This window comes from Cellvibrio sp. KY-YJ-3 (assembly GCF_008806955.1).
Taxonomy (GTDB): domain Bacteria; phylum Pseudomonadota; class Gammaproteobacteria; order Pseudomonadales; family Cellvibrionaceae; genus Cellvibrio.
The window spans coordinates 4,229,874-4,345,216 of sequence record NZ_CP031727.1; the positions used below are offsets into that span (position 1 = coordinate 4,229,874).

Genomic DNA, 115,343 nt, shown 5'->3' on the forward strand with positions numbered 1-115,343 from the left:
GTTAACAAAATGCTTATTATCAAAATGCTATCAAAATTGGGCTATAACAATATTACCGCCGTAGCCGATGGCTCAGAGGCCGTGGATATCTGCCGGGAAATGGCTATCGATATAATATTGATGGATATTCAAATGCGGATTATGGATGGTTACACCGCTACCGAAAAAATCAGGGCGCAACAAAATGTTGCGGGCCAACCCTGGATCATCGCACTCACGGCGGGCGTACAACAGGCGGATGCGGAACGCGCCTTTGCCTGTGGCATGAATGCTTTTGCTACCAAACCTATTCAACTGCTTGAATTAAATAATGCGCTTATCCAGGCAGAGACTGCTCTGCTCAGCACCAGCGCCTAAGTGTTCAAGGCGTGAAAGGCATCTGTTAAACTGATGCTCCAATCATTATGACCACGTTGCTATGACTCTCCCCAACCAGGTACGCATTGTTGAAGTAGGCCCGCGCGATGGTTTGCAAAACGAAAAGCAAACCATCACCACCGCCACCAAAATTCAATTAATCGAAAATTTAGTCGCTGCTGGTTTAACCTATATTGAAGCCGGTAGTTTTGTGAACTCGAAATGGGTGCCGCAAATGGCTGACAGTGGCGATGTATTTTCTGGCGTCGCACGCAAACCCGGCGTAACTTACGCTGCACTCACCCCCAACCTGCAAGGTTATGAACGTGCGATTGCCGTTAACGCCAATGAAGTGGCCATTTTTGCGGCGGCATCGGAAGCCTTTAGTCAAAAGAATATTAATTGCTCCATTAGCGAAAGTATCCAACGTTTTGAAACCTTAATTAGCGCCGCCAAAGCGCAACAGATCCCGGTGCGCGGTTATATCTCCTGTGTTGCCGGCTGCCCCTATTCCGGCGCAGTAAATGCACAAACCGTTGCCAGTATCGCCAAAGAATTATTAGCCATGGGCTGCTACGAAATTTCGCTGGGCGACACCATCGGCGTCGGCACTGCCGGACAAATCAAACATTTAATTGAAACACTCGCGCGCGACATTCCCATCGAAAAAATCGCTGCGCACATGCACGACACTTACGGACAGGCACTCGCTAACATTTATGCCGCATTGGAAATGGGCGTGAGTGTGATCGATTCATCCGTCGCTGGTTTAGGCGGCTGCCCCTACGCCGCCGGTGCAACCGGCAATGTCGCCACTGAAGATGTAGTCTATTTATTAAATGGCTTGGGTATTCAACACGGTGTTGATCTGGATAAATTAATTTATGCCGGCAATACCATCAGCGCAGCATTAAATAAACCAAGCAATTCAAAGGTTGCGAAGGCAAAAAGCAAATCCCTCTAACCCCATCTGAAAAAGCGAGCGTCGGGGAGGGATTAAAATATCGAGGAAAAAATGACAAACGAAATCGAACAACAAATCAATTTGGAAACCGCGCAAATTCACTGGCACGAACTGCAGCGTTTTTTCGCCAGCGGCAATGCCATCGCTGTAGATCCAACATTGGATCTAACTCACGTCGCCGCCCAAATTGTCGCTGACAATGCCGCGCAAATTAAAATCTGGATGGATGCGGGCTTGGTTGATGCAGTCAAAGATACCCAAGCCCAATCATGGTACGAACAAAATGCATTGGTATGGGCCGTGGTGATAAAACCTTGGGTGTTGGTGCAGCCGATAATTTAAAAGGTAAACTAAGCATGCGCCACATTCGCCGCGCCACAAAAGAAGATGCAGAAGCCGTAACTAATTTATACCGCGAACTCAATACACTCTCACCCGTCTCAGTATTGCCAGAGCGAATTGACGCAGTAGCAAATAGCAGCAATACATTCTTGCTAGTGTGCGATGATAGCGGCGAAATTATCGCCACCGCACTCCTCTGTCTATGCCAGGATGTGATGTTCGACAACCAACCTTTTGCAGTGGTTGAAAATGTAGTGGTCAGTGCCAACTATAAACGCGAAGGCAGCGGCAAAAGTATGATGGATTATATTGAAGCGTTTTGCTTGGCGCAGGATTGCTCCAAAATTATGTTGCAGACCAGCAGTGAAAACCGCGACGCACAGGATTTTTACACGGCGATGGGTTACGACCCGAACGCCAAAATCGGTTTTATAAAATATCGCCGCTACTTCTCACGATAGGTCGCTACTTTTTACTATAGATAGTTTGGCTAATAATTTCTTTACTCAATCATCAGGATACACATTATGAATCTTACTGCCAGCGGCGTTGCATTGCGCTTTTTGTTCGCGCTCTTATTGGTACTACTCAGTTATAACCCAAGTGGCTACTCTTATTTTCACTGGGTTCATAGCAGCTTCAGTGACATTACGCCCTATGTAGTAATTGCGGGAGTTATTTTGCTCATAGGCTGGGGAATCTACATTAAAGCCACGCTTAACTCGCTCGGGTTAATTGGCATAATTGCCCTCGCAGCGCTTTTTGCATGCCTTGTATGGCTGTTTGTTTACTGGGGATTTTTAAGCGTTACCGACATCTCGGCAATGGCTTGGGTCATTGAGATATTGCTAGCTGCATTGCTCGCCGTAGGAATGTGCTGGTCGCACTTCACTCGCCGCATGAGTGGGCAAGTGGATGTGGATGAGATAGAAGATAAGTAGCACTTTAGGAGGATTAGCCAAGGTTTTGGCTAATCCTCTTTCCGATTATTTTTTGCGTCAAACCTTTTAATTGAAAAATTACTGCGCTGCAGTCATATCCCGCTCTAACCCACTTGGCCCTGCGGGCTTTTTATTTTTCCACACCCACATTAACCCGCGCACATAGCCGTCACCTTTTACGGTGGTGTGATCAAGCCCTTCCATTACATAATTTTGCAACTTAAGCCCTTGGTAGTTGCGTGCAACTAACTGCTGCTGGAATTTAATTATAGGGTCGCGAAAAGCGGGATACTCTGTGGTGCCATAAGAAATAAACATACGGCCATTGAGTGCTTTGTGTGTTTTTGCGTAGCTGTTATCCAACTTCACGAGTGCTTGTTTATCCCACTCCACTGCCGGGCTTAATGCGATAAAACCACTGAAAAAATCAGGCGCTTGATACGCGGCGGTAATAGCAAATAATCCACCCAATGAATTACCGGCAATCACCCTGTCGGCTTTTTCACCGCGATATTGTTTTTCTATGAGCGGAGCGACTTCTTGTTGGATGAATTGTAAAAACAAATTAGCTTTGCCTGAACCCTCATCCACCGAGGTAAAAGTGTAATCAATGCGTCTTTCTTTGCCGTAATCTGCAACTGAAGGATAAGACAGGCCAACCATAATAAATTCGGGCACTTGATTGTCATAAATTAAATTGCCGTAGGTTGATACCAGTAGTGGCGTATCCCAATAAGCATCGAGATAGTAAAGAACCGGATATTTCTTTTCAGGATTGGTTTTGTAACTGGATGGATAGACCAAGACTAATTCATGATCTCTGCCAGTGATTGCTGATTGGATGGGAATAATTTCGGTATTACTCAATACAAACTGCTTGGTGCTTTGCTGTGCAAAAGCCATGTTGGCCGTTGCGAAGAATACAATTAGAAAAGCGCCACAGATATAACGCATAAATACCTCCATTAATAATTAACAACACCACTAGCGTTTATTGTGCAGCTCCCAGGTTTCCTGTTTTTTCTTTTCACTTTTGCGCAGCAGTACATAAGTGGCGCCAAGCCAACCGTGGCGTTTCTGTGCTGAATGAAATGCCATCACCTCATCCAATTGCGGCAGCCAGTGGGCAACGCAGCTTTTTAATTGCGCCGGTTGTTCGCGCCCTTCACCTTTGCCATGGGTAATGAGTGCGCAGCGAATATCGTGCGCCATGCAGTCTTTAATAAATTGAAATACAGCGGTGCGCGCTTGATCAATGGTCATATTGTGCAAATCGAGCCGTGCATCAATTTGGTATTTACCCATACGCAAACTGCGATAGACACCATGCTGCACACCATCGCGTTTGAATTCAATGACCGCAAGCGGATCAAGCGGCTCTATATATTCGCCGGAGAGAAAGTTTTGGTCTTTCGCGAGCTCAGCAGTCGCGGCCTTGCGGCGGGTTGCGATACTGGTTTTGTCCTTATGCGGCGATGCCAGCACCACTTTCTCTTCTACCTTGATGGGTTTTACATCTTTCATCTGGGAGAGGAAGAAATCGCTATCAGAATTGTTAGTAGACATAAGCGGGAATCTAAACAGCAGTAAAGGATGTGGAATTGTAAAACAAAAGGCCACCCTTGTGAGGCGGCCTTTTGTTTTACGTAGAGCACGGAACGCGCGATTATTTACCGCACAACTATTGATTGGCGCGATTGGCAATCAACTCATTCACCACTGCTGGATCAGCAAGCGTTGAAGTATCACCCAATGAATCCAATTCATTAGCGGCAATTTTGCGCAAGATGCGGCGCATGATTTTGCCAGAGCGGGTTTTGGGCAAACCCGGTGCCCACTGGATAATGTCGGGACGGGCGATAGCGCCAATCTCTTTCACCACCAAGGCCAACAATTCTTTCTTCAATTCGTCACTCGGTTGCTCTCCCGCCATCAAGGTGACATAGGCGTAAATGCCCTGGCCTTTAATGTCGTGCGGATAGCCAACCACTGCCGCTTCCGCAACCTTGTCGTGCAACACCAATGCACTCTCCACTTCCGCCGTACCCATGCGGTGGCCGGAGACGTTTAATACATCGTCCACACGACCAGTGATCCAGTAGTAACCATCAGTATCGCGGCGGGCGCCGTCGCCAGTGAAGTAATAGCCGGGATAGGTGCTGTAATAGGTGTCGATGCAGCGCTGATGATCGCCATACACGGTGCGGATCTGGCTTGGCCATGCAGCTTTGATACAGAGGTTGCCTTCGCCTGCGCCGATAACCTCTTTACCTTCCGGATCAAGCAGCACTGGCTGCACACCAAAGAAAGGCACTGTTGCGGAACCGGGTTTGAGGTCAATAGCACCGGGCAATGGGGTGAGCATGTGAGCGCCGGTTTCGGTTTGCCACCAGGTATCCATAATCGGGCAGCGGCTATCGCCCACCACACGGTAGTACCACTCCCAAGCTTCGGGGTTAATCGGTTCGCCTACGCTGCCGAGGATTTTTAAACTGGCGCGCGAAGTTTTGGTGACATAGTCGTCACCTGCGCCCATCAGGGCGCGAATTGCGGTGGGTGCGGTATAAAAGCTGTTTACGCCGTGTTTGTCGATCACCTGCCAGCAGCGCGAAGCATCCGGGTAAGTGGGCACGCCTTCAAACATTAGCGTGGTCGCGCCATTGGTAAGCGGGCCGTAAACGATATAGCTATGGCCGGTCACCCAACCCACGTCGGCGGTACACCAGTAAACATCGCCTTCCTGATAATCGAATACGTATTTGTGGGTCATGGCCGCTTGCAGCAAATAGCCGCCGGTGGTGTGCAATACGCCTTTGGGTTTGCCGGTGGAGCCGGAGGTGTAGAGGATAAACAGTGGATCTTCGGAATCCATGATCTCCGGTTCACAATCATTGGCCTGACGCTCAACCAGATCTTCGTACCAGAAATCGCGCTTTTCATCCCAAGCGATATCACCACCAGTGCGTTTAACCACGATACAAGTGTGTACACCGGAGCATTGTGCCAGGGCGATATCGGCATTCTTTTTGAGTGGCACACGTTTGCCACCGCGCAGACCTTCGTCCGAGGTAATCACTACCTGACATTCCGCATCCTGAATACGGTCTTTCAACGCCTCGGGTGAGAAACCGCCGAATACGATTGAGTGGATCGCGCCGATACGGGTACAAGCGAGCATGGCATAAGCGGCTTCTGGAATCATCGGCATATAGATGCACACACGATCACCCTTTTTCACCCCGCGTTCGCGCAAAGCGTTGGCGAGACGACAAACTTGGTCGTGCAATTCTTGGTAGGTAATAAATTGGTCTTCGGAAGGATCATCGCCTTCCCAGATAATCGCCGTTTGTTTGGCGCGGGCCGGTAAATGGCGGTCGATGCAGTTAACACTGACATTCAATTTGCCATCGATAAACCAACTCACTTCGCCTTTGCGCAGATCACTTTTGGTCACTTGCGACCAAGGCTGCTGCCAGGTCAGGAAGGTTTTTGCCTGCTCCGCCCAAAAGGTATCGGGCGCATTGATTGATTGGTCGTACATTTCCTTGTAGCGCGCCAGAGTGATCGCTGCGCTGCGTTTAAAGGATTCGGGAACCGGATACAGATGGACTTCAGACATGTTGATCTCTCTTCGACGTTATCTTGTTATTCGCGGGAAAGGCTGCAGGAATGATTCCGATGTCACACGCCACCTAACTCAAAAACTGCCCCTCAAAAAATCGCTTCAAGCTTAGCAGTTCTGGAGCTTAAATCTCAATGACAACGTTGTCCATCAAGGTTAAAAAATGTTTATTTGCCCAAGCGCAGCTATTAGCGCTTAGGTGTGCCCGGCCCCTCCCGATCCATGCGCTCCAACTCCTGCTTGTAGGCCTCCACTTCTTCCCAGTCAAACGCGGTTCCCGCATTCAAATGATCGGGATGCAGAGCGCGCTCCTTGGCGTTTTCCTGCAAGCTATGTTCTTTTTGCGGCTCGTCATCAGCGCCAAACTGCTTGAGAAGTTCATCGGTTTTTTTGGACATAGTGATATCTCCGGAAAGACACTCTTATTGATTAAATCGCAGACATAAAAAAGGGCGGTTGATCCGCCCTTTTATACGTAACTCAGATTACAGTCATCACATGGATAAGACTTATTCCATCTGCATAGGAATGGTGTTGCTGGTGCGATTGACGCTGTTGTCTTCATTTAAATAGACCAGCTTGGGTTTGTGCGCCACCAGCTCTTCATTGTTGAAATAGCCATAGGTCGCAATAATTACGCGATCACCCACCGCTACCTTACGTGCTGCCGCACCATTCATAGAAAAGGTGCCTGAACCCGGCTCAGCCAAAATGATGTAAGTGTGAAAACGCTCGCCATTATTGACGTTGTAAATATCGATTTGCTCGAATTCACGCATACCAGCCAGGGCTACCAGATCGGCGTCAATCGCGCAGGAGCCGTCGTACCACAGCTCGGCCTGGGTCACTTTGGCCATGTGTAATTTTGCTTTAAGCATATGAGTCAGCATGGAATCCTCCGGGGAATCACTGGTGCAGTGGCGGCGTTTAGACCAGCACCACAGAAACATTGTCAATTAGTCGTGCGCCCTGGGTATACATGGCGCCGAGTATAGTGATCTCCCGATCATCGTGTGCCGCCATTTCCAGTGTGCGGCTATTGCAAATGCTGATGTAGTCCACCCGAAAACCCGCCGCTTCAATCTGCGCGCGCGCCTCGTCCACCAGCACTGAAAAATCGCGGCGACCATCAGTGATCGCCTGTTTGATCGCATTTAAACTGCGGTTGAGCACCGCGACCTTTGGGCGCTCGTCGGCAGTGATAAAGCCATTGCGCGAGCTCATCGCCAGGCCGTCTTCCTCGCGAAAAATCTCACCAGCGGTGATTTTAATCGGAATACATAGGTCTTCCACCATGCGACGAATAACCGCCAGCTGTTGAAAATCCTTGACGCCAAACACCGCTTCGTCCGGCTGCACAATATTAAACAACTTGGTGACTACGGTTGTCACGCCCTCAAAGTGGCCGGGGCGACTCGCACCGCAGAGTACATCGGTCATAGTTGGCACTATTACACGGGTCTGCTCGGCCATACCATTGGGGTAGATTTCTTTTTCATCGGGGCAAAACAGGTAGTTGCAACCTACCGCTTCCAATTTGGCCGAATCAGCTGCCAAGGTGCGCGGGTATTTATCCCAATCTTCATTCAAGCCAAATTGCAGCGGGTTGACAAAAATACTGGTCACTACCACATCGCAATTGCGCTGGGCGATTTTCACCAGCTCGATATGGGCACTGTGCAAGTTGCCCATAGTTGGCACAAAACCAATACGTTTACCGGCTTTGCGCTCGGCCGCCAAGGCTTCACGAAGGGATTGAATGTGATGAAAAACCTGCATATTACTGCCTCAAACTGCCCATCAACCGAGCTTGGATTCGGGCGCGCGATAATACACGGTCGGGATTGAGAAGTACATTTTTAGATCAAAAAACAACCAGATATTCCGGGTGCGCCGGCTTACCTGATCAAGGGAAAAGCCGAGCCTGATTATCGATTACGGGTAAACGAACAACCGCATCGCCAAGGGTAAAAGTGCCGCCCTGAATCACCTTGGCACACAAGCCGCCGTAACCAAACATTGCCGCTGTACCGCCCGCCCCCAGCGCTTCATCCATACGCGAGCAGGGGTGACACAGGGCGTTGGTTTCGAGGATTACTTCGCCGATTTGCAAACGCTGATAGCGAAGCAAATTCATATTCATCCCGGAGATGACAAGATTGCGGCGCAGCAGGCGCGGATCAACCGATGCATGCCCCGTGTGATAGCAAATTTGCTGGATATATTCACTGCTGATCAGCGTGACTTGGCGCGCTGATCCCGGTGTTTTTTTCATGCGGTGATCACCCACCAACCCCAAACCCACCACCGCCTCGGCTTGATCAACTACCACTACCTCGCCGCGCCGTTCACTGCGCAAACCAATCCACTCCAATTTTCCGGGAGCGATACTGGCACAGAGTTTGTCGAGCAGACGGGCTTGGCTGTTCATCGGGAAAACTCACTGGGGATTACTATTGATAGCGATTAATACTGATCCTGCTGGAAATACTCAGGCGCGAGATTATCAAAGCGGGTGTATTTGCCGACAAACGCGGCGCGGCAGGTGCCGATTTCGCCGTTACGTTGCTTGCCGATAATCAATTCGGCCATGCCTTTGTCAGGACTGTCTTCGTTGTAGTATTCGTCGCGGTAGATAAACAGGATTACGTCCGCGTCCTGCTCGATGGCGCCAGATTCACGTAAGTCCGAGTTCATCGGGCGCTTGTTGGGGCGCTGTTCCACGCCGCGGTTTAACTGCGAAAGGGCGATCATCGGGCATTCAAATTCTTTGGCCATGCCTTTGAGCGAGCGGGAGATTTCGGAAATTTCCTGGGTACGGCCTTCACCACTGCCAGCAACCGTCATCAACTGCAGGTAGTCGACCATGATCATGCCGGGGTTGCCGTGTTCACGTGCGATACGCCGGATACGGGCGCGCATTTCCTGGGGGTTCAAACCGCCGGTATCGTCGATAAACAGCAATTTGTCTTTGAGTTTGGCAACGGCAGAGGAAAGTTTCGGCCAATCCTCTTCGGTGAGTTTACCGTTACGCATTTTGCCTTGGTCGATACGACCAATGGAGGACATCATCCGCATCACCAGCGCGGAAGATGGCATTTCCATACTAAACACCACCACCGGCTTAGGCTGGTTAAACAGCGCGCCCTCCACGAAGTTGAGCGCCAGCGCGGTTTTACCCATGGACGGACGCGCGGCGAGGATAATCAATTCGCCCGGCTGCCAGCCGGAGGTGCGCTGATCCAGGTCAGTAATACCCGTGGGCACCCCGGTGATGTCACTACCGGAGCGGAACAGCTCATCAATGCGCTGCACCGTTTGTTTCAGCAGCTCATTCACACCGACCAAACCACCTTCTTTGGGGCGATCTTCAGCGATCTCGGCCACACGTTTTTCGGCCAGCTGCAACAGGTCATCGGAATCCAGACCTGCGGGGTTCATACTGGATTTACTAATATCCTGTGCGGCGGCAATCAGTTGGCGCAGGGTTGAACGCTCGCGTACGATTTTGGCGTAAGCAGCAATGTTAGCGGCGCTTGGCGTATTGTTGGCCATTTCGACCAAGTAGCCTAAACCGCCCACACGCTCCAATTCGTCGTGTTTATGCAACTCTTCCGAGAGGGTGATAACGTCCAGCGGTTGACCGGCTTCCTGTAACGCCAGCATCATGCGGAAAATGAGTTTGTGATCCTCGCGGAAAAAATCCGATTCAGTGACCACTTCGAGCACTGCATCCAGGCGGTTGTTATCCAACATCAAACCACCCAGCACCGATTGTTCGGCCTCTACCGAATGCGGCAGTGCAGACTGGGCGGTGAGTTGGCTCGCGAGGCGATCCTCAAAACTGGCAGATTCGAAGCTGGATTCAGGCATAAGTCGTTAAAACACTGGCGTAGTTATTTGTCTAATCGATATTGATCGAATTGGGTGCAAAAAAAATCGGGCACATCTAAACCCCGAAAGGGTTGTCGATAGTGCCCGATTTCCTCTAGCTTGTCAGCAGAAGCTGACCAGCAGAACTGTGCGCCAAAGTATTACTCTGGAACAACAGCCAATTTAACCGCTTGAATCACTTCAGCGTGCAACTGAACGTCGATCTCGTATTGACCGATTTCACGCAGTACGCCTTGTGGCAAGCGAATTTCTGACTTGGCAACTTCAACGCCAGCTGCAGTGATTGCATCAGCGATGTCGCGAGTGCCGATAGAACCGAACAAACGGCCTTCGTCACCAGCATTAGCCGCGATAGTCACTTGCAATGCAGCCAGTTTCTCAGCGCGTGCAGTTGCTTCAGCAATTTTTGCAGCAGCTGCCGCTTCCAAACCAGCGCGACGCGCTTCGAAGTCAGCGATGTTTTTTGCAGTAGCAGCAATTGCTTTGCCTTGCGGCAACAAGAAATTGCGGCCATAGCCAGACTTAACGGTAACTTTGTCACCAATAGCGCCTAAACGGCCTACTTTATCGAGCAGAATAACTTCCATCTCTATACCCCTTACTCGTGGCTGTCAGTGTATGGAATCAAAGCCAGGTAACGAGCACGCTTGATAGCAGTAGCCAACTGACGTTGGTATTTAGCTTTGGTGCCAGTGATACGGCTTGGAACGATCTTGCCAGTTTCGGTGATGTAAGCTTTCAGCGTTTCAACATCTTTGTAATCGATGCGCTTGGTGCCTTCAGCGGTAAAACGGCAGAATTTGCGACGACGGAAAAAACGGGCCATGGTTATACCTCCTGCTCTTCTTCAAAATCATCTGCATCAACACCGTCTTCATCAGACAGGTCTTCTGCGTCATCACGACGTTCAGCGCGCGCTGGGCGAGCTTTGCGTTCACGGCCTTCTTTTTCGGCTTTCATGATGAATGATTCTTCAGTGATGGCGGCATCTTCACGCAGAACAAGGCTACGCAAAATGGCATCGTTGTAACGGAAGTTGGTAGTCAACTCTTCCAATACAGCGTCAGAGCACTCTACGTTCATCAGAATGTAGTGAGCTTTGTGCACTTTATTGATGGAGTAAGCCAGTTGACGACGGCCCCAATCTTCCAAACGGTGAACTTGACCACCGTCGTTTTTGATAGCTGAGCTGTAACGCTCAACCATGGCTGGAACTTGTTCGCTCTGGTCAGGATGAACCAGGAAAACGATTTCGTAATGACGCATGTTTAGCTCCTTACGGGTTAAAGCCTCCTACTTTGCTGATAAATAACGAAGCAGTGAGACAAGGAGTAGCCGATTTTACAGTCACAGGGTGACTTTACCCCCGGCCAGTTTGGGGTGCGGAATTGTACGCATAACACCCCCTACAGGCAAGTAAAACCACGGCCCGCATCACCTTTTCCCCACTTCACTGCACTATCGCCCCTTTCCCGAAAAAAATGGCACTGCCACTTTATGCCGAAACCTGAAGCAGGTGGTCATGCCACCTACCCTTACATGACATTAGGTGGGCTCTGGTAAGTATCCAGAGCGAAGACATCACTACACAACCTAGTAGGAGCAAAGTCATGAAGAATAATCATCCCGGTTGCGCAGCGCCAACTGCTGCGCGCTCCGCAAATCCACGCAACAGGCTATTCGCGAGCCTGGTTACAGGCCTTGCCAGTATTGCTTTCTGCAGTACAGCGCTAGCTGCCGTACCCGCGTTACAGGTGCAGGGCAATAAAGTCCTCGTCGGCGGTAAATCCGTTAGCCTTGAAGGTGTCTCCCTGTTTTGGAGTAACACCGGCTGGGGCGCAGAAAAGTTTTATACCGCCGCTGCGGTCAAACGCGCTAAAACCGAATTCAACGCCAACCTGATCCGCGCCGCCATCGGCCACGGGGAAGGTGGTGGTATCCAGGATGACTGGAACGGCAACATGGCGCGCCTCGATACCGTTATCCAGGCAGCCATCGACAACGATATGTATGTAATCGTTGACTATCACAGCCACAAAGCACACGAGAATTGGGGTTCAGCAGAAGCCTTCTTCAAACAAGTGGCGCAAAAGTGGGGCCAACATAACAACGTCATTTACGAACTCTACAACGAGCCATTGGGTGTGGATTGGCACTCGGTACTCAAACCCTATGCAGAGCATGTGGGTGGCAAAATCCGCGCGATTGACCCGGACAACCTGATCATTATGGGCACGCCTAACTGGTCGCAAGATGTTGATGTCGCATCAACCAACAAAGCCAACGTCTCCAACCTGGCCTATACCGTTCATTTTTATGCTGATAGCCACCAGGGGTCCTATCGCGCCAAGGCGCAAACGGCACTCAATAACGGTGCTGCGCTGTTTGCCACTGAATGGGGCGTGGGCCATGCCAATGGCCGCGGTGCGGTGAACTACGCCGAAACCTGGGCCTGGATCGACTTCCTGCGCGTTAACGGCATCAGCCATGCGGGCTGGGCGTTCCACGACAAAGAGCGCGACCAGGCGACGGGCGAAGTGGAAACCTCATCCTTTTTCTGGGCCGATGGCTCATTGAAAGAATCCGGCAGATTTGTGAAAGAAATTCTCGCTGGCCGTAAATCTATCGATGGCGGTGGTGGCGACGGCTCTGGTGGTACCTGCACCAAAGCCAATCCGGGCGATGCCATCCAGGCCGAAAGCTGGTGCCAGATGTCTGGCGTGAAGACCGAAACGACCAGCGATGCAGGTGGTGGTTTGAATGTCGGCTATATCGATGGCGGCGACTGGATGACTTACTCAGTCAATATACCTACCACCGGCACCTACAAAGTCAGCTACCGCGTTGCAGCTCAGGCAGGTGGCGGACAGCTCCAATTGGAAAAAGCCGGTGGCAGCCCGGTGTATAGCAATATCAACGTTCCCGCGACGGGAGGCTGGCAAAACTGGCAGACCATTTCCCACAATGTAGTGTTGCCCGCAGGCGAGCAACTGATCGCGCTCTCGGCGATTACCGGCGGCTTCAATATCAACTGGCTGAAAGTAGAAAGCACTGGCGGCGACAACACCGGTACCGTAATCGCGACTATTCAGGCGGAAGACCATAGCCAACAGAGCGGCACACAACAAGAAACCACTACTGATGCAGGTGGTGGCAAGAATGTGGGTTATATCGATGCCGGTGATTGGTTGTCTTACTCCGGTACGCCGGTGAATATCCCCAGCACCGGCAGCTATGTGATCGAGTATCGCGTTGCCAGCCAAAACGGTGGCGGCAGTCTGGCATTTGAGGAAGCGGGCGGTGCGCCGGTGCATGGCACTATCGCTATCCCAGCAACCGGCGGCTGGCAGACCTGGACGACCATCAAACACACCGTCAACCTGAGTGCGGGCAACCATCAATTTGGAATTAAAGCCAATGCCGGTGGTTGGAACCTCAATTGGATTCGCATCAGCAAGGCACATTAATCCCGACAAGATATGATAAGTGCGGTTTTTTGCCGCCTTCGGGCGGCTGTTTTCGTTATGTCTGAACCGGCGCGGAGTCAACCGGCGGCAATGCTTGCTTGCGATACTCCGAGGGCGTCATTCCCGTTATGCGTTTAAAAAATCGATGAAACGCCGATTGGCTGTTAAAACCGGATTTATACAGAATGTCCAGCACCGTATCGCCCGCGCACTCAGGCGCAGCCAATAACCGCTTGGCCTCTTCAACCCGCTGGGTATTGATGAACTCAAAGAAATTCTGCTGGTGATGGTCATTGATAATGGTCGATAGCTCGCGCGGCTTGATGCCAATCTGTTCAGCAAATCGCTCCAGATTGATCTGGCTTTCCAAATGCAATCGCTGTTCGCGAATACCGCGCGCGACCGCTTCGCGCTTTTCGTCCACCTGCGGAATATCCTGTAACCGGTCTTTTTCCGGCGCTACGGCCACCACCAATTCATGCTGCAGCAGCTCGCGGGTATTGCGCCAGCCAAACAGGAACAGGCCATTCACCAACAGCACCGTGAGGTAGTTATTGATTATGCCCAGCAGGTCATTGGTCTCGCCGCTCACATAACCGCCCAGGAAATAGGCGATAAATGACCAAAGCCAGTGGATAAAAAATCCCCCCAACACCCAATCCGCCAGCCGCAATTCCCGCTCAGCGATGCTGGAGTACATTTGTTTTAACTGCTGACGCAAACGGAACTCGGTGTAGAAACACGCGAGCACATAAATGAGCGGCGAGCATTTGACCAGGAACCACACAAAAGCCAAGGCCGCACGATCTGCCTCTGTAAGGGCCGCCCAGTGCCAGGGCAGCCAGTCATGGAGACTCAAGTCATAAGCAAAAATAACCCCCACCGCCAACAGGGCAGGCAACAGATGCACACCATGGCGCCACTGATAGACGTCGCGCTCACAGGACAGTGAGCGCAAATAAAAGAACAACACCGGCCCTTGCAACAAGAGGCAAGCCGATAACAGCGCAGGTATCCAAGGGTAATGAGCAATCGATATCGACTGGAAGCTGGTATTCCAGGTGATGAGAGTAGTGGTAAGCGTTCCTATCACCAGCATGAAAAAGAGTTGTAGCAACCGACGTGACGGTTTCCTGCCGCCAGGCAAAATGCCCAGAGCAATACACAGGATCAGGGTTTCCAAAATAGTCAGGGCGATGACCACTTCATGCAAATTAAGTAAGAGATGTTTCATTATTTTTATGTGTCGGTAATTCGGCGATAGTTTTTGTGGAATAGCCTGTCAGCATTTCATATTCTCGCGCTGCTAAATTATCACAGCCTGTAGCGCCATCACTGACCCCACTTTGCATTTTCAGCACATGACGTTGGCCGGTTTTATCCACCGGGTAATACGCGCAATAGGCTTTCGATACCAATCCCATTTATGTATCACAAGTGGGAACTCCCACTTTCTCGATAAACCCGCACGAAGGAAGCCTCCCTCCAGCTGCTCGCATACATTGGGCAAGCCCTTTACGGCGCTACTCCAAAATCTCCTGTTATAAAAAACAATAATTCCCCCGGAGGAACTATGAAACTCAAACATTCGGCGAGTATCCATTCGCTGGCGCTGGCCATGTTCAGCCTCGGCGCGGCCAATACCCTTGCGACAGACTACAACGACCCCTGGTGGGCAAGCCCCAATACCAATACCAGTTTTGTCGACCAGTTCGATGGAGTGAGCATCAACCGCAACAAATGGTTGGTGGAGCAAAACATTTTTGTGAATGGCGAGGATATTGATTATCAGGATGTGGAATACCCCGCCGCTGACTGGACTTTTCGTGTCGGCCAACCCGATGCCGGTGCCACAGATGGCAAGGTACTCAACCTGAAAGCCCGCTATATGGATGGCCAGATCCAGGACTATTACGGTGGCACTGCCGGTCAGGGCAAGCCGCTGTTTATTCGCGCGGGCCGGATTGAATCGCAAATTACCGATGACTCCACCTTTGTGTATGGCAAATTTGAAGCGCGCATCAAAATGCCGCCGGCGCGCAACGCCGAATTCCCGGCCTGGTGGTTGTTGGGCAACTTTCCCGATGTGGGTTGGACTGCTTGCCAGGAGCTGGACATTATTGAGTTCACTGGCGCCAATGTCAGTAAAGCGCCGCAAACCCATTGGTCGGCGCCCTACCCGGCCTATGGCGGCAACCCTTATGGCACCACTTACGCGCAACTGGGCATTAGCCCAAGCGATGAATATGTCACTTACGGCGTGATCAAAACCCCGGAATCGGTCGATTACTACATCAACGGCGTTAAAACCTACAGCTGGACCAAAGCCGAGCGCGGCGACCAGCCCTGGCCTTACCTCACCCCCATGCGCATGATCCTCAACCACGCCATCACCCATGTGGAATGGCCGGACGTGGGCAATTACAACCAATTCAGCACCAACGCCAATGTGGCCAACAAAACCGGTTATACCCGCGTCAATAACGGTGTGACCGAGTATGAATATTTGGATACCGCCGCGATGAACGCCAATATCGGTCGTGCGGGCACGGATTTCCTGGTCGATTACGTTGCCCACTGGCCACTGCCGACCACCGACACTTGGCACAAGTACATCGACGAGAGCAAATACAGCTTCTTCCGCCCCACCAATAACACCAAAGGTTTCTATTCGCTGAAAGGCTGGATGGCGCCGGTGTCCGTCAACGCAGATGCTTACTTACAAGAAGGTGATAACGCCTACCGCGATAACAGCGCCAAAAATGCCGCTGACGGCTATGTCGGCTCCAAGTGGGCAACCCCGCGCGACGACAATATGCATTCAGTCACCATCGACTACGGCGTGGACAAACCCATCAAATACTTCTGGATTGAATGGAGCTGGAACCTGCCCAAGTCTTACGACATCTTCGGTAAAACTGCGTCCGGCAACTGGGAATTTATCCTCAATTCAGAGCAGCAAAGTGTGGGTTGGGCGACACATACTTTTGATATAAACAAGACCTATCGCTACATCAAACTGGTCACCAAAGGTCGCATAGATAAAGCCGAGCCAATTTGGCTGCTGGAATTCAAAGCCTTTGAGGATGTGCCCAATGTATACCCCAAACCAGCGGGTACACCGGTGGTGGATCGCACCGTCAATATGCTTGGCAACGGCAACTTTGCCGACGGCCTGACCGGTTGGGGGAGCGAGAACTACGACGGTGCAGGCGCGACCTATAGCGTTATCAATGGTGAAGCGCGCATTACCGCCGCCACGCAAGGCACCGGGTCTGGCTCCTACCAGTTGCACACCCAGGGGTTTGGCCTGAAGCGCAACTATCGCTACCAGATCAGCTTCCGCGCCCGCGCTGAAACGCCGCGCAACATCCAACTGCGTCTGGCGGAAAACCAATTGAATCCATCACCGGCCGGAACCTATTTGCTGCAGACCATCGCCCTTGGTACCAGCATGACCAGCTACAGCTTTAACATCGATTTTACCGGTGGCGATAACCCCGGCCGCCTCGCCTTCCTGCTTGGCGCCATGGGTAATGCAACGACCTACATCGATGATGTGGTGATTAAAGAAATCGCCTACATAGGCTCCGGTGACCCGCTGGTTCCGGCAATTACCGCCACCGATTTCAGCGGCGCCAGCAGTGGCTGGGAAACTGACTGGTGGGGCGTAGCGCAACGCGCGGTGGATGGTGCAACCGGCAACAAAGCCAGCGGTAACGATGGTGTCGCCGAAGGTCAGGACTTGTGGGTGAGCGTGAACATCGATGCCAACTATGAAGTGAAAGAGGTACTGGTAGCGGGCGATAAATCCGCACCGCGCAGCCTCGCGCAGTTCAAAGTGGAATACGGCACCGCTAACAACACCCTGATCGACTGGAGCAACAGCAATACCGATGGCGCCTATGAAAGCTTCAGCAACTTCGTCGCCTACCCACCCGCGAATGAACGTCGCTTCCGCTTCTGGTTCCGCCCACCGGCAGGTCAATTGGTGGAAGTGGCCGATGTGCAGTTGATGGCCGTCGACCTGAAGCCCCACCGCATCTACACCATTAATTTGGACAACGGTGGCAGCATCAGCCCGGCGGACACCTTGCGCTACAGCAAAAACAACACCGATTCCGCGACCTACAGCTTCACACCGCCACCGGGTGGATCGGTCGCCAATGTGATAGTGGACGGCGTATCGCTCGGCGCTATGAACAGTTACACCTTCAATAATATTGCTGCCAGCCACACCATCGCCGTCGCTTACAACACCACTGGCGCCAGCTCATCGGCGGCCAGCTCCAGTGCCCCCTCCTCTGCCTCGTCCAGCAGTTCGAGTGTGGCACCGGTATTGTTATCCCAAGGCCGTCCGGTTACTGCCAGCAGCAACTTTCAACACGCAGCCAATGCAGTGGATGGCAACGGCGGCACGCGCTGGGAATCCACCCACGGTGTCAGCCCCAGTTGGATCATGGTGGATTTGGGCAGCAGCAAAAACCTGAGCCAGGTGATTATTGATTGGGAAGCGGCCAACGCCGCCAACTATCTGGTGCAGGCATCCAACAACGGCATGAGCTGGACCACCTTGAAAACCATCACCACTGGCGCCTTTGGTGATCGCACCGACACCCACAGCGTTGCAGGCAACTACCGCTATGTGCGCATTTATGCCACGGCACGCAGCGCAGGAAACCAATGGGGTTATTCAATTTGGGAACTGAAAATAACGGGTAATTAATAAAAATTTAAGCAATGGTTATTAACCGCCACCCGCATTTTTTTGCGGGTGGTTTTTTAAAAATAAATGGACGACATACCATGAAAAAAATTCACTCACTTTTATTATCTGCAATTTTTTCTATCGCCATTTTCAGCAGCGCCGCCCACGCCGCTGTCATTACCTTTGATGATTTACCCGCAACCGAAGCCGATGCGATTCACAATGGTTATCACGGTTTCAATTGGGGTGCAGACTTTATGACCAGCGTAGCCTACATCAACAAAAATACTTTGCTCGGCACCGGCTTTGCTTCGGGGGTTGTGTCAGGTGATTACGCCGCGTTTAATAATTTCGCAACCACCAGCACTATTAGTAGCAATCTGTTTGATTTTAACGGCGTCTATTTAACTGCCGCGTGGAATGAAGGTTTATTGATTGAAGTCACTGGTTTTTTAGACAACCTTGCCCTCTTCACCACAACCGTCACGGTCAGTACACAACAGGCGCAATGGTTCGATTTTAATTTTATCGGCATCAACCAACTCAGCTTTCGCTCCTGGGGCGGAACCTCCAATAATCCCGACGAAGGCGGCGAACATTTTGTGATGGATAATTTCACCTACAACGAATCTACCAGCACATCAGTACCCGAATCATCATCACTCGCCTTATTGCTACTCGGCGCCGCCGGTATTTTATTAGGCCGCAAAACCAAAAAACCCTGATTTCCAGCAGTAAAAACAACCCTGCTTTGCCGCCACCAAGCGATTGGTAGCGGCGTTTTTGTTTTTGGGGTAGAGTCGTACGCCGCATCCAAATAAATTCCGGCTGCACTAACGCTATATATCAATAATTATTCGCGCGAGATTCCATGATGGACACCCCAAATCCCTATACCCCACCCAACAGCAATCTTGAAAATAAAACGGATATTCAAGACATAACACGGTACCGCAAAAAACTCATTCCGATGTGGATAAAAATATTTGGCTGGCTGTTTATCGTCATAGGTACAGCGGTGCCATTTGTAGGAATTTTCTCGGTGGTAACAGGCGTAGAGGGCAATTATTCTCTATATGGGCTTGAGGAGACCGGCAGCTTATTTTCGCCTATTCCATTACTGATAGTTACGCTGTTTGTAGTTCACTCTGTTTGCGCATTTGGGCTGCTGTTTGGAAAATCATGGGGCGTTAGGGCTTGTCTAATTCTGGCTTACATTAGCGTAGCAATTTGCTTATTCACTACATTTTCAGGAGATGGGAGTATTCGATTAGAGATCCTGTTACTTATTTTTTATATTTTAAAACTTCGTAAATTACAGCCCATTTGGTTTGGCCCTTTAACTGATGAAAATAGTGAATCTACACCTATTGGTACAGATGGGGTCAATTAATAATGACTTACCAAGGAAGCTGCCATCCCAGCGCAATAAAATGTGAAGTAAAAAACTGCAACGGCTCGATCTGCAATATAAGCGGTTTTTTACATTCGATCCGACTGCATCGCCTTTTCCTCCGATTGATCGTGATGTTAACGGGGCTCTTCATCCTGAACGCTGCTGCGCAGGAGGAACCGCGAGTACGAGCGCGAGATTTAGGTGTCGCACCGGGTATCTTCAGTCCTGGCACTAACAACGCGATCACCGACGTCGCCGGTGTACGTGTCGGCCAGGTGACGCTGCGAAAAGGCGATAAGGTTCGTACCGGTGTCACCGCGATCCTGCCGCACCCCGGCAATGCCTACCGCTCACGGGTACCCGCTGCATTGCATGTAGGCAATGGCTTCGGCAAATTCATCGGCACCACCCAAATCAATGAGCTGGGCGAGTTGGAAAGCCCGATCTTGTTGACCTGCACCTTGTGCGTGTGGAAGGCGGCCGATGCCATGGTTGAGTGGATGCTGGCGCAACCGGATATGGAGCAGGTACGCTCGCTGAATGTGGTCGTGGGCGAGACTAATGACGGCAGACTCAATGACATACGCGCACGCCCGATCACCGCAGCTGCGGTGCGTACTGCATTGGAAAGCGCGAAGAGTGGGCCGGTGCAGGAAGGTAGCGTTGGTGCAGGCACCGGCACTACGGCATTCGGCTGGAAGGCAGGTATAGGAACGTCATCGCGCAAACTGCCCGACAGCTTGGGTGGATTTACGGTGGGTGTGCTGGTACAGGCTAACTTCGGTGGAGTACTGCAGGTGGCAGGTGCGCCCGTGGGGCGTGAGCTGGATCGCTATGCGTTCCAAAACGCAGTCGCTGCGCAAGAGAACACCCGTGGATTAGCCGATGACCGCGGCGATGGCTCAATCATTATTGTGATCGCCACCGATGCGCCCTTATCGGATCGCAATCTGCAGCGCTTGGCCTCACGCGGCATGATGGGATTGGGGCGTACCGGCAGTTCCGCATCCAACGGTAGCGGCGATTACATATTGGCATTTTCGACTGCCGAATCGGTGCGACGCCAATTTGATGCGGCGCGGTTGCAAACTACCGAATTGGCGAACGAGCAAATGAGCGCTGTATTCCAGGCCAGCGTGGATGCAGTGGAAGAGTCGGTCTACAACGCCTTGTTTATGGCGACCACGGAAAGTGGCAATGGTCAAACAGTGGAGGCTATTCCGCTGGATCAGGTGCGGAAAGTGCTGAAGGCTCACGGTATAGAAGTACCTGCGCGATAGGCAGCGCAGATGCTCCTACATCTGCAACACCGAAAATCAAAGGACAATAAACAATGTGGAAAGTATTAATAATTACATCAGTGCTATTCATTGCTGCCTGTAGCACCACAAAAATCCATGTTTACACATCGGGAATTGATCAGCCTACCCAACAGCAACTGCTTCAATCGTTAAACAATGCCGGTTTGAAGGCTCATCAACAGACAACCCCAATGCAGCCCCTCAAAGAAGGGGCTTATATCATTTACACACCCAACTCTCGTTCAACGCAGATCAACCGAGAGATTGAACAGATTTTAAAATCATTAAATTTACCGGCACCTGAATCACGCCTGTTTAGTTTGGGCGAAGGAATTAGCGCACACCGATATACCAAAGGAAATATTGGCCTCTATGTGATCGCAAATACAAACCAACCAACAGATAGCTTAAAAAAAATACTGGAAGAAAGCAGTATCTTGGATTGGGAGCTTGGTTCGATCAGCTGCACCCAAAATTACATTCTGGACATCATGGGCGATGGTAAAATTTACATAAGTACACTCGAAGATGGTAAAGAAATAACCTCACTCAACTGGAAAATACAAGATAAACAATTAGTGCTGACTAAATTATTTAACCGCTACGTTTACGACATTTCAGAAGAAAAGAAAATCATAACACCGACTCAACAGTATCCCGAACCTTACGGCTGCCAATTCCGCAGCAACTTTGACACTGTCGTGCACGTAAAAAATATCAGGAATTAGTAATGATCTACCAAGGCAGCTGCCATTGCGGCGCAATAACATTTGAAGTGGAAGCCCCCGACGAAGTGGAAGTCGAAAACTGTAATTGTTCGATCTGCAATATGAGCGGTTTTTTACATTTGATTGTGCCGCAGCGCAGTTTTCGCCTCAGCAGTGGCGAGGACAACATCACTACTTACACATTCAACACCGGTGTAGCCAAGCACAAGTTTTGCAAAACCTGCGGTATCAAACCCTTTTACATTCCCCGCTCAAACCCGGATGGGGTGGATGTCAATTTGCGCTGCTTAACACCGCAGCCAAAAGCAGTAAAAATTGTGGCTTTTGACGGACAAAATTGGGAGCAACATGCTTATACCCTTGCGCATAAAAGCCTTTAACCATGCAGGGTCAGGACTTATAACCAAGAATCCGCGATGGCAAGAATAAAAGCGCGCGCAAAAATGCAAACACCGCATCAAAGGCGATACCAAGGATGCGAAACGGAATAGAGATCAACCAGACAATTGGCCAAAGTACCAAGGCGAGCAGCGCCAAGGGCCAACAGATTGCCCATAACAATAACCAGCAGATAAATGTGAGCATACGCCCCCCGTTGTAAACATTGTTTTGGGATTAGATGCAGATTACAACAGATTAGATTCAGCTCAACCCTTTATAATGGTAAACCTTCGACAACCCTCTCCCAACGCCAGAGCCCTCCTATGAAACCCATTCACCTTCCTGTGTTTGTTTTTGCCCTAAGCCTGATTGCCTGTAGCAGCCAACCACAGCCGCAAGAAAAAAGCTCAGAGGATGAACTGACAGATGCGTTGGCGGCTGTTTTTGGTGAGCGTAAAAAGCCGGATATGAAAATGGTAGAAAAATACCCCTTGGGCACGGCGGAAAATCCTGTACGGGTGGCTATGCCGATTGGTCAGCGGGATTATTTATCGCGTTTGGTGTGCAGCAACGGCGAGCAAGTTTCAGCATTTGCGCGCGAAGGTAGCGCAGGTATTGGTCCCTATGGCTCGATGATAGATTCCTACACCGTCATTTGCGACACCTATCAGGGTGCGGTTGAGCACACAGTTTATTTGGATATGTATCACGGCGACTATGAAGAAACGCGCCCGGCGCAGGGATTCAAAGCACTGCTACCCCAGAAAAACAATTAACAAATTCGACCTAATGGCAACGCTATACTGGTTAGGCTTGTTCGTATCAATAGGTGTTATCTACTCAAGGAGACTGCAATGAAAACAACTCTGCTCTTGGTGTTGGCTATAGGTTTTATCAGCTTAACTGGCTGCACACACAACAACACCGGCACTGCCAGCTTGATCAATACCTATTGGAAACTGGTTGAAATAAAAGGTACCGCCGTGGCTGTCAGCGACAATCAGCGCGAGCCGCATATTGTGCTGAACACGGAGCGGCGTGTAGCAGGCTCCGATGGTTGCAATCGCATGATGGGTGGCTATCAGGTGTCGGGCGATAAATTACAATTCACCCAAATGGCCGGTACGCGCATGGCGTGCATGCAAGGTGCAGAACAAGCGCAGCTGATTGGCGCCACCCTGCCGAAGGTTGCCAGTTATGACATAGCTGGCGATCAACTGGAATTGCGCGATGCCGGGGGTGTAGCTATTGCACGCTTTAAAGCGGTTGCACTTCCCTGATTTTTTTACGGCTAGCGTTTAAGGGCTAACCCTGCTGACGAAACTCGGTGGGCGTTACGCCCACCATGCGTTTGAAAAAACGGTGAAAAGCGGAGGGACTGTTAAAACCGGATTTATAGATAATCTCCAACACCGTTTCATTTTTATAGTCGGGCGACAACAACAACCGTTTAGCTTCTTCCACACGGTAGCGATTAATAAATTCAAAAAAATTTGATTGGTAATGCATTTTTAAAATCGCGGAAATGTCGCGCGGCTTTAATCCCGTCTGCTCTGCAAAACGCTCCAGGTTAATATTGCTCTCCAGGTACAACTTGTCTTCATTCATGGCTTTTTCAATAACTGCGACTTTGTGATCCATTTTGGTCGGCTGTATCGGCTTGGCAACCGGCATAGCGTTCACGCTGAGCAATTGACGGGTATTAATCAAACCAAATACAAATAACGCGTTTACCAATATTACCGTTAGATAATTGTCGATAATTCCCAGGCTATCACTTACCCCGGCACTCACCTGCCCCTCAAGCACATAAGCCAGCAGCGACCACAGCCAGTGAATACAGAAACCTGCAAGCACTGCATCTGCCAATTTCAATTCAGACATGGAAATAGCTGAATAAAGTGCTTTCAAGTTCTCACGCAATTTATATTCGGCGATAACACAGGCAACGATGTAACCCAGCGGGGATATTTTTACCAGCGCCCAAATAAAAGCAACCGCCGTATTTTCCGCCCCAACCAATTCTGTTGTTGGCCACCATTCAAGGCTATTAATATCAAATAAAACCAATAACAGCGCCGCCACCAGTGCCGGTACTAAATGCAGAAAATTCCACCATCGCAACAACTGCATTTTTTGTGATAAAGAGCGCAAATAAAAATACAGCACCGGCCCCTGCAATAATAAACACACCGCAAGAATCGTAACAACCAATGGCGACTGATTGATAGCCGCACCTTTTAAATCGCCATTCCAGACAATGAGCGTAGTAGTTAGCACCAGTGCGATTAACACGAAAAAAGCAGAGAGAATTCGACGCGGCTGCAGGTGCTTGGCGGGTAACAAATTCAGTAGCGCAGCCAATACACAACACTCAAGGGCGGTAAGCAGCAACACCACGTCGTGAATATTTAGAAAGTTGGTTTTCATTAGACCTTTCTCGCACACAGAAATACCGCCACCTTTTCCGGTGACAAAACAGGTGGCGGTATCATCAGGAATTGAATTAGAGCGAATGACAAATGGCGTGATTTTAGTAAACGATTTACTTCACGTTATTATTTAAATACACAATGCTTGGCGTAATCCTTGGCTTCATTCATCGTCATCTCGCCCTTGGGTTTGGTTTCGATGGATTTACACCAATCAGGGCTGCCCACTTCGGGCGCACAAGCAGAGAGCAAACTCGCAGCAGCGAGCAGAGGTAATGATTTAACGACAGGTAGAATTTTCATAACAACATCCCCGGGTTTTATTATAAGAGATCAATGTTTTTAACTGCGACGCTGGCGCACCGCTTCAAACAAACAAATACCGGTAGCGACCGAAACATTCAAACTGCTCACTGTGCCGGCCATCGGAATATTCATTAAATGATCGCAGGTGTCTTGTGTAAGCCGGCGCAAACCATCTCCTTCAGCCCCCATTAAAATACCAATTGGCCCCTTGAGGTTGGATTGGTAAATAGAATGCTCCGCGTCGCCCGCCGCACCAAATAACCAGATGCCTTTTTCCTGCAATTTTTTCAGGGTACGCGCCAAATTAGTCACGGGCACAAAAGGTAAAACCTCGGCGGCACCGCATGCCACTTTGCGCGCAATCGGCGTGAGGCCAGCGGATTTATCTTTTGGCGCAATGACCGCATGCACACCCGCCGCTTCCGCTGAACGCATGCAGGCGCCCAAATTATGCGGGTCAGTGACACCATCCAGAATTAATAAAAACGCAGGCTCATTGAGATTATCAAGCAAATTAAACAACCAGGTTTCGTCGTAGGTTTCGCCGGGTGTGCATACCGCCACCACCCCCTGATGATTTTCATCGCTCACCAACTCATCCAGTTTATTGCGATTAACCACCTGGCAGTGAATACCATTACTCTGCGCCGCATTCACAATTTTTTGCAGTTTCTGATCGTTGCGCCCCTGCACCATGTAAATTTCAATCACACGCTGGGGTGCGCTTTTCAGCAGCGCCTGCACTGCGTGCAAGCCAAATATAAATTCACGTTTCAAAACACTTACCTTAAAAAAATCGTTAATTACCGCACCGGTATTCGCGCGAACTAGCGTTCAGAGATCCGGGTTTCGCGCTCGCGCCAAATGCGGTCTTTAACCACATAGATTTCGCGCGTCAGGCTTTCATCGGAAACAAAATGCTCGCTTTGCAGCCAGCAATCACTTCGTTGTCTTAGCCTTAGCCACCGGCTTTTTAGCAGTTGGCGCCGCAGCCCGAGCGACAGCCTTGCCTTTTGTCGCTCCTGACGGCGACGGTTGAACTGTTGCTGGCGCTGCCTTGCTTGTAGCTTTCGCATTTTTACGGCCATGACTCACCTCACTTGCAGCCTTAGTGGTTTTTTTGGCGGGCACTGCAGCAGCTACCTTTTTAACAGCTGCGGTTTTCGGTGCTGCAGTTTTCTTGGCAGCACCGGCACTCTCCGCTTTAGCCACAGAGACCTTACTATTGGATTTTTTTACCGCGGGTTTCGCTGCTGCAACATCAGTTGCAGCTAATTTTTTGCCGGTCACTTTAGCCACTGCCGCCTTAGCGCCACCAGATTTGCTGCCCTCAGGCTTGGTGCTTGCAGGCTTAACTGACGCCGGCTTTTTAACTGCTGGTTTTTTTGCAGTGGTCTTTTTTGTGGCAGTGTTTTTTGTAGCTGGTTTTTTCGTCGCGGCTTTTTCCGGCACAGCTGTTGCGATAGCCGGTTTGGCCACAACCTGTTTAACATCTTGCTTATTGGCAGCGGATTTTTTAGCCGCATTTTTTGCATCGCGTTTAGCGACTTTAGGTTTGACTTGGGATTTAGGGCGACGAATGGCAGCCTCCGACTCCAACTCAAAATCAATTTTTCGGTTGTCCAAATCCACGCGCACTACGCGCACCACCAAACTATCACCCAAACCAAATACTTTACGCGTGCGCTCACCCATCAAGCGATGTTGCGCCGGTTCAAAACGATAATAATCGTGTGGCAATGAGGTGATATGAATCAAACCTTCCACATACAATTCATTGAGTTCAACAAATAAACCAAAGCTGGTTACTGCACTTACATGGCCATCATAAATGGCGCCAACTTGATCGCGCAGGTATTCACATTTGAGCCAGCTCACCACATCGCGGGTCGCCTCATCGGCGCGGCGTTCAGTGCGTGAACACTGTTCGCCGAATACCAACATTTCTGCAGCCGTATAGGGGTAAATAAATTTCTTCGGAATGGCTTTGGCGGTGTCCACCCGACGTACATGGGTGGTGGGTTCGGTGCTGCGAATTACCGAGCGAATCGCGCGATGCACTAACAAATCCGGGTAGCGACGAATAGGCGAGGTGAAGTGGGTATAAGCTTCGTAACCCAAACCAAAGTGGCCGTGGTTTTCTACCTGATACATCGCCTGACGCAAACTGCGCAGCATTACTGTTTGGATTAAATGGCCGTCGCTGCGATCCTGAATCATTTGCAGCAATTGTTGGTAATCCCCCGGTGTGGGCTTATCGCCACCGGCCAAACCTAAACCCAACTCCGATAAATAAGCGCGCAGGTTGGCGAGCTTGGTTTCCGTCGGGCCTTCATGTACGCGGAACAAACCCACCAAATTATGTTTTTCAATAAAGGTAGCTGCACACACATTGGCGCACAACATACATTCTTCAATTAACTTGTGGGCGTCGTTGCGTTTGATGGGAACAATACGTTCAATTTTGCGCTCATCATTAAATTGGATGCGTGTTTCAGTGGTCTCAAAATCGATAGCACCACGTTCATCGCGCGCTGCACGCAAACACTCATACAGTTTATGCAACAATTCGAGCTGCGGAATAACCGCTTTATATTCTTCGCGCAGCGCCGCGCGGGTTTCACCTTCGCCGGTGAGAATCTCGCCCACTTTGGTGTAAGTGAGGCGCGCATGGGAGTGCATAACCCCTTCATAAAATTGATAACCGGTAATACGCCCCGCCGTGCTGATATTCATCTCGCAGATCATGCACAAGCGATCCACATTCGGGTTGAGCGAACACAGGCCATTGGATAAGGCCTCGGGCAACATGGGCACTACGTAATCGGGGAAATACACCGAGTTGCCGCGTGCACGCGCCTCTACATCCAGCGCACTCTCCACTTGCACATAGTGGGATACATCGGCAATCGCCACATATAACCGCCAACCACCTTTGCGCCGCTCGCACAACACGGCATCGTCAAAATCGCGGGCATCTTCACCATCGATAGTCACAAAGGGCAAATGGCGCACATCCACCCGGTGCAATTTGTCTTTTTCTTCCACTTCATGGGACAGACGCGCCGCTTCGGCAATCACCGCCTCCGGCCACACACTGGGGATACCATGAGCTTGAATCGCCAGCTCGATTTCCATGCCCGGCGCCATATGATCGCCCAGCACTTGCACTACGCGGCCGGTAGGCAGGCGGTTTTTATCCGGCTGCTGGGTAATTTCGGCCACCACAATCTGACCGTGTTTAGCACCGCCATAGGCGCCAAACGGGATCATTATGTCATGGGTAATACGTGGGTTTTCCGGGCGCACAAACTGCACCCCCTCTTCATTAAAGAAGCGCCCCGCCAATTGAGTGGTATTGCGGATCAGCACTTCAATAATCGCGCCCTCTTCTTTACCGCGATACTGCTCACCCGAAAGGCGCACCAGCACCTCATCGCCATCAAACACTTTGCGCATCTGGCGATTGTGTAAATAAATGTCTTCGCCGCCCTCAGAGGGGATCACAAAGCCATAACCATCGCGATGCCCCTGCACCCGTCCACGCACCACATCAATTTTATCCAGCCGCACATAGGCATCGCGGCGGTTGCTGATCAGCTGACCATCGCGCGCCATCGCAATCAACCGACGGCGCAAGGCTTCAATCTGGTCTTCGCCGGTCAGCTTAAGCATCGCGCACATCTGCTCATGGGTCACTGGCTCGGCAGCGGTATCCAGAAGCTCAAGAATGTATTCGCGGCTGGGAATGGGGTTTTCATACTTCTCAGCTTCGCGTGCGGCAAAAGGGTCTTTGAAGGGGGATTTACGTTTGCTCAATTGGGCATCCTGTGTTCAATAATTGGCGGATCTCTAACTATCCTGGCAGTTGATTTGAATTATAGGGCAGCAATCATGACAAACCTACAAATAAAATGGATAAGGCCGTTGACAAGGCAAATCCGGATAATTATAGTGCGCGGCCTCAGCTAGCTGAGATTGCCCAGGTGGTGAAATTGGTAGACACGCCAGCTTCAGGTGTTGGTGGCTTAACGGCCGTGAAGGTTCAAGTCCTTTCCTGGGCACCACACAATGAAAACCCCCGCTATGAAAATAGCGGGGGTTTTTGCTTTTGGGCGATTTAAACATCGCCATGCTCAACAACAATTACAGGATTGATTTAAATTAACCCCTAACCCGTATAGAGCCCAATAGAATACGGTGTTATTAATCTTTAATTGCTTTTCAACGAACAACCCTGTTCTTATTGAATATCCCCAACAGGAACGCCAATCATGCCAGACAAACGCCAGAGTATTCGTGAGGCTTTTTTGAAGGCGGCGTTTAGCTTTTTGGGGTATATCGCCGGTTGCGATGGGGCGATCAATCGCGATGAGGTGAATCGCCTTAAGATTCACATGAAAAAAATGCACTTGTCGGAGGATGAGCAGCGCAGTGCTTTGCATTTGTTTAAAGCGGGTACGGCAGCTGAGTTTAACGCGAGCCAAGCGCTGCAAGAATTTCGCACTGCCACAACGCCTAAACTGATACAGATTTTATTGGTGCATCTGCTCGCTATGGCGCGCGCCGATGGATGCCTGGTGGAGAAGGAGCTGCATGCATTGCAGTGGATCGCGCGGGAAGTTGGTTATGACAGCGTTGTGTTCAATCACTTATTAAAAATGATTTACGAGCAAGACCAACTTGCGCTGAGCATCAACACGCAAAAACCTGCGCAACCGAATACTTACAGCGCTCCCGCAAAAGAACAGACGAAGGCAAACCACAACGCGCATCGCCCGACAGCCAATCACAATCAGGATTTACAAAAAGCTTACAAAATTTTAGGTGTAAATGCCGGGATGACCGAAGATGAAATGCGGCGAACTTATAAAAAATTGGCCAGCCAACTTCATCCCGATAAATTAATGAGCCAAGGCCTGGCGCCAGAACAACTCGCTGCCAGCAATGAACGCTTTAAACAGATTCAAGCAGCCTATGCTTTTATTAAAAAATATCGGTCAATCTACTCGGCAGGTTAAGCCTAGGCATTATGTCGTGGCAAAGTGAATTTACTTTATTCGCGTCACAGTCAGCCCCACAGCGGCAATACGATTCGCTTTTTTATAATAGGGTTGCTCAAGTTCCTCTCCAAATATGTCCGGATCGATTTCTTCATACGACCATTGAAATTTATCGCTCGCCAACGAGGGTAATAATTCCGATAGCAGTGGATTATTGTCATCGCTGGTGATGGCCATGCCCGTATACAAAAGAAAGTGGCCGCCCGGTGCAAGTAAACCCAGCGCATGCTTTGCAATACGTAAACTTAACGCTAACCCGAGATGTGAGCCGCCATCTCGATACAAGCGCCCCGCCGGATCACTGAGGTAAGGCGGGTTGGATACAATCAGATCAAATTCCAAACCCCTGATATTAAAAAAATCACCCGGCAGTGCATTTATTGGTATGCCGGCCACATTGGCGCAGATACGCGCATAATCCAGCGCCGTGGAATTTAAATCATTTAAATTTAATTCATAGAGCTGGTGAGTTGGTAAGGCGCGGATTGCCGCGATTCCTCCGGCCCCGCTGCCACAACCAACATCCAATACCCTAACGGGAATACTGCGATGCGCAAAGCTGGAGCGCGATTGAAACAAGCGCAGCGAATGTTGCACGAAGCGAGCAAAGCGGTAAGTATCTGGCCCAAAAAAAACGGCATCCGCATCATTGGTCGGGAAATAGGAATGCAAAAATAAATCCTCACCCAAGGAGGAAATACGGATTTTGCTGCGGAAACAATCGCCGCCATTAAACAACAAATCGGCCTCGGTCATTAATGTAAATATAAGGGGCGGTAGAACGGCGGCATTAAATGGCAGGTTCCAGCCAAACACATCGCGCGCATTCTTTGCAAGGCCGTCAAAACCCAGTAAAAACCGTTCATGGGTGCGCGGTGTCACCGTGGTAAAACTGTAGCCCTGTAAGGCAATGGAACGCAGTAATTCCTCTAACAACATAATGCGTTTAGCATTGGATGTACGCATAAGATATTGATCACCATAACGCGCAACCTCATACCGACGATTAGGCATAAACCGGTTCCGCCACAACAGATTTTTTGCGTGAAATCGCCGGAAGCCTGAGTTTCATATGTTGACTATATTTGTCGTAGCAGAGCTGACCACAACTCAACCGCATGAGCGCACCTTCAGCGATGAATCGTGCGCTTTCAGGGTGCGAACTCACCAGCGGCCGTACAATTTCCTGAATCCATGCGCGCGAATGAAAAACATCAATCGCTGCATGCAAATCAAAATAGCGGCGTGATCTACGTGGAAATTTCAGCCGCTGCATTGCGCGCGATACTTTTGCGGCGCGCCGGGGTGCAGTTAATTCGATAGCGCCCAGCGCGCCCAGGGATTGATAGGTATACCGGCGCGATGTCGCTAACCCCAACATGGTATTTGCCAAAGCCAGAGATTCCCACTCTGTAGTTTCAATGGATGGAGTTAACTGTAATTCCTGCACCATCGCTTCCAATAATGGGCCGTGCATTGCTTTGGTTTTGCCGCGCCCCATTTCATCCCAGTAATTACGGGCACATTCGAGTTTGGCTTGGGTTGGTAGCTTAACTTGCGTGTAGGCCACCAGATCATCAAAGCCCGCCTCACCCGCTGCCTCCTGCGTGAGAAACCATTTCATTTCTTCGGCAGACGCGTGATCTGCCAACCAATCAAATAAGGGATGATTTTGACCAGGCCCCCACTCAATAAGGGACTCAAACCAGCCAACAAATTCATCAGGATTTGTTGTTACACCATCGACCAGCGAGCAAACAGATGAGCGCATCTCCTCCAAAAATCGACCTTCGAGTAAACGCATTTTAAGACTTGCACTTTCATCCGCTTCCCACTCGTCACACGGAATAGCAACCGCCGTTCGTGAACGATTAAAGTTAGCAAGCGTAACGTGAAATGTTTGCGGGTCTATTCCAGAGAGATACATAAAACCTCCGCATCACCAATATTTTCCGACATGAATTTACTATCATCCGGCGACCTTAGTGGATCACATGCACCGTCTCTGTACGCTGCTGCACACAACCTCCATAAGAGAATGGTTTATGGGGTATTTATTGAAATAGTTTTTAAAACACACACTTAAAAATAATTTTAATTACTCATAAATATAATGAAAATATTTATGCCTGTTGGCCCATGCGCATTTTCAGCAAGTTGAATTAGACGCAACAATTTATTCTGCTTCACGCACAACTATCAAAGCGCAAAGCGAATTTTAATTGCCCTCACGTTAGCTACCGCACAGATGCAGCGGAAAGATAAGACCACCCTCTTTCACATTCACCGATCAACCTAAGGAGGATGTGATGAAAAATTCTGATCAGCACGCCATGCAAGATCCACGAACGCAATACCCCAAAAGCCAAGGTCAAGGCGAGGCCGATGAGCAACAACCAGACCCGGGATTGGATGCAGTTTTAGCACCACAGGCAGATCACGGTGAACGGAGTTATCGCGGCGCAGGCCGGCTCGATGGGCGCAAGGCACTTATTACCGGTGGCGATTCCGGTATCGGCCGCGCGGTGGCAATCGCGTTTGCCCGTGAAGGGGCAGATGTAGTGATTAACTTCTTGCCCAGTGAAGAAATTGATGGTCAGAAAACACTGAATATGATTCGCCAGGCGGGACAAAAAGCAATTGCAATTCCAGGTGACATTACCGACGAAAATTTTTGCAAAACCTTGGTAAAACAAGCCGTTGAAGCATTAGGGTCGATTGATATTTTGATCAACAATGCAGGCAAACAGCAATTTGTGGAAGAGCTGGAAGATCTCACTACCAAACAATTTGTTGAAACCTACGCGACCAATGTATTTGGTATGTTTTGGATTACCAAAGCCGCAGTACCGCACATGCCTCCCGGCGCCAGCATTATCAATACCACGTCCATTCAATCCTATCAGCCCTCCCCCGGTTTATTGGACTACGCATCCACCAAAGGTGCCATCACTGCATTCACCAAAAGTTTGGCGAAAATGCTGATTAAAAAAGGCATTCGTGTGAATGCCGTTGCACCCGGCCCGGTGTGGACACCACTCCAACAAAGTGGCGGTCAGCCCGAAGAAAAACTGCGTCGGTTTGGCGACAAAGTTCCACTGGGGCGCGCAGGACAACCAGCAGAAGTTGCACCCGCATTTGTTTTTCTCGCTTCGCAAGAATCCAGTTACATCACCGCTGAAGTGATTGGTGTCACCGGCGGTGCACATTTACCTTGAGCTGAAATATTTCAAAACAATTCCTCCGATTAATAGGCGATTTTAGTAAGGATATTTTTATGAACGATTCATCCAAAACAACCCAACATAAATCCGGTAGCCATGATAAACGCGGCGCTGGCAAGCCAGAGACAGCGGGTGCCGGTTCAGTGCTGAGCACCGTTGCCGGGCCCTCCGCTGATCAGCCGCCACAAACGCTGGGGGCAGATGACCCGATTCAACAGCGACTGTTGGACAAAACAGTAGGCGGTCAAAAGCTGGCAGAAAAAATCCCTTCGAACCTCAATAAACCGCACGAATACGGTGAGGCTTCACGCACACCGGTTACGGGAGCGACAGTGGAACCTGATTCGCCCGCTGCCGGCGGCAGCACCTCAACAGAAATTATTGAGTCGCCCAAAACAGGTGATGGAACAACAATGCCTGGATTAAACCCCACGGTTAGTTCCTTGGATCGCGTGAGAGTGGATAGCAGCAACCAACAGCTAACCACCAACCAAGGCGTACCGATTGCCGATAACCAACACTCGTTAAAAATTGGTTTGCGCGGCCCAACAGCGCTGGAAGATTTTATTCTGCGCGAAAAAATTACCCATTTTGATCATGAACGTATTCCAGAACGTGTGGTGCACGCGCGTGGCTCGGCCGCCCATGGTTATTTTGAGTGCTATCGCGCCTTAACCGAATTCACTACCGCCGCGCCGTTTAGTGAAAAAGGAAAACGCACGCCGGTATTCACGCGTTTTTCTACAGTCGCCGGTGAACGTGGATCTGCCGATACGGTGCGCGATGTGCGCGGTTTTGCAGTGAAATTTTATACCGATGAAGGCAATTGGGATTTGGTGGGCAATAATATTCCGGTGTTTTTTATTCAGGATGCAATGAAGTTTCCCGACTTGGTTCACGCCGTTAAACCCGAGCCACATCACGCTATGCCGCAGGCATCCAGTGCCCACGATACCTTTTGGGATTTTGTGTCGCTAATGCCGGAAGCCACGCATATGTTGCTCTGGCAAATGTCCGACCGGGCCATTCCACGCAGCTATCGCACTATGCAAGGTTTTGGTGTGCACACCTTTCGTTTGGTGAATGCAGACGGCGCATCGGTATTTTGTAAATTCCACTGGACACCGCTTGCCGGTACGCACTCCTTGGTGTGGGATGAGGCCGCAAAAATTATCGGCGCCGATCCGGATTTTCATCGCCGCGATTTATGGGAGGCAATTGAAGCAGGCGCGTTTCCGGAATATGAATTGGGCCTACAAATATTTTCAGAGGAGACCGCTAATAGTTTCCCCTTTGATGTGCTCGACCCCACCAAATTAGTACCGGAAGAATTGGTGCCAGTGATCGCGGTGGGCAAGATGGTATTGAATCGAAACCCGGATAATTTTTTTGCCGAAACTGAACAAGTTGCATTTTGTACGGCGCATGTCATTCCAGGTATCGATTTCACCAATGACCCGCTATTGCAAGGCCGGATTCACTCTTATGTGGATACCCAAATTAGTCGCTTGGGCGGCGCAAACTTTCATGAGATCCCCATCAATTCACCCCTAGCGCAAGTGCATAACAATCAACGCGATGGCATGCATCGCCAGGCAATTAATCGCGGCCGGGTGAATTACGAACCCAATTCACTGGCAGGCGGATGTCCATTTCAAGCGGGAATGTCGGGCTACAAAAGTTTTCCTGAACCCATTGCGGAAGATAAAGTACGCGGCAATCCCGAACTATTTTCGGATCACTATTCGCAAGCAAGACTTTTTTGGCAGAGCCAATCACCGGACGAACAAACACACATTATTAACGCGTTTCGTTTTGAACTGACACGGGTGCAAACACCGGCTGTGCGTGCGCGGGTGGTGTCACTGCTGGTGAATGTTGATGCGCTATTGGCAAAGTGTGTTGCCGATGGTTTGGGTATCGAACTGCCACCGGCAATGCCACTTGCATCCAACTTACCTATTCCATCCTACCCTCCCTCTCCGGCGCTATCGTTATTAACCCGCCCTGGCGTAACCGGTATAGCCACACGCCGGGTAGCGATTTTGGTGTGCGAGGGCGTTGCGCAAAAAAGTGTGTTCGCAGTTTATAACGACTTGCTGCAAGAAGGTGCCGTACCAAGATTAGTGGGGGCACGCCTGGGCAAAATAAAAACCGCTGAAGGTACGACGCTGGATATAGAGATCACTTTGGAAGCAGGCCCTGCAGTGCTCTATGACGGCGTAATTATTATGCAAGGTGATGCATCGCTCCCCCGCAGTGCTGATCCCCTCGAATTTGTGCGGCAACAACATCGCCACTGCAAACCGATTTATGCCATCGGTGGCGGAATGTTAATAGCCGCAGCAGGCATTCCCACGGTTTTTGCCGATGGCGATGCCGATCCCGCCATTATTATTGATGAGGAAAAAATGCAAACCGATTCACTCGCCAAATTTAAAACCGCCTTAGCCGGGCACCGTTCATTTGAGCGCGAAACAGATCCATCAGCAATGTAATGCCGGAGCCTATAAGCAGGGAGCAAAAAATCAAGTAAGTCATTTCACTGGATGGGAGTTCACTATGCGCGCGCTCACGTATCACGGCAGCAATGATGTCCGGGTAGATAATATGCCCGATCCAATTATTCAAGAAAGCGACGATATTATTTTGAGAGTCACCGCCACCGCCATTTGCGGTTCTGACTTACACCTTTATCGCGGAAAAATTCCCGAGACTAAAGATGGCGATATTTTTGGTCACGAATTTATGGGCGTTGTGGAGGAAGTGGGCAGCGGCGTAACGGCTGTTGCCAAGGGTGATCGTGTAGTGGTGCCATTTGTGATTGCCTGTGGCAGTTGCTTTTTTTGTGCCATGAATTTGCAAGCTGCGTGCGAAACCACTAACACCGGGCGCGGTGCAATTCTCAACAAAAAACAAATTCCTGCCGGTGCTGCGCTGTTTGGTTTTAGTCATTTATACGGGGGAATTCCCGGCGGTCAGGCAGAATTTGTTCGCGTGCCAAAAGCCAACGTCGGGCCCTTCAAAATTCCCGACAGCATTGACGATGAACGTGTCCTTTTCCTCTCGGATATTCTCCCCACCGGGTATCAAGCCGTGCTCAATGCCGGCATTGGCCACGGCAGTAGTCTGGTCATTCATGGTGCAGGGCCAGTGGGACTTATGTCCGCCGCCTGTGCTCGCCTGCTCGGCGCGCAACAAATATTTATGGTGGATCATCATCAATACCGTCTGGATTTTGCGGTGCAACATTATGGTGTTATCCCCATTAATTTTGATGAGATAGATGACCCGGCCGCGGCGATTATTGAACAGACCGCTGGTTATCGCGGAGTTGACGCCGCCATTGACGCTGTGGGTTTTGAAGCGAAAGGCAGCACGCTGGAAACAGCACTCACCGCATTAAAAATGGAAGGCAGCAGTGGTGCCGCCCTGCGCCAATGTATAGCCGCCGTAAGGCGCGGTGGCACCATTAGCGTACCGGGTGTATACGCCGGTTTTATTCACGGCTTTATGTTTGGCGACGTATTTGAAAAAGGGCTAAGTTTTAAAACGGGGCAGACTCATGTGCAATCTTATTTGCCGACGCTGATTGAATATATTCTGCAAGGTGATTTGCGCCCGGAAATTATTATTTCCCACCGTCTAAGCCTTGAGCAAGCCGCCGAGGGATATCGAATATTTGATAAAAAAGAAGATGCATGCAGGAAAATAATTTTACGACCTTAAAACAATTTTTTAATCAGGAAATTTTTATTGGTAATAAATAACTCCCTGATTTTTATCACTGTATGTTAGTTGCAGCACCGAGATAGCGTCACCAATCACCTATAAATACTCAAGGCTCGCACTGGAGCCCTCCCCCAAACCAAGATCCGGAGATTGATATGGCAACCGCACAAAAGAAACCCGTTAGCACCGATAAATCACCCAAGGCCCAAGAAGCTACTGCACTGTTAAAAGCGGATCACAAAGCAGTGGATTTGTTGTTTCAGCAATATGAAGCGGCTCGTTCATCCACCAAAAAGAAAGCACTGGTTTCACAAATCTGTACCGAATTAACCGTGCACGCACAAATTGAAGAAGAAATTTTTTACCCTCCAGTGCAGGCTGAACTCAAAGATAAAGAATTAATTCCAGAAGCCATTGTTGAACATGCAACACTGAAAGATCTGATCGCGCAAATTGAAGACGGCAACCCGGAAGATGCGCTATACGATGCAAAAGTCAAAGTACTTTCTGAATACGTAAAACACCACGTCAAAGAAGAACAGAACGAACTATTTCCCAAAGTAAAAGCCAGCAAACTAGATTTGTACGCACTTGGCGAGCAATTGGCGCAACGCAAAGAAGAGTTAATGGCAAAGCCATAGATGTTATTGCCGGGCGCCGTACACTGGTGCCCGGCATTTAAAACCCGGTTGACCCCTCCATATTATTGCTCACATGCAATTACTGTAGATCCCTACTACAGACCCACTCCATTACAGAAATTAACCCCAAACGCCTTGCGCAACACTTGTCATATAATATAGTTTATTTTGCTATTAAATCGCCCCCTTAGATATATGGGCTTGCGCATTTATATATGCCAAGGATTTTACTAATAAATATTTTTTGCTGATTCATAAAAACCAAACACGCCCATTGTTCTGCGCAACAACAACCGACGAAGCTCAAGAGCTAATAAATAATCACCAGATTATGCGCAGAACTCCGCGATGAACTTTACTGGCGACTGAATAATTGCAGCCGCCGTGAAGTTTTACATAATGAAATGCTGTATGGAGATAACACAATGCAACGGCAATTAAAGGTATTTTTACGGTCAATGGTTTTTGGGTTCATTTGCCTGAACAGCGCAGCAATTTTTGCGCAAGATGGAAAAATGTACCCCATGGATGCACCTAATGAACCGGGCGCAATTCCACTGAATACCGGCGGGGTGGAGAATCAACCCGCGCAGGAATCCTGGTTTCGCCAGTGGGGTGACCCTATGGCGCGGAACATTACCAAAGCAACACTCACACCGTTTTTGGCTGACCCGAAAAAAGCCAATGGCACCAGTGTAATTGTGGCGCCCGGTGGTGGTTTTATGTGGCTTTCCATGAAAAATGAAGGCTGGGAAGTGGCTGAGGCTTTGGCAGCGCGCGGCATTAATGCGTTTGTACTTAAATATCGCCTGCAGCCCACCGCAGATTCACTGGAAGCATTTGAAAATCAAATGAACCAACGTTTTGCCGACGCCGCAAAACCGGCGGATGATAAAAAAGCCCCCGCACGGCCGCAGTGGGATTTAAGTAATCAATTAGCCGATGTGGAAGCCGCTTACGCCTTAATTAACAGCCGCGCGAAAGAATGGAATGTGGATATGAAAAAAATCGGCATGATGGGTTTTTCTGCCGGCGCCGGTTTAACCATGGCCACCACCTTGCAATCCAAAAAAGTTAAGCTGGCATTTATCGCACCGATTTATGGCGGCATGAATGCGGTTGAGGTACCTAAAAATGCACCACCTATGTTTGTTGCTATCGCGGTGGATGACTTTTTATTTCACGGAGAAGCTGGATTAATTAAATCCTGGTACGACGCAAAAATCCCCGTGGAATTTCACTTGTATCAAAACGGTGGTCACGGCTTCGGCTTAGGCAACCCTGATCGCACCAGTAACAAGTGGTTTGAATCCTTTATGTATTGGCTGGAAGTGAATGGTTTTGTTAAATCTTAATTAACGACTACGAGTAAAGTCCGCCGTTATGGCGGCGGACTTTTATTCTTTAAGAGCCAACTTCTGCAGTCGTTTTTAATACATTCATTTGATGAACCACTTTTTCAGCCGCTTTTTTCCCGGCAAGAAACGCGTGGTCAGAATTATAATATTCCCACTCGCTGTAACGCCCCGCGAGAATAATGTCCTGCTTTTCCAGCCACGCTTTTACGATTGCAACATTTTTTGCGCGTGCGTGATCATAAATGACATAAGCGTAAGGCATGTCCACCAGATTTGCGGTGATCACTTTATCGTCGGCATCCATCATTCCTACTTTTATGCAGTCCTCAATGCAGCGCGAAATTAATGCATCGCCATCGAGAGGCAAGGGTTTCCAGGGGGAGTAGGAAATTTCACAGGTAAAGCCAAAACCACCGGGTGCGTTACATTCCGGGCTGGCATTTCCCTGCACAAAAATGCGATGAAAAATGGTGTCTTCCGGATAATAAATCCAATGTTTGTCGGTAACCTTTTCGCGATTAATACCGATGTTCACACAGCGCACGGAAATATGGCGTAACCCACGGGCGGCGTCGTGAACTTCCTTCGGTGCTTGGCTCCCCATTAACCGGACTAATTCCGGTAGCGGCATAGTGCTGATTAAATTGTCGTACTGAAAACGGCGCCCATCTGCCAGGGAAATGATGTGCTCGCGCGGTAGCAATTGCACCACATTGGCATTCACTTCGATCTGCCCTTTTATATGCGGCAAAAAGCCAGACACCAACGCTTGGAAACCGCCCTGGCGAGGATATCCAAAACGGGCGTTTGGCCCCATTGGTTTGCCAACGGGTTGCAACGCACCATCAATAATTTCGCTCAAGTCTGGCAAAGGTACTCGCCCACCCAGCCATGAGGTTTCCATTTCAGTTAGCGGTAGCGTCCACAATTTTTGGTTGTAGGGTATGGCGAAATGTTTGGCAATACCTGCGCCCCACACGGTGTAAATAAACTCCTCAAAATTTTGCGTTTCGCGTTTACTGGCAGTTTTACTGGCATTGGCGACGTCGGTAGTGCCGTCAGCGCAGCAGTCTTCTACATTTGCTGCACCATCCCCTTTGGTGGTGATGCATTGCGCGGCAGCAGATTCTTTTTTGTTGGTGGGATTATGGCGAGCGTCGACGGCGCCGATAATACATTCTTTAATCGTTTCCGGAGGCAAACCAAATAGTGCGCCCTGAAATGGATAGCGCGTGTGAACATTTTTGCTATAGACCCAGGCTTCGCGATTTTGCCAATGTTGATTGTCACCCAATAAAATATCGTAGAGTTTTAATACATAGGGATCATTGGAAAACATAATGTGACCCGCATAATCAAACGTGAAGCCGTTATCCTTAATGGACCTGCACCAGCCACCCACTGTTGAATTGCGTTCAAGTAAAAGCGTATCTGCCCCTAAATGATAGGCCGCACTTAACCCTGTAGGCCCTGCACCAATAATGGCGCAGCTAATGGACTGCAGCGCTGTGGGGGGACGCAGGGAATTAATTTTTGCAGTCGCAGGCGAGCCTGAAAAAGCATCGGCATTTTTGGCTTCTGCTGTTTCAATACGGCGTGTTTTATCTAGCGGGGTTAATGAATCAATTAATTGAAACATGGAATCCGTTGTACGCTCCCAGGAGGTGGCCGCGACTACGGCGCGCATTTTGTCAGCCAGTGCCAGTTGTTGCTGAGCAGATAGCACCAAGGCTGCCTCACAGGCATCGATAAATTCTTGGGTGTCGTAGCCAATCGCAACTATGTCGCCATAGGGAACTACAACGTCGTTGATTGCGGTACTTACGATAGGCAGTTGCGCTGCCATGTATTCCAATACTTTGGTGGGGCTGATAAAACGTGTGGCTTCATTCAATGCAAAAGGCAGTAAACATACATCCCATTGCGACAAAAATTGCGGTAATACTTGATAAGGTTGTTGGCCAAAATAATGAATATTGGCGCGTTTTGGCAAAGTATCCGGATTAATTTTTACCACCGGCCCCACCACAATAATTTGCCAGGTTGAATGGGCATCGGCGAGTGCGGTAATTAAATTCAAATCTAGGCGTTCATCGATCACCCCATAAAAACCCAACCGTGGGCCGGCAATATTGTCTTGTAAGGGATGGCCATTGCTGCGATCCAATGCCTGCTCAAAATGCACAGCATCGACGCTGCTTGGAAAACAATACACGTTGGGATGTAAATTGCGTTTCGCCTGGTACAAACTTGGCCCACCGGTAAACACAATGTCGGCAACCTTTAGCAAGGCTGCCTCGCGCTGTAATAATTGTTTGGGCGCATTTTGAAATGCGGAGAGTTCATCCATACAATCATAAACAACCAGCGCCGCCGGTAATTGTTTCAATAAGGGCAAGGCCATAGGTGTATAAAACCAGACGATGGGCTTCTCACCTGGGCGCATTAATCCTGCAATCAAAGGCTCTAATTCCTGTAACTGATCGTCGTGAAAGCCGCCAGCATGAATAGGCGTATGCGGCTGACACACAGTAATATTGGCAGCGGGTGAGTAAGTTTTAATAAAACTCGCGCCTTCGTGATAGAAGGGTTCTTCAACAACAATAATTTCAAAATGCTGCGCCAATCGGCTGAGTAAATGTTGTGGTCTTTGATAAACAAAATCCCAGCGCAAATGACAAAATACAATAATGGTTGGCATATAAGCTCCTGAAGCTGTTTGGGCAGATGTCGTTGTGTGAAATTTTTGTAATAGGCGTTGTGCTTGTCGCAAACCTTCTGCATAAGCGGCAGGTAAAATTCGCTGCATATTTTCGGGGGCATTTTCGATATCCCACAGGCCACTGTGGTGCCAATAGTGTTCATTTTCCCAATCGTGTCGGTCGATCGCGGGGTAGAGACAAATGCCGATGCACGCCACACCTTTTGTTAAAGCGAATGCTATTTCTTCCGCAACTTGTCGCAGCCATATTCCGCGCCCGCTTCCTACATGACTGGTTTCAGCGAGTAATATTGGGCGGTTATAGCGCGCTTGTAATTGAACTAACATTTCATGCAGCGGTTGCCGGCGCGCATCGCCCAAATGCCACCACAACTTGGTGTGGGTACCACACTCCCATTGATTGTCGTGGTAGTAATTAGCACCAATAAGATCAAGATAACGGGGATGCCCACCTAACTCCGGTTCACGCCGTCCACATAGCATGTCCCATGAATCGTATTGCGCTGAATTCCAATCCACAGCCCATTGTTTCCATTCCGGCCGTTCAGTGGGTGCAACCACATGAATAATTGGATCGCAATGCAAAATGCGCGCTGCCGGATTCACCGCCCAAATCGCATCGCACCCCGCAATGGTGGCGCGCACTAATTGACGTTTGGCTTCAGTTTGCGCCCGCTCATCAAACATGTTTTTACAGTGAAACAAATGAATTGACAGGCCCCAACTGGTAAATGAAATTTCATTGAGCGGCGAATAAATTGGCGGGGAATCACAAAAGGGTTCTAAAAATTCGGCGGCGGCACGACAAAAACGGGCGAAACGGGTAATAAATTCCGCAGCGTAGACATCAACATCATCGGGCCAACCGTAGTGACAAAATGTCCAGCAGACTTGAATACCTAATGCCTGTGCGGCACGTGCACGAAATTCAACGGAAGAAAAATCGAATTCGTTATTGATTTCTACTAGCCGCCAACCAATCGATTCCCTTACGGTTTTTATACCGAACTGTTGCAGCATTGCATAATCATCAAAAGCCTTAGTGGCATGACCCGTCGATTGATTCATCGACAAAGCTTTTTGAGCGCGATTGACGTGATCAGCTCCTTCATACCCTGCTTGCCAAAAGGAGGCAAATGGGGTTTTGGAGGAGTCACTCATGACCGGTGCACTGGCATGATTATTTTTCTCGCAGATAAAATTTGCATCGGTTTTTTTTGCATCCTGTTTATTAACAGTCGCGACTAATAGTTCAGGGGCTGGAGATTTTATTTTTCCAAAAATAGCCCCGTTGTCGCTTCTGTCATTAAAGTGAGGTGCTTTTAATAAAAGCCCCTAATCCTGTTCATATTAGGGTGCATTGCAGAGCAGCTCTGTACGTTAACGTACCTTACATTTTTATTTTAATTGCTATAGTCGGGCTGATTTTTAAACACGCGTTCTATTGCGATATCGATCAGCAATAGCAACAGGCTCCCGGAGCATAAAATGACAGCAGCTGTATTTGCCTACCCTCGCCCGCAATTGGTTCGGGAAAATTGGTTATCACTGAACGGGATATGGAAATTTTCGTTTGATGATGAAAATCAATTTTCCGATCCTTCTTATTCCACTGAGACGGATTCAATTAAGCCGACTTCCATTAAATGGGACTTGGAAATTCTTGTACCTTATCCGCCGGAGTCAAAAGCCAGTGGTATTGGCAATTGTGATTTCCACCATGCGTGCTGGTATCAACGTGACTTTCAATTGCTCGCGCAAGGCCAACGCGTATTACTGCATTTTGGCGCAGTGGATTATCGGGCGCGAGTATGGGTGAACGGGCATTTAGTGGTGGAGCACGAAGGTGGGCATACGCCATTTACCGCTGACATTACTCATGCCATGGGCGATAGCGAACATCATCTGGTGACAGTTTATGCGGAAGATGACCCGCACGATTTAGCAAAACCGCGCGGAAAACAGGATTGGGAATTACAACCACACTCCATATGGTATCCGCGCACCACGGGTATTTGGCAAACTGTATGGTTGGAATCTGTTGCATCTACCTATATTCAAAAAATTCGCTGGACCCCAAATTTTGATGGTTTTGAAATCGGGTGCGATACCATTATTGCCGGTGACCTGAAGGCTGACTTTACTGTTCAAGTAAAAATCTCTCACCAGGGAAAATTATTAGCCGATGATCACTACAAAATTTTCAGCAACGAAGCGGCGCGGAAATTAAGTTTGTCTGACCCTGGTATAGATGATTCGCGCAACGAATTACTCTGGAGCCCGGAGCGCCCCACATTGCTGGATGCAGAAATAATGTTGTGGCGTGACGGCGAAATAATTGACAGGGTATGCTCCTACACCGCATTGCGCTCGGCCCACATTAATCGTGATCGTTTTATGCTGAATGGCCGCCCCTATTTTTTACGCCTTGTGCTGGATCAGGGATACTGGCCCGATACTTTAATGACTCCCCCCTCCGATGATGCCCTGCGGCGCGATGTAGAACTCGCCAAAGCCATGGGGTTTAACGGTGTTAGAAAACATCAAAAAATTGAAGATCCGCGCTATTTATATTGGGCCGACAAATTGGGATTATTGGTGTGGGAAGAAATGCCCTCGGCTTATCGTTTTACACCAACAGCAGTGCGGCGCCTGGTGCGCGAATGGGCTGAAGTTATTGAGCGCGATTACAATCATCCCTGCATTATTGTTTGGGTACCGTTTAATGAATCCTGGGGCGTGCCGAATTTAACTTCCACCCAAGCGCATCGCAATGCAGTTGAAGCGCTTTATCATTTAACGCGCACGTTTGACTCTACACGCCCGGTTATTGGCAACGACGGTTGGGAAGCATCGGCAACGGATATCATCGGCATTCACGATTACGATGCCAACCCGCAAAGTCTGGCCGCACGCTATGGCTCATCCGCACAACAAGAATTGTTTGATCGCCGTCGCCCGGGAGGAAGAATACTCACGCTGGATGGATACCCCCATCGCGGACAGCCAATTGTATTGACCGAATTCGGCGGGATAGCCTACGCCAAACCAAATGCAGGTGACGGAGAAGAAGTCTGGGGTTATTCACAAGCCTTTAGCGACGAAGAATATTTTCACAGCTATCGCGATTTGCTGCATGTCGTTAACGAGACCAGCATGTTCAGCGGATTTTGCTACACCCAATTTGCAGACACCTTTCAAGAAGCCAACGGTTTGCTTTTTGCTGACAGAACCCCAAAATTACCGCTCGATAAAATCGCCGCGGCAACTTGCAATAAACTGGTTGGCGATTAAGGTGAATTGACTGTACGGCAGGAAATAATTTGCTGCAATTATAACACCGCGGGACAAATCTAAAGGCTTACACCTGCTTGTGCATCGCTACCAAAAGTTGCAAGTGCAAAATCAATAAAACTCCTCAGTTTTGGCGTCATGCGGCGATCAGGGGCGTGAAGCAAATGAAATGGGCGCGCCGCCACCGGGTAATCGGTAAGCACTTGTACTAATCGCCCTGCAGCCAATTCGTCGCGCACCAACTCGCAAGGCTGCAACAAAATACCTAAGCCTGCACGTGCAGCCATTAATAATGCCTCACCGTTATCCACCATTAATTTTCCTGCAACTGACACAGAAATTGCCGCACCCGTCTTGTCTTCAAATGTCCAGCGCGCGCGCAACTCGGTGTGTGAAAAACCGAGGCATTCGTGGTGCGCCAGATCATTGGGGTGAGTGATTGCCGGGCGATTGGCAAGGTAGGCCGGGGCAGCGCACAAACGCAACCGATAAGGCGCAAGCACGCGCGCAACAAGGCCGCTGTCTGCCAACTCTCCCACACGGAAAGCCACGTCAAACCCTTCGTCAATAAGGTCCACATAGCGATTGGAAAGCGACATATCGACGGAAACTTCCGGGTACATTGCCAGGTATTCAGGTAGACGCTTGGACAAGGCATGCACGCCAAATGTCACCGGGGCATTAATACGCAAGCGACCGCGCGGAACGCCTCCGCTCATAGCCGCGACGCCTTCTGCTGCGTCTACCTCCGCCAAGATGATTTTCACGCGCTCGTAAAATGCAAACCCCGCCTCGGTCACGTGATGCCTGCGCGTAGTGCGGTTGATCAAGCGCACCCCCAAATGCTGCTCCAGGCTTTGGATATGTTTACCCACCAACTGGGAGGACATAACCAAGGCATCTCCCGCTGCTGAAAAAGACCCTGCTTCCACCGCTTTGGCAAACACACTCATGCTAAGTAATCGATCCATTCCAAACACCCTGTTTCAAGTATCGATCCATTTTCACCATTTATCTCAATAGGTTTCAAGTCCTAGAGTAGGTACTCCAACTCATCCAGCGGAGAACGTCATGAAAGTAGCAATTATCGGAACCGGAAATATGGCAACAGGTTTGGCGCAATCATTGAGCGAGGCCAAGATCGAATTGGTTATTGGCAGCCGCGACCCCGCCAAAGCAGCGGCGCTGGCAGCAAAAACTGGAGCAAGTGTTGAGGGTGGCGGCATAGCGGCGGCGGTGAAATTGGCCGAGGTGATTATTATTGCGCTGCCCTTTGGCGCGGTTGCAGAGGTCTTGCAGCAAGCCGGTGATTTATCGAACAAAATACTGGTCGATATCAGCAACCCCATCAGTGCTGATTACAAGAGCCTGGTGATTGGCCATACCACATCAGCAGCAGAGGAAATTCAGGCGCTGGCCCCCAATGCCAACGTGGTTAAAGCATTCAACACTATTTTTGCGCCCTTGCTGCCGCAGTCAGCGCGTTTAAATAAAACAGTGCAAGTGTTTATTGCCAGCGATGATGAGAATGCAAAAACGAAAGTAACACAACTCACTACAGCAATAGGTTTTAAAGCGGTAGATGCTGGCCCACTACGCAATAGCCGTTTTATCGAACCCATCGGCGAGATGAATATTCATTTTGGATTTTTTCTCGGCAAAGGCACTGCTATAGCACCAGCATGGGTGACCTTGTAAATTAAGGTCTGTATTTTCCAGTGAGGCGACATCATGAAATTTTTTATTGTGCTTGCAGCTAATTTTTTACTCGTATCCCTAAGCACTTTTGCAACTGAAGTTAATTTCAGCCGTGCCAAACTAACGGCAGTTGATGTCTCTTATTCACTGGAAGATATTAACGGCGTTAAGGCAATTAAGGTTGTTAAAAACCCCAAGGTAACAAAGTTTGATGAACCCACTTTTGTGCGCATTCAAGGAACGGATTTCAAAGACGGCACCATTGAAGTCAAGGTATTGAGCCGGTTACTGGCCGATGCGCCGGATTTTGCACGCGGTTTTATCGGCATAGCCTTTCGTATTAACAACGAAAATTCTGCGTTTGAAAGTATCTACGTTCGTCCCACCAATGGGCGCAGCGACGATATCAAAAGGCGCAACCATGCCACCCAGTATTTTTCCTATCCAGATTTCAAATTTGATCGGCTGCGCAGCGAGTTTCCCGGTCGCTACGAGTCGCCTGCCGATATAGGTTTGAATGAATGGATTCAATTAAAAATTGTGGCAACAGGTCAACGTGCCAGCTTATTTATCAATAATGCAGATACACCGGCGTTAATCGTTGATGAATTAAAACGTGGTGCAGATACAACCGGAGCAATTGGATTATGGGTAGATGTAGGTACTGATGGTTATTTTTCTGACCTTCGAGTGTATCGCTGATTCCCCCAATGAAAACCAACATTATGAAAGTTAATTCCACGCAAGATGAGAATCATATGCCAGTAGTAAACTTCTCCATGCTCAAGCGTGGAGAAGTTTTAAAAAAATTCAGCTGTGAATTTCCTAACGTAAAACGCCTAACTGTTTAAAGCGCAAACAATAAAAAAACATCACCGCAGTAAATAGAGCCATGACAATTGGCATAAACCATAACTGCCCCATTGCTTCACGACCTTCAGAAAGGACAAGGACGTACAATATATAAATCAGGGTGCCAACTAACGAGACCAAAAATAAGTTGGCCGCTAAACCATAGCGAAGCAGTAATCCAACGGAACCCAATAATCCACCCCACACTGAAAGCGACCACCCAATGACAGCCCAGATTGGAACAGTTAAGAAATAGTTAATTTGGGATTCCGTCATACCAGAGGCTTTATAGTATGTTTCACCTTGACTTACACTCATGATGTAGTCGAAACCAGCAGCTAAACTGTACAAAAGGAAAATCCCTCCCAACAGGAATGCATGCCAAGGTAAACCCAACTCTTTATTTTTAACAAAACCATCCATATTTCACCTCAAATATTTGAAGAGCAGTTAAATCCCACCTAGCTTAGACACAGCACTTGCGCCTCTGGATTCAGATAAGACAAAAAATCCCAACTCATAAAAAAACCAGCGCCGCTTTCACGATGCTGGTTTTTGTTACTACAAAAAAATGATTACACAAATACGTTAATAACACGCTCTCCATGCATCTTTTTGGATGCGCGAATTAGTGAAACTGTATTTGCGATCTTTACCGCCGTATAACAGAGTGCACGCGGCGGGTAATTTTTCGCGGGTGTTGGCGCTGCTACCCGTGAGGTAATAGTAGCTGCCGCTAGCGGGAAGAGTGATGCCGGTGGCGTAGACGAAGGTTTTCTCTTTTTTCAATTTCATCGGCACATTGCTGCCCGCTGCAACATTGGGCAGTGCGCCAGAAATATAGGCCGCTGTATTTGGTGTGGCATTGGTCATATCCACTTCAAATACACCGACTTCCGGTTGGCTGCAGCTATTCCAGCGCGCGCGAATTAATGACGTGCCGTGACTAATGCTGTAGGCGCGGTCGGTATTCCACATGAGCGCACATTCAGTGGGGACTTGTTCACGTGCAGCCCAGTTGTTGCCATTTAGAAAGTAGTACGCGCCAGTTGAGCCAGCGGGCAGCGTGGCGTAGTGATAATAAATACGCCCGTCGGTGGTGCTCATGGGCACTATTTTCCAATTGGGTGTGCCGGTAAAGGAGCCAGTGATGTACACACCATTGGCAGTGTTGACGCCGGTCATATCCACTACAAACATGACCTCGGGGTTGGCGATAGCCGCACAACTGCCCCACTTTACCGCGTAGGTCACATCGCCATTGGCGATAAAACCGCGATCCACTCCCCACCAGGGCGCACATTCGGCGGGCACGGTTTCGCGCGCACTCCAGCTGTTGGCGTTGAGGAAGTAGTAAGCACCCTCGGCACCCGGCGCTACTTCGGCGGTGTGGGTGTAAATGTTGTTGCCTTCCAACGTCATGGGCACCAGCGCCCAGTTGCCCGCACCGCTAAAGCTGCCGGTCACGTACACACCTTGGCTCACATCCACGCCGGTCATATCCACTTTTAACGTAAGTTTGGCAGTTGGCTCCGGCGCTACTGTCGGGTAGTCCTGCGCCAAAAATTCCACCCCGCCGGGGATCATCAACTCGCCGTTAAAGTCGAAAAAGGTTTGGTTTTCCCAGTGCGACCCATGACCCCATTGGGTATAGGCATTGCTGCTAATCCACAGCGGCTCCCAGTAGATCACCCCTAGCCCGCCGTTTTGCGCCACGGCGGTCGTCAGGTCGATCAGGTAATCCTTTTGCACTTGCGGGCTGGGCGCCGGGTAGCCGGGAGCCGAGTCATTAATAATGTTACCTGCCGGATCTATTCCCTCGGTAGTCCAGGGGTGACTCACTTCCACGATCATCACATCTTTTTGGAAATCCTGTTTCAACTGCGCGATCAATGCTGCCGTTTGATTGATGGAGTAACCGTGCCAGTGGTAGTAATAAGACATACCGATAATGTCGTAACCGGTCAGCCCGGCGTTGCGCACGCCAGCAAAAAAACCATAAACATGAGCGGGATTGGCAATATGGATAATGGTTTTCGGTGTTAAGGAACCCAGCGCGCCAGCATCTTTTACCGCGCGAATGCCTTCGTTCATCAGCGCCGCCTGCCGCGCATAGTTCACGGGCGATAAGGGTTCACCCGGGCCAATTGCCATGTTGTTATTGGTCTCATTACCGATTTGCACCAACTCCGGCATCAGGCCCTCGGCATCCAGATCGCGCAGGGTTTGGAAGGTGTAGTTGTAGAGCAGCACTTTGAGCTGATCGAGAGTAGTTGCTGAATCCCACGCAAACGGCCGACGCTGGTGACTGGGGTCGGCCCAATTGTCGGAGTAATGGAAATCCAATAGCACTTGCATGCCATTAGCTTTAGCACGGGCGATGGAGCGCTTGGCATCGGCATAGTTGGAGTAAGTGTTTACATTGCCGGCAAAATCCAGCCAGTTGGGGTTATGCCACAAGCGAATGCGCACTAGGTTCGCGCCGTAGTCATACATAATCGCGTAGGGATCTTGCGTCACCCCGTTTACTTTAAAAACGGCGCCGTTGTCTTCCACTTGATTGACGTAAGAGAGATCCACCCCCTTGTAAAACGTATTACTGAGCGCTGCCTGACTAAACAGCAGGGTCAATAACATACATAGCCAGCCGACGGATGTTGGGTTGGGTTGTGTTGGTAAGCGCATGATTCACCTTCATTATTGTTAGTTGATATCACTGTTGATGGCGGGTACGGCCGAAAACCAAGCCCAGTAGACCTAGGACCAAGAGCATCAATGAGGAGGATTCAGGCACCTTGCTGGTACTACCGCCGATGGTTGCCAACACATTGTCAATGGCCACATCGCCCTCCACGTAATCACCCACAATAGAAAAACCTTTCAGACCATTACTGCTGCTAAAACTGAGGGTTTGATAGCTAGCGGGATTAAAAAATGCATCGTCAAACGCGGTAATAAGCGAGGAGAAAATCAAGTGGTCAGCCATATCAAACGCTACAAACCAATAACCCTCAGTCCAGGTCGCGAGGTCGATGGAGAAGTGAGAAATGCCACTGCCAAAACCAGCGTCAAACACAATGTCCGCATTGCCAGTATTGTCGCCATCGGAGATCCACAAGCCATCCAGCGGCATACCGCGATAGCTGGTGTCATTGATAAAGTAATTGCTGAGGTTGGAATTAAGCCCGAGCCAGTTGCTCTCCCAGGCCGGTAAATCTGCATTGAAATCTTCGCTGTACATCACCGGGCCAGCGGTAGCAAAACCGGAACTCAACAGCAGCGACAAGATTAGGGGGGATCTTTTTTTCATCATCTATTCCTTATTTATATTTATGGTTGAACTGCATGAACGAACTGCCAGCATCAAAAGCTGAAGTACCAGCAGACGCTGCATCATACAATATCATAATTATATTATTAATAGGCTTTTGTAGATTTTTTGATCAGACAGGAGAGGTCTAATCACCCGGTGCAGGGCAAAAAAAAGAGAAGGGGCGCAAGGCCGCTTCTCTTTTTTTGGGGGGGACAGTAAAACCGCATAAACAAAATACCCGAGCCAACCTCGGGTGTTTTAAAACTACAAAGGAAAAGCAATAGCACGGCCGATTTCAGTACCGGGCAATATTCCAATACAGATTATTTGCGTAACGACATAAATGGGAACGCACCATTTGAATACAGGGTGGATAGCGTTGAATGCAAGGCGATCTATAACCATCGGCGTAAGCAAAAAAGCATAGGTCGCCACCAGCGTTAAAATCGTGCCCTCAACGGGAATAAATGGCAAAAAAGCAACGCGAGTTACAGAAGCGGACACCATACTCAACGAGGCCATCAGCATAAAACGCTTATGAAGTTGTAGTTGCTTCCTAAAAAAAATACCCAGGATATAGAAAATAAAAAAGCTGAATAACGTGTGCAAAATACCCCACACAAAACTCGCTCTTGAGTGTACATGCCCACCCGTCCAGTTGGGATCATAGGCAGCCATAACCCCTATTAGCATTTCAACGCCACTGATAATTAAAAAAACAAACAGAGCCACACTCATGTAGCCAAGTTTTTTGTGCGCAGAAAAATTGCCCGACGAAACAAGATTAGATTGAGCAGCAAATAGAATGTACCAGCCCAAATACAAAATGGAATGCACTATAAATGTGGCCGAAAAAATTTCAGGAGTGTTATAAACCTTCACATAGTAAGGAAGGATCGAAACAAAAATCAGGCCCAGCAACACAATGGAAAATTTTCCATAAATAGGCCGATTCGAAAATCTTACCGTTTTGACAGATGAAATCTGATTAGCTGGCGTCGATATATTTGTGTGATCCATAATTATTTCCTTTTATTTGAACACAAACACTATCACCAGACACATTTTGACTCTATAACAAAGCCGTAAAAACAAATGCGTGCAGATTACAAACAAAAAACCCGAGCAAGGCTCAGGTTTTTGTGGGGTGGGTTTTGTGAAGTACAGTTGCATGGATATGGAAATAGAAGCAGCTGAGCTTTGTGTAACGGTCAAATTCTAAAGATAGTTCTTGATGTAGGTTGGGCGGTAATGCCCAACATTTTTTGATATTGAATATTATTGTTGGGCATGGCTGCCTAACCTACGTACTACGTGCTACCTATTAGAATTATTCGCTTCATCGCCATAGCACTGCATATTTGCACCTTCCGATTTTATATTGGTGTTGTAGGTTTCATTCTCTTTAGCCTCGAAACAATACAACTCTCTCTTCTCTCCCCACCCTATAATTTGATAGGCAGCTTCATGCTCCGGTGGTAACGGCCTTAACTTTGCCACCATGTTTTTAATATTGCCTTTCTTTAACGCGTGAATACCAAGCCATACATGAAATCTGCGTGCTTTGAGTTCACCGGATACAACTTTTTTTACGCGAGCGTCAAAGAGATAAAATGTCGCCCAGGTTCCGCAGTTTTGTTCCTCACTCCCATTATCAAAACAAAGAGTGGATGCGACCTCACCTGTGTCCCTTACAAACTTGAGATCAACTACGGCAATGATTTCTTCAGCGCTAGATGCGAAAGAGTAAAGTAGAACAATAATAAAAATAATTCGATTCATGATTTTGCTCTCACAATCTATTAAACAGCTACCACCGGATATTCTTTCTAATGCAGTTTGCGGCGACTTACTACAAGCACTGAATTAAAGACCACTCCAGCAAAATCCACAAACGTAAATCGCAGGCAAAAAAAAGCGGCTACCGAAGTAGCCGCAAGGGAAAGGGCATTGCAATTGTTTCAAGCGGGGCTTAAAGCTTCCAGGTGAAATCGATCAGGTAGCTGCGGCCGTAGTCGTCGTAACGTTTCAGGTTGGCAGACTCGTTGTTTTGGGTTAAACGCAGTGGCTCGTTGGTCAGGTTGAAAACCTGGAAGCGTACGTTGTAGTTCTCGTTAATTTCGTAAGCGAGGCTGAAGCCAACACCTAATTCCGCATCAAGTGTGGTCAGGTCGTAACTGTCCCAGGTGAAGGCGCTGGTGTAGGCGGAGTGATATTTCCAGCCCAAGCGTGCGTCGATACCGTAGTTGCTGTACCACAAGTCCAAGGTTGCCGTGTCTCTTGCCAAACCTGCCATGGGCAGTGGGTTGTTGGACGGTGCGAACTCTTCAATGTTGGATTCCGCAAACGCGTAGTTGGAGTAAACACCAAAACCTTCTACCGGCAGGAATTCAAACGGCATTTGGAAGGTCACTTCCGCACCGCGCACGTAACCGCCGTTGCCATTTACTGGGCCGTAGATGTCAAAGTCCACACCGTTTTCATTTTGGAAAGTACCAACTACCGCGTTGCCGATGTAGTTGTCGATGTCTTTGTAGTACAGGCTCAATGCCGCAAGGGATTCGGAAGCAAAATACCATTCGTAAGACACGTCAATTTGATCAGAGGTAAATGGATCCAACAGTGGGTTACCCGCACCACCGGATGAACCATTTTCAATAGCGCTGATGTACTGGCCTGCGCGCAACTCATCCAGTGGTGGACGGGAAATCGCTTGGGCGACACCAATACGCAGTTTGCGGGTGTCGTCCAGATCCAGGTTCAAGTTGGCGCTTGGCAATGCTTTGGAATAATCATTTTCAATGTATTCGCCGTTCAATGCGTAACTCTTGGTATTGATTTCAACTTGACGCACACCGATGTTGGCGTTGTAGTCCAAGCCGCCCAGTTGGCCTTCAAAATCCAACTTCACGTAGGCCGCATCGTTGCGCTCGTCTACTTTCCAGTAGCGATCTGCATTAACTTCCGCCGAATCATAATCAACGCCACCAAAAATCACGTCTGCGGTTTTGGCGTAAGACGGTGCATTCAGGAAGGGAATAGTGTCGAAAGCGCCAAGGGTGTAAGAGCTCAGGAAGCCTTCAGGAAAGGCTACTGCAACGCTGTTATCCACACTGCGATTCATGGTGAAATCAGTCCAGATAACTTCTTTCTCGCGGTCTGCTGTGCGCGCACCAAAACTGATTGAACGCAGGTGACCGGCATCCAAATCCCGTTTGATATCAAACTGCGCACTTTGCAATTCGTCTTCCAGAGTTGAACCTTCGTTGACATTGCCAATCCAGTTGTAGGAAGCATTTTCTGGGGTTAACAACGGCGAGCCAGCAGGTGCTGAAATTGACGGTGTACCGCGAGTATCAAAGCTCCAGGTTTCGGCGTATTGATCCAGATAAATCGCATTCCAGTAGTTTTTACGCTCAGCAGTAGAGTGGGAGAAATCCACATCGATCTGCCAGTTGTCAAAACCAGTGTGGCTGAACTTCAAGCCTTGGGTGACACCACTGTTTTCCTGTTGGTAGGCGGCAATCACGTGACGCATAGTGCCTTCCCAACCATTAAACGTACCGGCTACCACGCGATTACCCTGCATTACTACGTTGCTCATCGGGTTATCTACCGCGCCATCGCCGTTTGCATCGCCCAGGCCCCAGCCTTCACCGGAAGGTGGTGTGCCAATGTCTTGCGCCCAGGTTTGGTTTTGCTGCTCATCCATCGCAAATTCGGTGTAGAGCACATCGTATTTCACGTTGAGCGCGTCAGTCGCCTGCCACTCAAAGGTGCTCATGATGCCTTCGCGGTCGGTGTCGAGTTTTTTCACCTCACCGGCAACACCCCAGGGGGTAGTACCAATGGTGCCGTTGCCATCCAGGTCCAGCGCGCTATCGCCATAACCCCAGCCTTGCATTGAGCCATAGGCATTCTTTTGGGTTTGGGTGGAAGCGCCAATCGCAACAGCAAAGGTGTCGCTGAATTGGTGTACAAAAGCGGCGCTCATGCGATTGCCCAGCGGATCGTAATCCGGAACGTCTTCGCCGCTTTCATTGTGCTGCAAACCTACGCGCACGGTGGCTGTAGGGCCGGTGTGCGACAAAGGCGAAATAGTTTTCAGGTTGATGGTGCCGGCGATGCCGCCTTCCACCAGATCTGCTGACTGGGTTTTGTAAACTTCCGCAGCAGATACCAACTCGGAGGGGTATTGCTCGTAGCGAATAGCGCGACCCGGCTCGGGGCTGGCCACTTCGCGACCATTTACGGTGCCTAATACCATGCGTGGGCCAAGGCCACGAATCGCGGCCTGGCTTTCGTTGCCACGGTCGCGTGAACCGTTAATACCGGGCAGGCGTACCAATGCTTCGGCGATAGTGACCGCTGGCGTCGCATTAATATCGTCCATTGCCAGGGCTTCCATCACCTTGGTGCTTTGTTGCTTTACCGCAATCGCCTTTTCCAAGGATGCACGCATGCCGGTTACAACAACTTCTTCAACAGCGCCGGCTTCTTGTGCCTGAACGCCGCTAATGCTGCCGAGCAGCCCCAGCGCAAACAGCAAGCTGGCTTTGGATATTTGGGTTTCGGGAGTTTTGTATTTCATTGCTAAAGCCTCGCGTTCGTCTCGATTGTTTTATTATTAAATATGACGCATATATCATATTTATACGTCAATATGATGTAATCGCCGCCATGTGTCAAGAGTGAAGCCGGGAAGGGAATTAAAAACAATGCTCGCTATTGGCCAGAAAAGGCCTAGGCTTAAAGAGCGGTACTCAGATCCACCAACCGGAGAGAAGCATCATGAGTAAAAGTCAGGATAAACGTAAAGAAAGCAAAAAGCCCGCGACCAAAACCGCCAAAGAGAAACATCAGGCCAAAAAGTTGAAGCAGGCTGAACAGGCGCATCGCGAGTTTTAACACCCGGCAATAAAAGCCCTAGGGCTGAACGAAGTCATAAAAGAGGTAGGGGCGCGGTCTATTCACTCAAGAATAGCATGCGCCCTTTTTGTTTTTAGGAAGCAGTAAGCTAGGAAACAATAAGCCAAGAAGTAATACACCAGAAAGTAATACACCAGAAATCAATAAATCAGGGCGCAAAAAAGCGGCGGGGATTATTTGATGTTCCAAAACACCAAACTTGGAAAATGACGCGCCAGTTGCCACTTGGCAAATAGTATTAGCAACGAGGAATGTTTACTGCGGGTTAAAAACCGCATGGTGGCACTGCGCGGGAACTGCGCTTTATTCAGCGGCTCGCCTTGTGCATCCACGGGAGACCACTGCTGCTTGAGCAATTGGCGCTGTTGCTCCAATTGTCGCCGCAACACAATACACTGCTGCATTTGCCGCTGCCGTTTGCTGGTGGTGACGCTATCTGGCTCATTCATAGCTGACTCCGGATCAACGCGACATCCGCTGCTATTTCAGCGCGAGTTCCTGCAAAAGCATTGGCGCCCTGGGCAGAAAAATGTTTGCAGCGCAGATAACACATGGTGGCTCCTGCTGCATAAAACACAATCACACCAGCGATGGTTTGCAAACGGTAGGCGGTGGGCCAACCTAATGTAATGACCAAAAGCCCGATACAAAAAAGGCAGCAAGTAAAAAAAACCAGCCCCAGCACACTGAAGACCAGCATTTGCTGTAAACGATTTTTTTCCTGCTGCCATTCAATACCCGCGAGCCGCCCATGCAGTTCCATCTGCACAAGCACTATTGCCGCTGAAGCGCGCAAACGCTGGATAATTTCCAAAATTCTACTCCCGGGTTTGACGCTCAAGAATTAACAAGTAACAACCACTAATTAATTGCGACGCGCCAACAAATAACCCAACAACAAACCAACCGCTGCACTGGCACCAATGGCATTCCATGGCTGCTCATGAACATAGGTATTAGTAGTTTCCGCTGTTTTACGAGCGCGATTCATCACCGTTTCGCCCATTTCTGTCGCTGCATCTTTCGCGGCAGTGATGCGTTGATTTACTTTGTCTTTGGCGCGCTGTAAATCTTCACCGGTGAGATTGGTGGTGGCTTTGATCAAGTCTTCTATATCTGCAACAAAACTTTGAAATTCGTGCGCAATACCACTAGAGCCTTCTGCTTTTTGTGCTGGAGCCGCATGTGTATCAACTGCTTTACTGTTTCCTGACGAAGATCCAATACCAGATGGATTTTGCATAAATAATTCCTGCTATATAAAGGGTAAGTTTAAAGGCTGTTCCCGTGTACCGATTTCAATCCAGTAGGCGCTATAACCTGCATTCATAGTATCCAGCCCCCCTCCCCAAGTCTGTTCGCTAACGCACTGATACTTTGTTACCTCAATGCTAACTTGCTCATCACAGCAGTTATCGCGAATTACAAAAAAACATCAACGCAGTAAACCCGTAATTTTTCCCGCTAGGGATTTTGGAGCAACACCATGAACAAGCCACTACAAAAATTATTTATTCCCTCTATCGCACTGTTGGCGTCTATGACTATCAGCAGTTTTATCATGGCGGCGACCCCGGAGCAGGAAATCACTAACGCACGACAAGAAAGTCAAATTTGGACAACCTATGCACTCAGCCCTTATTTACGCGCTAACGATATAAAAGTATCGGTAGTGGATGGCAAAGCAACACTCACTGGCACAGTGGAAGAAGCTGTGAATAAAGATTTGGCCACTGCCATCGCCATGGGCGTCAACGGCATAAAAGATGTAGACAATAAAATTGATGTGCGCGCGGATTACCAGCCCACCAAAAGTGAACGCCGCTATGGCGATCAAATGGATGACCTGGCAATTTCCAGCACTATTAAATCCAAACTGTTGTGGAGCAAATACACCAACAGTCAATCCATTAAGGTGAATACGCTGGACGGTAAGGTGACGCTGGAAGGCAATGTCGAAACTGAAGAAGCGAAAAAACTCGCTGGCCGTTTAGCCAAAGATACACGCGGTGTGCGCGCGGTAGAAAACAAATTAGTTATCAATAAAACACCCGGCATAACCGGCATGGCAAAAGCATCCACTAAAGAAGTAGGCGATGTTATTTCTGATAGCTGGATCACCACCAAAGTGAAATCCACCCTGCTCTATTCAAGCAATGTAAAAGGCTCGGATATTGAAGTCACCACTAATGCTGGCGTAGTAACGCTGAGTGGAAAATTGGATACCGGTGTGGAGCGCGCTCTGGCAGTTGAATTAGCCGAGAACGTGCGCGGTGTTAAAAGTGTACAAGCAAAAACATTAACCAATTAAATCCCATTTTATTCACCAAAAGGTAAGCTTATGACAACTTCAACAGTCACCCAAAAAATGGCGAACTGGTTAAAACCAGGCACCTCATTTATCGCATTGCTCGCAGGTTTTTTATTCTTAACTGCCTGCGCCTCCACCCCACCACCCACCAAAGAAATCAGCGCGGCTGAACAATCCATGATCGATGCTGAACAAGCGCGGGTTGCACAATATGCACTGCCGGAGCTGCAAGAAGCGCGCAGCAAATTAGCGGCTGCACGCACTGCCGTTTTAAATGAAGAGATGGAAGAAGCAAAACGTTTGGCGGTGGAAGCCAGTGCCGGCATTAAATTCGCAACAGCCAAAGCAGAGTTAGCCAAGGCAGAAGCCGTTAATGCTGACATGCAAAAAAATATTCGTGTTCTTAAAGAAGAAATGCAACGCATCAGTGGAGAACAACAATGAAATTATCAACGTCGATGAACTTAAAAGCGCAAACCAAACGCGGTCTGCATTTATCCAAACCACTGATCATGGCGCTGGGCAGTGCACTTATTCTGGCCGCCTGTGTAAATTCTCCTAAAAGCCCGAGCGGTGCAGTTGCTGCACGCGAGCGTTTGGTGCAGTTACAAAATGATCCCGCTCTGGCGAGCCGGGTGTCGGTTGCGATTCGTGAAGCAGATGATGCAGTGACTGCCGCCGAAGTACCCATGAAAGACAAAGTGAAATCCGATCACCTGGTATTTGTTGCCACACGTGAGGTGGATGTCGCCTGGGCGCAAGCCAAGACCCGTCAACTGGAAGACCAGCGTGCCGGCCTGAGCGAACGCCGCGACAGTGAACGTTTGGAATCGCGCACCCGCGAAGCAGATCGCGCTCTTGATGCAGCAGAACAAGCGCGCGCCGATGCAGAAGCCGCACGCGATGATAGCGACGCACTGCGCCGCGAAATTGCCGAGTTAAATGCAAAAGAAACCGAGCGTGGTTTGGTGGTTACCTTGGGCGATATGTTATTTGAAACCGGCAATTCGCAATTAAAAGGCAATGCTTTTGCAAACCTGAGCAAGCTGTCCAGTTTTCTCAATAAATACCCTGAGCGCACGCTGATTATTGAAGGCCACACCGATAGCGTGGGCAGCGAATCCAGCAACCAGTCGCTGTCACAGCGCCGCGCCGATTCCGTACAACAGTATTTGTTGCAACAGGGCGTTGCCTCTAACCGCCTGACAGCGGTTGGCCAGGGAGAAAATTCTCCGGTAGCCAGCAATGATTCAACATCCGGGCGCGCACTGAATCGCCGCGTGGAAGTGATTATTGCCAACCCGTAAACCAACACTCCATCACTTTTTTGTTGAGTAACCGTCATGACCTTAGGAACAATTATATTAATTATTGTGGTGTTAATGCTTATTGGCGCCATACCGAGTTGGCCGCACAGCCGCTCCTGGGGTTATGGCCCCAGTGGTGGCTTGGGGCTGGTATTAATTATTCTATTAATTCTGGTCCTCATGGGCCGGATATAAAAAACAGCGCCGTGGCGTGACAACCACGGCGCTGTTTTACTGTGTCGCTCTTCATTTAACCCAAGCGTATTCACTGGAGCCAAACATGTTTCGTCAAAGTTTATTTAACCGCTACCCTCGCAGCATTCTGGTAATAACCATTATTGTGCTGATGGCGGTTATCAGTATCGGTTTGCTTGCACTGGATAAGGGTTATTCCTTGTAACACGGCCGACAAATTATCGACCGCGCTTAATTTCCTTATTGTTTAATTCCCTTATTGCTTAATGCGCAGCAAATCACTAATGCGATCCACACCGTCCACATCCCGCGTAACTTTCACGACTAAATCGTGCTCCGCACGGGTTTCTACTTCACCGGACAATTGAACTACACCATTGGTCGCCATAACTGCAATCACAAATTCGCTCAACGCTTCTTCATCCGCAATTGCCTGCTCCACTTTTTTTGCCAGCTGCATATCAAACGCTTTTTGCCCCTCATCCAGACTGGATTGATTGGCATCGGCAACTGACTGTTGCGAATCAACAACGCCTTCCGATTTTTCACAGCCGCTAAAACTAATAATGAGCAGAGAACTTAGCAGGCCCATAAACACATAGGATTGATAGGAATCTTTCATAATATAAACCTCGCGTTAACACCTCCAGAATTGAAGGTGCCCTTTAACAATGACGGTTATTCGTAGCTGCGTTGCGCCTTATCAAATGGCTTGGTGCGATAATAGGTGTGAATGTCGTTCGACCAACTATTATCTGCCATATCCGGCCAATCGGATTTATCAAAACCCGGCGCATCTTTCAGCCGATCTTTAGTGACATCCAAAATAAAACGTTTATGTTCGGTATCGAGTTTTAACGCCGTCCAAGGCACAGCAAATAATTTTTCGCCCATGCCCAGGAAAGAACCGAACGATAAAACGGCATAACATACCTTGCCGCTACTCATATCCAACATAATTTCCTTAATATCGCCGATGTCTTCATTCTGGCAGTTATAGACATCATTGCCGACCAATGTTTCTGCGCCCATTAAACCCGGGCCAGGGCCATTATTGATTTTATACATACCATAGGTGTCGCGACTTTCGTAATTCATAATAAGTTCCTTGTAAAAAATGGATTAAATTCCCAGTAGCAGACACACAGCAAAACTTAAAAAAAATCGCGCCATACTGTGTGATGAGCACTGATAATCGGCTTAATTTTTTTTAGCGTCTGTACGCAACCCCCCTTATAGATTTGATTAATACGCGCTACTGCAACCGTTAATCGCCCTTTGTGCCGTAGCGCACGGACGCCGGTCTGGCTGACGAACACACTGGCGAGACACTGCCCCGTGCGAGTGCAACTATTTATTTTTATGTTGCAGGATTAATCGATGAATCACCTTTCTAACAAGCTAAACCCTATTGATCTGCAGATGAGTGGGAATCGTTTAATCGATGGTTTATCACTGGCGGTACGCACCCGTTTACTACAACACTGCAAAACCGTAGAGCTCACCTTTGGCGATATTCTCTGCGAACCGCAGGAGCTGCTGCGCTATGCTTTTTTTCCGCTGACTGGATTCATTTCACTGTTGACTCTGGTGGAAGATCACCAGCCATTGGAAATTTGCTTAATCGGCAATGAAGGCATGATGGGAGCAACCCTCTCCCTGAGCGTGAGTGCCGCACCTATGCGCGCATTAGTGCAAGGCACTGGCCACGCTTTGCGCATCACCGCCGCACAGTTGCGCAGGGAGCTCAATAATTCACCGGAATTAATGGCGCAATTACATCGCTATGTGTATGTAGTACTGGAACAATTGGCAAAAACCGCCGCGTGCATTCATTTTCATGAAGTGGCGCAGCGATTGGCACGCTGGCTCTTAATGACTCACGACCGCACTCACAGCGACCAACTGCATTTAACCCAGGAATTTCTGGCCGATATGTTAGGCGTAAGGCGCAGCAGTATTACTGTTGCCGCAGGCATACTGCAAAATGACCAATTGATTAATTACAATCGCGGCGAAATTATTATTGTGGATCGAAAGGGATTGGAAAAAGTTGCCTGTGAATGTTACCAAACACTGAAACGCGATTATGAACTGGTATTTGCCTGAGGCCGCGGCGCTGAATCCGTGGCGGCAATAAGTGGTGTATCTACACCACTGCTATAAAACTGGTAATTATTGCGCCCGCACATTTTTGCGCGATACATAGCGCTATCGGCGCGCTGGAACAGCGCATCTACATTACCGCCATCATTGGGGTAAAGACTAATACCAATACTCAGGGTGACCGCAATTGGCTGCTCGTGAACCTGTTGTGGTGCAGCAAAGGCTGCAATCATTTTATCGGCGACATGCGCGGCATCTTCACTGTGTTCAATTTCAGTTAGCAAGACTACAAACTCATCACCACCCTGGCGGCATACCGTATCGGTAACACGCACAACGGATTCCAATCGCCGCGCAATAATTTGTAACAACCTGTCACCCACGGCGTGGCCGCGCGAATCGTTAATATTTTTAAAATTATCAATATCAATAAATAACAAACCGATTTTTTTCTGTTTGCGTTTTGCCAACCCAAGTGCGCGCGTGAGGCGCTCGGTAAGCAGGGTGCGATTGGCCAAACCGGTGAGCACATCGTGCTGCGCCATGTGCAGAATTTTTTTAGCCATGGCCCGTGCATCACTTACATCGTGAAATACAATGACCGCACCGCTAATAGCACCGAGGCGATTGCGAATGGGCGCGATAGAGTCTTCAATGGGAATTTCCGCACCATCGCGCCGCACCAATAAACAATTGCTCGGCAGTTTGATGGTTTTATTCGCTTTTAATGCGCGCCGCACCGGGTTGGGCGGTGGTTGGCGGGAGTCGGCATCTATCACTTTAAACACGTCTTCCAGTGGCAAACCCAATGCCTCTTTCAACGACCAGCCGGTCATAGTTTCTGCAGTGCGATTGAGGTAACTGATTTTACCGGCAAGGTTAGTGGTGAGCACCGCATCGCCAATCGAATTCAACGTTACTTGCGCGCGCTCTTGCTGATCAAACAACGCATCTTCCGATACGCGCAAAATAGTTTCTATGGCTTTGCGATCACTGATGTCTTCAACAATTTGTACATAGCCCTGCGCTTTTTTATTTGCTTTGCTATTAATTGCTGCGGCATTTAAGCGTGTCCACACCATGGTATTGTCGCTGCGCACAAACCGTACTTCTGCCAAAAATGGCTCACGCTTATTCACGGCGGCGTGCCACTCCTTCACCGCTTGTTGACGGTCATCCGGGTGAATAGCTTCTGTCCAATTAGTGCCAAGGGTTTCGTCGAGTGTCTGCCCGGAAATTGTGTGATAGGCCGCGTTGGTGTAAATGCAATCGCCTTGCGCATCGGATAGAAAAATGCCCAGTGGCGATGCATCACTCATTACCTGAAAACGCTCTTCGCTTTCGCTCAGTGCGCTGCGCGATTCTTTGCGCTCTAAAATATAATTCAGCGCGCGCGGCAACCAGTGCGCATCTATATGCCCCTTGGCAAAATAATCATGGGCGCCGCGCTCCATAGCGGCACGCCTCAATTCGTCATCACTCGCTGAGCTCAATACCAAAATCAACGCATCGGGTGCGGCGGCAATTACTTTATCGAATGCGCCCAACCCTTTTCCGTCGGGCAAGGCCAGATCCAGCAGCACCACTTCAATTGGATTGTTAACAAGGTATTCCAACGCTTCCGCCAGTGACTTTACCCACTCCACGACAAATGCAGCACTGTCGTCATGCAGCGCATCCTTTATCACCTTGGCATCGGCAGGATCGCTTTCTATTAACAATAAATGGGTCGCAGAACTCTTCATGAGAAAACATCACCCGAAGTGAAAAAGATGCACCAAGGTTAACGCACCGATTCACCCGCTTCGGTGCGGTGTCGTACAGAGAGGGGTTTCAGGGGTTTGAGTGCCGTGCGGTTATCTAACGCGATACAGATGTTCTCGTATTACGTTAGATATGCATTATTTTTTTTCTTCATTTAAGGTTGCAGGGATAAAACCTTCAGCAGATAAGGCTCTAATGACACCGCGCATCAAGTAGTTATTACTAAAGCCGAAGGTATATTGGCGCGCACCATCGCTTACGGGTTGTAGCATTTTTCGCTCAACTAACTTTTTAATTTGATAAGTACGCTGATGCGCAGTCAAATGTGGCATTGCTTCTGCCAAATCAGCCGCTTTTGCAATGCCCATTTTGGCCGCTATGTGCAATATGCTTTCCTCTTGCGCGGTAATAAGCTCGCGTTGTTTTGCATAAGCCAATGCCGGTGTGAGAATTTTGTTACGCAAATAAGCAAAATCAGTTAGCTGATCAACTTTTCTCAGCTCATCTAAAATACCCGTTAGTACATAGGTACACCAAGCTTCTTGCCCCTCCGGTAAACCTGAATCAGCAAGAGCAAGCATGGAATAATACTTATCCCTATCATTGCAAAATACTGCAGTCGGATTCAGCACACGCCCACCAGCTTGCACATTAAAACCATACTTAATCAGCAAGGCATAAGTAAGCAGTCGCACCACGCGGCCATTACCATTACCGAAGGGGTGAATCCAACCGAAACGATGATGAGCCAGAGCCACTTTAATCAGATCATATTTAGGTGCATGTGGCTCATTAATAAATGCCACTAACTCCTGCATATAGGATGGTACTTGTATTGCGTCTGGAGGTAGATGCTCTGACTGCGATATGCGGACCGACCCCGCGCGGTAAGCACCAGGAGTGCGATCACCTTCCCGCTCCAAGTTATCTACCGTCATGGCATGCAACTCGCGAATAAAGTGTTCAGTTAAATTGGTGCCTTTTTCTATGGATTCCTCTACAAATGCCATCGCCAGCTCAATGTTTTCCATTTCACGCAAATGATCCGAGTGGTCACTGGCGCCATCCAACTTACTTTCGACATAATCGGCTAGTGTGGTGTGATTGCCTTCAATGCGAGCAGACCCCAAACTTTCCAGCATGTGAAAAATGCGCTTAAGCTGTAAAAACAGGAGGGCGGGTGTAGAGCCGCGCAACTGTAAACGGCGCAAATGCTCAAGCTCGGTCAATACATCAACCAAGGGGGAGTCAAACGCTGGGTTGGGCAACATCAAGTTATGGTGATTAAATCCAGGCATAGCATTAATTATCTGTAATGGTGTTACCGCGACATCTGTAATCTACTCAAAAAAGATCAATAGAGTCAAACAATTAGAAGAAAGAAGATAAACTTTTATCTGTAAAAAACCCTGTCAGCAAGTTGAATACACTCTTCACCCATCTTCAAAAAGTATCTACATAAAATAGAAACCCAACCACACCGCCTATGCGATAACACGAACCTCCACCCTCCGCTCCCTACCATCATCCACCAACGGAATTCCCGCGCTGTGCAGCTCAATGCCATCCAGCAGGATTTTGTTTTCACCCCCAAGGTTTTGAATCACTTCAATGCGATAAAGCGTATTGCCAAAGCGATAATCCACCGAATAACCCGGCCAATCTTTCGGCAGGCAAGGTTTGATATGCAGTTCGGTGCCGTGACGGGTGATGCCGAGCAGGGATTCCACCATCAGGCGATACAACCAGCCCGCCGAGCCGGTATACCAACTCCAACCGCCGCGACCAGTGTGGGGGGCGATGGCGTAGACGTCGGCGGCGACCACATAGGGTTCAGCTTTGTAGAGTGCGACGGCGGCAGCGCTATTGCCGTGGTTGACCGGGTTGATGATGTTGAACAGTTCCCAGGCGCGTTGGCTATCGCCCAATTCGGCGAAGGCCATAGTCGCCCAGATGGCGGCGTGGGTGTACTGGCCGCCATTTTCGCGCACGCCGGGCACATAGCCTTTGATGTAGCCGGGGTTCATGGCGGACTTGTCGAAGGGTGGATCGAGCAGTTGGATAATGCCCTGGTCGCGGCGCACCAAATGTTTATCGAGTGAACTCATGGCCTGACGGGCACGCATGGGATCGCCTGCGCCTGACAGCACCGACCAACTTTGGGCGATGGAATCGATACGGCACTCGTCGTTAACTGCTGAACCTAAAGCGACGCCGTCATCGAACCAGGCGCGACGGAACCAGGCACCGTCCCAGGCGTATTGGTCGATATTGTGTTGCAGCTGTTTGGCCTCGTGAACGCAGCGCTCGGCAAAGACTGAATCATTGCGTTGATTAGCGATTTTGGCGAAGGCGAGCAGCACTTTGTAGAGCATAAAACCGAGCCAGACGCTCTCGCCTTTGCCGTGAATGCCGACCAGATTCATGCCGTCATTCCAATCGCCCGAGCCCATGAGCGGCAGGCCGCGCTCGCCAAAACGCAGGCCGTGTTCGATGGCGCGCTGACAATGTTGATAGAGGCTGCCGGTGTCGCTGCTCTGCCCCGGCAGATCGTAATAGGATTCCTCATCGTCATTGAGCGCGCGACCGGTCAGGTAGTGCAACTGCTCGTCGAGCACGCCGGTATCGCCGGTATTTTGCACATAGTGGCAAGTGACCAGCGGCAGCCAGAGGTAGTCGTCTGAACAGCGGGTGCGCACGCCGCGCCCTTGCGGTGGATGCCACCAATGTTGCACATCGCCTTCGTGATATTGGCGCTGGGCGGCACGCAGCACTTGTGCGCGCATCATGCCCGGCTGGCTGTGAGCGAGTGCCATGGTGTCTTGCAGTTGATCGCGATAACCGTAGGCGCCGCCGGATTGGTAATAACCGCTGCGCGCCCAAAGGCGACAGGCGAGGGTTTGATAAAGCAGCCAACCGTTGGCGAGTACATTGAAGGCCGGATCGGGCGTTTTGACTTGCACGGCACCAAGGGTGCGCGTCCAGTAGTCATGCACCTTGGCCAGTGCAGAGCGGGCGGAACCCATGTTGCGCATACGCTGCGCCAGAGCGCGGGCCTGTTCCAGATCCTGCCCTGCACCGAGGCGGAAAATAATCTCGTGCGACTCACCTTCATCCAGCTCAAACGGCACCTGAATGGCACCGCAAGGGTCTAGCCCCGCGCCTAAACGGCCGGAGAGTCGCGTGCGGGTCAGTGCGTCCGGGTTGCCGAGCGAACCGTTGCGGCCGAGGAATTCGGTGCGGTCGCCGGTCAGACTGCGCGCGTTGTCGTCCACGTCAAAGAAACACACGCGCCCACCAAATTCGCTGTTGTAGGCGTTGCGCGCAAAGAGTGCACCGCTGGCGGCGTCGATTTCAGTCACCATGTGCAAGGCGGATTTGGTGCGCAGATCACCCAGCACCCACTCCACGTAACCGGTTGCCGACAAACGCCGCGGGCGCTTGGACAAGTTAGTGACTTTGAGTACCGAGAATTTGACCGACTCCTCCAAATCCACATAGACCCACAGCTGCGAACAGACGCCATCTTCCGTGTGCTCAAATACGCTGTAACCAAAGCCGTGGCGCGTGACATAAGGCGCGTGGCCGCGTTTGGGCAAAGGCGTGGGCGACCAGAAATGGCCGGTCTCTTCATCGCGCAGGTAAAACGCTTCACCGCCGGCGCTGCCGACCGGATCGTCGCACCAAGGCGTCAAGCGGAATTCATGCGCGTTTTCGCTCCAGGTATAGGCCAGCCCACTCTCTGAAATCACCGTGCCGAAGTTAGGGTTGGCGATAACGTTGACCCAAGGCAGTGGCGTTACCTGCGCTTGGGTAGTGGTGATGATGTATTCGCGGCCGTCCGGGGTAAAACCGCCGAGCGGATTGGTAAGAATCAAGTCGGCGCGCGGGGCGATAATTTGGGGTTGGGTTGTATCTTCAACATATTTGCGCTGATGAACCAAGCGCGCGACTTTCTTCTCAGCCAGGCCCTTCCAATTGATCTGCTCCGCCAAGCTGCCTTTAGTACCGTCGATAATGGCCCGTGCTACGGATTGCAGCAGAATGCGATCCTCGTGGGAAATCTGCTCCGCTGAGCGCACAAAAATCCCGCCGGGGCGATCAATCGCATGGCTTTCGCTGCCCGTGGCAATCAACCCCATAATTTGGTCTTGCAGGCGTTGGCGATAGCCGATGTGGTCTTCATTCCAAATCACCAGATCGACCGATAACCCCTTCAAGCGCCAATAGGCATGACATTGGATTAGCTGGCGCGCCAGTTCGATATGGTCACCGCTGGCGATTTTAAGCAGCACAATCGGCAGGTCGCCAGAGATGGCGTAACCCCACAAACCGGACTGGCCGCGCCGGTTCTGGATCAGCACACTCGCCTCGGCGCGCAGGGCGGCGTGGGCATAGAGCACGCTGCTGGCTAGGCGTCGATAAATCTGTGCATCCGCCTCACTGGCATTGATCTGGCGCAGGGTCACCCCGCTGTGAGTCGCAGCCAGATCGAAAACGCGGTCGGCCAAGTGGCGATCCTGATAGCGACTTACCAACGTCATGCAGGCGTCGCGGTTATCGGCGGTGCCACTGACCAAATCGAGTGTGGCCACCTGCCCTGCTTCCAGCGTAATGCGACAGCGGATGGCGACAATCGGATCGAGTACCGAGCCTTGGCTGCCGGAGAGTTCCCCGCCACTGGTAACCGCTTGGGGTTCAACCAGAGTGCGGCCACGGCCGGTAAACCGCAGCCGGTCAGTTTCGTAAGAGAACTGATCCACCGGGCTGCCGTTGGGGGACAACAAATGGAACATCCAGGGGGTGTGCTCACCCACGGAGCGCGGGCGACGGGTGCAGAGTAGCGCGCGTCGCTCGGGCAGAATTTCGGTCTGCACAAACAAATTGCCAAACGCGGTTTGGGTGGCATCGGCCGCCGGTAATGCCAAAACCACTTCGGCGTAGCTGGTGAGTTCCAGGGTGCGGGTGCGCGACGAGCGGTTGGTGATGCGCAGGCGGCGCAGCTCTATATCGTCCTCGGGTGAGACGACTAACTCGGTATAGGTCTCGATGTCATGATCACGGCGGCGGAATTCCGCGCGGCCTTCGGAGAACATCGCCTCGTAATTGTCGGCGCGTTTGAGTGTGGGTTGATGGCTTGCCGACCAGAAGTCGCTAGTAGTGGTATCTCGCAGATAGACAAACATGCCCCAGTTGTCGCGCGTTGCATCCTCCCGCCAGCGGGTCACGGCAAGGTCTTTCCAGCGGCTGTAACCGCCACCGGCGTTGGTGACCATCACCTGATAGCGACCGTTGGATAAGAGTTGCACTTCTGGTGTTGGTGTATCCGCCTCCAACGGTGCGTAGCTAGCGGTTTCGACTTGATCGAATATCGCCGCACCTTCGGCATGTTCGGCGACATGGGTATGCAGTACCGATGCTTTGGGAATGCGCTCCTGCAATAACAGCAAGGTCGCCTGCAATAGCGGGTCCGCCTCAAACCGGCGCTGCATGGGGCGATCCAATAACAGATAGGCCAGTGCCAGCAAACTCATGCCCTGGTGGTGGACCATAAACGAGCGCACGCAGGCGCTGGCCTGGCCGCGCGCCAAACGCGACGGGGTGTAATCCACCGCTTCATAAAACCCGAAGCGGCCTTCAACCCCATTGCTGGCAAGCTGTTCCAGATTCTCGCAGGCTGTCTCTGGTGCAACCATCAGCGCCATCACCGTCGCATAGGGGGAGATGACCATGTCCTCCGCCAAGCCGCGCTTGAACCCTAAACCGGGCACCCCAAAGGCGTGATATTGGTAATTCAGGCTGGCATCAAAGGTGTGATAGCCGGATTCCGATACGCCCCAAGGCAGGCCACGCTGTTTGCCGTAAGCGATCTGGCGGTTGACGGCGGCGCGACAGGTTTGATCGAGCAAGGTGCCCTCATAGCTGGGCATCACCAGCATCGGCATCAAATACTCAAACATCGAGCCACTCCAGGAAACCAATACCGGCTCGCCCTCGGTCATGGTGCGCAAACGCCCCAGGGCAAACCAACTCTCCTGCGGCACCTGGCCCTGGGCGATGGCAACAAAGTTACACAGGCGCGCCTCGGAGGCGAGCAGGTCGTAAAAGCTGTTATCGCGGCGATAATCGTCCAGGTTGTAACCTACGGCGATCAGGTGGCGGGTGCGGTCATAAAGGAAGCCGTATTCCATCGCCGCAAACTCGTGAGCCTGAGCCACCAACTCCATACAGGTGGCGATACGTTCGCTGGCGCGCTGGCTGGCGGTGTTGATCAAACCGCGCAATTCCAGCAGCCACTCCCGGTCGGCCGGTGTGCCGGGGCGCAGCAATTGTTCATCCAGCAGCGGCACCAACCGCTGGCTGTAACCCGCCAAACTGCGCAAGCTGGGAATAGCATTCAGGTTGGCGGCAGGCTCGCTTTGCACCAGACCAGCCATAAACCCGGTCAAGGCCGGGGGTGTCGGGCGGAAGGACAACCAGGGCGCAAAAAACAATAACTCGTCCAGCGCCGCGCGGCTCTGTTGTGCCAGTGCCTCGCCCCAGCTTCGGGCTTCATAACCTAATGTCTCTGCGCCCAACATATCGTTCAGCAGCGCACCGCTCACCGCCAGTTTTACCTGGGGTTGGGAGGTTAAATAGGCATTGATGGTAATGGCCGCATCATTCACCGCTTTCAGGCAGTGCATGAGTGATAACAAGTTGGTAGTGCGCTCGCCCTGATTGTGCGCGCAGGCGGCACTGAGCAAGCTGCGCATGCGGATAATGCACGCCTGAACGGCATGGGGCAGGTCGTCCTGCATGTGGGCAACTTGCAAGCTGTCGGTGAGTACAGCGAGCGTATCCGCCAAGCCCTGAAAGACCCGCTCATGGGGAATTTGGTGATCCGGCAGCGCTACCAGCCCGGCGCGCAGGGTGAGCAAATGACCTGCGAGGTTGCCGCTGTCCACCGCTGAAATGTAGCGCGGCGGCAGTGGCTGCAAGGTGACTGTGTCATACCAGTTAAAGAAATGGCCGCGATATCGCGCCAGTTTGCTCATGCTGCCAAAGGTATTGGCAGTGCGTTCGAGCATCACATCGGCGGAGATAAAACCGAAATCGTAGGCGGATAAGTTACCCAGCAGCGCCAACCCGATATTGGTGGGCGATGTGCGGTGGGCAATCACCGGGCCGGGGTTTTCCTGAAAATTATCCGGCGGCAGCCAGTTGTCTTCCGCCACTACAAAACGCTCAAAATAGGCCCAGGTTTTACGCGCAATCTTGCGCAAAAACTGGGTCTGCTGCTCCGATAAACTCGGCTGCCTGCGCACCAGGGGGCGGCCTAACCACCACACACTGACCGGCGCGACAAACCATAACAGCAGCAGCGGTGCCGCAATTAGCAAGGCAGCAGGCTGCACAATTGCCAGAGTAGCGGCGGTCGCCAGCGCAATTACCGGTGCCGACCAGAGCAAGTTCCAGCTCGCCGCCAAACCACCTTTGATTTTGCGTTCCTGCTCCGCCGAGGTACACCATTCCAGCAAGCGCCCCGGCGCAAACCACAGGCGCCACAGGCTGCGCAAAATGGCGGTCAAACTAAAACAGGCCTCATGGGGCAAACCGCTAATGCGGAACAGCGCCTGCAAAAAATGGCGCCGGGCAGTGCTCGCCACCGCCGCCAAATGCTGCGCCCAAAATACTTCTTTGGGTTTGCGCAGTGCATCCACCAGCAGGGCTAATACCGGCGGTAGCAGCACTATGCCTAACACCGCGAGCGTCCAGAGCGCTGGCGCCGGCAGCAGCGTCCAACCGGTTAACAGCAGTAACAACAGCGCGACCGGCGCCATGCTGCGCAACAGGTTGTCGGCAATTTTCCAGCGCGATAAGGCCGACAGCGGGTTCGCCAATGTTTCCCCATTGGCACCCGGCACTCGCGGCCAGAGCCAGCGGGCGATTTGCCAATCGCCGCGCAGCCAGCGCTCGCGTCGCGCCACATCCAACTCGTAACGGGCAGGAGAATCCTCGTAAAGATGGACATCGCTCAACAAGCCCGCGCGCGCATAACAGCCTTCCAGTAAATCGTGACTGAGGATGCGATTGTCGGGAAAACGCCCACCGAGCACTTGCTCGAAGGCATCCAGATCATAAATGCCCTTGCCGATAAACGAGCCTTCGCCGAACAAATCCTGATACACATCCGACACCGAGCGGGTGTAAGGGTCGATACCCGGTTCGCCGCCGTAAAGCTGCACATAACGCGAGCAATTGGCGGCCGACAAAGTGGCTGCCATACGCGGCTGCAAAATGCCGTAACCCCGGCTGATAATGTGTTTTTCCGGGTCGTAAACCGGCTGATTGAGTGGGTGAGCCATGGTGCCGACAAACTGGCGAGCGGCGTCGCGCGGGAGCTGGGTATCTGTGTCCAGCGTGATCACGTAGCGCACTTTGGGTAAGGCAGTCACATCACCCACAATTAATGAAAAAGCCTCAGACCCCGCACTGCCCGCGCGCAATAGTTGGTTTAAATCGGCAAGTTTGCCGCGCTTGCGTTCATATCCCATCCAGCGTTCGCACACGGGGTTCCATTGGCGCGGGCGATGAAATAGAAAGAAGCGATTGCAGTTATTGCCGGTGCGGGTAGCTGTTGGTGGATAAGCCCTGTTGAGCTGTTCGATACCCTCACGCGCCCGGCTTAACAAGGCTTCATCACCCGGTAGGGATTCATTGTGGGCATCGCCAAAATCAGTGAGCAGCCCAAAATACAATTGCTCGTCGCGATTGCCCAAAAAGCGCACTTCCAGTGCTTCCAGTAAATCATCAACTCCCTGTTGGCTGGTCAGCAACGTGGGCACTACCACCAGCGTGGCCAGGCTTTCCGGTATGCCCTGCTCAAAATCCAGGCGCGGCAAACGTTTGGGAATTACCAGCAGCGTGACTAACCAATTCACCAGCGCGGTCGCGAGCGCCGTGGATGCAAACACCGCCAACACCACCATCAAACCCAGCGACCAACCGGCCATTCCAGCCTGCTGCGCCAAGCCAGCAAAACCGGCCGAGACCAGCACTACCAGCGCCAGTATTGCGCCGAGGTACAGGGGCAAGCGCACCCGCGCGCAGCCACGCCGCAACCGCTCCCACAGCGGCAAACGCGCCGCCACGGCGTGCTCCAACTGCGCCAAACCGCGATCCACCAGGTAGTAACCAACATGGCGGGCATGAGCGGCAGAATCACTGGCGTGTTGCGCCAATTCAATCGCGACACGGGCAATGCCCGCCTCGGAAATTTTGCTGCGCTTGGCAAGGCGATCAATCACATGGCGGTATTCATCGCGCGTCGCAAAATCCATACGGCGATACACATCATCCCTGTCCTCCAGCAAAATCTGCTCGACGATGCTCATGGTCTCCACAAATACCCGCCAGTCGTAAGCGCCTAAAAAACGCAAACTGCCAATGCTATTGCTAATGGAGACTTGATCAACCGCCTGCTGCTGGGTTTCCGCCTGCACCATCTGTTCAATGGTCAAACTTTCTTCTGCCAATCGCTGCTCAATCCAAGTCAACGGCAAGGCCAATGCGGGGCCGTGCCCCTGCAAACGGCGCACTAATTCAGCGACAAAGGCACTTACCATCGGCGGGTTGGAGCGCGCCATATCGGCGATGACGACAATTAAATTTTTCGGGTCGCTCTCGGCCACCTCCACCATTTGGCTCGCCCATTCGCGCGCCAAATTGAGATAGGTGCGCGCATTGGTAATGCGCAAACTTACGCGGCGCAAATTCTCAATCAGCGCCAGGCGCAACATAATGGGAATCGCCCAGAGTTCGCCGAGCGTTAGTGGGGTGACGGTTTGATAAGCCGCGACAAAACGGCTGAGAATGTCGGCATCGATACGGCCATCACCGTGGGCGATGGCGGCGAGCGCCAAATCATAAACACGCGGCAAACCGGCGGAGCGTCCCGCGCTTAAACGTGGCAATTCGCGGCTGTAATTTTTGGGGAAATGGCGTTTGGCGGTACGGATTTGCTCTTCAATCATGTAAAAGTTGTCGAGCAACCACTCGCCCGCAGGCGCGATGCGCGAACGCGCTTTCACCGCCTCCGCCAGTAACTCGCAACCGCTAATCAATACTTGTTCGTTTTCATCCAACCGCGTCAGCAAGCGGTCACGCGTGCGCGCTTTACTCAAACTGTGCTCACTCGCCAACACGCGACCAAAATGTTCCATCTGGTCGGCGCTGAATAATTCTGCACGCAGGGGGTTCAGATCCTCCGGTCGCGGCGCACGCCGGTCGTGTATTCGCCCGCGCCAGGAACGAAAACCCGCTTTAACATTAAGGCCAGCAAGGCCAGATTTGGCACCAAAAGTAGAGCGATCAGAAAGGGACAGGGTTTTACCCAAGCGCGTATTCAGCATAATAGAGCCTTGAAAAAAACATGGTTCTATAGAGCCTGACCAATCCGCGCCGATCTGTCTGTTCGTTAGCTAGCTTTAGCGACTCATCAACGAAAACCCTGCGCAAAATCCCCCACACGCGGGGCGAACCGCCGCCTCACGCTGGATATAACACGCCGTAGAAAATCTGCCCGTTAAAACAGTCGTTCTATACGCCGCAGTTGTACACGCACTGCATTTTTATTGGGTTCATGGCGATGCCGGTGATGTGTTTTTTATCATCTTCATCAAGATAATTCTCCACCAGATGCGCAGATTTGTGCGCACGAAAACCAGACTTTCGTGGCTGGGCACCTAATTCATAAGAATTTTTTTCACTATTAGAAAAAATATTTTTATCGCCATTAATATCTTTTTTCATTTCTCAATCCGTCCGTAAATTTATTACCTGGCTGCCGACGACTAATCTGACCACTTATTATTAACATCTTGTGACGACTGGTTATGCAACGATAATTAATAATGGGCGCAGCGTTAAAGGTGCACTGCCATGAAAACTTTATTTACCGAAAATAAAAAATTCATACGCAACACACAATTGAACAATAAAGAGGGCATTTACGAAGATCAGTGCGCTAAACCGCATAGATAAAACAATCTGTGTGTGTTTTCGTACAGACTTGATCGGCTTCAATTCATATGGTGAGGGTTCACAAACTGACTGGAGCTTGAAATGGAAACTCAATTTGCACAACGCCCTGAAAATAATTATCGCGATGGGACATTAAGTACTCAGCCAGTAAATGACAGCGCCGTTGCATGGTGTGCTGTGTTTGCCGGTGCAGTCGCGTCTGCCGCGCTGTCGTTAATTTTATTATTGTTAGGCACCGGCTTCGGCCTAACCCTGGTTTCACCCTGGGACAGCGAGGGCATTAGCGCCACCACGTTTGGTGTGACCAGTATTATCGGCATCACTTTAATATCCTTAGCGGCCTCAGCGCTGGGCGGGTACCTCGCAGGCCGGTTGAGAACCCGCTGGTTTAACACACCCAACGACGAAGTGTATTTCCGCGATACCGCCCACGGGTTTTTATCCTGGGCAGTGGCAACACTAGGCACCGCCGCATTACTCACCGGTGTGATTGGCAGCATTGTGGGTGGCGGTGTTAAAGCAGGCGCAAGCGTTGCAGAAGGTGCGGCCACTGTTGCAACCGGAGTAGCGGCAAGCGGTGCCGCTGCAGCACTGATTGAAAACAATAGTGAAGGCGATACCACACTCCCTTATTTGTTGGACTCGCTGCTGCGCAAAGATGCATCCACAAGTTCTGCAGCCGTTTCCCAACAGCCAATCATTAATCAAGAAACACCTGCTGAAGGGCAACCCGCGTTGGCACCAGCACCTGCAGCAGAAAAAAATGAATCAGCATCTACAACACAAAACGATGCAAGCAAAAGTGAACTTATGCGCATTTTTGTTCACGGCATTGCAACAGATTCCCTACCCCAAGACGACGTGCAATACGCCGGTCAACTGGTTGCGCAAGCAACAGGCATAGATCAACGCGCCGCTGAACAACGAGTAACTGATGCTTTCACAACCTTGCGCCAAAAAGTGGAAGACGCAGAAACAGCAACACGCGCCGCCGCCGATAAAGCACGCGAAGCCTCAGCCTACACATCGTTGTGGTTGTTTATTTCATTATTAAGCGGCGCATTTATCGCCAGCTTGATGGCCGTATTCGGCGGACGCCAACGCGACTTTAATTAACATTATTTTTTCTTAAGGAGAAAAATATGCGCTCTATACTTTTATTCATGCTGGGCATTCCAATTCCGATTATTATTCTTATCGCCATACTGTTGTAAGCTCAAAAAAATGGCCCGGAAGTGATTCACTTTCGGGCCATTTTTTATTGCTAAAAAAACAACCTCATTAATTGATTCGGGTTGTACTCCACCACCTCCACCATCTGCACACACCTTCGCTTCGATGCGGACGGTTAAAAATAGAGGCTGCACACCTCCGAGTGCATTAAACCCTCTATTTTCAACTTTAATTATGGCGATCACTAAGATATTCCCGTATCTAGCAATTTTTGAAGGGCGGGGTTAATCTTCCCGCAATATACGGTCTTAGCTACTGAATGAACTGTTAGATTTCCATAGGAAAAAACTTTGTCACAATCAATAAACTTTCAAAACTTTAACGAAACAGATGTGAGAGAAGAAATTCTTGCACCGCTCATAAGAGCGCTCGGCTATCGTTCAGGCTCAGAACATAATGTTGTTCGGGAGCAATCACTTCGATATCCGAGAGCATTTCTTGGCCGCAAAAACACTAAAAAAGATCCAATACTTCGGGGAAAAGCAGACTATATTCTTGAGGCAGGCTCCAAAGTCCGCTGGATTATTGAGGCCAAGTCACCAGATGTTGAAATGGATTTCGATTCGATAGATCAGGCTTATACCTATGCAAATCACCCTGAAATTAGGGCGGTATATTTTGCATTATGTAACGGAAAGCGGTTTATTGTATTTCAAACTAATCAAGGGCCCGAAGCTGGCGCTCTTCTTAATCTAACCTTCGAAGAACTTCAAGAGAAATACCAAACCATTGAAAACTTACTTTCACCTCATTCAATCTTGCGAGACCATCCAGTCCTCGAAAGGGATATGGGAGTACCAATTGGGCATGGCCTTCGCTCTGTAGTGAGAATCACCAATGGCGTGATAAGTTATTGCGGTAATTCCGTAAACCTACCATCATTAACAGAACTGCAAATAGGAATTTCTGGAGGTGCAATCGAAAGGAATGAAAGCGGCCAAATGCTTGCTTTTTTAAATACAGTCGCACCAACCCGATCTATGCAATTGTTAAATCAGAGATTAGGATTAACGTCCTTCGAAATGATAAGTGAAGATAGATATATTTCAAATGATTCAAAAACCCCCACTGTCTTTATTAGTGACAAAACGGTGATACTTCCAGCAGGTGAGCGGTTATTAGACATTAATTCCTGGCAAGAATTTGTTATCCCCGAAAATATTGTTTGCAGGGTTCAGACTCAGGCATCAGGCCATCTTCAAGGGAATCTATTTCACGGTGATTTTTCTTCAATAATGCACTATCAAAATGTAGATCGACTGATAAATCTGTACGGTAAATATGAAATGTATGTGGCGTAATTCCCCAACCTACGGCGGCGATAAAAAATTAATATTTGTATCGTACAATTTACAAACTGCTGTTGTGGTTAACATTATAGAAATGGAATCTGCAAGTGCGAGCTAAAATTATTGTAAGTTTATTATTTGGTCTATTGTTGCCGTGGCTCTACTTCTTAGTGGTAGAAATAGTACCAATGGATATTTATAAAAATGATGTCTTAATAAGAAAGGCCGCATATAAAAGTGAACTAATGCTTTTTATCGATTATCATGGCTGGCTAAATGCATCGGTTTTGTACCTAAAATCATTTATAGCTTGCTCACTATGTACATTTACTATTTGTTATTCCCATAGTTTTATAGCTAGAAAATTAAACAGTAATTAATAAAAACAAAACCAAAGTCGCACACTATGCGCAACGTTTTCCATTCCAAAAAGTAAAGCGAAGAAATAATTAAGAAAATGCAAAAATTCCCGAAAATTATTTTTCCGGGCCCTTTTTATTTCATTCCGGATGTTCGCCAGATTAGAGCATTAAATCGCCACGCATGATCAGACGGGCAACAGTTTGGTATACACGTATTTTTATCGGAGAATCAATAGCCCCCCAAACTGAATGCATAGGGGGCAGAAAATTTTATGAATACTCATCAGGTGCTAGGCAACCTTGGCTGCATGGCAGCCAGAATTGTTCTGCCTTTGAGGCGGCACTACAATTACAGTGCACCTGTCTCATACCTCAGCGCAAGCTCTTTTAATTTTTCCAATAAACCTCCTTCAAGCAACAAATCCCTGGGAATATCCCATTGCTGCGGAGGAATTTCAGAAATGTAACTCACACGGCTAGCATTCCAGATATTAAAACCCGGTAAATTTTCTGCGCAGCAATGAGCCATTGCATTAATGCCAATGAACTCACCATTAAACTCTTTTCGCAGGCTACGCTCAAAATCAGAGACTCCACCTTGATCCTGTGGTTTAAAAAAACCATTTTCAAAACGATCCACAAGCCAGGGCAAAGCAGACAATGGAAATTCTTTTTGTGTCATATTCCAAGATTTATTAAGCTTGTTCCAAAATACGGTATGTATTACCAAGTAATTATCTTTTTTATATAACCTTACCTTTTTTTCTGGAAACATCTCATAATAAATAGAAAATAGAAACTGCTCATTGACTTTTAATTTATCTGGATCAATTAGACCTAAGGGCTGAGAAATTATTTTTTGATTCATTTAAACCACCTTTAGCGGCACTAAGTTAATAGTTTTGACATTACTCATTTTGCTGATAGGTGGCGGATTGTTTTCCAATGTCAAAGTTTCCACCACTCCGTATTCCGTACTTTTCTCACGAGACTGAGTTAATCCGTTACCCGTAAACTCACTGTTAGCGCCAATTTCTGTTCTAACATTATGACGAGCACTAAATTTCTTTTTGTCCGATGAGGCAATACTTCCCGCAAACATTTCCTCATCTTCTTTATCAAATTCTTTAAGACCAGCATCGCGATAAGCATCCATATCCCGCGCATATTGCTTTTGATATTCCGGAGTCATTACCTCAGACAAAACCGCAGAATCATGCTTACCGCCTAAATATTTTTGTGTCGGCTCTTGCATATTATCCCATGTAGGGATCAGCGTATTTTGGCCAAACAAATCACCCTTTTCACCTCGATCAATAATGTGCAGTACATAGTCCTTGGAAGGATCGTAAGGAGTACCCAGGATATCGGCAATCAGTTGTGGGTCGGTATCAGCATTTTCCAACTGATCAAAACTCGTGGCCCATATTGGTACAAGCTTGCTATCGCGCTGATAAGCGAGCTTCGCATCTGGATCAATGTTTTTAGTTTGGAAACTAACCAGAAACCGCTCCTGACTCACCTCATTATTTTTTACTTTGACTAACTGCTGCTCATCTGTGTATTTAGCTTGGTAGCCCCCTGTTATCAATCGTTCACGTGCATCTTTCAGGCAGTGCGCACAATCATCCAAGGTTTGCGGCGGTGCTTTTTTGGCTGGCGGCTTTTCAGTATTACTGCTCGCTGAAGAATTATTAGCCTCCGGCGCCAAAGGCACCGGTCTATCTGCTGCAGTAACCGGGAGAAATTCCTGCGCTTTTACCGATGGAGTTTTGGGTGGTAAGGGAATTTTGTAGGCAAGCAATTCGCCAGTAGCGAGTAACCCTAGGGCTTCGGCCAAAGGGTTTCGTTTTTGATAGCTGTTGTAGAGATTTTCGCCATTCAAATAACCTAAAAACGCCTCATTGCTAATGCCTAATTCCGCCAACAATTGTTGGGCAGAAGCTGCCGTTTGAATCGATTCCGGGCTGAGATCAGTTGCGCTGTGGGGTTTGGGGCCTTTGATGATGCTTAGACCAAAACCCTTTTTGCCCGCCAGACAATGGTTGGCATTCATTGAAGGCAGCTGATAGAGCGACAAGTCGCCCCGCACAATCGCCTCGGCAACAGCTTGATACACCTCTCCCGGATGACTGCTGTGAAAATCGGGGAGCCGTTGATGAGTGCTTTTTAGAATTTGCACCCATTGCGCTGGTGCCAGCGGCAGCGTTGCAACGAAGCGAAAGGTGGAATAGGAATCGCTGGAGTAGCGTTTTGCTGAAGATGAACGGGATGGATTTGAGCGACTGGTCAGCTCATAGGACTGACCAGTAAAGCTTTTAATAATGAGATTGACCAAAATTGCATCCTTGTGTTGATGATCGCGTAGAAACTTGAACGCGCAGTGTAAGGATTCAACGCTGTATGTCCAGAGTTAAGGAATCAGTGAGTTAAAACTGTGATGCCAGTCGGGTAAGAGCGGGCGCACTATATGTGCCAAGTGAAGCAGAGAATAACTACCCCAGTGCAGAATGTTGTACTTAACATTGACTGCACTGGGGATGTAAATTGGTTCAGGTTTGGGCTGCTCCCAACAACCGCTGCATTTCCTTCCGCACTACGGCGTAACATTCGCAAGCATAACCCTCAAGGCTTTTGCGATTGAGTACGGATATATGCCCGCGCCGGTAACTAATGCATCCATTTCCCTGCAAACTGGCTGCGGCAGCCGTAACACTTTCGCGGCGCACGCCGAGCATGTTGGCAACTAATTCTTGCGTGAGTACAAACTCACCCGAGGTGATGCGATCCAAGGTGAGTAGTAACCAGCGGCTGAGTTGTTGCTCCACTGAGTGGTGGCGATTGCACGCGGCGGTTTGGGAGACTTGAGTGATAAGTGCCTGGGTGTAGCGAAGCAGCATTTTTTGTAGGGCAATATTGTTTGCAAACTCGGCATTTAGCAGCGACCGCTCCAGGCGATACGCGTAACCGCTGGTGTGTACCATGGCGGAGCTGGGTGTGGTGTTGCCGCCCATAAACAGCGAAATACCCACCATACCTTCATTACCTACACCGGAAATTTCCACCGAGGCGCCCGAGGCAGTGACATAGTGCAACGACACTATAGCGCTCGTAGGAAAATAAGCGTGCTGTAATTGTGTGTTGGGTTCGTAAAGCATATCGCCCAGGCGCAATTGCACTAATTCCAAATTCGCCTCAAGCGGCGCAAGATTGGCGGCAGGTAGTGCGCCCAGTAAAAAATTCAGGTGGGGTGTCTGCATTTTTTCAGCGGAAGTCATCGATGCGCCCTTTGGTTTTGTGAGTGCAGAATTAACTACTGGCGGTATTGTTGATAAGGGCATTGCTGTACACCATTTGTTTACACTGCACGCCTATGCCGCGATAGCCGATAAAGCGACAGGCTTGATCAAACATGGGTTCACCACTCACACGATAATGCTGCTGTGAACCGTCGGGATAAGTGCGGCTGAACGCAAAATCAATAAAAGGTTGGCGCGCTTCAATAGCCGCGTGTAATTGCGCGCGCTCGGCGGCGTCCCATCCGTCCGGGTCATCACCCTTGGTGCTGCCATCCAGTGTATCGACGCGAATGCCGAGCATATCCAGTACCGGGCCAGACACTTTGGTGAAATAACCGCGTTCATCCTGTTCCCAATACCAATCGGAGGCCAGCTCGGTCAGGCTGCGAAAACGCGCTTCACTTTCGCGCAATTCTGCAGTGCGCTCGGCCACTTTTTCTTCCAGTTCTTTGCTGTAGTCTTCCAATTTTTTATACAGCAAGCGCACTTCCAGCATATTGCTGATACGCGTTTTTACTTCAATTAAATCAAACGGCTTGCTGATAAAATCTTTTGCGCCAGCCTGCAATGCACGCAGTTTATGTGCGGGCTGGGCGGTCAATACAATAACCGGCAAATAGGCGTCGGTAATATTGGTGCGCAAACCCGCCATCACTTCAAAACCATCCATGCCCGGCATTTGTAAATCGAGCAAAATTAAATCGTATTGGTGCTGGCGATGCAGTGCGCAGACCTCCAGGGGGTTGAGGGTAGCGCTGAGATTTTTATAGCCCGCCTCGCTGAGTAATTGCTCCAGCAATTGCACATTGGAGAGCTGATCATCCACGATTAAAATTTTTGCGTTTAGCAAATCCATCGTCGTCAGCGTCATAGGGGTTGCCCCGCGTGTGGCGCCGGGTGCGCATCAGCATGTTTGAGTGTGAGATCGAGCGTATCCATAAATTCATTCACTTTAATGGGCTTGGTGAGGTAGCGGAAAAAACCGGCCTCCAAGCCCTTGGCAATATCGCGCGGCATTGCATTTGCGCTCAGTGCCACAATCGGAATATGTTTGGTGCTTGGGTCTTTGGCGAGAATAAGCAGCGCCGTAATACCGCTGATGCCGGGTAAATTAATATCCATCAAAATCATGTCGGGCAGTGCACTGCGCGCCAGTGCAACACCTTCAAGACCATCGCGCGCGGTAATTAATTTAATGTCCGGGCGACGCGCAATCAGGTCTTCCACCAACATCAAATTGGCGGGGTTGTCCTCTACATACAACAACAAATGTTGTGCAGCATTCGTTTGGCGATAGGTTTTTGTCGGCTCATCACTGACTTCACCGACATCCTGCACTCGGGTAGTGGTTAAATCCATTTCCACCCAAAATACGCAGCCCTGCCCAACCACACTGTCCAAACCAATGGCGCCACCCATTAATTCCACCAGCCGTTTGGTCATAACCAAACCTATACCTGTGCCCTCTTCCGCATTGGCTTCCTGCCCAAGGCGATTAAACGGCTGGAATAATTGTTCAATTTGTTCGGGCGCCAAACCTGAGCCTGTATCCTCCACGGAAATACGAATGCGCCCCGGCACACGCTCCTCACAGGTCACAGTGACACTGCCGCCAACACTGTTGTATTTAATGGCGTTGGATAACAAATTAATCAGCACTTGTTTAACGCGGGTGCGATCTGCCTTCACAAAATAGCGCATGCCCAGTGGCGGAAATGTCACGCGAATACCGCGTTTGTGAGCCTGCGGTTCAATCATCGCCGCGCATTCCAGCATCACATCCGCCAAGCCCATAGGCTCAAGCGAGAGCGATAATTTGCCCGATTCAATTAACGCCAAATCGAGAATTTCATTAATCAATTCCAGCAGATACCATCCCGCTTGCAGTATCTGATCGATGCTGCGTTTTTGCGTGGCGGTCGGCGGTGGGTTACCCGATTCAATTAATTGTGCAAAACCTAAAATCGCACTCAAGGGTGTGCGCAATTCATGGCTCATGCTGGAGAGAAAATCGGATTTGGCGAGGTTGGCTTTTTCCGCAATCGCCATGGCCTGAGTTAATTTCAACTCTGCTTGTTTGCGCTGGGAATTGTCGGTACCAATTAATAAATAACCAATCAAACCATCTTCATCATCGCGCAGTGGCGTGATCGAGACTATCGCCGGAAAACGGCTGCCGTCTTTGCAGATGTAAGTGAGCTCGTAAATATCTTCAATACCGCGCGATGCCTTGAATGCGAGCGCTTCAAAACCGGGGTTAATCTGCGTACCCAATTCCAGACTCAACGCCTGCGCACGCTCCAACTCCTCGTGTGGATCGTAGATATCACTGGGGGTAATTTTATTGACTACATCATCGGCAGCGTAGCCCAGTGAACGTTCTGCACCGATATTAAATAATTGGATAATGCCATTCTCATCAGTCGCAATAATGGAGAAGTTTGCGCTGTTCAAAATTGCATTTTGCAAGGCGCCGGTTTTCAACAGCGCCTGCTGCCGCTTTATTTCACTCATACTTTCTGCACTGCGCGTATTGGTTGGAGGAACAGCGTTCTCTTTTGTAGTAATCATGTACCAACACCCTAAGAAATAACCAATTATCCAAGTGCAACCTGCCTGGGGCAGTGCGAATTTCGCCCCCCTGAGGCAACCGGGAATAATCATGATGTTTTAGGGCGCTGTCTGTACGCTACCGAACATACAGAAACATAAATACAAACTAGAGATGATGGGTAACAATGCAAAAAGCCAGCAATTGCTGGCCTTTTGATCACAATCCGGCTATTGCCGGTGCAATTATTTTTGCGGGTAAGCAAAAATTACGTTTACGCGGCGATTATCCTGTTGACCAGCAGCACTGGTGTTGTAGGAGTAGCGACGGGTTTTACCAAAGCCTTCTGCAGTCAAGCGCGAGCGCTCAATACCTTCCTGGGTTACTAGATAATCCACTACGTTTTGTGCGCGCTTGAGTGAGATCTCCTGCGCAAGTGCCGGCGTGGTTTGCAAATCAGCGGTGTGGCCTTCAATAGTGGCGGTCACGGTTTTGTTTTCTTTCAAGAATTTGGCAACCTTGCCCAACTCATTGTGGTACTGCGGTTTAACGGCAGCGCTGTTGTTATCAAACTCAACCAACATGCCCATAGTTACCCGCGCTGCAGCAGGCGTTAAGCCTTCAATATCACTGGCGCAAGAGATCATGGTGTTAATGCGACGGTTAGCGCGTTTACCATCTTCCGTTGCATTGCTGGCGATTGGGCGGGTATCGCCATAACCTACGGCGCTAACACGCGAGCTGGCAACACGTTGTTCGCGCACCAAATAACTCATGACACTTTCAGCGCGATCACGCGACAATTCCATATTGGATTCAGGCGTGCCGACGTTATCCGTGTGGCCTTCAACAACGGCTTTGGTGTCCGGGTATTTTTTCAGGAAGGTGCCAACTACCGCCAGGCGCTCTAAATCTTCGCGCTGGATTTCGGCATTGTTAATTTCAAATTGCACATCGAGCGTGGTGCAGTATTCATCGCGCATTTGATCGCGGCGAGTCACTGGCTCTACGTAGGCTGCAGCCGGTGCTGCATTTGGCTCACCAAAGCGATACAGCGCGCCGAGTGAGTACATGTTGATGTTGCCGTTATTGCCCATTACATCATTAATGGCATAGCGCTCTGCTTCAAGGCGCATACCGAATTTTTGAGTGAAATCATATTGCAGACCACCACCCCATTTAAAATTCACATCGCGATCGCGGCGATGGCGATCGGTAACAATCACGTTATCGCTACCTTGAAAGCGGTCTTTCGATTCACTGTAATGTGCACCGGCACGGGCAAAGGCCGATAATTTTTCAGTCATTGGCAATGAGCCAACCAAATCCAGATTAAAACCGCGGGTTTTGGTGCGGGTTTTTAGTGCACCTTCATTTCCTTTAACGGCACGCGAACCGAATTGGCCCAAATCAAAATAACCACCTTCAATGGCGAAGTTGTCATTCAATTGGTAACCGGCAAATACTTTGTAACCGTTGTCGCGATCATCATCAGTCAGTGACGTTAAACCACCACCGATTTCGCTTTGGGCGATTGCGCCGTCGTTAATACTTTCGTGGGTCTGGCCAATATTTAAACCGCCGTACCAATTTGAAGTAAGGTCGTATTTGTTGTCAGCTTGTGCAAACAATACCGGGCTGCTCACCATGGCTGCAAGGCTGATTGCCAATGCAAGACGGGTAGGCTTGAGTGATTGGGTGCGTGAAATATTTTGGGTGTGTAAATTAGGTGGTGTGTGTTTCATGTGTAGCTCCGGGAGATGTGCCGTCCGTGATTGCGCGGAGTGCGCAGCCAGACCTTAGGCTCAATAAGCTGAGCGGCTTCTTCGGTGGCCAGTATCTGGTTTTCTAGCAGTGAGATCGGTGCGCTGGCAAACGGAGACAGTGTTATTTTTAAAGAGTTTCAATTTTTATGCGGGTTTTTCAATTTTATTGTTCAGTTTTTCAGCAATATTTTTTTGTAGCCGCAATTAAAGACCAGTGCCGTTAATTTAACCTGTTGGTGTTAGGCATACCCGCGTGCGCAGGTTTAACAAAAGGTGAATATTTCAGAGTGTCGCTTTACCCGATGAATAATTGCTGAATCAAATTATTTAGCAATCAACGAGTTTTATTAATGAATAATTTTTGCAAGCCATTGGATTAGCGCTTCATTAACACGCTGTGGTTGTTCAAGCGCAGAGAGGTGCCCGCAGTCACTCACCATCACTAAACCTGCGCCTTCTATTGCCGCCACCATTTCCTGATGCAGACCTATAGGGGTCAGCGCATCCTCGCGACCACACAACACCAGCGTTGGACATTTAATTAATGATAATGAGGGAATACTATCGATACGACCGGCGATGGCGCGCTGCTGGCGAATAAAAATTTTATTGCCCAGGCTCATTGCCATATCGGTAATTAAACTGACGAGATCTGCATCCTCCATATGCATGGGGTGCAGCTGTTTAGGCATTAGTGCTGCAATGACCGCTTGGTAATTGGATTCTGCCTGTTCAATTGCTTCGTTGCGCATGTCGCGCGCAATAAGCGAATCGGGCCGCGCACTGGTATCCAGTAATGCGAGCGCCACAATCCGTTCCGGCGCCTCGCGCATAATTTCCAGTGCAACATAACCACCCATCGACAAACCAGCCAAGGCAAATGGCCCGGCTGGCGCGCTGGCTAAAATGTCCGAAGCCATTTCGGCGATGGTGTGGCCTTTGGTTAAATCGCCAACAGTCACCTGCGCAATTTCCGCAAGCCCGGATACCTGGTGTTGCCACAAGCGTGAATCATTCACCAAACCAGGCAATAAAACGAGATGCGGATATTGAGCAGCTAACATGTGACTCTCCAATAATAAGAAGCAACTAAAACACTATTTAATGCGCATATCATTTTTTACCGATTTAACACCACCGACACCACGAGCAACACTCACCGCGCGGTTGATATCGCTTTGTGAAGTTACAAAACCACTGAGCTGCACCACACCTTTAAACGTCTCAACATTAATTTCTGTCACTTTGAGTTCTTTGTCCTCAAGGATGGCGGCTTTTACTTTCGTGGTTATGACACTGTCATCAATATATTCGCCCGTGCTTGAGCGGGTGGAGGTAGAACTGCAACCCACCAGTACGGCGAATAAAAATGCCATTAATAACGCAATGCTAAAAACATGGGCAGCACGTGCGCCAAGTTGCGCAGTAGTCGCTGTGGCGGTGTTAGTAAAAACAGGTAAATGAAAAGTATTCATAGGAAGCCTCTTTAGGAATGAATAAACGACCATAAGAGCATGCCGGTTTAACTACACCAACTCCGTACGGCAGGGCACAGAACCACCTAAATCGATAATTTTTTTTGTTCGCACGGCATGTACGCTAGCGCACCGACAGCCGCCACTCGCAAATTCCAGAATGTGCTTCTTTTATTAATAACAGAGCAAACTTTATGGATCTGAAAAAAATTATCGCCCTGGCATTTATCATTATTGGTATTGCCGGTCTTGCTTACGGCGGTTTCAGTTACACCAAGGAGACACACGAAACCAATATTGGCCCGCTGAAGTTGAGCGTAAAAGAAGAGCAGCGAGTGAACATTCCCTTATCGCTCGGTATTGGTTTTATTATTCTGGGCGGGGTATTGCTCGCTGTGCGCATTAAACCCTAGTCATGAACTGGGGTTTAGTTAGGAAGGAGAAATTGTGCAGTAAGACAAGGAATTGTGTTACTGCGCGCATGGAGGCATACGTAAAACACGCGGCAATTCGCAAGGGCGAATAACCGACGAAATGGTTAATGGGCAAGGCATAAGCCGATCAGTTTCTTTTTTTACAACGGCATAACATTCACAGGTTAATTGCTCCAACTGCGGGCGATCCAGCACAGTAATTTTTCCGCGCGAATATTCAATCACACCCAGTTTTTGTAATTTACCCGCCGCTTCGGTGACACCTTCGCGCCTTACGCCAAGCATGTTGGCAATTAATTCTTGCGTCATGGTTAAACAATTACTCGGCAAGCGATCCAACGACAACAGCAGCCAGCGACACAATTGTTGATCGATAGAGTGATGGCGATTGCACACGGCGGTTTGTGCCATTTGGGTAATGAGCGATTGGGTGTAGCGCAGGAGCAACATCAGCATTTCAGTGTGGCGATTAAATTCTTCTTTGAATTTTTGCCCCAGCAAGCGGTAGGCATAACCACCGCTTTGGATGATGGCGCGGCTCGGTGTGCTTTCGCCGCCCATAAACAGCGCGATACCGATAATGCCCTCTTTACCCACCACTGAAATTTCTGCCGATGAACCGTTTTCCATCACGTATAGGAGCGACACTATGCAATCGATAGGGAAATACACATGGCGCAAGGTGTCGCCGGATTCATACAAAACTTTGCCTAAGGGCAATGCGACCAGTTCAAGGTTGGGGAGCAAGCGCGCTTGTACCTCGGACGGCAGGGCGGCAATTAGATAATTTTGTTGCGGTTTTAGTGACGGGGATTTAGCTGTTTGTGGCATAGGCGTTACTCCAATAAGTGCTATCGAACATCCAGGTGTCAGCATCTTAGCCGAGCAATCGCGGTAGCTATGTACGTTAGCGTACAGACTACGCCTAAACATCACCGAAGAATTTATTATTTTGCTATTGGTGGGAAAATCATGAGCAATCGCATAACACCGGTTTTTTTTGCAATTGTTTTTATGGGTGCAATCGCGACTACGTCGCTTTTTGGCGGGGTTGCGCTGTTGTTATTTTTGTTGATGCTGGGAGCAGTAGTTATTGGCGAACGCGCTTTTGTCTTGCGGCGCAGGTAATGCATTAACCATAGGTGATGCGATTGCGCCCCTCTTGTTTGGATTGATAGAGCAAGGCATCGGCGCGGTTAATGGCTTCTTCCAGCGGTTCATCACTGCCCAAGATAACCAAACCGCCACTCAAGGTGATGGGGCTGTTGTCGGTAATAATTCGCGTGCGCTGGGCGGCGCTGCGCATGCGCTCGGCCACATCCCGCGCATTTTCCACTTTATCCAGCGCAATCAACATAATAAATTCTTCACCGCCCCAGCGACAAAACACATCCGAGGGGCGACAGGCGTTTAACAAATTAGCGCCCAATTGTTTCAGCACCGCATCACCCACCGCGTGACCATAGGTGTCGTTAATTTTTTTGAAGTGATCTATATCCATCATCAACACCGCCAGGCTGAGCTGTTGGCGCTTGGCAACGGCCATGGCAACTTCTGCCGATTCAAAAAAACCGCGCCGGTTAAATGCCTGGGTGAGCGGATCAACCCGCGTTAAGCGCGTGACTTCTGCCAGTGTGCGCTGCAGGCGCAGCGACATAATGGCGAGAATAGTAATCAGCACCACCACAAACCAAACACCCACACTGTCGCGCGCGGCCGCACGCCACAATTGCGCGCGGGTCAAGCGATGCACCAGCCAGAGTTCGTCATCAATCACCCAACTGCTGAGCCACAGGTCACCGTCTTTACCCTTGTCCCACTCCGTGAGGCTAGTGCTCAACGGCGGGTGCAACAATACGCCCGGTGCAAAACCACTCTGGCGGGCGATAAGGCGATCATTCTCGCTGATCAACATGGATTCGCCCGTCGCCGTTCCCACATTGGTCAAATGCTCCAGCGTATTTACGCTCAGATCCAGCGCCACCATGCCCAGAAATTCATCGCCACTGTAGACCGGCCGGGCAAAAGTAATCACCCAGCCTTTGCCGGCCATGTCTTTGTAGGGGCCTTTAAGAACTAAACGGCGCGAAGGGTTAGTGTGTTCGCCGCCCTCCAGCCAATAACCACTGTTGTAAAGTTCGGGCGTAAAGTGAAATTCGGCGGGGGAAATTTTGGGGGCGATGTAAATAAAATTATGGCGCGATTGGTAATAAAGCCAGGCGACTTCCTCTGCGAGTTCCAACGCCGGGGTAATTTGGGCATCCAGCGCCAGCGCGGCATGAATTTCCCGCTCTACTTGCAGCGGCAGGGGCAACTCACCCATGCCCGTCAAACTCCCGGCAATAGCATTGTGTTGCTGTAATTCCCACACCCCGAGTTCAGGGTGTTGCTTCAGGGTTAAGGGGCGGGAGCCTGGCTCTACCCCCACTTCATAACGCCCGACCAATAAATTGTGCATGACCAGCACCCGGTCGCGCTGCAGTGCAACAAATTGGCGTGTCAGTTCGTGGCGGCTTTTAAATGTTGTCTCCACTTCCGCTTTTAATTTCCACAAATGACGGGCGAACGTGGCGGTGCAGGTAATGATGCAAAACATCGCCAGCACGCTGACCAATAACAACACCCGTTGTCGCGGTTCAATCAACATGCAATGGCTCCAGCTCAATCCCGATTGATCAAGTAAAGCCCAGCTGCTGAGGTAATACAAATCGCGCAGATTGATGTGCCAGTACAAAAACACTTTTCTGCACACTTGTAACTAAACGTCGAGAAATGTAAATGCGGTTGCCCGTGTGATAGCGGATGCTTAGGCTCTCGTATAGGTCTATTCGTAATACAAATTCTGTAGTTTACTTTTTAAAACAAAAACAAAGACCTACCTAATCGACTGATCTTCTAATACGGATTTTTCCATGCCCGACTTTCTCGCACGTTTATCACCCGGCCAACGTTGGTTGGCCATTATTGCCCTGCCTATTGTGCTGCTTGCCGTTTGGTTTTTTGGCTTTCGCGACGCAGAAGAAAAACGCCCGCCGCCACCTAACCCCTGGATGGGCCCAACACCCGTGAATGTAGTCACGGCGACCAAAGAAAATTTAACCGTCTATATAAAAGCGATTGGCAGCGTTGCACCGCTCAATACCGTGACCGTGCGCAGCCGGGTAGACGGCCAGTTATTGCGTATTTTGTTTGAAGAGGGGCAACGGGTAAAAGCGGGCGATTTACTCGCCGAAATTGACCCGGCCACTTATCAAGTGCGCCTGGCACAGGCCGAAGGCACGCTGCAGGAAACCCGCGCGCAGTTAAAAAATGCCGAGGAGGATTTGGCGCTCTATCAAAGTCTGCTGAGCAAAAATTCCATCGCCAAACAACAGTTTGATAAACAAAAAGCCTTGGTTGAACAGTTGCGCGGCACCTTAAAAAATCACACCGCACAATTGGATGATGCGCGCCTGCAGCTCTCTTACACCCGCATCACCGCGCCCATTGCCGGCCGCACCGGTTTACGCAAAGTGGATGTGGGCAACTTAATCAAAACCGGCGATGCCGAAGGGTTGGTCACCATCACCCAAACCCAGCCGATTGCCGTGATGTTTACCATCCCCGAAAACCAATTAATTGCCGTGCGTGGCGCCTATGGCGATGCGCAAAAAAATAACCGCACCCTGCCGGTAGAGGCGTGGGATCGCAGCGAGCAGAGTTTATTGGCAACCGGCCAGCTCACCACCCTGGACAACCAGATCGATACCGCCACCGGCACCCTTAAACTAAAAGCCCAGTTTGATAACAGCGATGACAGCCTGTTCCCCAATCAATTTGTGAATGCGCGCTTGCAGGTACAAACCCTGAACGATGCCATCACCATTCCGGCGGATGCCGTGCAGTACGGCTCCAAAGGCACCTATGTCTACACCATTAAAGATGGCAAAGCGGCCATGCGCCTACTGAAGTTGGGGGCAAGCGAAGGCACCAAAGTCGCGGTGGTAGAAGGTTTGGAAGAAGGTGAGCAGGTGGTATTGGAAGGCTTGGATCGTTTGCACGAAGGCAAAGACGTCAAGGTGATGGAATGAGCCTTTCCAAACCGTTTATTTTGCGCCCGGTCGCGACCTCGCTGCTGATGTTGGCGATGTTGCTGGCCGGTATTTTGGGCTATCGTTTATTGCCGGTGGCCGCGCTGCCGCAGGTGGATTACCCGATTATCCAGGTATTCACCTTTAACCCCGGTGCCAGCCCCGATGTGATGGCGCGCACCGTCACCGCCCCACTGGAGCGCAGCCTGGGGCAGATTCCCGGCTTAAAACAAATGTCGTCCACCAGCTCCACCGGCGCCTCGATTATCACCCTGCAATTTTCCCTGGAGATTGATTTGGGTGTGGCCGAACAAGAGGTGCAATCCGCACTCAACTCTGCCAATAACCTGCTGCCGAATGACCTGCCCACACCGCCGATTTACCGCAAGGTCAACCCCGCCGACACCCCCATTGTCACCCTCGCCGTCACCTCCGCCAGCCTGCCGCTACCGGAGGTGTATGACCTGGTGAATACGCGTATGGCGCAGAAACTCGCGCAATTGCCCGGTGTAGGCATGGTGAGTTTGGCCGGTGGCCAGCGCCCGGCGATTCGCATCAAGGTCAACCCCAACGCCCTCGCCAGTACCCAGTTGAGTTTGGAGCAGGTGCGCAACGCGGTTGTCACCGCCAATACCAACCAGCCCAAGGGCAGCTTCGACGGTGAATACCGCTCCACCATGCTCGACGCCAATGACCAAATGCGCTCAGTGCAGGAATATCGCGATTTGCTGATCAGCTGGCGCGACGGTTCACCGCTGCGTTTGGGCGATGTCGCCACCGTGGAAAACGGCGCTGAGGATCGCTTCCTCGCCGCTTGGGCCAATGAACAACCCGCCGTGCTGATTAATGTGCAGCGCCAACCCGGCGCCAACGTGATTGAAGTGGCCGACAGCATTGCCGAGCTGCTGCCCAAACTAACCGCCACCCTGCCCGCCGCAGTGAATGTAGCGGTGCTGACTGATCGCACCGAGAGCATTCGCGCCTCGATTCGCGATGTGCAAAAAGAGCTGATTTTTGCCATCTGTTTGGTGGTCGCAGTGACCCTGGTTTTCCTGCGTTCAGTGCCCGCCACCATTATTCCCAGCCTCGCCGTACCGCTGTCACTGGTGGGTACTTTTGCGGTGATGTACTTCCTGGATTTCTCCATCAATAACCTCACCCTTATGGCGCTCACCATCGCCACCGGTTTTGTGGTGGACGACGCCATCGTCATGCTCGAAAACATCGCCCGCCACCGCGAGCAGGGGGAATCGCCCATGCAAGCGGCGCTCAAGGGCGCGGGGGAAATCGGGTTTACGCTGGTATCGCTCACTCTGTCGTTGATTGCGGTGCTGATTCCGCTACTGTTTATGGGTGATCTTGTCGGGCGATTATTTCAGGAGTTTGCAATTACGCTGGCGGTGGCGATTGGTATCTCGCTGCTGGTATCCCTCACCCTCACCCCCATGATGTGCGCGCGCATGCTCAAAAATGCGCCCACCCACGGCAGTGAGCCGGATTTTATGGAGCGGGTGATTGTGCGCTACGGGCGCGGGCTGGATGTGGTGCTGCAACACCAAACCGCCGCCATGGCCGTGATGATTGGCACTGTGCTGCTCACCGCCGGGCTTTACCTCGCCGTGCCCAAGGGGTTTTTCCCGGTACAGGACAGCGGCGCAATTCAAGCCGTGACCGAGGCGCCGCAGGACATTTCCTTCAGCGCCATGGCCGAAAAACAACAGCAATTGGCAGAGCAGATTTTGCAGGATGAGGACGTTGAAAGCCTGTCGTCCTTTATTGGAGTAGATGGCAGCAACACTACCCTCAACTCCGGCCGTTTGCTCATCAACCTCAAATCCCATGACGAGCGCGACGCCCATGCCAGCCAGGTGATTGACCGATTGCGGGAGCAGATCAAAAACGTTACCGGCATTACCGCCTGGTTCCAGCCGGTGCAGGAACTGAGTATTGAGGACCGAGTGAGCCGCACCCAATATCAGTTCAGCTTAACCACCCCGGATGGCACCGAATTGGATACCTGGGTGCCGCGTTTATTAGAGCGTTTGCGCATGGAGCCAGCCTTGGCGGATGTCGCCGCCGACCTGCAAAGCCGTGGCCTGCAAGCCTATGTGGAAATTGACCGCGACGCCGCCGCGCGCCTCGGGGTGCGCATTAGCGACATCGCTGGCGCCCTGCAAACGGCTTACGGCCAGCGCCAAATTGCGACCCTGTTTACCCAGGCTAACCAATACCGGGTGGTACTGGAAGTAGACCCCGATTACGCCCAGGGTATCGCCGCACTGCAAAATACCTATGTGGCCACCAGCAACGGCACACCGGTGTTGCTTTCCACTATCGCCAAAATCACCCAGCGCCCGGCACCATTGCTGATTAACAATCAAGAGCAATTCCCCTCCTCCACTTTCTCTTTCAACCTCGGTCCCGGTGCATCGCTAGGCGCTGCGATTGAAGCCATTGAAGCCGTGGAAGCGGAAATGGGCATGCCCGCCACCCTGGAGTTGCGTTTTCAGGGCGCCGCCGAAGCCTTCCGAGCCTCGCTTAGCAATACGCTGTGGCTGATCCTCGCGGCGATTATCACCATGTACATAGTGCTGGGGATTTTGTACGAGAGCTTTATCCACCCCGTCACCATTCTCTCCACCCTGCCCTCGGCGACGGTGGGCGCACTCTTGGCGCTATTACTGACCGGCCAACCGCTGGATTTGATTGCGGTGATCGGGGTGGTACTGCTGATCGGGCTGGTGAAAAAGAACGGCATCATGATGGTGGACTTTGCGCTGGACGCCCAACGCACCCTCGGCATGTCGCCGCGCGAAGCGATTCATCGCGCCGCCCTGATGCGTTTCCGCCCAATTCTCATGACCACCCTCGCCGCGCTGTTTGGCGCAGTGCCCCTGATGCTCGCCTCTGGCTCCGGCGCCGAATTGCGCCAACCACTGGGTTTGGTGATGGTGGGCGGCTTGCTGGTAAGCCAGGTATTAACCCTGTTCACCACGCCGGTGGTGTATTTGTTTTTTGATCGTTGGGTAAACAAAAAACCCGCGGCCGATCCCGTTCCACAAGAGGTGGAGGCGTAAAACAAATATGAATATCGCAGAGCCGTTTATTAAAAGACCCGTCGCCGCCAGCTTGCTGGCGGTGGCGATTGTATTGCTCGGGTTATTGTCCTGGCGCTTGTTGCCGGTGGCACCCTTGCCGCAGGTGGATTTCCCCGCCATTCAGGTGTACGCCAGCTTGCCCGGCGCCAGCCCGGAGAGTATGGCATCTACCGTGGCGACACCGCTGGAGCGCGCGCTGGGCAGTATTCCGGGCGTAACCGCCATCAACTCCAACTCCACCCAGGGGTTCACTAACATCTGGGTAGAATTCACCCTGGATCGCAACCTGGATTCCGCCGCGCGCGACGTGCAAGCCGCGCTCAATGCTGCGCGCGGTCAACTGCCCGCCGGTATGCCGGGCAACCCGGGGTATCGCAAAATCAGCCCATCGCAAGCGCCAATTATGGCGCTCGCACTCAGCTCCCCCAACCTTGCGCCCAGCGCACTCTACGACGCAGCCTCCACCGTGCTCGCGCAAAAGCTGGCGCAAATTAAAGGCGTGGGCCAAGTGGGTATCGACGGGGCTTCGCTGCCTGCGGTGCGCATCCAACTCAACCCCAATGCCTTGGCCAATTACGGCATAGCGCTGGATGAAGTGCGCAACGCTATCAGCACTGCCAATGTGCTGCGCCCGCTGGGTTTGCTGGAGGAGGATGACACTCGCTGGCAGGTGCGCACCAACGAAAGCCTGCGCAGTGCCGCCGACTACAAAAATCTGGTGATCCGCTATGGCGATTCCGGGCCGGTGCGGCTGCAGGATGTGGCCACAGTGAACGACTCGGTGGAAAACCGTTATACCGATGGTTTCCACAATCGCAGTTCGGCGGTGACGCTCACCGTGAGCCGCCAAACCGGCGCCAATATAGTGGAAACCATCGACGCCATTAACGCCCAACTCCCGGCGTTGCGCGCGCTGATGCCCGGCGACACCCAATTAAAAGTGGTGATGGATCGCTCCCCCGGTATTCGCGCCACCCTCAAAGAGGCAGAGGTCACTTTGGTGCTGGCGGTGCTGTTAGTGGTGGCGGTGGTATGGGTATTTCTGGGCAGTGCACGCAGTGCACTTATTCCGAGCCTTGCGATTCCGGTGGCCATTATCGGCGCGTTTGTGGTCATGTACCTCTACGGATTTTCGCTCAACAACCTCTCGCTCATGGCGTTGATTGTGGCGGCAGGATTGGTGGTAGACGACGCGATTGTGGTGCTGGAAAACATCAAACGCCATATTGAACGCGGCCTGCCCCCTATGGAAGCCGCGATACTCGGCGCCCGCGAAGTGGGCTTTACCCTGCTGGCGATGAACATCACCCTGGTGGTGATTTTTGTCTCCATCCTGCTGATGGGCGGAGTAGTGGAAAAATTGTTCCGCGAATTCTCCATCACCCTCGCCGCCGCGATGCTGATTTCACTGCTGGTATCGCTCAGCCTCACCCCGGCGCTCTGCGCCCAACTGCTGAAAAAAGCGCCGAAAAAATCCGAACGTCCCGGCACCTTCGACGAAATCAAACAGGGTTATGGCATCGCCCTCAGCTGGGCGCTGCGCCACAGCCGGATTGTGATGCTGCTGCTCGCGGCAGTTATTGGAGTCAATATCTACCTCTATGTCGCCATCCCCAAAACCATGCTACCCGAACAGGACACCGGCCAGATGACCGCCTGGGTTCGCGGCGACGATGGTTTTTCCTTCCAATTGATGCAACCCAAGATTCAGGAATTCCGCAAAGTCCTGCTCACCGACCCCGCTGTGGAAGATGTATTTGGCGCCAGCGGTGGCGGTAATGGGGTGAGTAATGCGTGGATGCGTATCAGCCTCAAACCCATGGCAGAGCGCGGCGTAAGTGTGCATGAGGTGGTGGATCGCATCCGGCGCCAGATTCCCAGCATTCCCGGCGCCATGATGATGATCGGCCCGGACCAGGACATTCGCCTCTCTTCGCCCTTTAGCCGCAGCGAACAGGAATTGCTGTTGCTCTCCGACGATTTAAAACTGATGTCCAAATGGGCCGCCAAAATCACCACCGCCATGGAAAACATGCCGGAAGTGACCGAAGTGGACGGCGTAAAAGAGGAAGGCACCCAGCAGGTGGTACTCACCATCGACCGCGAAACCGCCCAGCGCCTGGGGGTGGATATGGCGACCGTAGCGACCCTGCTCAATAACTCCTTCTCGCAACGGCAAGTCTCCACCATGTACGACCGGATGAACCAATACCGGGTGGTGATGGAGCTGGAGCCGGGTTACACCGCCACACCGGCAGTATTGGAGCAGTTACAGGTGATTACCCGCGACGGCGAGCGGGTGCCGCTTTCCACCTTTTCCAGCTTTGACTATGGCTTGGCGGAAGATCGGGTGCGTCACACCAACCAGTTCGCCTCGGAGAGCATTGGTTACGGTGTCGCCGAAGGTTTTACCGAGGAGCAGGCGCGCATTGCCATTGAACAAAAAATCGGCGAGTTAATGGTACCCAAAGAAGTCTACCTGGCCACCGCTGGCACCAGTCGCCCCGGCTGGGGGCCAAGCACCCCCGGCATGGCGCAGGAACCGGCGGTGCTGATCGCCTGTGTATTGCTTGCGGTCTACCTGATTTTGGGCATTTTGTACGAGAGCACTATCCACCCGCTCACCATTCTCTCCACCCTGCCCTCGGCTGGCATTGGTGCCCTGCTGGCGCTGCGCTTGAGTGACACCCCCTTCAGCCTGATCGCCATGCTCGGCCTGTTTTTATTAATTGGCATAGTGATGAAAAACGCGATTTTGATGATCGACTTTGCGCTGGAGCTGGAGCGCAAAGAGGGCTTGTCCTCCCGCGACTCCATCTTCCAAGCGGCGATGATGCGCCTGCGCCCGATTATGATGACCAACCTCGCTGGCCTGCTCGGCGCCCTGCCGCTAATTCTGGGCAGTAACGAAGGCTCGGAGCTGCGCACACCACTCGGTATTACCATCATCGGCGGTCTTGCGGTCAGCCAGTTGCTCACCCTGTTTACGACCCCGGTGGTCTACCTCTACATGGAAAAGCTGCGCAACTGGGGTTTACACCGCAAAACCCTTATCTCTCCCCTTGCCTCCACTACCACCTCTGGATCAACCAAGACACAAACCGATTAAAAAAAAGCCAGAGTGTCACTTCGACACTCTGGCAGAGCACTGCTATATTTTGTGCACACCCTCACAGGTTTTGAGGAACGTATCTGAAGGAATGGAAGACCAATGAGTGCATCCTCCGCCAATCAAAGCGAGTTCTACCAGCGCGCCTCGCGCCAGCTGCAGCAAACACTGCGGTCTGGCCGCTTACCTGACTTGGACGAATCCGAACAGCTCGCACGCGAACTGGATATCTACCGCCTCGCCCTGCAATTGCAGCAGCAAGAGCTGGATCAGCTAGAGCAGAAACTGACTGAATTTGCCAGCCACGAGCGCGAACAGTTAGAGGCGCTGCGCACTAACGCGCGTATCCTCGAAGCTTCACAGGCCATCGCCAAAGTCGGGGGCGTCGAGATGCACGTACCCACCCGCAGCCTCTACTGGACTGCCGAAACCTATCGCATCCACGACACCACCCCCGAAGAATTCACCCCCTCACTCGACGAGGGCTTTTCTATGTACTTGCCTGGCTCCCGCGAGCGTATCGCCCAAGCCATGCGCCACGCCATAGAAACCGGCGAAGTGTTTGATATTGAGGTGGAAAAATACACCTTCAAAGGGCGCAAAATCGACCTGCGCACAACTTGTACCGCCCACTATGAAAATGGCACGCTCGTGCGCCTGACCGGCATTTACCAGGACATTACCGAGCGCAAACAAGCCGAGCGCCGCTACCAGCATCACAACCATATACTGGAAATACTGCTCACCAAAATCCCGTTGGATGAGGTGCTGCGCAGTATTGTGTGCGATGTAGAGGAGCTGGTACCCGGCGCCATTTGCAGCATCCTGCTGACCGACGAGAGCGGCACTCACCTCACTCACGGCGCCGCGCCCCATCTGCCCGAGTTTTATGTAAAGGCAATCAACGGCGCCAGCATAGGCCCTGCCACCGGCTCCTGTGGTACCGCCGCCTTTTTGGGTGAGCGCGTCATAGTGGAGGACATAGACACCCACCCCTACTGGCGCGACTATCGCGAACTGGCTGCCCAAGCCGGGCTGCGCGCCTGCTGGTCGCAGCCGATATTTTCTGCCCAGGGCAAGGTGCTGGGCACTTTCGCCATCTACCATCGCGAACCCAGCAGCCCCCAAGTGGAAGACCTGCGCCTGATCGAAAGTGAAGCGCGGCTCTCGGCACTGGCCATTGAACAGTCTCATGTAGAGACTCGCCTGCAGCTGGCGGCCAGTGTATTTACCCATGCACGGGAGGGGATTTTTATCACCGACCTGCTGGGCAATATCATTGAGGTCAACCAGATATTCAGCGATATCACCGGCTACACCCGTGAGGAAGTGATTGGCAAAAACCCGCGCCTGCTCAAATCCGGCCTGCACGGACAAGAGTTTTACGCCTCCCTTTGGCACGATTTGGAACAAAAAGGTTACTGGCACGGCGAGCTGTGGAATCGCCATAAAAATGGCAAGTTATACGCCACCATGATGACCATCAGCGCCGTGCAGGACGGCCTTGGCCACACCCAAAGTTACGTCAACCTATTCACCGACATCACGCCCATCAAAGAGCACCAGCGCCAACTCGAATATATCGCCCACTACGATGCGCTCACCGGTTTACCCAATCGGGTACTGCTGGCGGATCGCCTGAAACAGGCTATTTCCCACAGCCATCGGCAGAATGCTGCCTTGGCAGTGCTCTATATCGACCTGGATGGTTTTAAAGCGATCAACGATCAATACGGCCACGATACCGGCGACCAACTGCTGGTCAATATTGCCCACCGCTTAAAAGCCACCCTGCGCGAGGGCGACACTATCGCCCGTATTGGCGGCGACGAATTTGTGGTGGTTATGACCGGGCTTGAAGGGCCCAAAACCCACGAATTGGTACTGGAGCGCCTGCTGCACGAAGCCGCTACCCCGCTGATGCTGAACGAGCAGTTATTGCAAGTCTCGGCCAGTATCGGCGCCACCCTTTACCCGCAGGATGCCGCCGACGCCGACCAATTATTGCGCCACGCCGACCAGGCCATGTACATCGCCAAACAGGCGGGTAAAAACGGTTACCACCTGTTTGATGTTGCCAAAGACATGGCGGTAAAAACCCAGCGCGAATCACTGGAACACATTCGTAGCGCACTGGATAAACGAGAATTTGTATTGTTTTACCAACCCAAGGTAAACATGCGCAGCGGCGAAATTATCGGCGTAGAAGCGCTAGTGCGCTGGCAACATCCACAACAAGGGTTAATACCCCCCATCAAATTTTTACCCGTTATTGAAGATCACCCACTGAGCATTGAATTGGGCGACTGGGTAATCGACGAAGCACTGAGCCAAATTGAACGCTGGCAAGCACTGGGGCTGCAAATGCCAGTGAGTGTGAATGTGGGGGCGCTGCAATTACAGCGCAGTGATTTTGCCGCGCGCCTCGCCGAGCAACTGCTCGCTCACCCGCAAGTGCCACCGGCATTTTTGGAATTGGAGATTGTGGAGACCAGCGCGCTCAAAGACATCGCCGAAGTGGCCGACTTAATGCGCGCCTGCTGTGCCCTGGGGGTGCATTTTGCGGTGGATGATTTTGGCACCGGCTATTCATCGCTCACCTATTTAAAACGCCTGCCCGCCGATTTATTAAAAATTGATCAAACTTTTGTGCGCGACATGCTCGATGATCCGGACGATTTAGCCATCGTAAAAGGTGTGATAGGTTTGGCAAACGCATTTCACCGCCGCGTAATTGCCGAAGGTGTAGAGACTATCGCCCACGGTGAATTATTGATTCCTCTCGGCTGTGAATTGGCGCAAGGTTACGGCATTGCCCGTCCCATGCCCGCCAGTGACCTGCCACGTTGGGCTGCGCAGTGGCAACCCGACCCCGCGTGGCGCAATTTCACCGGCTGATTGCACTGCTGGATAAAACTGACCCGGCGTTAAAAAATATCCCTACCCTTCGCACAAAATACAATAGGCCCCGCGCCGTTGCGGCCACCCACGCTATTCTCAGATTGTATTATGAATAATAAATCGTTAATCTTCAGCGATCTTTTTTGCTTATCTGGACGACAAAAATAATGGCGCTTCTCGACCGCAACTTCAATCTTTCACAACGCATGGTACAAGAGCTGGGACGCACAATTATCTGTGGCGAATTCAGTGACGACAGTCTGCCCACCGAGGCCGAACTGTGTGAGAAGTTTGGCGTAAGCCGCAGCGCGGTACGTGAAGCGGTAAAAATGCTTTCCGCCAAAGGGTTAATCTCCAGCAAACCACGCCAGGGCATTCGCATTCTGCCGGAAGACCAATGGAATATTTTTGACCCGGACTTACTGCGCTGGACCCTGGAAAGCCGCCCCACCCTCAGAGTGCTCAAAGAATTCCTGCAAGTGCGCATCGCCATTGAACCCGAAGCCGCCTCACTTGCCGCACGCTACGCCGACGACAAAAAAATCGACGCCATTGAACAAGCGCTGGAGCGCATGCGCAACGCCGAAGAAAACAGCAAAGAAGACCTGGAAGCCGACATCGCCTTTCACGTCAGCATTCTCTACGCCAGCAACAACCGTTTTTACATCCGCCTGCGCGATTTCATTTCAACCGCTTTGCGTGTCAGTATCAGCCACACCAGCCCCATAAAAGGTAACCACGACGGCATAGTGGAAGACCACGCCAAAGTGTTCAACGCCATCAAAAACCGCAACCCCGAACGCGCCAAACAATCCATGCTCGCGCTTATCGACGAAGCCCTGAATTTTATTGAAGATGAAATTGTGAAACAGGAAAGCGTGAAATAATATTTACTCGAAATCCTGAAACGCAAAAAGGCAGAACGCGAGTTCTGCCTTTTTTATTTCGCTATTTATTATTTACATTTTTATTTTTTATTTTTACCTTTTGTTTTCATATCGGGATAAATTTTTTCACCCCTAAAAAACTAGGCAAAAAAACCAAATATTTACCCGCTTTTACAAGCCATCAGAAATTTTTTGTTAAGGCATTCCAGGTTAATTGGGCGCGACTGATATAGTCGATAAAACAATAGCCTTAATTAACAAGGAACTTTCCCATGCAAAAAATACTACCCTTTTTATGGATGCTAACATTCAGTATTGCAACACCCGCATTTGCCAAAGACACCAACAGCCGGATTGTAGAAGGTGGCGGGACAGGAAAATTTCCTGCAATTATGAAAAGCGAGGACTCACTCCAAACGCACACTATTTTCCGCCCGCAGGATATCCAGCATTTCAGCGGTAAAAAAACCTTACCTATTGTTGTCTGGGGTAACGGCGCCTGTTTTGACTCGCCGTTTGAACACGTCAATTTTTTAAATGAAATCGCCTCGCAGGGTTTTATGGTTATCGCTATAGGAACAATGCCCAGAGCATCTGGTGAACAAAATAAAGAGAGATCAACCTCTGCCAAACTCACCGCCGCTATAGACTGGGCATTTGCACAAAACACCAATAAAAACAGCGTTTACTTCAAGAAATTGAACACCAACAAAATTGCCCTTGCCGGTATGTCCTGCGGTGGATTACAAGCACTGGAAGTGGCAGACGACCCGCGCATTACTACATTGATAGTCGCCAACAGCGGTATTTTTATCGAACCACTGCGCGGCAATGCCATGCCGATGATGCCGCAACTGGACAAAACCCAACTGAAAAAAATTCACACACCAACCCTCTATTTGCTGGGCGGCCCATCTGACATAGCCTATAAAAATGGCATGGATGATGTGAAAAAAATTAATCATGTACCGGTATTTGTCGCTAACCTGAACGTAGGTCACGGCGGCACCTATGCACAAGCGTTTGGCGGTGAATATGGCAAGGTCGCCACGGCGTGGCTTAACTGGCAATTAAAAGGCGATAAAAATTCCAGCAAGCTTTTTAAAGGAAAAACCCCAAAATTATCAACATGGAAAGGCTGGGTTGTTGACAAAAAAAATATGAAATAAAAAATAAAATAACCCAAAGAAGCAGAGTAAAAACTCTGCTTCTATTTGCACGGAAATACTAGATATTTCGCTTGGAAAGTTTTCCTAATTCACTATCCAGCAGGCTGACCATTTTTTGGGAAGCACCAGCGACTGCTTGTTCAATAGTCCCAGCCTCACCTGTTACTGCGGCTGGCTCGCGCCCTGCTAATCGCGCCTCAAGCAAACAACGTTTGTCTTTCCGGCCTGATTTAGCACCGTTTTCATCGCTTAAATGCACTTCCACGCGTGTGAGCTGGGCAGAAAAGCGCCCCAAATTTTTAGAAAGTATGCCTTCAATCTGCCGAGCCAAACCTTCTTTGCCTGGAATGTTTTTATCCGTATTCACCTGAATTTGCATATCTACCTCCAATCAAGTCATCTTCATTAAGGTGCTGCATTTTTTATGACTGATAATTAGCGGTGGGGTTCAGATGATTAGGTTAATAATTGGAAAGCTGTGTAAAGGCTGCCATAGATACTAAATAAGGACACACCGGTAATTATTAGGCGACTATGGCTAAAGTAAATTTTAATCTGGGCAGCATTCTTTTTTGAGGTTCACTGTATATTTCCCCCACTTTAAATGCCCCTTTTTTTAAATAGAAACCTTCAGCGTCTGGATCAGATGTTATATAAAACTCAGTGATATCCAGCGTTTTACACTCTGAAAGAATTTGTTCAAATACTAGATTCCCATAGCCCTTGCCAATGGCTTTTGGCAATAGCCAAAAATGATCAAGCTCATCACTATCGCCTTTCACTATGGCGAAGAATCCAATCACATCTTTATCTTTTAAAATTAGTTTGACTGTATTGCGAGAAATATACTTTTCTTCAAACCTTAAATTAGATCTCCATTCTTCAAGCTGCTCTTGAGAATAACCCCAATAGCCCTTCGATGTAATTAAGGTATCTCGAAGCAGATCGGTATCTTTTACTTCGGCATCTATAAAGTTAAGCACTTATTTACACCTGACGTTGGATTAAACCGCAGTTTTTAAGCAAAAAACTCATTTCCATTTTTAGAATGACCATATATTAAAGAAATTATGAGCGCTCCTTTACAGTTTTGCTTAGAGGAAACTGCGTGCTGCATTAATTGCCGAACTAATAGCATTTTTTGCTTGCGGGCTATTTTTCCAGCAAGTTGACCCGGTAATATTTGCGCCATGCTCCAAAATATTATTTATGTCAGCGCTAGCCAATTGAGATAGCGTTACAAATCCCATTTGCTCTAAGCGCTCTACAACTTTTGGCCCTACACCTTTAACGCTTAGCAATACTGCTTTTTCAGATTCAGAAAATGGCACAGTTTTTATTCCTTGTATTAGTTAACGCCGCAATCACGCGCTTGTCGCGTGCATTGCTTGTTAGCACTAACCAGCCAAATATCCGGCAGATTGTCTGCAACCTCACGATACGTCTTCTTGGATAAAAGAACGTCCAAAACGGGCTTTATAGGCTCTGCCCATATCTCCGGTAGATCAGCTTCTCCATCTGAGACTATCGGGAATGCCAAATACTCAACCGGAGGACGGAATTCAGCCGCAACACCGGCCTTGTTTCCCCTGGCATCAATTCGATACCAGCCATGCATTTCAAGATATACAGCATTCAGGCCATGCAGACAAAACGGCGGCTTATCATTGCTGATGGTCAGCCGCTGATAACATAAGCCCGCCGGAATGCCGTTCGCACGCAAAAGTGCCGCAAGCAAATGGCTCTTCGCATAGCAGTAGCCCGTTCCGTACTTCAGAACATCGGAAGCCTTACACGTTACAGGATCACACTCATAATCCCAGCTATGCTTAATTTGGTCTCGAACAAAGACAAAACATTTATCTGCAATTTGCTCAAGGCTCTCCGTGCCGTCAGCGAGCGACTTCGCCTTAGCCAGCACCTCTGGCTCTTTCCAATCTATATATTTCGTTGATTCTAGATATTGATGCACGTATTCGATTTCCTATTACGGCTAACGTTGCGTTTCAGGTATTGATTTTTTACCACAGTCGCTTGTTATGGTTTTCTATTTAATGAAGAGCCAATAAAAATAATTGTGGCTATGGTTGCGGTATTTCCGAACATTGATGCTGCATAAGTAATTACAACTGTTAGAGCGTCAAAGTTAATAATGCTATTAAAATGAATTTTAAGCGTTGTAGATGTGACTGCAGTTATGAGGCCTGCACCTATTAAATACCGCCATAATTTATGATTTTTAAAAACAATATATTCAATAAGCGGCACTTCAATTTTGCCGCGAAATTTGTAGCCTATGTACAACAATGGAGCAGCCAATATGAGAGCGGTAGAAATCTTTAGCAAATCATGATCCATTGTTAAATACGGAAGTAGAAAGACAATTAAGATAGCTAAAGCACTTAATGCCGCCCCGTGAATAATATCTTTTAGAAACATATTTTTACCATAGCGCCGTGCTCAACGGCAGTTTGTAAGTCGTAGTTTTGTGGGTGACTTTTGCGCAGCAAAACCACAAAGCTGCGACTTATAAACTGTCCAGTGCACGCAGTGCGCGGGTTGCTACGCTTTGTTATATTTTGACTCAGCTATAGCTTTTATTTTTTGATTGTGAAGGCTATACCTATGCTGGTAAGAAATAATTAGTTTACGTTTAGCCAAACCACTAAAAGCACCACAAAATGTTTCTTCTTGTATTAATTTGCAGCGGGATTCGGATATTTCAGATAAGGTAAACTTTCTTATGCCGCTAAGCAAACCTCCAATGATTGGAAGTGTCCCAGTCCATTCTAGATGCCTACGCTCTACAATTTTTACTTTATTTAGATTTATTCTTAACGGGAGACCAGACATTTGGGTTTTAAGTAATACTGGGACCCCATTTTTCATGCGAACCTCGACACCACTTTTATGCCAGTCACTCCATTTTGAGAAACTTGAAATAATATTCCATACAGTATCGGCACTTGCCTCGATTTCTGTTTCGACTCTGACATCAGAACTGTTCATGGCACCAATTTCCGGAAAATATAACGCCGAGTTCAGCGGCAGTTTTTAAGTTGTGGTTTTGTGGATTACTTTTGCGCAGCAAAACCACAAAACTGCGACTTAAATTCTGTCCAGTGGAGCGAAGCGGAACGGTGTTTGACCACTTTGTTAGGCTCTATTTATTTTGACTGAAGAAGTTTCGTTTTTTCTTGTTCAAATTCAACTTCTGATAGAATTCCACGCCTTCTAAGATCGTCCAGTTTAAGCAAGTCATTGTAAGTGTCAGACTTCGTTTCAGGTTTTTCTTCACCTTTTACCGATATTTTAATATTTTGTGCAACTGCAATATTTTCATTTGCATCTGTAATGTCCGGTCTCTCAATTGCTGGGGCTCCGGGTTTTAATGCGCGAAATATTAAATCTGCACTCGGAGGATTCCTACCTAGCTGCCCTTCACGTGCTTTAAACGAAACTGGAACCATAACCAGCCCTTTCGATGCGCAAAAATCATTTGCTTTCTGATAAACGATTTCTCGTACACCGGCGGTTGCAAAACCTGCCCCACTCGCTGAAACCATATAAGTATCTGGCCCAGTTGGAATAACATTAGAGGAAGTACATCCACTCACCTGTAAAATTGAAACACATATAAATAGCAGATTTTGAAGGACTTTCATATTTTCGATCTCATAGCCTAACGTTGCGCTCACCTGCGGATTGTAAGTAGCGCGTTGCGATAAACTTAGCGTAGCGATATTGCACAAGCGCTACTTACAATGCGTCAGGTGCAATGCATTGTTATAGGTTGCTATTTTTTCTCCATTCTTAAATGGAGAAAAATGTACATGCTGCGCTTATGATTTTACCGTTTTACCTGCAAGAGATGAATGCTCTGCAAGCTCGGCATTTATGAAAGCAGCAATCATTGCACGATAAACGGCTTCAGTGACATCGGGATTTGCTGCTGATTCAACTGCAAGAGCACGTACTTTTGAAATTACTTGCTCGACTCTCTGGGGCGCTTTAACGTCTTCGGTTGTTTTTTTGAAGCGAGCGGCTTGCATAACAAAGCCGCCACGCTGAGCGATAAGGCTAACAATTTTTTGATCGATAGCATCGATATTTGAACGAACTTCCTCAAGGGAACTGCAGGTTACGATATTGTTCATTTTTAACTCCTTGTTTGTGCCTATAACGTTAAGCGCAGGGGCGCGTTGTAAGTAGTGATTTTATGGAAGACTTTTGCGAAGCAAAACCATAAAAGCGCTACTTACAATGCGTCCAGCACACGAAGTGTGCGAGCCTGGCGCTTCTTGTTATGGCAGCGACGGTTTGCACTTTCAGAAAGCCACGTTTCTACAAAAACCAACCGAAGCTGCCAATTAATATTACCGATGCACAATTTACACCGATTTTCTTTCTTGCACCCCAAAATGCGAAGCGCGTTGCCACACACTTTCTATTAGCACCGGAACGACACTGCGCACTTTGAACATTGCGGAAACGCCAAAAGGTGTTTGCTTGCGATGAGCTTTCCTTGTGTACGTTCAAAAACAGTTCGCACGCTATAACAGTTTATTAAACGGCTCAAGCCGTATATCACCCAGCCGCATATCTTTTTATGGCGGGTACCTTTTACTCAAAAAGATACTGCTGATTCAATCACTTGGCGAGCTGCTTGTATATATCAATTATTAAAAAACCGGCGCGAGTATGGATACTGCGCCGGTTATTGCTTTATGCGATATTTTTTACTACAGATAACCTACTGTTTTTAAAAGCATTAATCTTGTGGGCAGATAAACAAGAAGGTGATATGCGGCACGAGCAGATTATCAGGATTGGTGCAGCTAATTAAAACGGGGGGCAGGATACATGCACTCGCGGGGTGATCGAAAATGGTGGATGCCGTTTGTGCGGCACCCACCCTATGCAGGAAATATTATTGTACGGGTTTAATTTGGAAGCGCTGTCCGTTGCTGTTTAGCCATTGGGCTTGGGCGAAGTTGGTGAAGTCTTCCACGCCGCCGTGAGCTAAATCGATGACCAGTGTACTTTTACGGTTGGCGAGTTTTACGGTGCCGTCAGCTAAAAACTCTACTTGCCATTGGGTGTAATCCTCTCCGCAATTTTCCAGCTCGATATTAGTACCGGGCACGATAGACTTTTTTGCGACCGCAATACATTGTTGTGCATTGCTATTAGATTGCTCGGCACTCGGCTGAATGTAGAAGTAACCTTCATCGGCCGCTGCAAATTTCCAACGTTGGTTCGATTTGTTTAGCCACTCTTGCTGCGCAATATTTTTAACGGCTGTATTTTCCACGACGGTAATTGCTTTACCGCTTTGAATACTGGTGATGGCATTTTCACCTTGTGGTTGTAATGCCCATTGGGCACAAGCAGATTTTGGCTCGATAAATTGCGGAATATCCTCAACTGATTTTTGCACTTCTTTTGGCGCGGGCTCCTTGCAATCAGCAAAGCGTAACTCTTCCTGGGTTTGTGCATTTACCAGTGCGACCCAACCTTTAATATAAGGTTTGATTTGCCATTGCTGGCAAAGTTGGTTGTGCCAAGGGGCACTGCTCAACCCTGCATCGGTAATCGCGCACTGCTCGCCACCGGCGGTGAGGAATAATCCGCTTGGTGTTACCAATCGATAATTGCCGTTGGTGGTGTAATCCAAATTCCAAGTCGCGCTGGCATTATTGCTCGCGGTATCTGCGCAGCTCGCGGCAGAAATTTTTCCGCTATTATCGGCAACCACACAGGTGTTATCCGCTTTGCTTACCAAGGATATTTGAGTGCCTTGCACTTTAGTGACGAGCGGGCCGTTTTCACCAGAGGGAGATGCTACAGGCACACCGGCAGCGACCGGCTCACCAAAGTTTGGGGTGCCATCTTCATTCCAGGTAAATTTTTGTGCGCGCACTGAGCGAGTGCTGGTGCAACCTTCCAATTCGCTGGCGTTACCGTGGTAAATAATCCAGTCCTCGGTGCCATCGGGCGATTTAAAGAAACCGTTGTGCCCGGGGCCAAACACACCGTTGGCTTTGCTAAATACCGGCTTATCAAATTTATGCCAAGACTCTACTTTTAACGGGTCATCGCCCACTAATTCCACCAAGCCCAATTTGTAGTCCGGGGTATTACAAAAACTCGCGGAATACACCATGTAGGTTTTGCCATTGCGCTTTAACATTTCCGGGCCTTCATTGACTTTCATGCCAGAAAATTCCCATTCGTATTCGGGGCGAATAATTTTTACTCGCTCACCTTCTACCGTCCAGGGGTTGCTCATTTTGGAAATCCAAATGGTTTGTTCATCGCCCACCCACTGGGACCAGAGCAAATACAACTGGCCCTTGTGCTCAAAATAATTGCCGTCGATATTCCAAATATCGGGCATGGGCGAACCTTTGTAGGTATAAGGGCCGAGCGGGTCATCGCCGTGGCTTTCAATCACACTCAAATGCTGGCGATCAAAATTTTCGGCAATGCCCGAGGTGTACATAACGTACCAGCGCGGCCCTTTGGGTGTATTCAGGCGATGAAATTCAAACGCCCAAAAATTACAGCAACGGCCCAAATCACTCTCTGACCAGATATTAATCGGCGTTGCTGTAGCAAGGCCAGCGAGTGTGGGCGATTTGCGCATCACCAACTGCGATGTCCAGGTGGTGGTGGTTAAATAATAATTGCCTTCAAAATATTCCAACCAAGGGTCGGCACCGTTGGGGAAAATCGGGTTGATAAAGCTATTGACCATTTGCTGGGCGGTGGGGCCATTAGCCGGTTGACTTGCAACCGACGTTTGCGCTCCGGGTGCCGCGCTTTTTTCAGCGGGCACCTCTGCCTCTTTACCGCAGCCGATTAATACCGCGGGCAATAACAACAGGGATAATAATTTTTTCATGGTACCTCTCTCTCACATTTACATTTTTAATTTTTGATTTTTTGGTCGTATGCCAAAATTTATTTAAATACCATCACAAAACCGGCACTGGGGCGCAGGCTAAGAGTGTGTGGTGTTTTGGTATTAACATCCTGCTGTATAAAATCGCGCTCACCTGCACCACTGGCAATCAGCGTGCCTTTTTTGTCGCCGATAAAACCTAGATCCAGATTCAGGGTTTTATTTTCTTTTTTCGCATTAATACCAGCGACATACCAAACATCGCCTGCGCGACGGGCAATTACGGCGTACTTTCCTGGGTAGCCATCAATAAATTTCACCTCATCCCATGCACGCGGTAATTCTTGCAAAAATGCTTTTACATAGTCCGGTGCAGTCGCCATACCTTCGGGAATTTCTGCAAAGTGTTGAATACCGGAAATCATGAGCACCGCTTCGGCTAACTCAAATGAATTCTCTGTCACACGTTTAATATTCGGGATATCACCAAAAGCCATGGGCGTGTAATCCATTGGGTCAAACACATTGCGTGCAAAAAGCGACATAACCACATGCGCCGCTACCGGGTCCTGGTCGGCTTGGGTAAAGGTGGTGAACTCAAAACCCTTAATGGATTCCATGGTCATTAAGTTGGGATAAGTGCGCTGCCAACCGCGCGGCAGAGTGGCGCCGTGAAAGTTGAGCAACAAACCATGTGCAGCAGCATCGGCCATGATGTCGTGGTAATAGGCCATCATGGATTGACCATCACCGGCAAAAAAATCGATTTTCAAACCCTTTACGCCAATTGATTTCAACTGCGCAAATACAGCCTGGCGCTGCTCATGGGTGAGCAATTCGCTTTTAGGGCTGTAGGGTGTTTCATTCCAGCTGCCCGATGAGTTGTACCATACCAGAATGCCAATATTTTTTTGCGCAGCATACTCAACTAGTTCTTTCAATTTTTCCATGCCGATTTTTTTATCCCAATCGGCATCAATCAGGGTGTAATCCCAGTGCATTTCAGCGGCGTAGTCGATGAATTTTTTTTGCACATCGAAGGTAGTGAAATCATCTTTTAAAATAGCCCAGCTCCAGGATGAGTGACCAGGCTGGATAATATTTTTATCCAGCGCTATGGCAGGCTCAGCGACATCGGTTCCTAAAGTTGATTCCATAATGCGCGGCAAATCGCCTATTGCGAGAATACGCCAGGGGGAAATTAAATCGCCGCGGCTATTGGCAAGCAGTGCGCCTTTTTCGCCATTGGGTGCAATATAAATTTCCGGCGCTTGTGGTGTTGCAAATGTATATTTGCCCTTGGGTGATTCATGATGCAAACGTGAGGCATGCCAGTCGCGATTCACGCCCGCTTCCGAGATCAATACCCAGTTATTACCGGTATTAAACAACGCTGGGAACGCCCAGCCCGCACCGAGGGTGGAAGCAGTGCCCACCGGAATATCCATTTGGTAATGTTCTTCATAGGATGGATTGGTATTGCTCCAACCGGTTTGCGACACCGCCATAGGTTGCAACCAGGCGCGCGCCGTTTCCGGCAATTGGAAGCTGGTAGTTTCTTTCACAAATTCTTTGGTGGCGATAGCGGAATCTTTCACGGCATAACGAAACGCAACACCGTCGTCTGATACGCGAAAGGTTAGTATGAGTTTTTGTTGTTGCGCATTTAAAATAGAAAATGTTTGTTCATTGGCGCGATAGGTGATCTTATTTTTTTTACCCACCTGCATAGTGTAATCATCGCTCACCGGGGTGATGGCTGAACGCGATTCAATAGTGACGCCCTGGGTAAAATCGGCAGCGCTTAACTGCAAACCTAAATCTGATGGCAGAATCACCGGCTGCGCCGCGCGATCCACTGAATAAGCCAGTGTATTTTGCTCGGTAACAAATACCTTAACACTAAGGTTAGTGTCGGGACTGGTAAGGGGTTCTGGCGCTTTTTGACTGCAGGCAGTACCCAACACACTCACGCCCATCACAAGCAAAACGCTGGCTATTTTTTTCATCAAAACTCTCCATTTATATTTTGTCGGTTGGAAAAGCGCAGCGCCTTCCGACAGTTTTTATCAACCACCGAAAGGCGCCGCGCGTCAAACCCGGGTTTTATTTCAAGCGGGTTAAACTGAATTGTTGATTGGTGGCACCTGTCGCATTCCACTGAATGATTTGTGCACCATTTGCCGTGCTTAAATTCAACACGTCGAGCGGTAAATTACTCAGTTGCGAACGAATGGTGTAATAGCCGCTGCTATTCGTCAGGCTCCACTTCTGCCCTGCACCACCCCAATAATCCCACTGCGCGATATTGGCGCCCGCAGCGGTGGAATTGTTGTACACGTCCAAACTTTTCAAACTCGCCGCGTTAATCAGGCTGTAATAACCCGTGCCCTGGTTAATCACATACCACTGTTGGGCGCGATAAGAGTTCCAGGTTTCCTGTTGAATCATCGCGCCATTGGCGGAGGATTTAGCGGCAGGCAGTAGATCTTTATTGCTATGACGCGCAGTAATGCGATACAAACCATCACTCACACCACCACAACTGGCGACAGAAAAATTACGCGTGAGCGTCGGCCAGCCATTGCTGTAGGTCATTTTTAACAGGTCTAACTTGGCATTGCCGTTATCGTTCAAGTCGTAATAATGAATAGAGGTGTAATTGCAGCCATCTTGTTTTAACAAACCTATGTGACCTGGGCCTTTGTAGTTGCCATCCACATTAGGCAGCAAGGTGCGCACATCGGTATAAGGGCCGTAGACGGAAGTTGAGCGTGCGACCTGCACGTAATAGGTACTATTAGCACCTTGGCAGCAGGCGCCGCGATTAATAAATAAGTAGTAATAATCGCCATTGCGTGAAATGTAAGGCGCTTCAATATCCGCGTGGTTGCCACCATATACCTTAGTCACACTGCCATTGAGCTTACCGGTACTTTGGTTGATTTCAGCCACGCCAATCCCACCAAAAAACGAACCGTAGCTCATGTACACCTTGCCGTCATGGTCGCGGTACAGCGCCGGGTCAATCGCGTTAATTTCGCTACTACCGCCCCAGGACTCCACCACTACCCCCAAATCCTGCCAGCTGGGTGAGGTCAGCGATGCTGAACGCGCGACCCCAATTGCCGACACCGAGGTGCCAAAGGTGGATACGGAGTAATAAAGGTAGTAGTAGCCATTCATATGAATCGCTTCAGGCGCCCAGAAAGAGCCGCTGAAATTGGGGATCTTGCTGTAAATCCAGCTGGGGTAAGTGGTAAATACCGGCGCCGGGCCACCCGTCCAGGTGGTTAAATTGGTCGATGTGGAGTACCAAATACCGGTACCCGTGGTGAAGTGAAAGTAGGTATTACCATCCTTAATAAGGGCACCCGGGTCATGGGAATTAGTCAAACCCGAAAGCGTAATCGCCGATGCGCTAACGCTGCACAGCAAAAGGCCCAGTCCCGCCAGAATTGATTTAAACATAATGGTTACCTGTAGATTATTGTTAGACGGTAGGTTGTGATTGATATTGTCTTAATATTATAAGACAAATTGATTTTACTCATAAATCTACTTTCAGGCCAAGGGATTTAGGTGGTCTTTACACTTGTGGTGTAGATGGGTAACAGCGCCACCACACTCCTGTGTACGCCAGCGCACCGCCAAAACCCTCCCGCTTCGTTATGATCAATATCACTTAAGCGTTAGGGCAAATAGTAATGCCCTGCGCACCATCGTTAGCAAATCGCAAAGGAAAAGATCATGGACTCCATTATTAACCTTATCGTCTACCTGGTTGTATTCGGGCTTATCTGGTGGCTGGTATCACTCTTGCCGCTGCCGTCACCGGTGGCGCAAGTGGTGCGGGTTTTATTCATTATCATGCTGATTCTGATAGTGCTTTCAGTCTTCGGCATTATCCCGGGCAACTATTTACCGCGACTGACCATCTAGCTCAGACGCTGTAACAAAAAGCCCCGCCTTTCAGATGAAAGGCGGGGCTTTTTCGTTTAGCCATGTTAGAACTATGTTGAATAAAAAAACGCCCTGCACTTTTCAGTACAGGGCGTTTTTTGTTGTCTACTGCAAAGTGCGGCGGAGTGCTGCGCGACTCCACCCTACTCCGAATAATTACTTAACTGATAACTTAAAAATGGTGCGGGTTTTATATTCATCACCAGGGCGCAACACTATCGATGGAAATTGTGCTTGGTTAATCGAATCGGGAGCGTGCTGTGGCTCCAAACAAAAACCGCTGCGCTTTTTATAAGTGACACCTTTACCAGTAAGAGTGCCATCTAAAAAGTTACCGGAATAAAATTGTACGCCCGGCTCTTCAGTGAATACTTCCAGTACTCGGCCAGAAGTTTCTTCTTCAACACGCGCCGCCAGGGTTAATGCTTTGTAGGTTTTTTGATTGATCAAAAAATTGTGATCGTAACCAAAACCATTTTTTATCTGCTCGTGCTCATCATTAATGCGACTGCCAATTAACGTCGGCTCGCGAAAATCAAACGGTGTTCCGGCAACCGGCATTGGTTCATCTACCGGAATTGCCGCTTGATTTACCGCGTTAATGTGATCGGCAAATATCTGGGCTTTGTGGCCGAGAATAGTTTCGCCTGACGCTGCACCAATACCAGCCAAATTAAAATAACTGTGCTGGGTGAGGTTTACCGGTGTGGCTTTGTCGGTCGTGGCGAAATAATCCACGATCAATTCATCGCTGTGGGTGAATTGATAAGTGACAGTCACACTCAAATTGCCGGGGAAGCCCTGGTCGCCATCTTCACTGAGCAAATGCAATTTTAATATGGGACCATTTGCATCTTCAGCGGTGGTAGCGCTCCAGACTCTTTTATCAAACCCCTGTGAGCCGCCGTGTAAATTATTGCTGCCATTGTTAGCAGTTAATTTATAGGTCGTGCCATCCAGCGTAAATTGCGCATTGGCAATGCGGTTGCCCACGCGGCCAATCAGTGCACCAAAATAAGGGCCTACCTCAAGGTAGGGTTCAAGGGTGTCAAACCCCAACACTACATCACCGAGCGCGCCGTTTTTATCGCGCATGTGCCACTCGGTAATAATACCGCCGAGGGTAATAATACTTACCTGGCTACCCAGTTTATTGGTGAGGGTAAATTCGTTTACCGCTTCGCCCGCAGGAGTAGTGCCAAATAATTTTTGCGCAATCATTGTTGTAGATGTTGTTGCCGATAGTGGTGCTGTAGTTGTTGTCATAGCTGCTGTCATAGTAGTTGAAGTATTAGTAGAGGCGTGGCGCTCGGTGCGCCGGGCTTCAAACCCCTGCGCTCAGGGAGCAAGGGCATCGGGTTGGTCTTGTCCGAAGTCGGGGAACCCCTCGGCTGTCCAACCCAGTTCACGAATATAGGTGTGGCGATTGGGATCAGTAAGCGGTGTGCCCTGTAGCTCGGCGTAATCGCGCGCATGATATACCAGCACATCGGTTTTACCATCATCCGCCAGGGTAAAACTATTGTGGCCAGGGCCAAAACGCTTGAGTTTTTCGTTGGTGAAAAAAATCGGCTCAGGCGATTTATTCCACGAATTTTTATCGAGTAAATTTGCGTCCACGTCGGCCCAGACCAACCCTACCGCATAGCGATGGTCAGTAGCACTCGCCGAGTAGCTGATAAAAATTTTACCGTTGCGAATAATCACCGCTGCACCTTCATTCACTTTATAACCTTGAATTTCCCAATCCAATGTCGGGCGGGTAATTTCCACTTCCAGTGCACCAACCTGAGTAGGCGAATCCAGTGTGGCAATATAGAGCGCGGAATTCATGGTGCCTTCCGGGTCACGTTGCGCCCACACCAAATAGCGCTGGCCTTTGTGCTCAAACACGGTGGCATCGAGCGAGAAGGAGTCGCGCGCGGTTCTTACCAGACCCAATTCTTTCCATTCACCCTGCATGGGGTCGGCCGATTCATTGGCCAACACATACATGCGAATACTACCACCCACACCTTTTTCACCAGCGGCAAAATAGATGTACCAGGTATCGTTAAAGCGATGTAATTCCGGCGCCCAAATATTTTCACTCATCGGGCCGGATTCATGCTTTTCCCAAATGGTCACTTCTTCTGCACTGCCAATACCTGACAAGCTAGGTGAGCTGCGCAACTGAATGCGATCAAACTTGGGCGCTGTCGCAATAAAATAGTAATGGCCCGATTCGGTGCGATAAATTTGCGGGTCAGCGCGCTGCGGCACCAAGGCCACCGGTACATCACTCGCGGTTTCCGGTTTGATATCGCCAACTACTGACGATGCACTGGCCGCAACAGATTCACTGGTAGCGGCTGACTCAGCTGAACCGACCGGTGCGCTAGATTCCCCACAAGCCGCCAATAAAAAACTACCCAACGCCACGGCGGCGATGCGCAAACTGCTCAGGGATAACAAGTG

General features: G+C 49.9%; 100 protein-coding genes and 1 tRNA gene (2 of these 101 cut by a window edge). 40 read left to right on the forward strand and 61 right to left on the reverse strand.

The features are described from left to right. The 5 genes from D0B88_RS17935 to D0B88_RS17955 all read left to right on the forward strand — a co-directional run. A protein-coding gene (locus D0B88_RS17935) for a PAS domain-containing sensor histidine kinase (protein ID WP_191966466.1) crosses the window boundary here: on the forward strand, positions 1-357 show its 3' portion. 1,533 nt of this gene lie to the left of the window's left edge; only the last 357 of its 1,890 coding nucleotides appear in the window; its start codon lies beyond the left edge, outside the window; its stop codon occupies positions 355-357. A gap of 61 nt (positions 358-418) precedes the next feature. Then, entirely contained in the window at positions 419-1,321 is a 903-nt protein-coding gene (locus D0B88_RS17940) for a hydroxymethylglutaryl-CoA lyase (RefSeq protein ID WP_151058866.1), read from the forward strand. A gap of 51 nt (positions 1,322-1,372) precedes the next feature. Continuing rightward, positions 1,373-1,663 (forward strand): DUF2288 domain-containing protein, encoded by a 291-nt coding sequence (locus tag D0B88_RS17945; RefSeq protein ID WP_007643418.1) that lies wholly within the window; start codon positions 1,373-1,375, stop codon positions 1,661-1,663. Between the two features lie 14 nt (positions 1,664-1,677). Then, on the forward strand, positions 1,678-2,124 hold the full coding sequence (locus D0B88_RS17950) for a GNAT family N-acetyltransferase (RefSeq protein WP_225318448.1): 447 nt from the start codon (positions 1,678-1,680) through the stop codon (positions 2,122-2,124). A 66-nt stretch (positions 2,125-2,190) separates the two neighbouring features. Further along, positions 2,191-2,604 carry a DUF6524 family protein gene (locus D0B88_RS17955; protein WP_007643420.1) on the forward strand — a complete coding sequence of 138 codons (414 nt, stop codon included), beginning with the start codon at positions 2,191-2,193 and terminating at the stop codon, positions 2,602-2,604. 78 nt (positions 2,605-2,682) lie between these two features. Here D0B88_RS17955 and D0B88_RS17960 read toward each other — a convergent pair whose 3' ends face one another. The 11 genes from D0B88_RS17960 to rpsF all read right to left on the reverse strand — a co-directional run bounded on the left by D0B88_RS17960 (position 2,683) and on the right by rpsF (position 11,386). After that, a complete protein-coding gene (locus D0B88_RS17960; protein WP_191966467.1) occupies positions 2,683-3,558 on the reverse strand; it encodes an alpha/beta hydrolase in 876 nt (291 codons plus the stop codon). A gap of 30 nt (positions 3,559-3,588) precedes the next feature. Beyond that, entirely contained in the window at positions 3,589-4,170 is a 582-nt protein-coding gene (gene smrA, locus D0B88_RS17965; RefSeq protein ID WP_151058870.1) for a DNA endonuclease SmrA, read from the reverse strand. A 115-nt stretch (positions 4,171-4,285) separates the two neighbouring features. Then, the gene (acs, locus tag D0B88_RS17970) at positions 4,286-6,223 is read right to left on the reverse strand and encodes an acetate--CoA ligase (RefSeq protein ID WP_151058872.1); all 1,938 of its coding nucleotides are present in this window, start codon (positions 6,221-6,223) and stop codon (positions 4,286-4,288) included. A 191-nt stretch (positions 6,224-6,414) separates the two neighbouring features. Then, positions 6,415-6,624 carry a hypothetical protein gene (locus D0B88_RS17975; RefSeq protein WP_151058874.1) on the reverse strand — a complete coding sequence of 70 codons (210 nt, stop codon included), beginning with the start codon at positions 6,622-6,624 and terminating at the stop codon, positions 6,415-6,417. A 111-nt stretch (positions 6,625-6,735) separates the two neighbouring features. Beyond that, entirely contained in the window at positions 6,736-7,116 is a 381-nt protein-coding gene (gene panD, locus D0B88_RS17980; protein ID WP_151058876.1) for an aspartate 1-decarboxylase, read from the reverse strand. A 37-nt stretch (positions 7,117-7,153) separates the two neighbouring features. Next, positions 7,154-8,005: a pantoate--beta-alanine ligase gene (gene panC / locus D0B88_RS17985; RefSeq protein ID WP_151058878.1), complete on the reverse strand. Its 852-nt coding sequence runs from the start codon at positions 8,003-8,005 to the stop codon at positions 7,154-7,156. A 127-nt stretch (positions 8,006-8,132) separates the two neighbouring features. Continuing rightward, entirely contained in the window at positions 8,133-8,657 is a 525-nt protein-coding gene (locus D0B88_RS17990; protein WP_151058880.1) for an MOSC domain-containing protein, read from the reverse strand. Between the two features lie 35 nt (positions 8,658-8,692). Beyond that, a complete protein-coding gene (gene dnaB, locus D0B88_RS17995; protein WP_007643436.1) occupies positions 8,693-10,099 on the reverse strand; it encodes a replicative DNA helicase in 1,407 nt (468 codons plus the stop codon). Between the two features lie 161 nt (positions 10,100-10,260). Further along, positions 10,261-10,707 carry a 50S ribosomal protein L9 gene (gene rplI, locus D0B88_RS18000; RefSeq protein ID WP_007643438.1) on the reverse strand — a complete coding sequence of 149 codons (447 nt, stop codon included), beginning with the start codon at positions 10,705-10,707 and terminating at the stop codon, positions 10,261-10,263. An 11-nt stretch (positions 10,708-10,718) separates the two neighbouring features. Further along, the gene (rpsR, locus tag D0B88_RS18005) at positions 10,719-10,946 is read right to left on the reverse strand and encodes a 30S ribosomal protein S18 (protein WP_007643439.1); all 228 of its coding nucleotides are present in this window, start codon (positions 10,944-10,946) and stop codon (positions 10,719-10,721) included. A 2-nt stretch (positions 10,947-10,948) separates the two neighbouring features. Next, positions 10,949-11,386 carry a 30S ribosomal protein S6 gene (gene rpsF / locus D0B88_RS18010; protein WP_007643441.1) on the reverse strand — a complete coding sequence of 146 codons (438 nt, stop codon included), beginning with the start codon at positions 11,384-11,386 and terminating at the stop codon, positions 10,949-10,951. Positions 11,387-11,730: 344 nt separating this feature from the next. Between rpsF and D0B88_RS18015 the strand changes: the two genes are divergently transcribed. Beyond that, on the forward strand, positions 11,731-13,587 hold the full coding sequence (locus D0B88_RS18015) for a carbohydrate-binding protein (protein ID WP_151058882.1): 1,857 nt from the start codon (positions 11,731-11,733) through the stop codon (positions 13,585-13,587). A gap of 55 nt (positions 13,588-13,642) precedes the next feature. Here the strand turns inward: D0B88_RS18015 and D0B88_RS18020 are convergent, their stop codons facing one another. After that, entirely contained in the window at positions 13,643-14,821 is a 1,179-nt protein-coding gene (locus D0B88_RS18020) for a helix-turn-helix domain-containing protein (RefSeq protein WP_151058884.1), read from the reverse strand. Then, on the reverse strand, positions 14,802-14,972 hold the full coding sequence (locus D0B88_RS19040; protein ID WP_191966468.1) for a hypothetical protein: 171 nt from the start codon (positions 14,970-14,972) through the stop codon (positions 14,802-14,804). Before D0B88_RS19040 ends, D0B88_RS18020 begins: the two co-directional genes overlap by 20 nt. Positions 14,973-15,160: 188 nt before the next feature. On the opposite strand from D0B88_RS19040, the gene D0B88_RS18025 reads away from it, so the two are divergent. The 6 genes from D0B88_RS18025 to D0B88_RS18050 all read left to right on the forward strand — a co-directional run bounded on the left by D0B88_RS18025 (position 15,161) and on the right by D0B88_RS18050 (position 22,100). Next, positions 15,161-18,313: a discoidin domain-containing protein gene (locus tag D0B88_RS18025; protein WP_151058886.1), complete on the forward strand. Its 3,153-nt coding sequence runs from the start codon at positions 15,161-15,163 to the stop codon at positions 18,311-18,313. Positions 18,314-18,393: 80 nt separating this feature from the next. Next, a complete protein-coding gene (locus tag D0B88_RS18030) occupies positions 18,394-19,020 on the forward strand; it encodes a PEP-CTERM sorting domain-containing protein (RefSeq protein ID WP_225318449.1) in 627 nt (208 codons plus the stop codon). Between the two features lie 146 nt (positions 19,021-19,166). After that, positions 19,167-19,688: a hypothetical protein gene (locus D0B88_RS18035; protein ID WP_151058890.1), complete on the forward strand. Its 522-nt coding sequence runs from the start codon at positions 19,167-19,169 to the stop codon at positions 19,686-19,688. A 134-nt stretch (positions 19,689-19,822) separates the two neighbouring features. After that, entirely contained in the window at positions 19,823-20,971 is a 1,149-nt protein-coding gene (locus tag D0B88_RS18040; protein ID WP_191966469.1) for a P1 family peptidase, read from the forward strand. A gap of 53 nt (positions 20,972-21,024) precedes the next feature. After that, the gene (locus D0B88_RS18045; RefSeq protein WP_151058892.1) at positions 21,025-21,720 is read left to right on the forward strand and encodes a hypothetical protein; all 696 of its coding nucleotides are present in this window, start codon (positions 21,025-21,027) and stop codon (positions 21,718-21,720) included. Positions 21,721-21,722: 2 nt separating this feature from the next. After that, positions 21,723-22,100 (forward strand): GFA family protein, encoded by a 378-nt coding sequence (locus D0B88_RS18050; RefSeq protein WP_151058894.1) that lies wholly within the window; start codon positions 21,723-21,725, stop codon positions 22,098-22,100. 10 nt (positions 22,101-22,110) lie between these two features. On the opposite strand, the gene D0B88_RS18055 is transcribed toward D0B88_RS18050, so the two are convergent. Next, positions 22,111-22,305, reverse strand: a complete 195-nt coding sequence (locus tag D0B88_RS18055; protein WP_007643466.1) for a hypothetical protein — start codon at positions 22,303-22,305, stop codon at positions 22,111-22,113. A 119-nt stretch (positions 22,306-22,424) separates the two neighbouring features. Between D0B88_RS18055 and D0B88_RS18060 the strand changes: the two genes are divergently transcribed. Next, the gene (locus D0B88_RS18060; RefSeq protein ID WP_151058896.1) at positions 22,425-22,877 is read left to right on the forward strand and encodes a hypothetical protein; all 453 of its coding nucleotides are present in this window, start codon (positions 22,425-22,427) and stop codon (positions 22,875-22,877) included. A 78-nt stretch (positions 22,878-22,955) separates the two neighbouring features. Next, on the forward strand, positions 22,956-23,381 hold the full coding sequence (locus D0B88_RS18065) for an META domain-containing protein (RefSeq protein ID WP_151058898.1): 426 nt from the start codon (positions 22,956-22,958) through the stop codon (positions 23,379-23,381). A gap of 25 nt (positions 23,382-23,406) precedes the next feature. On the opposite strand, the gene D0B88_RS18070 is transcribed toward D0B88_RS18065, so the two are convergent. The 4 genes from D0B88_RS18070 to rnr all read right to left on the reverse strand — a co-directional run bounded on the left by D0B88_RS18070 (position 23,407) and on the right by rnr (position 28,658). Further along, on the reverse strand, positions 23,407-24,531 hold the full coding sequence (locus D0B88_RS18070) for a helix-turn-helix domain-containing protein (RefSeq protein ID WP_007643470.1): 1,125 nt from the start codon (positions 24,529-24,531) through the stop codon (positions 23,407-23,409). Positions 24,532-24,659: 128 nt separating this feature from the next. Next, on the reverse strand, positions 24,660-24,836 hold the full coding sequence (locus tag D0B88_RS18075; RefSeq protein WP_007643471.1) for a DUF3012 domain-containing protein: 177 nt from the start codon (positions 24,834-24,836) through the stop codon (positions 24,660-24,662). A gap of 39 nt (positions 24,837-24,875) precedes the next feature. Further along, positions 24,876-25,616, reverse strand: coding sequence for a 23S rRNA (guanosine(2251)-2'-O)-methyltransferase RlmB (gene rlmB, locus D0B88_RS18080; RefSeq protein WP_007643472.1), 741 nt, complete (start codon positions 25,614-25,616; stop codon positions 24,876-24,878). 162 nt (positions 25,617-25,778) lie between these two features. After that, on the reverse strand, positions 25,779-28,658 hold the full coding sequence (gene rnr, locus D0B88_RS18085) for a ribonuclease R (RefSeq protein ID WP_007643473.1): 2,880 nt from the start codon (positions 28,656-28,658) through the stop codon (positions 25,779-25,781). A gap of 161 nt (positions 28,659-28,819) precedes the next feature. Here rnr and D0B88_RS18090 point away from each other — a divergent pair. Both D0B88_RS18090 and djlA read left to right on the forward strand, forming a co-directional pair. Then, positions 28,820-28,906: transfer RNA gene (locus tag D0B88_RS18090), tRNA-Leu, on the forward strand. Positions 28,907-29,113: 207 nt separating this feature from the next. After that, entirely contained in the window at positions 29,114-29,860 is a 747-nt protein-coding gene (djlA, locus tag D0B88_RS18095; RefSeq protein WP_007643474.1) for a co-chaperone DjlA, read from the forward strand. Between the two features lie 30 nt (positions 29,861-29,890). Here the strand turns inward: djlA and D0B88_RS18100 are convergent, their stop codons facing one another. Continuing rightward, entirely contained in the window at positions 29,891-30,916 is a 1,026-nt protein-coding gene (locus D0B88_RS18100; protein WP_225318450.1) for a methyltransferase, read from the reverse strand. Continuing rightward, positions 30,909-31,829, reverse strand: coding sequence for an iron-containing redox enzyme family protein (locus D0B88_RS18105; protein WP_151058900.1), 921 nt, complete (start codon positions 31,827-31,829; stop codon positions 30,909-30,911). The genes D0B88_RS18100 and D0B88_RS18105 overlap by 8 nt, the downstream gene beginning before the upstream one ends. Before the next feature lie 382 nt (positions 31,830-32,211). Here D0B88_RS18105 and D0B88_RS18110 point away from each other — a divergent pair, with 382 nt between their 5' ends. The 5 genes from D0B88_RS18110 to D0B88_RS18130 all read left to right on the forward strand — a co-directional run bounded on the left by D0B88_RS18110 (position 32,212) and on the right by D0B88_RS18130 (position 38,854). Further along, positions 32,212-33,120: an SDR family oxidoreductase gene (locus D0B88_RS18110; protein WP_151058902.1), complete on the forward strand. Its 909-nt coding sequence runs from the start codon at positions 32,212-32,214 to the stop codon at positions 33,118-33,120. Positions 33,121-33,179: 59 nt separating this feature from the next. After that, the gene (locus tag D0B88_RS19190) at positions 33,180-35,624 is read left to right on the forward strand and encodes a catalase (protein ID WP_151058904.1); all 2,445 of its coding nucleotides are present in this window, start codon (positions 33,180-33,182) and stop codon (positions 35,622-35,624) included. A 64-nt stretch (positions 35,625-35,688) separates the two neighbouring features. After that, positions 35,689-36,855, forward strand: coding sequence for a zinc-dependent alcohol dehydrogenase (locus D0B88_RS18120; RefSeq protein WP_151058906.1), 1,167 nt, complete (start codon positions 35,689-35,691; stop codon positions 36,853-36,855). Positions 36,856-37,013: 158 nt separating this feature from the next. Further along, positions 37,014-37,499 carry a hemerythrin domain-containing protein gene (locus tag D0B88_RS18125; RefSeq protein WP_151058908.1) on the forward strand — a complete coding sequence of 162 codons (486 nt, stop codon included), beginning with the start codon at positions 37,014-37,016 and terminating at the stop codon, positions 37,497-37,499. Between the two features lie 458 nt (positions 37,500-37,957). Further along, positions 37,958-38,854, forward strand: coding sequence for an alpha/beta hydrolase (locus D0B88_RS18130; RefSeq protein WP_225318451.1), 897 nt, complete (start codon positions 37,958-37,960; stop codon positions 38,852-38,854). 49 nt (positions 38,855-38,903) lie between these two features. Here D0B88_RS18130 and D0B88_RS18135 read toward each other — a convergent pair whose 3' ends face one another. Next, on the reverse strand, positions 38,904-42,740 hold the full coding sequence (locus D0B88_RS18135; protein WP_151058912.1) for an NAD(P)-binding protein: 3,837 nt from the start codon (positions 42,738-42,740) through the stop codon (positions 38,904-38,906). A 327-nt stretch (positions 42,741-43,067) separates the two neighbouring features. Here D0B88_RS18135 and D0B88_RS18140 point away from each other — a divergent pair, with 327 nt between their 5' ends. Then, on the forward strand, positions 43,068-44,873 hold the full coding sequence (locus D0B88_RS18140; protein WP_151058914.1) for a glycoside hydrolase family 2 protein: 1,806 nt from the start codon (positions 43,068-43,070) through the stop codon (positions 44,871-44,873). A gap of 59 nt (positions 44,874-44,932) precedes the next feature. Here D0B88_RS18140 and D0B88_RS18145 read toward each other — a convergent pair whose 3' ends face one another. After that, a complete protein-coding gene (locus D0B88_RS18145; RefSeq protein WP_151058916.1) occupies positions 44,933-45,844 on the reverse strand; it encodes a LysR family transcriptional regulator in 912 nt (303 codons plus the stop codon). 100 nt (positions 45,845-45,944) lie between these two features. Between D0B88_RS18145 and D0B88_RS18150 the strand changes: the two genes are divergently transcribed. Then, on the forward strand, positions 45,945-46,571 hold the full coding sequence (locus tag D0B88_RS18150; protein WP_151058918.1) for an NADPH-dependent F420 reductase: 627 nt from the start codon (positions 45,945-45,947) through the stop codon (positions 46,569-46,571). Between the two features lie 33 nt (positions 46,572-46,604). After that, positions 46,605-47,273: a hypothetical protein gene (locus D0B88_RS18155; protein ID WP_151058920.1), complete on the forward strand. Its 669-nt coding sequence runs from the start codon at positions 46,605-46,607 to the stop codon at positions 47,271-47,273. Positions 47,274-47,396: 123 nt separating this feature from the next. On the opposite strand, the gene D0B88_RS18160 is transcribed toward D0B88_RS18155, so the two are convergent. The 9 genes from D0B88_RS18160 to D0B88_RS18200 form a co-directional block, all read right to left on the reverse strand. Next, the gene (locus tag D0B88_RS18160; RefSeq protein WP_151058922.1) at positions 47,397-47,846 is read right to left on the reverse strand and encodes a hypothetical protein; all 450 of its coding nucleotides are present in this window, start codon (positions 47,844-47,846) and stop codon (positions 47,397-47,399) included. A gap of 165 nt (positions 47,847-48,011) precedes the next feature. Continuing rightward, positions 48,012-50,108 (reverse strand): glycosyl hydrolase 53 family protein, encoded by a 2,097-nt coding sequence (locus D0B88_RS18165; protein ID WP_151058924.1) that lies wholly within the window; start codon positions 50,106-50,108, stop codon positions 48,012-48,014. 28 nt (positions 50,109-50,136) lie between these two features. Continuing rightward, positions 50,137-50,736 carry a PEP-CTERM sorting domain-containing protein gene (locus D0B88_RS18170; RefSeq protein ID WP_151058926.1) on the reverse strand — a complete coding sequence of 200 codons (600 nt, stop codon included), beginning with the start codon at positions 50,734-50,736 and terminating at the stop codon, positions 50,137-50,139. Positions 50,737-51,000: 264 nt separating this feature from the next. Then, positions 51,001-51,756: a hypothetical protein gene (locus tag D0B88_RS18175; RefSeq protein ID WP_151058928.1), complete on the reverse strand. Its 756-nt coding sequence runs from the start codon at positions 51,754-51,756 to the stop codon at positions 51,001-51,003. A 297-nt stretch (positions 51,757-52,053) separates the two neighbouring features. Then, a complete protein-coding gene (locus D0B88_RS18180) occupies positions 52,054-52,518 on the reverse strand; it encodes a hypothetical protein (protein ID WP_151058930.1) in 465 nt (154 codons plus the stop codon). A 190-nt stretch (positions 52,519-52,708) separates the two neighbouring features. Beyond that, positions 52,709-55,327, reverse strand: a complete 2,619-nt coding sequence (locus D0B88_RS18185; RefSeq protein WP_151058932.1) for a TonB-dependent receptor — start codon at positions 55,325-55,327, stop codon at positions 52,709-52,711. Positions 55,328-55,838: 511 nt separating this feature from the next. Beyond that, the gene (locus D0B88_RS18190) at positions 55,839-56,114 is read right to left on the reverse strand and encodes a hypothetical protein (protein ID WP_151058934.1); all 276 of its coding nucleotides are present in this window, start codon (positions 56,112-56,114) and stop codon (positions 55,839-55,841) included. Then, positions 56,111-56,479 (reverse strand): phage holin family protein, encoded by a 369-nt coding sequence (locus D0B88_RS18195; RefSeq protein ID WP_151058936.1) that lies wholly within the window; start codon positions 56,477-56,479, stop codon positions 56,111-56,113. Before D0B88_RS18195 ends, D0B88_RS18190 begins: the two co-directional genes overlap by 4 nt. Positions 56,480-56,530: 51 nt before the next feature. Further along, entirely contained in the window at positions 56,531-56,908 is a 378-nt protein-coding gene (locus tag D0B88_RS18200) for a YqjD family protein (RefSeq protein WP_007643524.1), read from the reverse strand. Between the two features lie 243 nt (positions 56,909-57,151). Between D0B88_RS18200 and D0B88_RS18205 the strand changes: the two genes are divergently transcribed. Genes D0B88_RS18205 through D0B88_RS18220 form a run of 4 tightly spaced genes read left to right on the forward strand, consistent with a single transcriptional unit; the run spans position 57,152 to position 59,478 of the window. Further along, positions 57,152-57,976: a BON domain-containing protein gene (locus D0B88_RS18205; RefSeq protein ID WP_151058938.1), complete on the forward strand. Its 825-nt coding sequence runs from the start codon at positions 57,152-57,154 to the stop codon at positions 57,974-57,976. Positions 57,977-58,006: 30 nt separating this feature from the next. Continuing rightward, complete coding sequence (locus D0B88_RS18210) at positions 58,007-58,420, forward strand: DUF4398 domain-containing protein (RefSeq protein WP_151058940.1); 414 nt, start codon at positions 58,007-58,009, stop codon at positions 58,418-58,420. Next, complete coding sequence (locus D0B88_RS18215) at positions 58,417-59,283, forward strand: OmpA family protein (RefSeq protein WP_225318452.1); 867 nt, start codon at positions 58,417-58,419, stop codon at positions 59,281-59,283. The genes D0B88_RS18210 and D0B88_RS18215 overlap by 4 nt, the downstream gene beginning before the upstream one ends. A gap of 36 nt (positions 59,284-59,319) precedes the next feature. Continuing rightward, entirely contained in the window at positions 59,320-59,478 is a 159-nt protein-coding gene (locus D0B88_RS18220) for a DUF3309 domain-containing protein (protein WP_007643531.1), read from the forward strand. A 256-nt stretch (positions 59,479-59,734) separates the two neighbouring features. On the opposite strand, the gene D0B88_RS18225 is transcribed toward D0B88_RS18220, so the two are convergent. Together D0B88_RS18225 and D0B88_RS18230 are read right to left on the reverse strand one after the other, a co-directional pair. Beyond that, entirely contained in the window at positions 59,735-60,100 is a 366-nt protein-coding gene (locus D0B88_RS18225) for a BON domain-containing protein (RefSeq protein ID WP_007643534.1), read from the reverse strand. A gap of 56 nt (positions 60,101-60,156) precedes the next feature. Then, positions 60,157-60,576: a PRC-barrel domain-containing protein gene (locus D0B88_RS18230; protein WP_151058942.1), complete on the reverse strand. Its 420-nt coding sequence runs from the start codon at positions 60,574-60,576 to the stop codon at positions 60,157-60,159. Between the two features lie 282 nt (positions 60,577-60,858). Here D0B88_RS18230 and D0B88_RS18235 point away from each other — a divergent pair, with 282 nt between their 5' ends. Further along, complete coding sequence (locus D0B88_RS18235; RefSeq protein ID WP_007643538.1) at positions 60,859-61,587, forward strand: Crp/Fnr family transcriptional regulator; 729 nt, start codon at positions 60,859-60,861, stop codon at positions 61,585-61,587. On the opposite strand, the gene D0B88_RS18240 is transcribed toward D0B88_RS18235, so the two are convergent. From D0B88_RS18240 to D0B88_RS18255, 4 genes are all read right to left on the reverse strand, one after another. Then, positions 61,566-63,329, reverse strand: a complete 1,764-nt coding sequence (locus D0B88_RS18240) for a GGDEF domain-containing response regulator (RefSeq protein ID WP_151058944.1) — start codon at positions 63,327-63,329, stop codon at positions 61,566-61,568. The two genes, D0B88_RS18235 and D0B88_RS18240, sit on opposite strands and share 22 nt — an antisense overlap. A 156-nt stretch (positions 63,330-63,485) precedes the next feature. Next, entirely contained in the window at positions 63,486-64,646 is a 1,161-nt protein-coding gene (locus D0B88_RS18245) for a Fic family protein (protein WP_151058946.1), read from the reverse strand. A gap of 186 nt (positions 64,647-64,832) precedes the next feature. Next, on the reverse strand, positions 64,833-73,742 hold the full coding sequence (locus D0B88_RS18250; RefSeq protein ID WP_151058948.1) for a GH36-type glycosyl hydrolase domain-containing protein: 8,910 nt from the start codon (positions 73,740-73,742) through the stop codon (positions 64,833-64,835). A gap of 187 nt (positions 73,743-73,929) precedes the next feature. After that, complete coding sequence (locus D0B88_RS18255; RefSeq protein WP_151058950.1) at positions 73,930-74,142, reverse strand: hypothetical protein; 213 nt, start codon at positions 74,140-74,142, stop codon at positions 73,930-73,932. A 312-nt stretch (positions 74,143-74,454) separates the two neighbouring features. On the opposite strand from D0B88_RS18255, the gene D0B88_RS18260 reads away from it, so the two are divergent. Beyond that, a complete protein-coding gene (locus D0B88_RS18260) occupies positions 74,455-75,489 on the forward strand; it encodes a hypothetical protein (protein WP_151058952.1) in 1,035 nt (344 codons plus the stop codon). Positions 75,490-75,530: 41 nt separating this feature from the next. Here D0B88_RS18260 and D0B88_RS18265 read toward each other — a convergent pair whose 3' ends face one another. Next, a complete protein-coding gene (locus tag D0B88_RS18265) occupies positions 75,531-75,791 on the reverse strand; it encodes a hypothetical protein (RefSeq protein ID WP_151058954.1) in 261 nt (86 codons plus the stop codon). 105 nt (positions 75,792-75,896) lie between these two features. Here D0B88_RS18265 and D0B88_RS18270 point away from each other — a divergent pair, with 105 nt between their 5' ends. Then, on the forward strand, positions 75,897-76,907 hold the full coding sequence (locus D0B88_RS18270; RefSeq protein WP_151058956.1) for a type I restriction enzyme HsdR N-terminal domain-containing protein: 1,011 nt from the start codon (positions 75,897-75,899) through the stop codon (positions 76,905-76,907). Between the two features lie 699 nt (positions 76,908-77,606). Here the strand turns inward: D0B88_RS18270 and D0B88_RS18275 are convergent. The 8 genes from D0B88_RS18275 to D0B88_RS18310 form a co-directional block, all read right to left on the reverse strand. Beyond that, positions 77,607-78,125 carry a hypothetical protein gene (locus D0B88_RS18275; protein ID WP_151058958.1) on the reverse strand — a complete coding sequence of 173 codons (519 nt, stop codon included), beginning with the start codon at positions 78,123-78,125 and terminating at the stop codon, positions 77,607-77,609. Next, positions 78,126-79,595, reverse strand: coding sequence for a hypothetical protein (locus D0B88_RS19200; RefSeq protein ID WP_225318453.1), 1,470 nt, complete (start codon positions 79,593-79,595; stop codon positions 78,126-78,128). It abuts the gene before it with no gap. 214 nt (positions 79,596-79,809) lie between these two features. Then, positions 79,810-80,535 (reverse strand): Crp/Fnr family transcriptional regulator, encoded by a 726-nt coding sequence (locus tag D0B88_RS18285; RefSeq protein WP_151058960.1) that lies wholly within the window; start codon positions 80,533-80,535, stop codon positions 79,810-79,812. Between the two features lie 31 nt (positions 80,536-80,566). Then, positions 80,567-81,427, reverse strand: coding sequence for a response regulator (locus D0B88_RS18290; RefSeq protein WP_040393832.1), 861 nt, complete (start codon positions 81,425-81,427; stop codon positions 80,567-80,569). Continuing rightward, on the reverse strand, positions 81,424-83,127 hold the full coding sequence (locus D0B88_RS18295) for an ATP-binding protein (RefSeq protein ID WP_225318454.1): 1,704 nt from the start codon (positions 83,125-83,127) through the stop codon (positions 81,424-81,426). The genes D0B88_RS18290 and D0B88_RS18295 overlap by 4 nt, the downstream gene beginning before the upstream one ends. Before the next feature lie 225 nt (positions 83,128-83,352). Beyond that, on the reverse strand, positions 83,353-84,852 hold the full coding sequence (locus D0B88_RS18300) for an OmpA family protein (protein ID WP_151058962.1): 1,500 nt from the start codon (positions 84,850-84,852) through the stop codon (positions 83,353-83,355). Positions 84,853-85,220: 368 nt separating this feature from the next. Then, positions 85,221-85,937, reverse strand: coding sequence for an alpha/beta fold hydrolase (locus D0B88_RS18305; RefSeq protein ID WP_151058964.1), 717 nt, complete (start codon positions 85,935-85,937; stop codon positions 85,221-85,223). Between the two features lie 33 nt (positions 85,938-85,970). Further along, positions 85,971-86,249, reverse strand: coding sequence for a BON domain-containing protein (locus D0B88_RS18310; protein WP_040393860.1), 279 nt, complete (start codon positions 86,247-86,249; stop codon positions 85,971-85,973). Between the two features lie 293 nt (positions 86,250-86,542). Between D0B88_RS18310 and D0B88_RS18315 the strand changes: the two genes are divergently transcribed. Continuing rightward, positions 86,543-86,761, forward strand: coding sequence for a hypothetical protein (locus D0B88_RS18315; protein WP_007646228.1), 219 nt, complete (start codon positions 86,543-86,545; stop codon positions 86,759-86,761). Between the two features lie 57 nt (positions 86,762-86,818). Here D0B88_RS18315 and D0B88_RS18320 read toward each other — a convergent pair whose 3' ends face one another. Continuing rightward, positions 86,819-87,613, reverse strand: a complete 795-nt coding sequence (locus D0B88_RS18320) for a Crp/Fnr family transcriptional regulator (RefSeq protein WP_151058966.1) — start codon at positions 87,611-87,613, stop codon at positions 86,819-86,821. Positions 87,614-87,754: 141 nt separating this feature from the next. Between D0B88_RS18320 and D0B88_RS19045 the strand changes: the two genes are divergently transcribed. Then, complete coding sequence (locus D0B88_RS19045; protein ID WP_191966470.1) at positions 87,755-87,910, forward strand: hypothetical protein; 156 nt, start codon at positions 87,755-87,757, stop codon at positions 87,908-87,910. 4 nt (positions 87,911-87,914) lie between these two features. On the opposite strand, the gene D0B88_RS18325 is transcribed toward D0B88_RS19045, so the two are convergent. Next, positions 87,915-89,429, reverse strand: a complete 1,515-nt coding sequence (locus tag D0B88_RS18325) for a sensor domain-containing diguanylate cyclase (protein WP_225318455.1) — start codon at positions 89,427-89,429, stop codon at positions 87,915-87,917. A 265-nt stretch (positions 89,430-89,694) separates the two neighbouring features. Between D0B88_RS18325 and D0B88_RS18330 the strand changes: the two genes are divergently transcribed. The 6 genes from D0B88_RS18330 to D0B88_RS18355 all read left to right on the forward strand — a co-directional run bounded on the left by D0B88_RS18330 (position 89,695) and on the right by D0B88_RS18355 (position 102,016). Further along, complete coding sequence (locus D0B88_RS18330) at positions 89,695-90,852, forward strand: MdtA/MuxA family multidrug efflux RND transporter periplasmic adaptor subunit (protein ID WP_151058970.1); 1,158 nt, start codon at positions 89,695-89,697, stop codon at positions 90,850-90,852. Then, positions 90,849-93,929 carry a multidrug efflux RND transporter permease subunit gene (locus tag D0B88_RS18335; protein WP_151058972.1) on the forward strand — a complete coding sequence of 1,027 codons (3,081 nt, stop codon included), beginning with the start codon at positions 90,849-90,851 and terminating at the stop codon, positions 93,927-93,929. The genes D0B88_RS18330 and D0B88_RS18335 overlap by 4 nt, the downstream gene beginning before the upstream one ends. A gap of 7 nt (positions 93,930-93,936) precedes the next feature. Beyond that, positions 93,937-97,059 carry an efflux RND transporter permease subunit gene (locus D0B88_RS18340; RefSeq protein WP_151058974.1) on the forward strand — a complete coding sequence of 1,041 codons (3,123 nt, stop codon included), beginning with the start codon at positions 93,937-93,939 and terminating at the stop codon, positions 97,057-97,059. Between the two features lie 102 nt (positions 97,060-97,161). Beyond that, the gene (locus D0B88_RS18345; protein WP_151058976.1) at positions 97,162-99,957 is read left to right on the forward strand and encodes an EAL domain-containing protein; all 2,796 of its coding nucleotides are present in this window, start codon (positions 97,162-97,164) and stop codon (positions 99,955-99,957) included. Positions 99,958-100,127: 170 nt separating this feature from the next. Then, positions 100,128-100,847 (forward strand): FadR/GntR family transcriptional regulator, encoded by a 720-nt coding sequence (locus D0B88_RS18350; RefSeq protein WP_007646210.1) that lies wholly within the window; start codon positions 100,128-100,130, stop codon positions 100,845-100,847. Between the two features lie 272 nt (positions 100,848-101,119). Further along, positions 101,120-102,016 (forward strand): S9 family peptidase, encoded by an 897-nt coding sequence (locus tag D0B88_RS18355; protein WP_151058978.1) that lies wholly within the window; start codon positions 101,120-101,122, stop codon positions 102,014-102,016. 58 nt (positions 102,017-102,074) lie between these two features. Here D0B88_RS18355 and D0B88_RS18360 read toward each other — a convergent pair whose 3' ends face one another. The 11 genes from D0B88_RS18360 to D0B88_RS18410 all read right to left on the reverse strand — a co-directional run bounded on the left by D0B88_RS18360 (position 102,075) and on the right by D0B88_RS18410 (position 112,394). After that, positions 102,075-102,395, reverse strand: a complete 321-nt coding sequence (locus tag D0B88_RS18360; protein ID WP_007646204.1) for an HPF/RaiA family ribosome-associated protein — start codon at positions 102,393-102,395, stop codon at positions 102,075-102,077. A gap of 145 nt (positions 102,396-102,540) precedes the next feature. Next, positions 102,541-102,999: a GNAT family N-acetyltransferase gene (locus D0B88_RS18365; protein WP_007646202.1), complete on the reverse strand. Its 459-nt coding sequence runs from the start codon at positions 102,997-102,999 to the stop codon at positions 102,541-102,543. Between the two features lie 111 nt (positions 103,000-103,110). After that, complete coding sequence (locus D0B88_RS18370; RefSeq protein WP_007646200.1) at positions 103,111-103,347, reverse strand: helix-hairpin-helix domain-containing protein; 237 nt, start codon at positions 103,345-103,347, stop codon at positions 103,111-103,113. Positions 103,348-103,364: 17 nt separating this feature from the next. Further along, on the reverse strand, positions 103,365-103,988 hold the full coding sequence (locus D0B88_RS18375; RefSeq protein WP_050977148.1) for a transglutaminase family protein: 624 nt from the start codon (positions 103,986-103,988) through the stop codon (positions 103,365-103,367). Positions 103,989-104,053: 65 nt separating this feature from the next. Continuing rightward, positions 104,054-104,455: a hypothetical protein gene (locus D0B88_RS18380; protein ID WP_151058980.1), complete on the reverse strand. Its 402-nt coding sequence runs from the start codon at positions 104,453-104,455 to the stop codon at positions 104,054-104,056. Positions 104,456-104,578: 123 nt separating this feature from the next. Beyond that, on the reverse strand, positions 104,579-105,025 hold the full coding sequence (locus tag D0B88_RS18385) for an SRPBCC family protein (protein ID WP_040393826.1): 447 nt from the start codon (positions 105,023-105,025) through the stop codon (positions 104,579-104,581). Between the two features lie 158 nt (positions 105,026-105,183). Then, positions 105,184-105,681, reverse strand: coding sequence for an SHOCT domain-containing protein (locus D0B88_RS18390; protein WP_225318456.1), 498 nt, complete (start codon positions 105,679-105,681; stop codon positions 105,184-105,186). A gap of 177 nt (positions 105,682-105,858) precedes the next feature. Next, on the reverse strand, positions 105,859-106,173 hold the full coding sequence (locus tag D0B88_RS18395) for a chorismate mutase (protein ID WP_007646190.1): 315 nt from the start codon (positions 106,171-106,173) through the stop codon (positions 105,859-105,861). Positions 106,174-106,946: 773 nt separating this feature from the next. Beyond that, positions 106,947-108,923, reverse strand: a complete 1,977-nt coding sequence (locus D0B88_RS18400) for a family 43 glycosylhydrolase (RefSeq protein WP_151058982.1) — start codon at positions 108,921-108,923, stop codon at positions 106,947-106,949. A 59-nt stretch (positions 108,924-108,982) separates the two neighbouring features. Further along, the gene (locus D0B88_RS18405; protein WP_151058984.1) at positions 108,983-110,932 is read right to left on the reverse strand and encodes a glycoside hydrolase family 97 protein; all 1,950 of its coding nucleotides are present in this window, start codon (positions 110,930-110,932) and stop codon (positions 108,983-108,985) included. Between the two features lie 97 nt (positions 110,933-111,029). Then, positions 111,030-112,394 (reverse strand): family 43 glycosylhydrolase, encoded by a 1,365-nt coding sequence (locus D0B88_RS18410; protein WP_007646180.1) that lies wholly within the window; start codon positions 112,392-112,394, stop codon positions 111,030-111,032. 279 nt (positions 112,395-112,673) lie between these two features. Between D0B88_RS18410 and D0B88_RS18415 the strand changes: the two genes are divergently transcribed. Then, positions 112,674-112,865 (forward strand): Thivi_2564 family membrane protein, encoded by a 192-nt coding sequence (locus tag D0B88_RS18415; protein ID WP_007646178.1) that lies wholly within the window; start codon positions 112,674-112,676, stop codon positions 112,863-112,865. A gap of 177 nt (positions 112,866-113,042) precedes the next feature. Here the strand turns inward: D0B88_RS18415 and D0B88_RS18420 are convergent, their stop codons facing one another. After that, positions 113,043-114,152: an aldose epimerase family protein gene (locus D0B88_RS18420; RefSeq protein WP_225318457.1), complete on the reverse strand. Its 1,110-nt coding sequence runs from the start codon at positions 114,150-114,152 to the stop codon at positions 113,043-113,045. A 72-nt stretch (positions 114,153-114,224) separates the two neighbouring features. Continuing rightward, a protein-coding gene (locus tag D0B88_RS18425; RefSeq protein WP_007646175.1) for a family 43 glycosylhydrolase crosses the window boundary here: on the reverse strand, positions 114,225-115,343 show its 3' portion. The gene runs 33 nt beyond the window's last position; the window shows 1,119 of its 1,152 coding nt (coding positions 34-1,152); the start codon falls outside the window, past its right edge; its stop codon occupies positions 114,225-114,227.

Bases quoted from the DNA above. Each gene is read 5' to 3' on its own strand.
- D0B88_RS17940 (WP_151058866.1), top strand. From the start codon at position 419: ATGACTCTCCCCAACCAGGTACGCATTGTTGAAGTAGGCCCGCGCGAT.
- D0B88_RS17945 (WP_007643418.1), top strand. From the start codon at position 1,373: ATGACAAACGAAATCGAACAACAAATCAATTTGGAAACCGCGCAAATT.
- D0B88_RS17950 (WP_225318448.1), top strand. From the start codon at position 1,678: ATGCGCCACATTCGCCGCGCCACAAAAGAAGATGCAGAAGCCGTAACT.
- D0B88_RS17955 (WP_007643420.1), top strand. From the start codon at position 2,191: ATGAATCTTACTGCCAGCGGCGTTGCATTGCGCTTTTTGTTCGCGCTC.
- D0B88_RS17960 (WP_191966467.1), bottom strand. From the start codon at position 3,558: ATGCGTTATATCTGTGGCGCTTTTCTAATTGTATTCTTCGCAACGGCC.
- smrA (WP_151058870.1), bottom strand. From the start codon at position 4,170: ATGTCTACTAACAATTCTGATAGCGATTTCTTCCTCTCCCAGATGAAA.
- acs (WP_151058872.1), bottom strand. From the start codon at position 6,223: ATGTCTGAAGTCCATCTGTATCCGGTTCCCGAATCCTTTAAACGCAGC.
- D0B88_RS17975 (WP_151058874.1), bottom strand. From the start codon at position 6,624: ATGTCCAAAAAAACCGATGAACTTCTCAAGCAGTTTGGCGCTGATGAC.
- panD (WP_151058876.1), bottom strand. From the start codon at position 7,116: ATGCTGACTCATATGCTTAAAGCAAAATTACACATGGCCAAAGTGACC.
- panC (WP_151058878.1), bottom strand. From the start codon at position 8,005: ATGCAGGTTTTTCATCACATTCAATCCCTTCGTGAAGCCTTGGCGGCC.
- D0B88_RS17990 (WP_151058880.1), bottom strand. From the start codon at position 8,657: ATGAACAGCCAAGCCCGTCTGCTCGACAAACTCTGTGCCAGTATCGCT.
- dnaB (WP_007643436.1), bottom strand. From the start codon at position 10,099: ATGCCTGAATCCAGCTTCGAATCTGCCAGTTTTGAGGATCGCCTCGCG.
- rplI (WP_007643438.1), bottom strand. From the start codon at position 10,707: ATGGAAGTTATTCTGCTCGATAAAGTAGGCCGTTTAGGCGCTATTGGT.
- rpsR (WP_007643439.1), bottom strand. From the start codon at position 10,946: ATGGCCCGTTTTTTCCGTCGTCGCAAATTCTGCCGTTTTACCGCTGAA.
- rpsF (WP_007643441.1), bottom strand. From the start codon at position 11,386: ATGCGTCATTACGAAATCGTTTTCCTGGTTCATCCTGACCAGAGCGAA.
- D0B88_RS18015 (WP_151058882.1), top strand. From the start codon at position 11,731: ATGAAGAATAATCATCCCGGTTGCGCAGCGCCAACTGCTGCGCGCTCC.
- D0B88_RS18020 (WP_151058884.1), bottom strand. From the start codon at position 14,821: ATGAAACATCTCTTACTTAATTTGCATGAAGTGGTCATCGCCCTGACT.
- D0B88_RS18025 (WP_151058886.1), top strand. From the start codon at position 15,161: ATGAAACTCAAACATTCGGCGAGTATCCATTCGCTGGCGCTGGCCATG.
- D0B88_RS18030 (WP_225318449.1), top strand. From the start codon at position 18,394: ATGAAAAAAATTCACTCACTTTTATTATCTGCAATTTTTTCTATCGCC.
- D0B88_RS18035 (WP_151058890.1), top strand. From the start codon at position 19,167: ATGATGGACACCCCAAATCCCTATACCCCACCCAACAGCAATCTTGAA.
- D0B88_RS18040 (WP_191966469.1), top strand. From the start codon at position 19,823: ATGTTAACGGGGCTCTTCATCCTGAACGCTGCTGCGCAGGAGGAACCG.
- D0B88_RS18045 (WP_151058892.1), top strand. From the start codon at position 21,025: ATGTGGAAAGTATTAATAATTACATCAGTGCTATTCATTGCTGCCTGT.
- D0B88_RS18050 (WP_151058894.1), top strand. From the start codon at position 21,723: ATGATCTACCAAGGCAGCTGCCATTGCGGCGCAATAACATTTGAAGTG.
- D0B88_RS18055 (WP_007643466.1), bottom strand. From the start codon at position 22,305: ATGCTCACATTTATCTGCTGGTTATTGTTATGGGCAATCTGTTGGCCC.
- D0B88_RS18060 (WP_151058896.1), top strand. From the start codon at position 22,425: ATGAAACCCATTCACCTTCCTGTGTTTGTTTTTGCCCTAAGCCTGATT.
- D0B88_RS18065 (WP_151058898.1), top strand. From the start codon at position 22,956: ATGAAAACAACTCTGCTCTTGGTGTTGGCTATAGGTTTTATCAGCTTA.
- D0B88_RS18070 (WP_007643470.1), bottom strand. From the start codon at position 24,531: ATGAAAACCAACTTTCTAAATATTCACGACGTGGTGTTGCTGCTTACC.
- D0B88_RS18075 (WP_007643471.1), bottom strand. From the start codon at position 24,836: ATGAAAATTCTACCTGTCGTTAAATCATTACCTCTGCTCGCTGCTGCG.
- djlA (WP_007643474.1), top strand. From the start codon at position 29,114: ATGCCAGACAAACGCCAGAGTATTCGTGAGGCTTTTTTGAAGGCGGCG.
- D0B88_RS18100 (WP_225318450.1), bottom strand. From the start codon at position 30,916: ATGCCTAATCGTCGGTATGAGGTTGCGCGTTATGGTGATCAATATCTT.
- D0B88_RS18105 (WP_151058900.1), bottom strand. From the start codon at position 31,829: ATGTATCTCTCTGGAATAGACCCGCAAACATTTCACGTTACGCTTGCT.
- D0B88_RS18110 (WP_151058902.1), top strand. From the start codon at position 32,212: ATGAAAAATTCTGATCAGCACGCCATGCAAGATCCACGAACGCAATAC.
- D0B88_RS19190 (WP_151058904.1), top strand. From the start codon at position 33,180: ATGAACGATTCATCCAAAACAACCCAACATAAATCCGGTAGCCATGAT.
- D0B88_RS18120 (WP_151058906.1), top strand. From the start codon at position 35,689: ATGCGCGCGCTCACGTATCACGGCAGCAATGATGTCCGGGTAGATAAT.
- D0B88_RS18125 (WP_151058908.1), top strand. From the start codon at position 37,014: ATGGCAACCGCACAAAAGAAACCCGTTAGCACCGATAAATCACCCAAG.
- D0B88_RS18130 (WP_225318451.1), top strand. From the start codon at position 37,958: ATGGTTTTTGGGTTCATTTGCCTGAACAGCGCAGCAATTTTTGCGCAA.
- D0B88_RS18135 (WP_151058912.1), bottom strand. From the start codon at position 42,740: ATGAGTGACTCCTCCAAAACCCCATTTGCCTCCTTTTGGCAAGCAGGG.
- D0B88_RS18140 (WP_151058914.1), top strand. From the start codon at position 43,068: ATGACAGCAGCTGTATTTGCCTACCCTCGCCCGCAATTGGTTCGGGAA.
- D0B88_RS18145 (WP_151058916.1), bottom strand. From the start codon at position 45,844: ATGGATCGATTACTTAGCATGAGTGTGTTTGCCAAAGCGGTGGAAGCA.
- D0B88_RS18150 (WP_151058918.1), top strand. From the start codon at position 45,945: ATGAAAGTAGCAATTATCGGAACCGGAAATATGGCAACAGGTTTGGCG.
- D0B88_RS18155 (WP_151058920.1), top strand. From the start codon at position 46,605: ATGAAATTTTTTATTGTGCTTGCAGCTAATTTTTTACTCGTATCCCTA.
- D0B88_RS18160 (WP_151058922.1), bottom strand. From the start codon at position 47,846: ATGGATGGTTTTGTTAAAAATAAAGAGTTGGGTTTACCTTGGCATGCA.
- D0B88_RS18165 (WP_151058924.1), bottom strand. From the start codon at position 50,108: ATGCGCTTACCAACACAACCCAACCCAACATCCGTCGGCTGGCTATGT.
- D0B88_RS18170 (WP_151058926.1), bottom strand. From the start codon at position 50,736: ATGATGAAAAAAAGATCCCCCCTAATCTTGTCGCTGCTGTTGAGTTCC.
- D0B88_RS18175 (WP_151058928.1), bottom strand. From the start codon at position 51,756: ATGGATCACACAAATATATCGACGCCAGCTAATCAGATTTCATCTGTC.
- D0B88_RS18180 (WP_151058930.1), bottom strand. From the start codon at position 52,518: ATGAATCGAATTATTTTTATTATTGTTCTACTTTACTCTTTCGCATCT.
- D0B88_RS18185 (WP_151058932.1), bottom strand. From the start codon at position 55,327: ATGAAATACAAAACTCCCGAAACCCAAATATCCAAAGCCAGCTTGCTG.
- D0B88_RS18190 (WP_151058934.1), bottom strand. From the start codon at position 56,114: ATGAATGAGCCAGATAGCGTCACCACCAGCAAACGGCAGCGGCAAATG.
- D0B88_RS18200 (WP_007643524.1), bottom strand. From the start codon at position 56,908: ATGCAAAATCCATCTGGTATTGGATCTTCGTCAGGAAACAGTAAAGCA.
- D0B88_RS18205 (WP_151058938.1), top strand. From the start codon at position 57,152: ATGAACAAGCCACTACAAAAATTATTTATTCCCTCTATCGCACTGTTG.
- D0B88_RS18210 (WP_151058940.1), top strand. From the start codon at position 58,007: ATGACAACTTCAACAGTCACCCAAAAAATGGCGAACTGGTTAAAACCA.
- D0B88_RS18215 (WP_225318452.1), top strand. From the start codon at position 58,417: ATGAAATTATCAACGTCGATGAACTTAAAAGCGCAAACCAAACGCGGT.
- D0B88_RS18220 (WP_007643531.1), top strand. From the start codon at position 59,320: ATGACCTTAGGAACAATTATATTAATTATTGTGGTGTTAATGCTTATT.
- D0B88_RS18225 (WP_007643534.1), bottom strand. From the start codon at position 60,100: ATGAAAGATTCCTATCAATCCTATGTGTTTATGGGCCTGCTAAGTTCT.
- D0B88_RS18230 (WP_151058942.1), bottom strand. From the start codon at position 60,576: ATGAATTACGAAAGTCGCGACACCTATGGTATGTATAAAATCAATAAT.
- D0B88_RS18235 (WP_007643538.1), top strand. From the start codon at position 60,859: ATGAATCACCTTTCTAACAAGCTAAACCCTATTGATCTGCAGATGAGT.
- D0B88_RS18240 (WP_151058944.1), bottom strand. From the start codon at position 63,329: ATGAAGAGTTCTGCGACCCATTTATTGTTAATAGAAAGCGATCCTGCC.
- D0B88_RS18245 (WP_151058946.1), bottom strand. From the start codon at position 64,646: ATGCCTGGATTTAATCACCATAACTTGATGTTGCCCAACCCAGCGTTT.
- D0B88_RS18250 (WP_151058948.1), bottom strand. From the start codon at position 73,742: ATGCTGAATACGCGCTTGGGTAAAACCCTGTCCCTTTCTGATCGCTCT.
- D0B88_RS18255 (WP_151058950.1), bottom strand. From the start codon at position 74,142: ATGAAAAAAGATATTAATGGCGATAAAAATATTTTTTCTAATAGTGAA.
- D0B88_RS18260 (WP_151058952.1), top strand. From the start codon at position 74,455: ATGGAAACTCAATTTGCACAACGCCCTGAAAATAATTATCGCGATGGG.
- D0B88_RS18275 (WP_151058958.1), bottom strand. From the start codon at position 78,125: ATGAATCAAAAAATAATTTCTCAGCCCTTAGGTCTAATTGATCCAGAT.
- D0B88_RS18285 (WP_151058960.1), bottom strand. From the start codon at position 80,535: ATGACTTCCGCTGAAAAAATGCAGACACCCCACCTGAATTTTTTACTG.
- D0B88_RS18290 (WP_040393832.1), bottom strand. From the start codon at position 81,427: ATGACGCTGACGACGATGGATTTGCTAAACGCAAAAATTTTAATCGTG.
- D0B88_RS18295 (WP_225318454.1), bottom strand. From the start codon at position 83,127: ATGATTACTACAAAAGAGAACGCTGTTCCTCCAACCAATACGCGCAGT.
- D0B88_RS18300 (WP_151058962.1), bottom strand. From the start codon at position 84,852: ATGAAACACACACCACCTAATTTACACACCCAAAATATTTCACGCACC.
- D0B88_RS18305 (WP_151058964.1), bottom strand. From the start codon at position 85,937: ATGTTAGCTGCTCAATATCCGCATCTCGTTTTATTGCCTGGTTTGGTG.
- D0B88_RS18310 (WP_040393860.1), bottom strand. From the start codon at position 86,249: ATGGCATTTTTATTCGCCGTACTGGTGGGTTGCAGTTCTACCTCCACC.
- D0B88_RS18315 (WP_007646228.1), top strand. From the start codon at position 86,543: ATGGATCTGAAAAAAATTATCGCCCTGGCATTTATCATTATTGGTATT.
- D0B88_RS18320 (WP_151058966.1), bottom strand. From the start codon at position 87,613: ATGCCACAAACAGCTAAATCCCCGTCACTAAAACCGCAACAAAATTAT.
- D0B88_RS19045 (WP_191966470.1), top strand. From the start codon at position 87,755: ATGAGCAATCGCATAACACCGGTTTTTTTTGCAATTGTTTTTATGGGT.
- D0B88_RS18325 (WP_225318455.1), bottom strand. From the start codon at position 89,429: ATGTTGATTGAACCGCGACAACGGGTGTTGTTATTGGTCAGCGTGCTG.
- D0B88_RS18330 (WP_151058970.1), top strand. From the start codon at position 89,695: ATGCCCGACTTTCTCGCACGTTTATCACCCGGCCAACGTTGGTTGGCC.
- D0B88_RS18335 (WP_151058972.1), top strand. From the start codon at position 90,849: ATGAGCCTTTCCAAACCGTTTATTTTGCGCCCGGTCGCGACCTCGCTG.
- D0B88_RS18340 (WP_151058974.1), top strand. From the start codon at position 93,937: ATGAATATCGCAGAGCCGTTTATTAAAAGACCCGTCGCCGCCAGCTTG.
- D0B88_RS18345 (WP_151058976.1), top strand. From the start codon at position 97,162: ATGAGTGCATCCTCCGCCAATCAAAGCGAGTTCTACCAGCGCGCCTCG.
- D0B88_RS18350 (WP_007646210.1), top strand. From the start codon at position 100,128: ATGGCGCTTCTCGACCGCAACTTCAATCTTTCACAACGCATGGTACAA.
- D0B88_RS18355 (WP_151058978.1), top strand. From the start codon at position 101,120: ATGCAAAAAATACTACCCTTTTTATGGATGCTAACATTCAGTATTGCA.
- D0B88_RS18360 (WP_007646204.1), bottom strand. From the start codon at position 102,395: ATGCAAATTCAGGTGAATACGGATAAAAACATTCCAGGCAAAGAAGGT.
- D0B88_RS18380 (WP_151058980.1), bottom strand. From the start codon at position 104,455: ATGTTTCTAAAAGATATTATTCACGGGGCGGCATTAAGTGCTTTAGCT.
- D0B88_RS18385 (WP_040393826.1), bottom strand. From the start codon at position 105,025: ATGAACAGTTCTGATGTCAGAGTCGAAACAGAAATCGAGGCAAGTGCC.
- D0B88_RS18390 (WP_225318456.1), bottom strand. From the start codon at position 105,681: ATGAAAGTCCTTCAAAATCTGCTATTTATATGTGTTTCAATTTTACAG.
- D0B88_RS18395 (WP_007646190.1), bottom strand. From the start codon at position 106,173: ATGAACAATATCGTAACCTGCAGTTCCCTTGAGGAAGTTCGTTCAAAT.
- D0B88_RS18400 (WP_151058982.1), bottom strand. From the start codon at position 108,923: ATGAAAAAATTATTATCCCTGTTGTTATTGCCCGCGGTATTAATCGGC.
- D0B88_RS18405 (WP_151058984.1), bottom strand. From the start codon at position 110,932: ATGAAAAAAATAGCCAGCGTTTTGCTTGTGATGGGCGTGAGTGTGTTG.
- D0B88_RS18410 (WP_007646180.1), bottom strand. From the start codon at position 112,394: ATGTTTAAATCAATTCTGGCGGGACTGGGCCTTTTGCTGTGCAGCGTT.
- D0B88_RS18415 (WP_007646178.1), top strand. From the start codon at position 112,674: ATGGACTCCATTATTAACCTTATCGTCTACCTGGTTGTATTCGGGCTT.
- D0B88_RS18420 (WP_225318457.1), bottom strand. From the start codon at position 114,152: ATGACAACAACTACAGCACCACTATCGGCAACAACATCTACAACAATG.